Source organism: Roseovarius sp. MMSF_3359 (assembly GCF_030733385.1).
In the GTDB taxonomy this organism is placed as follows: domain Bacteria; phylum Pseudomonadota; class Alphaproteobacteria; order Rhodobacterales; family Rhodobacteraceae; genus Roseovarius.
Genome location: NZ_JASHJC010000014.1, coordinates 1 through 113,680, shown reverse-complemented (window position 1 = coordinate 113,680; position 113,680 = coordinate 1). Strand labels below are relative to the sequence as shown.

The following is a 113,680-nucleotide window of genomic DNA, read 5'->3' as shown; positions in this document are numbered from 1 at the left end:
ACCGGACCTCTGTCCGCTGCAACGCGACCTGCGCGCTTTCGACCGCGGCATCGGCCACGGCCCGCTGCGCCGGAATGGTCTCTTCCAGATCGGATTTCGCGAGGTCCACCTGCGCCTGCGCGGCGGCCAGGGCGGCCTCCGCAGAGGTGACCGAGGCTTCGAGCTTGCGGACGTTTTCCTGCGCGCCGACATTCTTCTCGAAAAGGGTGACCGCGTTATCCAGATCGACCTGCAATGTTCCGAGTGAGGCTTCGGCCTCGACCACGGTGGATTGCGCCACCAGAAGTGCGTCTTGCGCCTTGGTTTCCGCCGCCTGCAACTCCAGGAGTTTCGCCTCGGCCTGGGCCAATGCGGCCTTCTGGCTGCTGTTTTCGATCCGGAAAAGCAGGTCGCCTGCCGCCACGCGCTGCCCGTTGATGACGCTCACCTCGGTGACCGGGCCGCTGGTTTGTGCGACGACAGACACCGTGCGGAACGGCAGGAGGCCTGAATAGGATTTCGGGTGGAAATAGAAGATCATCAGGAAGAGGAAAAACGCCATGCCAAGCCACAGGAAGACGGCGGATTTCATGTTCCAGACGGTCAGCGCCTCGCCCCGGCGTCGCAACTGAAAATAGCGGATGATGACCGGGAAGGACGTCAGGAGAAGCTCAAACATTCTTCGGCTCCTCGGGTACGGTCTGCTCAACGGTCAATGGCGGCTCTTCTCCGGTGGGCGACGGTCCCGCGCTGGCCTCCCGCTCCAGATGGAAACGCGACCAGTCCGCCATGAGCGCAATCAAAATGGCACTCAGCGGCAGGAGGATATTGAAATGCCCAAGCGGGAAGATTTCGTACAAAAGCGCAATGGTCAGCATCGTCGGGATGGTTTTGGCCAGGGGAGTTCCCTTGGACTGATGCTCGGCCCAGCGATCGAAGGCGGCATAAAGCACCACGACGCCATAAATCGCGAGCAGCAGAAACGCGAGTGACAGCCACGCGAAACTATCGGACTCCCCGGGGCTTACAAACCATGACGGCACCGCATGCCCGTGCCCGCTCTCGCTCGCCATTCCCTGTTCCCCCTTTGGATTAGCTCAGTCTTGCAAGATGTATCTTGGGTTGATTGCCATGTCCAACCTGACCGTCACCACGCCGATGATTTCAGGCCGTCCCGGGGTGAGGCGGTGGCAACAAAAAACCCCGGGATCTGGTCCCGGGGGTTATTGATCGAGGAAAGCGGTCTTGGGACGTCAGGCACAATCAGGGCGATACGCCCGTGCCTGCGCCGTGGGGTGCGGCAGCCCGGGATAAGCGCAGCGTTTGGGCGAGATATGCGGAAAGATTTCCATCAGTTCCTCGCGCGCGGCCACGTCCATCTCGGCAATTGCCTTGGGGGACGGGCGGAAACTTTCGACCGGCAAGCCTTCGGCGCAGAAGACCTCCTGATTGTCGAAAATGAGGTTGTAGTAGGTCACGCTATCGGTCGGCGTTTCGACAAAGGCATCATCGCTGACCATGGCCAGCGCGCCCACCCGCATCAGGCAGGACTGCTCGTCGGCGACGCCGGAAATCCGGTAGCCTGGGATCAGGGCACGATGACCACAGGAAATTCGCAGGTCGCGTGCTGGCATCATCGGTCCAACGGCGCGCGGCTTGAGCCGGACCGGGGCCAGTTCGGGCCGGTCACGCATTTCGGCCACCGTCACGGTCCGGGTCCAAATCATCCGTACCGGTTGCAGACCGTTATCGCGGGTCACCACCATGTCACCGGGATGCAGGATATCCACGTGGCGCGCGCCAAGCGGTGTCCGCACGTTCGCGTCGCCGCATAACCCGGTCAGATAACGCCGATCCGTCTTCAAACTTGCCGATAGCGATGTGGCAAAACCCATGGTCCACTCCTCAACTTCCCGTCCACACCTAACACTTCAAGGTTAATACGCCGGAAATTGGGTCCGAGTGTGGACAGAATGTGACACTTGGTGCGAAACCCGGGGCTTGGGGAAAAAACTAAGGACAATTCAAGCCACTTAGGGTGCGGACACCTCCGATACCCGGCGCGCCGAACCAGCCAAAATGACAAAAGATATGAAAAATTTGGATCAAAATCCGCAATTTGACGGCGGGCTCCGCCACATCTGCTTAACAAGGTGAGGCTTTTCCTTTGGCGTTGTCCGTGGCAGGCTGAAGACAGCATCCCGGTTGCGAACGCGCGTCATGACAACGAACACATCTCTGCCCAGGAATGTCTCGGTCGCCGAACGGCGCGCCGATGGCCGCCTGCATGCTCCTGCCGCCGAACGCAACGCGCAGGCCATCACCGATCTTCTCCGTTCCGTGGCCCCGCAATCCGGGCGCGCACTCGAAATCGCGAGCGGCACCGGGCAGCATGTCGCGGGCTTTGCCGATGCCCTGCCCGGCCTGACCTGGCAGCCGACCGAAATAGATGCCGAACGGCGCAAAAGCATCGACAGTTGGACCGGTGGCCGCCCGAACGTCCGCCCCGCGAAGCATCTGGATGCGACAACGCCCGGTTGGTCGGAGAGCCATCCGGGACAAGACCTGATCCTGGTGGTCAATCTGCTGCACCTGATCACGACAGCGCAAACCCGAACGGTCATCACCGAAGTCTCGGACGCAATCACCCCCGGTGGGCGGTTCCTGATCTACGGCCCCTTCCTGCGCGATGGCCGCGCCACGTCGGAAGGGGATGCGCGTTTCGATGCAAGCCTGCGCGCGGCCGATCCCGCCATCGGCTACAAGGACGTGGATGATGTTCGGCAATGGCTGGCCGATGCCGGGATGACCCTGACCGACAGCGTTGACATGCCCGCCAACAATCTGACCCTTGTCAGCAAAAAACCATAGAGGTCCGCAGATGCCCCGAGCCGTCTATCTCCTCCTTTGCAGTCTGATCGCCTGCAGCCTGACCTTTCCGGCCCTGGCCCAGACGCCCGCCGAAGCCGGAACGCCCGCTGCGGTCCGTTTTGGCGACAACAAACCGGTCAAATGGCAGGGGCGTGCGCCGAACCGTTACCCGGTGCACGGCATCGACGTGGCCCGTTTCCAGGACGAAATCGACTGGCGCAAGGCGCGGCGCGCCGGGGTCAGCTTCGTCTTCATGAAGGCGACGGAGGGCGGCGATCTGCTTGATCCGCGTTTCAAGGATAACTGGCGCGGGGCCAAACGGGCGGGCATCCCGCGCGGCGCCTATCACTTCTACTATTTCTGCACCCCGCCCGAGGTGCAGGCACGCTGGTTCATCCGCAACGTGCCGCGCACCAAGGGGACGCTGCCGCCGGTGCTGGATATGGAATGGAACCCGTTTTCGCCCACCTGCGCCAAGGTCCGCCCGCCGGGCAAGGAAGTCCGGCGCCAGATGAAGGTCTTCATGGATACCGTCGAACGCCGCTATGGGCAGCGCCCGATCATCTATACCACCCCGCAATTCTACAAGGATGCCGGGCTGCACCGGTTAAGGGGCGAAGAATTCTGGCTGCGCAGCACCGCCAAGACACCGGACAAGGCATTTCCCGGGCAAGGCTGGAGCTTCTGGCAATATAGCGGCACCGGCGTGATCGACGGGATCGCGAAAGAAGTCGACCTGAATGTCTTTGGCGGGAATGCCGACGAATGGGTGCGTTGGCTCAAGGCGCGGCGTCGTTAGGGCGGATGGCACAATGGCTGTCCTGACCAAGCGAGGTAACGCCTCTACGGTGATACCCGCGCGCGCCCGATCCGCGCCCAGAGCCTGCCATCGGTGATCGCGAGGCCAATCGCGATGAGCCCAAAGCCAATCCATGCCTCCCGCCCCAGCGTTTCGCCCAGGATGCCTGCACCCAGCGCAATGGCGAAAGGCGGAATGAGCAGCGTGACCAGCATCAGGTTGGCCGCCCCGGCGCGCACGAGGATCTGAAAGTACAAGAGATAGGCCAGCGCCGTCGAAAACACCGCCACCGCCAACAGCGACCCCCAGACCGGGATCGACAGATCAAACCGCGGCATGCCGTCATGCAGAAGCGCCACCGGGATCATCAGGACGGTACTGCCCATCAACATGCCCAAGGCGTTCATCTGCGGCGGGATCCCGGCCAGGGCGACCTTGCCCCAGACACTGGCAAACGCATAGGAGAGCGCCGCGCCCAGAATGGCCAGTTGCGCCAGGCTTCGCGGATCGAGACCCGAAAGCGCATCCACCCCCATGATCGCCGCAACCCCGGCCAAGCCGAAGAGCGCGCCCAGTATTTTTCTTGCGTTCAACGGCTCATCCTTGAGCAGGAGCCCCGCCACCACCGCCCCGAACACGGCCGTGGTGCCGTTCAGGATCGAGGCAAGGCCGCTTTCGATCTGCGTCTGCCCCCAGAAAATGAGCGAAAACGGGATCGCGTTGTTGAGCGCGCCCATCACCAGGTAAGCGCCCCAGATGCGCGGACTGCGGGGCCATTTGATCCCCTGCCACCAGATCACCGCCATCAGTACCGGCACCGCCCAGAAGACGCGGTGCAGCGTGATGGTCAGCGGCGGCACCTCGGCCAAGGCAACCTCGGCAAAGAAGAAAGAGCCGCCCCAGACCGCCGCCAACATGACGAGCAGGAAAGCGGCAACGGGAGTGATCTGGGGCGGTGCAGTTTTGGCCATGCACCATCCTTTGACACGACTTGCCCATCAGTACGATCCGTTTCTTGCTATTTCTCGCACCGGCCACACAGACGGGATACCGACTTCAGTCGTACTTCCGCCAGATCGCCCGCTGATTGTAAGCTGCAACAGACGCGCGAGCTGCGCCGAGCCAGGCCGAGAGGTCTCCCGGCGCCTTCCGCTCCATTGGTATCACGTGATCTTGTTTTGTTAGGCGCATGCCGGGACGTCGGTTTCCGGTCGCATCAGCGCAATAGAGAAAAACATTTGGGAGGAAATCATGAAACACTTGTCTTGCATGGGCGCAGTACTGGGCCTGATCGCGACCCCGGCCCTGTCCCAGTCGAATCTGGAAAAATTGGGGGCATTCAAGGTCACCGGCACCAAGGATCATGTGTTTGTCGAACAGAATGTACCCGAGGCAGACAGCATCCGCACGGTGCTGGACGGGATCAAACTGCCCGAAGGCTTCAAGATCGAGCTTTACGCGCTGGTGCCCGACGCGCGGCATATGACGATGGCGCCACAGGGGACGGTCCTTTTCGTGGGCACCAAGAAATCCAAGGTCTGGGCAGTGATGGATCGCAACCGCGACCGCGTGGCCGATGAGGTCAAGGATTTCGCGCCCAGCCTGGAATTCGACGTGCCCAACGGCGTGGCCTTCACCAAGGACGGGTTTCTTTACATCGCGGAACGCAACCGCGTGCTGATGTTCCCCGCCGCAGAGTTCTTTCACGAAAGCCCAGATGTCGTGGCGGTTCCCGTCGTGCCCGAGGGGCAACTGATCCCGGTCGAGGAAGAAAGCTACAACCACACCGCGCGGGTCATCAAGGTCGGCCCGGACAACAAGCTCTATATCTCTTTGGGTCAGCCCTTCAACGTCGTCCCTGAGGAAAAGATCGAGCTTTACAACGAAACCGGGATAGGTGGGATCATCCGGATGGATCGCGATGGCTCAAACCGCGAGGTCTATACTTACGGGGTGCGCAACTCCGTCGGGCATGACTTTCACCCCGCAACCGGTGAGTTATGGTGGACCGACAACCAGGTCGACGGCATGGGCGATGACATCCCCCCGGGTGAGCTGAACCGTCAGACCGATGCCGGTCAACATTTCGGCCATCCCTGGTTCGGGGGCGGCACGGTGCGCACGAATGAGTACGAAGGTCAGGAAGTGCCCGTTGAGGTGGTGCATCCCGTGGTCGAAACCATTGCCCACGCGGCGGATCTGGGCATGACATTCTACACCGGCAAGATGTTCCCGGAGAAATACAAGAACGCGATCTTCTCGGCGCAACATGGGTCCTGGAACCGGACCGAACCGGTGGGCGCGCGGGTCATGGTGACCTTCATCGACGACGAAGGCAATGCCACGATGGAGCCGTTCGCCGAAGGCTGGATCGACGAAAATGGCGAGTATGATGGACGTCCGGTCGACGTGGCGCAGATGAAGGATGGCTCTCTCCTGGTCTCGGACGATTTCGCCAATGCGATCTATCGGATCAGCTATTCCGAGTAAGTGGCACGGGCTGGCCGGGCGCGCGTCCGGCCAGCCCCCGAAAGGAGATCGCAAATGATGACACGCTGCCTCGTCCTAACGGCGATGACCCTGGCCCTGCCCGGCTCTTCCCTTGCCGCGGATGCCGACAATGGGCGTGTCCTGGCGCGGCAGTGTTCGGTCTGTCACGGCAAGACCGGCATGTCGACGGATCCCGAAGTGCCGAACCTCGCCGGTCAATCTGCGCTTTACCTGGAAAAGAGCATGAAGGACTACCGCGACGGGCGGCGCGAGGACAGGCGGATGAGCCTGATTGCCGAACCGCTCGGCGATGAAGAGATCTGCGATCTCGCGGCCTGGTACGCCTCTATCGAGGTGACCGTCATTATGCCCGAGTAGGGCTCAGAACGGGATATCCTCGGTGCCGGTCACAAACCGGGCGACGACATGCTTGGTCCCCGCCTTCTCAAACGCGATTTCGAGCTTGTCCCCCTCGATCCCGATGATCGTGCCATAGCCGAATTTCTGATGGAAAACGCGCTCGCCCATGGTGTGGCTGCTGATCGCCTCGGCGTCGATCACCTGGTGACGGCTCTCGGCAGGTTGTGAGACCGGGCGTTGCCCCGCCCGCGATTGCAGGCGCTTCCAGCCGGGCGAGTTATAGACATTCGCCTCCGCCGCGCGGGTCTCGATGCTGCTTTCCATACCCGTCGCACCATAGCCACCGCCGTAGAGGCCGGGCGGGGTGAGGATATCGACATGCTCTTCGGGTAACTCGTCGATGAAACGAGAGGGCATCGAGGATTGCCATTGTCCGAAAACCCGCCGGTTGCCCGCAAAACTGATGGTGCAGATCTCCTCGGCCCGGGTGATGCCCACATAGGCGAGCCGCCGCTCCTCCTCGACCCCTTTGAGGCCGCTTTCGTCCATCGAGCGTTGCGACGGGAAAAGCCCATCCTCCCACCCCGGCAGGAACACGGTCGGGAATTCCAGCCCCTTGGCAGCGTGCAGCGTCATGATAGAGACCTTGTCTCCGTCGCTATCCTGCTCATTGTCCATGATAAGGCTCACATGTTCAAGGAAGCCTTGCAGGTTCTCGAATTGCTCCAAGGCCTTGATGAGTTCCTTGAGATTCTCCAGCCGCCCCGGCGCCTCGGGCGTCTTGTCGTTCTGCCACATTTCGGTGTAGCCGCTCTCATCGAGGATGATCTCGGCCAGTTCCATATGGGTGATCTGCTTATCACCGGTCATCCGGCCCCAACGCGCCACCCCATCAAGCAGCTTGCCAAGCTCCGTGGCTCCCTTCCCGGTCAGCCCCTTCTCCTCCAACAGGATGCGCGCGCCGTCGATGAGCGGGACGCCATTGGCCCGCGCCGCCATCTGGATCTTCTGCTGCGCCTTGTCGCCAAGGCCGCGTTTCGGGGTGTTCACGATCCGCTCGAAGGCCAAATCGTCCGAGGGCGAGGTGACCAGCCGGAAATAGGCCATCGCATCGCGGATCTCCATCCGCTCGTAAAACCGCGGCCCGCCGATCACGCGATACGGCAACCCGATGGTCAGGAACCGATCCTCGAAAGCGCGCATCTGGTGGCTGGCGCGAACGAGAACTGCTATTTCATTGTAGCTAAATCGATAGAAGGCTGGTTCCAAAGGCTTATCGGCATCCGAATAGCCCTTTAGCCGCCATACCAAGTTCAGTGTTTTGAAGTCATGATAGGGAAAGTTCTGTTTTTTCAGTTGGCTTCCCAACTGATCCAGCGTTGTTACTCCGTTAAGGCTACCTCGTTTTGCGAGACGTTCGAACTCTTGAACAATATCGCGAGACCTTGGATTGGATCTGCGCTTAGCTAAGGACGAAGAACCGTCATACAGAGTCTCGATCTCCTCACCGATCCACCGCGCTTCTTCATCGCCATCCCAGTGCCCTATTAAGCGGACTTTTTCACCCTCCACTTCCTCGGTCCAAAGTTCCTTGCCCAAACGCCCCTTGTTGCCCGCGATCACACCGCTGGCAGCCGCCAGGATATGCGGCGTCGAGCGGTAATTCTGCTCCAGCCGTACCACATGCGCGCCGGGAAAATCCTTTTCAAACCGCAGGATATTGCCCACCTCGGCCCCGCGCCAGCCATAGATCGACTGATCGTCATCACCCACGCAGCAGATATTCTTATGCGCCCCGGCCAGAAGCCGCAGCCAGAGATACTGCGCGACGTTCGTATCCTGGTACTCGTCCACGAGGATGTAACGGAACCAGCGTTGGTATTGCTGCAAGACGTCGTCATGGGTCTGGAAGATCGTGACCATGTGCAACAGCAGATCGCCGAAATCGACCGCGTTCAGTTCCCGCAGGCGGGTCTGGTAGAGCTTGTAGAGCGCGGGCGCCTTGCCGTCATAGGCCCCGGCCTCGGATGCGGGTACATTATCCGGCGTCCAGGCGCGGTTTTTCCAGTTGTCGATCACACTTGCCAACGCCCGCGCGGGCCAGCGTTTATCGTCGATATTTGCCGCCGCCACGAGTTGCTTCAGAAGGCGCAGTTGATCGTCGGTGTCGAGAATGGTGAAATTCGATTTGAGGTCCACCAGTTCCGCGTGACGCCTCAGAAGCTTGACGCAGATCGAGTGGAAAGTCCCCAGCCAGGGCATCCCCTCAACCGCCTCGCCCAGCATCCGGCCCACGCGCTCTTTCATTTCGCGCGCGGCCTTGTTGGTAAAGGTCACAGCGAGGATTTCATTGGGTCGCGCGGTGCCCGTGTTTAGCAGATGCACGATGCGGCTGGTCAGGGCCTTGGTCTTGCCCGTCCCGGCCCCGGCCAGCATCAGGACCGGGCCTTCCAATGTCTCAACCGCCTTGCGCTGCTCGGGGTTCAGCCCCTCGAGGTAGGGCATCGGGCGTGCTGCCATGGCACGGGCGGCCAGGGATGCACTCTCAAATGCGTCGGAATCGTCAAAACTGCTCATGGCTCGCAGATTAACGCGACCTTACCAAAAGGGAAAGAGACGTTCGCAGAATGTTCCGCCGCTCGCAAGGCGCTGAAATTCCATTCAATTCGATCCATCTTTCGGTGTTCCGCCATGATTTCTTAAGATTTCGCATACCCAAACGCGGCAATCTTCGGCGCAGGCACAAGGGGTAAGTTGAAGATGACTAATTTAGGAGAAACACGTCGATCGCCGCTCAGGGCTGCAGCGATGATTGCAATGCTGGTTGCATCCCTCGCCATCCCGTTTCTTGCGGTGCGTCACCTGCCAGAGCCGATCGTGGACTGGCTGCTGGAGATTGACAGCCGGTCGCAGGCGGAACTCTGGGCCGAGCGCACTGTCAATCTTCTTGAAGGCGGTGCCATCGGTTTCGGCAATCGCCCCCTGTCACCGGAAGAGATCGCCAACCTGGCGCATATCCCGGATGTGAGCGATTACTACCGGGTCAAACTGCTGAACAGCCAGGGGGAGGTTTTCTGGTCAACGCGACCGGGGGATATCGGCACCATCGACATGCCTGCACATGTGGGGACCCTGCTGTCGCGCGGTGACGTGCACCTGACGGATATGCAATTGCGCCCGGATGATCTCGCCGAACTGGCTCAGCATGCGCATCACGACAGCAGCGCCCATGACGATGCGTTCTACGAGATTTTTGTGCCGGTCATGCGCAACGGCGTCTTCCTCGGGACTGTCAAATTCTACGCGGATGTCATGATCCTGCGGGAGATGTTCGAAGAGAGCATCGGCGAGTGGATTTTTGTCGCGGCCTGTGTCGTCCTGGCGGTGATGATCACGATAACGGGCCTCATGGCCTATCTGTCCCGCAAACAGATGTCGGCCTTTGAACGACGCGCGCGCGAAGAGCGCGAGATGATGGACCGGCAGGTCAAGCTGGCGCGGGAGGTGCGGCTGCTGGGGGAGTTGAACGAATGGCTGCAATCCAGCCGCTCGCTGAACGAGCTTTTCGACATGGTGGCGCGGTTCATGAAACATATCCTGCCCGAAAGCGAAGGGTCTCTTTACGTCTACTCGAACTCGCGCGACGTGCTGGATGGGGCGGTGTCGTGGAATGGCGGCAATCACCGGGACCACATCCACCCCGAGGCGTGCTGGGGGTTGCGCCGCGGGCGGGTGTATCATTTTGGGCAGAGCGAGGTCGATTTCGCCTGCGAGCATTCCGAGCCCAATGATGGGCGCCCCTATTTCTGCCTGCCGGTCCTGGCCCTCGGCGAGACGATCGGGCTGCTGCATCTGAGGAAACATGCCGATGTGAGCTTGCAGGAATTCGAGGAAAGCCGCCGTCTGGCGCAGATGTGTGGCGAGCAGATTTCGATGGCACTGGCCAATGTCCGCATGCGCGACGAGTTGGAGGATCGCTCCATTCGTGACCCGCTGACCGGTCTTTTCAACCGCCGCCACATGCTCGACAGCATGCGCAGGCTGATCGTCCGCGCCGATACGACCGGTGCGCGCCTGCATGCGGTCTACGTGGACATCGACCACTTCAAGAAGTTCAATGACAATCACGGGCACGATGCCGGTGACATGGTGCTTCGCGCTGTCGGGGACCTTCTCGTGAAATCCTGCGATGGTGATGAGATTGCCTGCCGTATGGGCGGCGAGGAATTCATGCTGCTGCTGCCCGATCTGGCAACTGATGCCCTGAAGGCCCGGATCGAAACCCTGCGCCAGGAAGTCGCCGGCATAACCGTTCGCTATGGCGAAAAGGCCCTGCCGAAAATCACGATTTCCGCCGGCATCGCCAGCTATCCCGATCATGGCGCCATTACCGCAGGACCTGCTGCTCGCCGCCGACAAGGCGCTCTACAAGGCCAAGGATGACGGGCGCAACCGGGTTGTCATGGCCTCTCTCGACGCCCCGGCGGATCGCCCGAATGCGAATTCCACCGCGTCCGGCGGCAAGCCGCCTCACAACATCGCGGCACAATAGGCGACAGCCCCGGATTATCTGTCTGGACAAGCGCAACCTATCCTTTGAAAAGAGGATATGGACCTGATGGCACAATATCCCGGCCTTGCAGACCTGCGGCGCCGGGCAAAAAAGCGGCTCCCGCTATTTGTCTGGGAATTCCTGGACAGTGGCACCGGCGCCGAGAAGACGCGCAATCGCAATCGCACCGCTCTTGATGCCCGCCTGCTGATGCCGTCGATCCTGCACGGCGAGTTCGCACCCGACTTGTCGGTCGACCTATTCGGGCAAACACTCCCCCTGCCCTTCGGCATCGCCCCTGTGGGCATGTCAGGCCTGATCTGGCCCGATGCAGAGCGTCACCTGGCCCGCGCGGCCGCGAGCGCCGACATCCCCTACACGCTTTCGACCGTGGCCAGTCAGACACCGGAGGATGTGGCGCCAGCAATGGGTCAACATGGCTGGTTCCAGATGTATCCGCCCCGCGATCCCGATATCCGCACGGACATGCTCAATCGTGCCCGCGCCGCCGGGTTCAAGGTGCTGGTCCTGACGGTTGACGTCCCGGTCGCCTCCCGCCGCGAACGGCAGGTGCGCTCGGGCCTTACGACACCGCCCAAACTGACCCCGCGCCTGCTGGCGCAGGTTGCCTGCCGCCCGGCCTGGGCCCTGGGAATGGCGCAACAGGGGATGCCACGGATGCGGATGATCGACAGCTATGCGGGCGATCTCAAGGGGCTGCCTTCGACCAGCCACGCGGGCTACATGCTGCGCACCTCGCCGGACTGGGACTACCTGCGTTGGCTGCGCGATGCCTGGGACGGCCCGATGGTGGTCAAGGGTGTGATGCGCGCCGAAGACGCCAAGACCCTTGAGGATGAAGGGATGGATGCGATCTGGATCTCGAACCATGCCGGCCGGCAATTCGACGCGGCCCCTGCCACGATTGACGTCGTCGAAGACATCCGCGCGGCCACGAAACTTCCCGTGATTGTCGATGGCGGGATCGAAGGCGGCCTTGATATGCTGCGCGCGATCGCCCTTGGCGCGGATTTCGTCATGATGGGGCGGGCCTGGCATTATGCGCTGGCGGCCCTTGGCGCGCAGGGCCCCGGCCACCTGACCGCGATCCTGAAGGCCGACCTGGAATCGAACATGGGACAACTGGGCGCGCGACGGCTTGCAGACGTCCGCAGCCGCCTGTGCCAACCCGGGTAGTCGGCCCCACCCGGTCGACAGTAGGTACACCTATCAACCACCTGAAATACATCACTTTTCAGATATGACTCTTTTCCAGTTTCGCTGCCCAATCGGGTAAAATCTGTCGCGAAAGGGTTACCCGTTGACGCAGAGGCATTGCACAAACCTTACACAAATCTTACAAGGCGGCAGGGATGGCGCTGCAACGCAGCAAAACAAGTCTGACGATGCCCCATCCCGAACCGACAACTTGGGACAACAGGGGATGAGCCAGTGGCCGAATTCAAGAAAATCCTGATTGCCAACCGGGGCGAGATCGCCATTCGCATCATGCGCGCCGCCAACGAGATGGGCAAACGCACCGTCGCCGTTTTCGCCGAAGAGGACAAGCTGGGCCTGCACCGCTTCAAGGCGGACGAAGCCTATCGCATCGGCGAGGGTCTCGGACCGGTCGCAGCATATCTTTCCATCGACGAGATCATTCGCGTGGCCAAGGAAAGCGGCGCCGACGCGATCCACCCGGGCTATGGCCTTCTGTCGGAAAACCCGGATTTCGTGGATGCCTGTGTCGCCAACGGCATCACCTTCATCGGTCCGAAGGCGGAAACCATGCGCGCTTTGGGTGACAAGGCCAGCGCCCGGAAGGTCGCGGTCGAAGCCGGTGTGCCGGTCATCCCGGCGACCGAGGTTCTGGGCGATGACATGGATGAAATCCGCCGCCAGGCGGACGAGATCGGTTACCCCTTCATGCTCAAGGCAAGCTGGGGCGGCGGCGGTCGCGGCATGCGCCCGATCCTGAAGCCCGAAGAGCTGGAAGAAAAGGTGCTGGAAGGCCGTCGCGAAGCCGAAGCAGCCTTTGGCAATGGCGAGGGCTACCTCGAAAAGATGATCCAGCGCGCCCGCCATGTCGAGGTGCAGATCCTGGGCGACAAGCATGGCAACATGTATCACCTCTATGAGCGTGACTGTTCGGTCCAGCGCCGCAACCAGAAGGTCGTTGAACGTGCGCCTGCCCCCTATCTGACCGAAGATCAGCGCGCCGAGATTTGCGATCTGGGCTACAAGATCTGCAAACATGTCAATTATGAATGCGCCGGCACGGTCGAATTCCTGATGGATATGGACAGCGGCCAGTTCTACTTCATCGAGGTGAACCCGCGCGTGCAGGTTGAGCACACCGTGACTGAAGAAGTCACCGATATCGACATCGTGCAGGCGCAGATCCGCATCGCCGAGGGCAAGACGCTGGCCGAGGCGACCGGCAAACCCAGCCAGGACGATATCCGCCTCAACGGTCACGCCCTTCAGACCCGGATCACGACCGAAGATCCGCAGAACAATTTCATCCCCGATTATGGCCGCATCACCGCCTTCCGCGAAGCGACCGGCATGGGCATCCGCCTTGACGGCGGCACCGCCTATTCCGGCGGCGTAATCACCCGCTATTACGACAGCCTGCTGGTCAAGATCACCGCCCATGCGCAGACGCCCGCGGCGGCGATTTCCCGGATGGACCGCGCCCTGCGTGAATTCCGTATCCGGGGCGTCAGCACCAACATCGCCTTCGTCGAAAACCTGCTGAAACACCCGACGTTTCTTAGCAACAAGTACACCACCAAGTTCATCGACGAGACGCCGGAACTCTTTAATTTCGGCAAGCGGCGCGACCGCGGCACCAAGGTTCTGACCTATATTGCCGACATCACCGTGAACGGGCATCCCGAGACGTCGAACAAGCCCAAACCGCCTGCGGATATCAAGCTCCCGCGCCCGCCGCGCACACCGCTTGAACAACCCCCGGCCGGGTCCAAGACGCTGTTGGACGAAAAAGGTGCCAAGGCGGTGGCGGACTGGATGCTGGACCAGAAACGTCTGCTTCTGACCGACACGACCATGCGCGACGGGCATCAGTCGCTCCTGGCGACGCGGATGCGGTCGATTGACATGATCGCCGTGGCGCCTGCTTACGCGCACAAACTGCCGCAGCTTTTCTCGATGGAATGTTGGGGCGGGGCGACCTTTGACGTGGCGTATCGCTTCCTGCAGGAATGTCCGTGGCAGCGGCTGCGTCAGCTGCGGGCCGCGATGCCCAACCTGCTGACCCAAATGCTGCTGCGCGCGTCAAACGGCGTGGGCTACACGAATTACCCCGACAACGTTGTGCAGGAATTCGTGCGCCAGGCGGCCGAGACAGGCGTGGACGTGTTCCGCGTCTTCGACTCGCTCAACTGGGTCGAAAACATGCGCGTGGCGATGGATGCCGTGGTCGAAAGCGGCAAGATCTGCGAAGGCACGATCTGCTACACCGGGGATATCCTCGACCCGGACCGCGCCAAGTATGACCTGAAATACTATGTCTCCATGGCCAAAGAACTGGAAGCCGCCGGCGCGCATGTGCTGGGCCTCAAGGACATGGCCGGGCTCCTGAAACCCGCCTCGGCCAAGGTTCTGGTCAAGGCGCTCAAGGATGAGCTGACCATTCCGGTGCATTACCACACCCACGACACGGCGGGCATCGCCAGCGGCTCGATCCTGGCCGCAGCCGAGGCGGGTGTGGACGCGGCGGACTGCGCGATGGATGCGCTTTCTGGAAACACGTCGCAGGCAACGCTCGGCGCTGTGGTTTCGGCCCTGCAGAACACCGACCGCGACACCGGCATCGACATGGCCGCCGTGCGCGAGATTTCCGACTATTGGGAAGAGGTCCGCGCGCATTACCGTGCGTTCGAGACGGGCATGCAGGCCCCCTCCTCCGAGGTTTACCTGCACGAAATGCCCGGCGGCCAGTTCACCAACCTCAAGGCGCAGGCCTCGAGCCTTGGCCTGGAAGAGCGGTGGCCCGAAGTGGCCCGAACCTATGCGGACGTCAACCAGATGTTCGGCGATATCGTCAAGGTGACGCCGTCGTCGAAGGTTGTCGGTGACATGGCGCTGATGATGGTCGCACAAGGCCTCACGCGCGATGACGTCGAAGATCCCGACACCGATGTGGCCTTCCCCGACAGCGTTGTCGATATGATGCGCGGCAATCTGGGCCAACCGCCAGGTGGGTTCCCCGAGGTGATCCTCTCGAAGGTTCTCAAGGGCGAAGCGCCGAATACGGAACGCCCCGGCAAGCATCTTGAGCCTGTCGATCTTGAGGCAACCCGGCAATCTCTCAGCAAGGAGCTGGAAGGTAAGGCCGTGGATGACGAGGACCTCAACGGCTACCTGATGTATCCCAAGGTTTTCCTGGATTACATGGGCCGCCACCGCACCTATGGCCCCGTTCGCACCTTGCCCACACGTACCTTCTTTTACGGCATGGAACCGGGTGAAGAGATCAGCGTCGAAATCGACCCGGGCAAGATCCTCGAAATCCGCCTTCAGGCCGTGGGCGAGACCCAGGATGACGGCGAAGTACGCGTGTTCTTTGAACTCAACGGTCAGCCCCGGGTGATCCGTGTCCCCAACCGCCTGGTCAAATCGCAAACCGCGCAGCGGCCCAAGGCCGAGCCGGGCAATGCCAATCACGTGGGCGCGCCCATGCCCGGTGTGGTGGCCAGCGTTGCGGTCGCCGCCGGACAGGAGGTCAAGGCCGACGATCTGCTCCTGACCATCGAGGCGATGAAGATGGAAACAGGCATCTATGCCGAACGTGACGCGGTGGTCAAAGCCGTCCATGTTCAGGCCAGCGGACAGATCGACGCCAAGGACCTGCTGATCGAGTTGGAGTGAAACCGGGCGCCCGGCCCTGTCGCGGGGTCGGGCGTTCATGTTTTTACTGGCGCCTGCAAACGAATCTTCTAAGGCTTGCATCTGACCCTTTTGCCCGCAGGAGATCGAGATGCAGAAGCTGTTGGTTTTCACCGATATTCACATCGTACCTGACGGGGCCGACATCATCGGCCTCGATCCCATGGCACGGTTTCACCAAGGGTTGGACCATGCCCTGGCAACCCATCCGGATGCCACCCGGATCATCATCACCGGTGACCTGGCCCACCACGGCGCGAACGAGGAATACATCCGCCTAAAATCCGCACTGGCCGAATGCCCCTTGCCGGTATCTCTCCTGATCGGCAACCACGACAACCGCGCGCGGTTTCGCGAGACCTTTGCCGACGTGCCTATTGATGATGGCGGTTTCATTCAGTCTTTTCAGGATGTTGACGACTATCGCCTTGTCTTTCTCGACACCGTCGACGAGACCGCCGAGATCGCCCATAGCGGATTTCTCTGCGCCGCAAGGATGGACTGGCTCGACCGTGTGCTGACCGAGGCCGGGGGTCGCAGGGTCATTGTATTCATGCACCACCCGCCCATTACCAGCGGCTTTGACGCGATGGACCGGATCGGGCTGCGCAACCGGGCCGAGGTCGCCGCACGCCTGAAGGCCCACCCCAATGTCTGCCAACTGGTGGCGGGCCACGTACACCGGACGATCTCGGGATCGGCCTGTGGCATCCCGACCGCCGTCTTCAAAAGCCCCTGTCACCAGATGCCGATGGTCCTGGTCCATGAGGACGAACACCTCTCGGTCGATGAGCCGGGCGCCTATGGCTTGCTTTTGCTGACCGATGAGGGCGTCATCGTGCATACCGAGGACTTCAACCTGCCTCCGCATGACGTCATCAGCTATGCAACCCCGAAGGAGACCGCCGCATGAGCCTTGCCATAACCCCGCTTTACGGTGGCCTGATTGGCCTTCTCCTGGTGGTGCTGAGCGTGCGTGTTATCCTTCGCCGTCGCGCCGCCCGTGTTTCCGTCGGCGACGGAGAGGACAAGGATTTGCGCAAGCGCATACGGGTCCAGGCCAATTGCGCCGAATACGCACCGATCGGTCTGCTCCTGCTGGCCATGGCCGAATTGCAGGGCGCGCCGGGATGGGTTGTCCACCTTTTGGGGCTGATGCTGCTCGCCGGGCGTATTTTCCACGTCTACGGCTTCGGATCAACCCCGCAGATCATCCCGATGCGCCAATTGGGCATGGGCCTCACCTTTGGCATGCTGATCCTGGCATCATTGGCGAGTATCGGCCACGCCCTGACATAAAGAACGAGGCATATCATGTTGGAACTCCTGAATGATCCGGCTGTTTGGGCGTCCTTCCTGACCCTGACGATCCTGGAAATCGTGCTTGGTGTGGACAACGTGATATTCATCTCCATCGCGGCCTCGAAACTGCCCGAACATCAGCGCGCAAGGGCCCGGTTACTCGGCCTGATGGGGGCGCTTGTCCTGCGGATCGGGCTCCTGTTCTCCATCGCGTGGATCGTGGGCCTGTCAGCGCCAATCGCGACCATCATGGGATGGCAGCTTTCGTGGCGGGACCTGATCCTGATCGGCGGCGGCCTCTTCCTGATCTACAAGGCCGCCACCGAGATTTTCGAGGAGGTCGAGGGTGACGACCTCCACACCACCGAAGAGCGCGTCGTCGACGCCGTCTTCATGAGCGTGATTTTCCAGATCATGCTGCTTGATCTGGTATTTTCCGTCGATTCCGTGATCACCGCCGTTGGCATTGCCGATCACCTCGAAGTCATGATCGCCGCGGTCTGCGTTGCCATCGTGGTGATGATGGTCGCGGCCAACCCGATTGCCGATTTCGTCGAAAACCACCCCAGCACCAAGATGCTGGCCCTCGCCTTTCTGGTCATGGTCGGTATGGCGCTGGTAGCGGACGGATTTCACTACCACGTGGAACGCGGTTTCATCTATGCGGCGATGGTTTTTGCTGGTGCGGTTGAAGGGCTCAACCTGCTGCGACAGCGGCGCCGCCGGGCGGCACGATCCTAGACGACAGGGTTTTGCAGGTGAAATTTCCGCGCGCCGTGCTATCTTTTGGCTCAGCCACGACATCCGCCCGCGCGGATCGTCGCCGCCAGGAGGAGAATACGACATGTGTCGCATGTTTGCCGGACAAGACCCGGAACGCTACGAACTTGAAACACGCCGGATGCGATTGAACGGCCAGAGCACCAGCATAAGACTGGAAAAGTCATTTTGGCATATTCTGGATGAAATCGCCGGAAACGAAGACCTGACATCCCCTGCATTCGTTTCCAAACTTCACTCGGAAGTGCTTGAATTACATGGGGAACCCAAGAACTTCACGTCCCTTCTGCGCTGTGCCTGCCTGGTCTATCTCGAAAGCGGCTCTCCGGTGCGTGATGCGCCGATCGCGGCGGAATAAGTCAGCAACCTCAACGTAGTATCCGTTTACTACCCGGACTTTGCGCCACCGCGTTAGCCTTCCTGAAACATCAACCGTTCGGGAGGGCAGTATGGCAAAGGCCATTCACAGCATGATTCGTGTCTTGGACGAGGCGCGATCGCTGGCGTTCTACAAAAATGCGTTCGGGCTCGAGGTAGCCGACCGGCTCGATTTCGAGAATTTCACGCTGGTCTATCTCAGCAACGCCGAAAGCAGTTTCGAGCTCGAGCTGACGATCAACAAGGGCGAAACCGAACCTTATGACCTTGGCAACGGCTACGGCCATTTCGCCGTACTGGTCGAGGATCTCGAGGCCGAGCATGCCCGTTTCGAGGCCGAGGGGCTGAACCCGCGAAAGCTGGTGGAGTTTGCCCCCGACGGAAAACTCGTGGGGAAATTTTTCTTCGTGGCCGATCCGGATGGCTACGAAATCGAAGTGCTGCAACGGGGCGGCCGCTTCAAATGATAAAATTCAAGGGAGGAAACAAAATGGAAGAGACCAAGATGCGGGGGCTGACCCGGCGGGAATTGCTGTCGCGCAGCGCCGCCGCCGGGGCAAGTTTCGTGGTGGGCGCGGGCTTTGTGGCCGGATCGGATGCGGCCTGGGCGACCGAGATGAACGCCCTCAAGCCCGAGACATTTGCGACCCTGGTGCAGATGGCGCGCGATATCTATCCGCATGATCATGTGGGCGATGAATACTACGTCGCGGCCGTCAAGGGGTATGACAAACCCGAAGCCGTCGATCAGACCGAGGCAGGTATCCGCATGCTCGACGATGCGGCACGCAGCAAGGGCTTCGGCAGCTACCTCGACGTCGGTTGGGAACGCGACCGCGTGGACATCCTGCGCAGCCTGGAAAACAGCGCGTTTTTCCAACAGGTCCGCGGCGGGCTTGTGACCGGGCTTTATAACCAGAAAGCCGTCTGGCCGCTCTTTGGGTATGAGGGCGAGTCCTATTCCCAGGGCGGTTACATCGACCGCGGCTTTGACGACATCAACTGGCTTTGAGCCATAGCCAACGAAGGAGAACATGACTATGGCTGCACCTTTTGAAATGAGCGACGACAGCGTCATTGTCGTCATCGGAACCGGCGCCGGTGGCGGCGTCCTTGCCAACGAATTGGCGCAACGCGGCGTCAGTGTCGTGGCGCTTGAGGCGGGCGGACGTTACCTGCCCGAAGACTATGTAAACGACGAGTGGGAAAGTTTCGGGCAACTGGCCTGGCTTGACCCGCGCACCACCTCGGGCGACTGGCGTGTTGCCAAGGACTTTTCCGGCCTGCCCGCCTGGATCGTCAAGGCCGTTGGTGGCACGACAACGCACTGGGCCGGTGCGAGCTTGCGCTTCCAGGAGCATGAGTGGAAGGCCAAGACCACCTATGGCAACGTGCAGGGCGCCAGCCTTCTCGACTGGCCTATTGACGCCGCCGAGATGGACCCGTGGTACACGCTTGCCGAAAACAAGCTGGGCGTGACCCGCACGGGCGATCGCGCGGGCCTGCCGGGCAACAACAACTTCAAGGTCTTCGAGGCCGGTGCCAAAAAGCTCGGCTATGAGCAGGTCCATACCGGCCGCATGGCCATCAACAGTGCCGATTATGATGGCCGCCCCGCCTGTCAGCAGACCGGCTTCTGTTTCCAGGGCTGCAAATGGGGCGCCAAGTGGTCCGCCGCCTACACGGATATTCCGAATGGCGAGGCGACGGGCAATCTTGAAGTGCGCGAACGCGCCCATGTGCTCCGGATCGAACATGGCGAGGACGGCAAGGTCAACGGCGTGGTTTATGCCGATGCCGACGGGAACGAACACAAGCAGATGGCGCGCGCAGTCTGCGTCGCGGGCAATTCGTTCGAAAGCCCCCGCCTGCTGCTCAATTCTGCCACGTCCATGTATCCCGATGGGCTTGCCAACAGCTCGGGCCAGGTCGGGCGCAACTACATGCGGCACATGACCGGGTCGGTCTACGCGGTCTTTGAAGAACCCGTGCGGATGTGGCGTGGCACCACGATGGCCGGGATCATCACCGATGAATCGCGTCACGATCCGTCGCGTGGCTTCGTCGGCGGCTACGAGCTTGAGACGCTCGCGCTTGGCATCCCCTTCATGGCGGCCTTCCTCGACCCAGGCGGATGGGGGCGTGAGTTCACCACTGCCTTGGACAGCTACGAGAACATGGCGGGCATGTGGATCGTGGGCGAAGACATGCCGCAGGAAACCAACCGCGTCACATTGAACCATGACGTCAAGGACCAGTACGGCATGCCGGTGCCGAATGTGCATTTCGATGATCACCCCAACGACATCGCCATGCGCAATCACGCCTACAAGCAAGGTGCGGCGGTTTATGAGGCGGTGGGGGCCACGCGAACCTTCCCGACCCCGCCCTACCCGTCCACGCACAACCTCGGGACCAACCGGATGTCGGACAACCCGCGCGACGGGGTGTGCAACGCCAATGGCCGCACCCATGATATCGAGAACCTGTTCATCTCGGACGGCTCTCAGTTCACCACCGGTGCCGCCGAGAACCCCACGCTCACCATCGTGGCGCTGGCCATCCGGCAGGCGGATCACATCGCCGGAGAGCTTTCCGCCGGCAATCTCTGATCCGTCAGCGGATAGAAAACAAGCGGCGCCCGGGTTTTCGGGCGCCGTTTTTCGTGGATAGCTTCAGCCCTACGCGGCGCCGGACGGCAGGTAGGGAATGCCGCCCGTCGCGTCGGTATCGTCGACCACGAAAAGGCTGCTGACGGTGCCGCCCTGCCGGGCCTTGGCAAAGGGCGCGTAATCGGGGTCATCGGCAAAAGCCTGCGCCGCCTCGACCGAGGGAAATTCGATCAACGCGATCACGTCCACATCCGGCATGTCACCTTCCAACGACGTCTTGTTGGCACTGCGGCTCAGGTACTTGCCGCCATGTTTCGCGGCGATGTCATGCACCTTCGCAGCGTAATCCGGGATCCATCCGTCATCGGTCACCTTCACCTGCGCAATCAGATATGCAGCCATTCCTTCTCTCCCTGTTTCTTGTGGGCACCGGATATGGCGCCGCTATGGGACCAAACCTAGCGCCAATACGCGATTGGCAGAAGACAGGAATCCGCGCTCAGCCTGCGACATTGGTATGGAAGGCAGGCCACGATCCCACCGTCGGCCGCGAATTCTTGCCGACCCCGGATGATCGCACCAACCGCTGCACAAAAAAATCCACCGCAGATGCGATTTCCCCTTGCAGGGAGCGGCGATGGATTATATCTGACGCCTCACCCAAGGAAGCGGGTGTAGCTCAGGGGTAGAGCGTTACCTTGCCAAGGTAAATGTCGTGAGTTCGAATCTCATCACCCGCTCCAAAATCATCCATCTGCCCCATCGAAATTCTGCGTGAAGCGCCTTTGGCTTATCTTTGCCTGTCCCTCAATCCGCAAAAGCGGAAATTGTGGAACGTTTCATCCCGATAGAAAAAGATTTCCGGTCATCATCTTGACCGGCTCGGTGCCCCCGCCGTCGAAGCATTCGGGCATCTCTTTGTCGGGCCTATTCTGGCCAAGATTTCGCCCGCGTGAATACCATTGCCTTGGGGGTGGTGGATGACTAGTAATCGGGTGTGACCGAAACGGAAAATCCAACATAAGCGATCTTCAAGATGGACATAAAAAAGAAGGCCACAGGCTTCTGGCTACGCAACTGTGACGACACATCCACCGACACGCCGGAACCAGCGGAGCCCCGCAATAAAGCAGATGCCGCACCCGCCTCCGAATACGCTTTTTCGAAACACCGGTCTTGGATCGCCTGGACAGAACGCGCCCGCATTCGCTTTTCCGACCGGATCGAGCCCTGGCAGAACAGCGATCTGGTGATCCGCAAGGCGCTTGCTTCGGCCACCCGCGAGTTTCCCGACGATCCGCAGCCGGTGCTTGATCTTGGCGCACTTTTGGAAACCAAGGGCGAAACCGAGGAGGCCCTGGGCTTCTACCGCGATTTCACAGCCCGCCATCACTCCGCCGATGTGATGGTGGCACAGCTTGCGGCGCAGGTTCGGATTGGCGACCTTGCTGGCGCCAGGGGCGTCTATGAGGACCTGCCCGAAGACCTGGCTCAGGCGATCATGACGGACGAGAACGCGCGCGTCTTCCTGAACGCATTGGTCTGCAGTGGCGCCCTGGAGGCGCGGGATTTCGACGTGACCGACGTGTTTTTCGCCCGTCCCTTCGTCCAGAACGTCCGCTCGATCGCCGATGTGTCCGCCGCATTCACCGACCAGTTCGGGTTCGATTATCTCAGAACGCTCAAGCGGTATACCGACAGCGCCGGTGCGCACCTGATCTATGTCAGCCTCGACAACCTCTTCGATGTGCAGAACAAGACCGAGACGGAACGGCAGATCCTGGCCGAAGCGATTTGGGAACGTTGGCAGGAGCGGCCGACATGGCTGAAATCCATGCCGCCTCATATCCATGAGGTCTATGGGCAGGAGCCCGGGTTTTCCCAGGAATATATCGACAACATTTTCGTCGGCCCGCAACATATCCTGCATGCAACCAAGGTGGCCCTGCCCAACTACGAAACCCGCTATGTGAATATTCGGGACAATCAGCGCGTCACAACCGATACACCCGACAAGGCGCGTAACCGCGTTCTCTTCCTCGGCGGCTCTGACGTCTACGGGTTCGGATGCGACGATGCCAGCACGGTCCCCAGCCATCTGCAACGCCGCCTTCTTGACGTTGATCCCGAAAGCTACCGCGTCGAAAATCACGGCATGCGGGGTAATCCGCTGGCGCTTTGCCTGAACAATCTGCTTCAATCGCAGGTGAACCCCGGCGACATTGCGATTGTCTTCGGCTACCCGCCGCTCCCCGCCAAGGCCGCCGAAGAGATCGGTATCCTGACCCATCACGTGTCGTTTTCGCGTCCGCATGACCATGGCGAGCTCTTCTTCGACCAATCCCATGTCGGGCCCAAGGGCAATGCGATCATTGCCGATCAGGTGGCCGCTCTTGTCGCCGATCTGCCGCAAGCACCGACAGCGACCGGGGATTTCGAAGATGGCGAGATCCATGCCAGCCTGAAACTGCTCAAGTACCTGATCTACCGCAATGCGTCGGATCAGGCCGAGGCGGGCGAGCTCAAGGATTATGTCGACTACCTCAAGGAAATCCGCGTTGATGCGGAAGGCCGGATCGGCAGTGTCGCGGTCAATTGCAACCCGATGACGCTCGGCCATCTGCACCTTCTGGAACATGCCGCGCGCAGCGTCGATTTCCTCTATGTCTTCGTAATCGAAGAGGATCAAAGCTTCTTTTCGTTCAAGGACCGGCTTGACCTTGTGACCCGGGGCCTTGCGCATCTGCCCAATGTCAAGGTGATCCGCGGCGGGAAATTCATCTGCACGCAGCTGACCTTCCCGGAGTATTTCTCCAAGGAAGACGTAAGCCAGGTCACGGCCGACGCCTCGATGGAGGCGTGGTTCTTCTGCGAATACGTCGCGAAAGCCCTTGATATCTCGATCATTTTCCTGGGCAATGAGCCGACCTGCAACGTCACGCGGCAATACAACGCCAAGATGGCCGAGATCCTGCCGGAATATGGCGTGGTCTGTGAAATCATCCCCCGGATCGAGCGCGACGGCGCGGCGATCAGCGCATCGGCGGTACGCCGATACCTCAAGCAGGGTGATTTCGACGCCATCTCGCAGATCGTCCCGCCAGTGACACTCGACTACCTGCGCACCAACCACGCGCCCGCCAATACGTAGCGAGCGCCGGGTGTTTTCCGCCCGCCTGTCAGAAATGGCAGGTGGGCGGCACAAGAGGACGTTTTGGCAACTGTTTCGCCGCAGCACCTCCCCTGCCCCTTGGCGCGCGCGAAAAGGCTGATTATACAGCCGCTTGACCACCCCAGCGGAGATGCGACATGCGCAGCGCCAAGATCACGCGAAAAACCGCGGAAACCGATATCAGCGTCGAGATCAACCTTGATGGCACCGGTGCCTATGACAATGAAACCGGCATCGGGTTTTTCGATCATATGCTGGACCAACTGGCGCGCCATTCGTTGATCGACATGAAGGTCCGCTGCAAGGGCGACCTGCATATCGACGATCACCACAGCGTCGAGGATGTCGGCATTGCCTTGGGTCAGGCCCTGGCGCAGGCCTTGGGCGACAAGAAGGGCATTCGCCGCTATGGCGCCTGCCTTCTGCCGATGGATGATGCGCTGGTGCGGGCGGCACTTGACCTATCGGCGCGACCTTACCTCGTCTGGAACCTCGAGCTGCCCACACCCAAGATCGGCACGTTCGATTGCGAGCTGGTGCGCGAATTCTTCCAGGCGCTGAGCACCCATGGCGGCATCACGCTGCATGTGGACTGCCTGCACGGCATCAACAGCCACCACATCGCCGAGGCCGCATTCAAATCCGTCGCCCGCGCGTTGCGCGAGGCGGTCGAAACAGACCCGCGCAAGGCCGATGCCATCCCCTCGACCAAAGGGGCGCTTTGAGGACCCATGAAAACGGTCATCATCGACTATGAAAGCGGCAACCTGCATTCCGCCGAAAAGGCGTTTCGCAGGATGGCGGATGAGGTGAATGCGGGCGAGGTGACCGTCACCTCGGACCCCGATATCGTGCGCGGCGCAGACCGGATCGTCTTGCCCGGTGACGGGGCATTTCCCGCCTGCCGCAAGGAGCTTTTCGACCATCGCGGCCTCTTTGAAGCCACGGCCGAGGCGGTGCGCGATGGTGGCAAGCCTTTCCTCGGCATTTGCATCGGGATGCAGATGCTCGCAACCCGCGGCATGGAATATACCGAGACACCCGGGTTTGACTGGATCGCCGGCACGGTCGAGGCGATCACCCCCGATGACCCCACGCTGAAAGTGCCGCATATGGGGTGGAATGACCTGGTGATCGACAACCCGCACCCGATCTTCGACGGGATCGAGACCGGGCAACACGCCTATTTCGTGCATTCCTACCATTTCCGCGTGGACAATCCGGCTGAACGTCTGGCCCATGTGGGTTATGGTGGCGACATCACCGCCGTCGTCGGGCGCGACAATATCGTCGGAACCCAGTTCCACCCCGAAAAAAGCCAGGCGACCGGCCTGAAGATGATCGCGAATTTCCTGCGCTGGACCCCCTGATGACCCGATCAATGCCGCCCTTGCAGACCATCCTGGATGAGATCGCAAAGGCGGCCGCGGCGAGCGACGACAAGGGGCGCGTGGCCGATTACATCCCCGAGCTTTCCGCCATCGACCCCGATCAGTTCGCCATCGCCGTGGCTCGGCCCGGTCAGCCGACCCTGACGGCGGGCGATGCGCAGACGCCGTTTTCGATCCAGTCGGTTTCCAAGGTGCTGACGCTGGCAATCGCGCTTGGCAAGGTGGGTGACCGCCTGTGGCGACGGGTGGGGCGCGAGCCCTCGGGGCAGGCGTTTGATTCCGTGTTCCTGCTGGAGCAGGAAAAGGGCCGTCCGCGCAATCCCTTCATCAACGCGGGCGCCATCGTGACCACCGATGAAATCCTCGACGGCAGCACCCCGCGCGAGACGTTGGGCACGATCGTGCGTTTCGTTCGGGCGGCGGCGAATGACGACGACATCCACATCAACGAAGACGTCGCCCAATCCGAGATTGCCACCGGCCACCGAAATTTCGCGATGGCGCATTACCTGATGTCCCATGGCAACCTCAAGAATGCGCCCGAGCTGACCCTCGGCACCTATTTCCATCAATGCGCCATCGAGATGACCTGCGAACAGCTTGCCAATGCCGGTGCCTTCCTCGTGGGCGGCCCTGAGGCCCCGCGCATCGTGTCCGATGACCGGATCCGGCGGATCAACGCGCTGATGATGACCTGCGGACATTACGACGGATCGGGGGATTATGCGTTCCGCGTTGGCTTGCCCGGGAAAAGCGGCGTCGGGGGCGGCATCCTGACGATTGTGCCGGGTATTGCCTCGGTCGCGGTCTGGTCGCCGGGATTGAACCGCTACGGCAATTCGAAACTCGGGACCGAGGCGATGCAGATGCTCGCCGAAAGGACTGGCTGGTCGGTGTTCTGAGCAGGGCCACCCGCATGCGGGCAGCCCCGTGCCCCGATTACTTGACGCGGGTCCAGTTCTGGCTGCGGCAAATGACGGCCACGCAACCCGACACCTTCAAGGTATTCCCGCTGAGCGACATTTTCGACTTGTAGGTCTTGTTGCGATCCGGCGCCCAGATCTTGCCGCCACTGTAGGAGCCGTCGCCCTTGGCCTGCATGTCCCACAGCATCCGCTTGCCCAGATGCTCGTAGCCTTCCGAGACCACGCCGCCCTGCTTGTAGGCCTTGCGGATCACGCCGCAAATCGCGTCGCCGCATTTCGAGACGGCAACATGCAGATAGCCACCGGTATCACCCGGCTGTGTTTTCCAGATACCTTCGACCGGATCGGCCAGGCTCGTGCCCGCACTGACGACAAGTGCGGCAATGCTCAATGCCAGTTTCTTCATGGTTTCGTCCTCCCTGAAACTCTGCGCGACATTGGCCAAGGGCGGCTTTTCGATCAAGTCTGACGTTGGGTCGCGTTGCAATTCCCGCAGGCCCCGTGCAAAAGGCGGGCAGGTTTTCGCTGAAAGGGCCGCGCCATGATCCTCTACCCCGCCATCGACCTCAAGGACGGCCAGGCTGTGCGCCTTTACAAGGGTGAAATGGATCAGGCCACCGTGTTCAATGACGACCCCGCCGCGCAGGCGATGGAGTTCGTCGAGGCGGGATGCGAATGGTTGCACCTGGTGGATCTGAACGGCGCATTCGCCGGGGAGCCGGTCAACGCCGCCCCGGTCGAGGCGATTTTGGAACGCACGAAGATCCCCGCGCAACTGGGCGGCGGCATCCGCGACATGGCGACGATCGAACGCTGGCTTTCCAAAGGTCTGGCGCGGGTAATCCTCGGCACCGTGGCCGTGGAAAACCCCGGGCTGGTGCGCGATGCCGCGCGGGAATTCCCCGGCAAGGTCGCCGTGGGCATCGACGCGCGAAACGGCCGCGTCGCGACCAAGGGCTGGGCCGAAGAGACCGACGTGATGGTCACCGATCTGGCGCGGAGTTTCGAGGACGCGGGCGTGGCAGCGATCATCTACACCGACATCAACCGTGATGGCGCCATGCAGGGCCCGAATGTCGACGCCACGGCGGCGCTGGCCAACGCAGTCAGCATTCCGGTGATCGCCTCGGGCGGCGTGTCATCACTCGGCGACCTTATCGCCCTGCGCGACTGCGGCGCGCCGCTCGACGGTGCGATTTCGGGCCGCGCGCTCTATGATGGGGCGATTGACCTTCCCACCGCGCTATCGGCCTTGAAAGGCTGATGTTTTTCCCCGCCGTCAAGACCGCCCCGATGCCGCGCGAAAGCCAGCTCTGGCAGTTTTTCCGGGAGGGTGACTTTATTGACGGCTACCGTGTCGTGGCCCCCTACACCCCCCGGCGCGCCGCGGAAATCGCGATGAAATTCCCGGCCTGGGTCTATGGTTTGCTCGCCATCCGACAGATCGTGATGTTGCCCTTCGGCCTCAAGGGCAAATCGAAATCCGCGGATCGGATGGCGATCTTTCCGGTCACCGAATGCTCAACCGATGAAATGATCCTTGGCTTTGATGACAAGCACCTCGATTTTCGCATCGGCATCATGGCGCGGGACGGGCATATCCACTGCGCCACCTGGGTGCATCGCCACAACTGGCTGGGTCGCGCCTATCTGCGCGCCGTGATGCCCTTCCATATCCTGATCACCAAGCAGATGCTGGCCCGTGTCGCGCGGCATGCGGAAACGGGTCAGCCCTGAACCTGGCGATTTAGCTGCCTGCGGCTTTCCCCGTCAGCTTGGCCAGCGCGCCAGTCATTTTCTTGAGGTATTCGGCGTCTGCCGGCACATTCAGATCCTCCAGCATCTCCGCCGGGTCCTCGTAGGCCAGCCAGGTCTGACCATCCGCGTCCTGGTAAACCAGAACCTTGAGCGGCAGGTAGAGCCCCGCAAGCGGATCGTCCTGCATCGCAGGCGTCCCGAGTTTCGGGTTGCCGAAGATCAACAACTGCTCGGGTGCAAGCTCAAGGTCGACCTTGGCCGCCCCGCCCGCGTGATCGACACGGGCAAAGACCGTCGCCCCTGCCCCGGTCACCGCGGCCTCAAGCGCGTCCATGGTGCTGGCCACGTCACCGCTTGCCTTGACCTTGACGATATCCTGGCCCGCCCAGGCCGGCAGCGCCATCACGGACAAAACGGTGGCGGCAATGAATTTTCTCATGACAATCTCCTCAAGAATTCGACAGGGCTCGGCCTATCCTCTGGCATATGGCGCAATTTGCCCATAAACGGTTGCGTGAGTTTTGTGACGGAAAGCAAGAACATGCTCAAGACCCGTATCATCCCCTGCCTCGACGTGGCCGATGGCCGCGTGGTCAAGGGTGTGAATTTCGTCGATCTGGTGGATGCGGGCGACCCGGTGGATGCCGCGCGGGCCTATGATGCGGCGGGCGCCGATGAGCTCTGTTTCCTCGACATCCACGCCACCCATGAAAACCGCGGCACCATGTTCGACGTCGTCCGGCGCACCGCCGAGCAGTGTTACATCCCGCTGACCGTGGGTGGCGGGGTCCGCACCGCCGAAGACGTGCGCGCCCTGCTGCTTGCCGGGGCCGACAAGGTCAGCTTCAATTCCGCCGCCGTCGCCAACCCGGACGTGGTGCGCGAGGCCGCCGATCAGTTCGGCAGCCAGTGCATCGTCGTGGCCATCGACGCCAAGACCGTCAGCCCCGGAAAATGGGAGATATTTACCCATGGCGGCCGCAAACCCACGGGTATCGACGCAGTCGAATTCGCGCAACTGGTCGAGGCCAAGGGCGCGGGCGAAATCCTTCTGACGTCCATGGACCGCGATGGCACCCGTGCGGGCTTCAACCTGCCCCTGACCCGTGCCATCAGCGATGCGGTCGGCATTCCGGTAATCGCCTCAGGTGGCGTCGGCACCCTCGACCACCTCGTCGAGGGCGTGACCAAGGGGGGCGCCAGCGCGGTTCTGGCTGCGTCAATCTTTCACTTCGGCGACTACTCGATTGCCGAGGCCAAAGCGCATATGTCGAAAGCAGGAATAGCGATGAGGCTCGACGCATGACCCTTGACGACCTGGCCGAGGTAATCGCCCAACGCGCGTCTGCGGACAGCGCGGAAAGCTGGACCGCGAAGCTGCTGGCCAAAGGCCCCGAAAAATGTGCCGAGAAATTCGGCGAGGAAGCCGTCGAAGCGGTCATCGAAGCGGTGCGCGGGGACAAAACCGCCCTGACCAACGAGGCGGCGGATGTGCTCTATCACCTGCTGGTCATGCTGCAATCGCGTGATGTCGCATTGTCGGACGTGATGGCAGAACTGGCCCGCCGTCAGGGGACAAGCGGGCTGGCCGAGAAAGCCGCAAGAAAGAAAGACTGACCCATGATCCGCCACATCGTTTTCTTCAGTGCCACGAATCCCGATGATGTCGATGCGATCCGCGAGGGTTTGATGATGCTCAAGGATATTCCCGAGGCCAAACATTTCGAGGTCGGGCGCAACCTGCGCAGCGACACCATTACCGGCCCGCAGATCGACGTCGTGGTCTATGCCGAATTCGCGGACGAAGCAGCCCTGGCGGCCTATAAATCAAACCCGATCTACGCCGCCTGCATCGCCAAGGTGCGCCCCATGCGCGAGATGCGGATCGCGGCAGATTTCGAAGCCTCGTCAGAGACTTGATCGCCGTCCTTAAAGTTTCGATGAAATCACGCCGGTATTGAATCCGCCCATCCTGAGCTCACCAAAGAGACGCTGATACTCGATCTTGGGGCAACGGTTCATCACCACGTCCATGCCCCGCGCCTTCGCCGTCCGGGCGGCCTCTTCGTTGATGACACCGATCTGCATCCAGACGGTCCTGAGCGTCGGGAAAGCCTCCAGCGCCGCATCGACGATCGGCGGTACGTGATCGGACCGGCGAAAGATATCAACCATACCGACGGGTTCATCTATCTCCGCCAGGCTACCGCGCACGGTCTGACCGAAAAGCGTCTTGCCCGCATGGCCCGGGTTGACGGGAATCACCCGGAAGCCCTTAAGCGACAAGTAGCGCGCCACGTAGAAGCTCGGCCGCACCTCGTTGGTCGAGACGCCCACAACGGCGATCGTCTGCGTGCGTTGCAGAATACCGCGCAGGTACGAATCGGCGTATTCCTGTTTCATTTCAAAACCTTGACCTAATCCTCGAAAGCACCCTACCGCGTTGTCAGGCAAGAAAAAAGCGCCCAGGAAAACCTGGGCGCCAGTCGCGGAACGAGGGACAGTGAAGTGAAGCGTTGAAGTTCCAGATCAACGCCTCTGGGATATAGATAGGTCCTCTGTTAAGAATAAAAAGAGAATGTAATATAGGTGTGAACAGACCGTTAATTTCGGTGATTTAGTCGAAGATATCTTCGACCACATCCCAAAGCTCTTCGAAGAGCTTGCGCGTCAACGGCTTCCGCTTGCGTTTCTTCTCTTTCCGATAGGGCTTTCGGCGGTCTTCATAGGCCGGTCGCGACCGGGTCTTGGCCTTGGCGCGCGGCAACGACACTGCCGGAGCCGGCCTTGCCACGGGTTCCGCCTTGGCCTGCGGCATCATCTTCATGTCATGCAAGGGCGCCCCGCAGGCAGAGCAGGACAATTCATGCCGCGCCCGGTCCAGCACAAGCACCGCCCGCGTCCCGCAATAGCAGCACGTCGCGATCTTACGGGTCTGCGGCATGATCTCGAATTCCTTTCTATCCCGGCCTTCAGAGGGATATTGGCGCGATGGACGCCAACTGCAAGGGCGCGATTGCGCGGGATTTCAACCTTAAATCATGGTATGATGCCACCATTTCTACCCAAGGATTATTTCCATGAACGATATACCAAAAGACACACACCTTCTCGACGACCTGCCCTTCATCATCAGCCTGCGCCGCGTCAACAAGGGCGTTGGCTATGTGGCGCTTTTCCTGCCGGTCTGGCTGATCCTTGTCACGATTTTCACCGAAACCTGTTTCAACGCCTCGATCAGCCATTACTATTTCAGCCGGATCGGCGGTGACCTGCTGGTCGGGTCGCTGAGTTTCATCGCCCTCCTGCTGGCGTTTTTCTACAGTTTTCCGACCGACGAGGTGGACGGATACCGCAAACACACGAAACTCGACATCTGGCTGGCCAAGATCGCCGGGGTCAGTGCCTTTTTGATCGCCTTTTCGCCCACCACCGGTTCGGGGTGCCTCTATGACGGAACCGAGGTCGCGCGTGTTTTCATCACCGGCGCCACCGGCTCGGAGGTGTTTAACAATGACATTCGCGACGTCACCGGCACGATCACCTATGATTTCTGGGCCAGCTTCGGACGCTTCGGCAGCCCGGACGCCGTTCCCCTGCTCCTGCGCAGCCTGCATTTTGGCGCCGCGGCGGTCATGTTCCTGATCCTCGCCTATTTCTCCTACTTCGTCTTCACCCGCAGCAATTCCAGCGCGTCGCAGATGCCCGGCAGCCGCAAGGAGCGCCGCAATATCTGGTACCGCTATCTCGGCATTGCCATTCTACTTGCTGTCCTGGCAATCGGGGTGAAATCCGCAGCCCTCGAATGGCTTTTGTCACCTGAACGCGCCGAAGCGGTGGAAACCTGGTGGAACAGTCTGCGGCTGACCTTCGTCTTCGAGACGATCGCATTGTGCAGCTTCGGGCTGAGCTGGATGATAAAAGGCCGGTTCATCAAGGCCTTCGAAGATCAGGCCGCCCTAGCGGCCGCGGCTCAGGCCCGGGCGGCGTAAAGTGCCACGGCAGCGGCGTTCGACACGTTGAGCGACCCGAAACCACCCGCGAAGTCGATCCGCACCAGCTGGTCGCAGGTCTCTCGCGTTTTTTGCCTGAGCCCCGGCCCTTCGGCGCCCAGCACAAGGGCCACGGGCCGGTCGCGACGGCCTTCGACCGCCTGCTCAATCGTCGCCTCCGCCTCGCCATCGAGGCCCAGCACCAGGTATCCCATCCCCTGCAATTCGGTAATCGCATCCGAGAGGTTGCGGATGCGCAGGTAAGGTTGGCGTTCAAGCGCACCGCTGGCGGTCTTGGCCAGCGCCCCGGTCTCGGGGGCGGAATGATGCCGTGGCGCAATCACCGCAGAGGCCCCGAACACCTCCGCCGAGCGCAGGATGGCGCCCACATTATGCGGATCCGTCACCCGGTCGAGCAACACAACGCGCGGTGGTCGCTCGCCATCCCCCAGGCAACGCTCGGCAAGTGGCCCCCAATCGAGCGGCTTGACCTCAAGCGCAGCCCCCTGATGCACCGATTGTGGGTCCAGCGGCGCGGTGAAACGGCGCGGGTCGGCCATCTCGGGCGTCATGCCGGAGGCGGCAATGGCATCGGCGAGCTTGTCGCTGGCATTCTTGGTGACGATCAGGCGCAGCTTTTCACGCACCGGATTTTCAAGCGCGTCCCGCACCGCATGCAGCCCAAAGAGCCAGACCGTTTCCGCCGCGGCGGCCCGCTTCGCCTGCTCTTTCTCGATCGCCCAACGCGGTTTTTTCATGGCCGGTTTCGCCCCTCGTTCTGAGCGGCGGACAATGCGCGCAGTCCACAGGTTGTGCAAGCTATTTTCCTGTTGACGGTGCCGGATCACCCGAGTAATCAGCCCGTCATGTCGGTTGGCGCAGCCTCCGATAGTGGGCGACAGGCCGCAAGGTGTGGCAGGGGACTGTAACTCCCTCGCGGAGACGCACGCTTGGTTCGATTCCAAGGTCGCCCACCACTCACCCCCACCGAAAAACCAAAGACGCTATGCGCGCTCAAACCAGTGTTTCGATTTCGCCGAATGGCTAAGCAATTTGGCTTCGGACAACTCTCATTTGATCTCCGGCCGCGGTCGGTTTCGGTCAATTTCCGCGAATATCTTGGCACAACCAGGAACCATTCGCCGTTGTTCGAACCTCTGGCCACCGCCCGGCGATCATGTCGCCTTGAGTTACCATAGCACATGCTATAAATGTTCAGGAACCGTAAGTCTCGGGCGCTCAGAGGGATCAACAGATGCAAAAGCCAGCTTCGCGCTCCCAATCCAAACGTGGCGCTCTGGATGCCGAGAGCCACGCGGAGGCGTTCCAAAAGACACGCGATGCGCGGCGCAGCGAACTGGTGGAGGATTACGTCGAGCTTGTTGCCGAGTTGATAGACACCGAGGGCGAAGCGCGCCAGGTGGAAATCGCCCGCAGGCTTGGCGTGGCGCAACCTACCGTCGCCAAGATGCTCAAGCGCCTCGCCGAAGAAGGCTTAACTCTTCAAAAGCCCTACCGCGGTGTCTTCCTGACAGAATCGGGACGGCAACTTGCCAGCGAATGTCGCCGGCGACATGAAATCGTCGAGAGCTTCCTGCGTGCGCTTGGCGTAGATGCGGAGATTGCGCGTCACGATGCCGAAGGGATCGAGCATTATGTGAGTGCCGAAACGCTTGAGGTGTTCGAGGAATATGTCGCCCGCCATCGAACGGTTACGGATTAGCGCGACACTTCTCCCAGCCAACGAGGCGCTCCCTGGCGTCCCTGATGTGGCAGAATTCCGGACATCACCTTTCCGATCTTGAAAAGCGCGCGACGCATCATGATCCATCCCCATTTTCCACTTGACAGTTTGTTACGCCAAAGTATAGCAATTGCTATAACTAATAGTAGAGACATGGCAAATTAGGAAAGGCTTTCCAATGAAGAGCTTGCTCATGACTGCCGCGGCGACCAGCCTGCTTTCTGCAAGTCTTGTCCCGGCAACAGCGCAAGAGAACCCGGTCAATGCCGCCGTGACCATCGCCATGATCGGCGACGTCGTGGAAAATGTCGGCGGAGACTGTGTCAGCGTGACCACAATCATGGGTTCCGGCATCGACCCGCATCTCTACAAGGCGAGCGCGTCCGACGTGAAGACTTTCCACGAGGCTGACGCGATTTTCTACTCGGGCTATTCGCTTGAAGGGCAACTTGGCGATGTGCTCGCGCGGTTCGGCGAGCAAAAGCAGACGATCGCCGTCTCGCCCGCATCGGTCGATCCAAGTGACCTGATTGCCGTGCAGGACGTCTATGGCATTGACCCACACCTCTGGATGGACGCGAGCCTCTGGGCCAAAATCGCACCGACTATTGCGGATGCAATCGGCGAACTGCGGCCCGACTGCGCCGAAGAGCTTCAGGCGAATGCCGAGGATTATCAGGCCCAACTCGCGGCCTTGCACGCATGGGCCGTCGCGTCGATCGCATCCATTCCCGAAGATCAGCGCGCTCTCGTGACCGCGCATGACGCCTTCGGCTACTACGGACGGGCTTATGGGATCAGGGTTGAGGCCATCCAGGGCATCAGCACCGAATCGGAGGCAAGCGTCGCGGATATCCGCGCGACCGCCGAGACCGTGGCCAAGGCTGGGGTGCCTGCCCTCTTTATCGAAACCACGATCAACCCGCGTACGATCCAGGCGGTGATCGACGCTGCGCAGAGTTTGGGTCACGAGGTCGAAATTGGCGGTGAGCTCTATTCCGACGCCATGGGCGAAGAAGGAACACCGGCCAGCACGTATATCGGGATGATCTTCGAGAACACGGTCAAGATAACCCAGGCATTGGGCGGCGACGTGGCTCCTGTACCGGACGCGCTTTCTGACTGGGCCGAGGAATGGAATGTCGCGGCAACGCTTTTGGAGTGATCGCGGCTCGAAGCTGGATCCGCACGGCCAGGCCACATTGCGAGGATCGCCCAATGCCATATGTAAGGACACCGCTTTGACCGATCAGTTGCACGAACCGCAGCTTGCCCTGCACGTCGAGGACCTGACCGTAAGCTACGACAGCAAACCTGCGCTCTGGGACATCGACGTGGACGTGCCACCAGGCGTGATGGCCGCCATCGTGGGGCCGAACGGATCCGGCAAGACAACCTTCATCAAATCGGTACTGGGCCTCGTGACGCCCACGGCGGGACATGTCAGGATCTTCGGCCAGCCTTATGGCGCGCAGCGGCGCAAGGTCGGCTACGTGCCGCAGCGATCATCCGTCGATTGGGACTTTCCGACCACGGCGCTCGACGTCGTGACGATGGGTCTCTATGGCCGCTTGGGTTGGCTCAAGCGGCCCGGCCGGGCAGAGCGCGAAAAAGCGATGGCATCGCTTGAGCAGGTCAAGATGCAGGACTTTGCGGACCGCCAGATCAGTCAGCTTTCGGGCGGCCAGCAGCAGCGCGTCTTTCTGGCCCGCGCTCTTGTCCAGCAGGCGGACATCTATTTCCTCGACGAACCGATGGCGGGGGTCGATGCGACGACCGAACGCGCCATTGTCGGCATCCTTCATAAGCTGCGCGAACAAGGAAAGACCGTTATCGTCGTACATCACGACCTGCAGACGGTGAAATCCTATTTCGACTGGATGGTGATCCTGAACGTCCGCGCGATTGCCCAGGGCCCGGTCGATGAGGTTTACACCGCCGACAACCTGCGCCGCGCCTATGGCGGTCAGATCGCGCTTATCGAGCGTGAAACCTTCGGTGACGCAGAGGCCGGGCAGCAGAGCGGCCAGATGTGACATGCTTGAGCTGCTGAACGACTATACAATCCAGACCGTGACGATGGGCGCCGCCCTGCTTGGCATCTCAAGCGGTGTGCTCGGCTGCTTCGCGGTCCTGCGCAAGCAAAGCCTGCTGGGCGACACGCTCTCCCACGCGGCCCTGCCCGGTATCTGCATCGGATTTCTGATCGCCGGGGCGCGCGACCTGGGCAGCATCCTTGCCGGGGCGCTGGTCACCGGTGCGGCCGCGGCCCTTGTCGTTCTGGCGCTGACCCGCATGAGCCGGCTCAAGACCGACGCCGCCCTGGGTATCGCACTCGGGGTGTCCTTTGCCCTGGGCGTTGTGCTGCTCACGTATATTCAAGGGACGGGCAACGCCTCGCAAGGGGGGCTCGACTCCTTCCTTTTCGGCCAGGCAGCGGCGATCTTGCGGAGCGATCTATGGATCATGGGCAGCATCGCGCTGGCCTCCCTGCTGCTCGTCGCAGCACTGTGGAAGGAGTTCAAGCTGGTCTCCTTCGACCCGGGCTATGCCGCCTCGCTCGGGATGCCGGTCGTTGTCATGGAGGTGGCGATGACCACAATGGTCGCTCTTGCCGTCGTGGTCGGATTGCAGATGGTAGGCGTCGTTCTGATGACGGCGATGATCATCGCCCCGCCAGTTGCCGCCCGTCAATGGACCCGGCGGCTTGGCACAATGGTGGTTCTCTCGGCAATCTTCGGCACGGTCGCGGGCGTCACCGGCGCCATCCTCAGCGCCACCGCGCGGGGTCTTTCGACCGGCCCGCTGATCGTGCTTGCGATATCAGCGATTGTGCTTGTCTCTCTGCTCGTCTCGCCGGAACGCGGGATCATTTGGGAGATGGTACGGCGCTGGCGCGACCGCCGCGCGCTCCGTGCCCGGCAGGTACTGACGACGCTCCATGCGATGGCCGAGCAGCACGGCAACCGGCACTATCCCGCCGAACTCGGCTCGCTCGACACCTTCCACGGGACTGACACGCGCCGGGCGCTCGCCCGCCTCGAAGACCGGGGCCTCATCAGGCCCGTCGCCCACGAACCCGAGATCACGCCGCACTGGGAGTTGACGCAATCCGGATACGCCGAAGCGGAACGCCTGGCGGCAGAAATCGTAGGAGATCGGTGATGCTCGAGGCATTCTTCGGCAACATCCCCCTGATGATCATCCTCACCGGCGCACTGGTCGGCTGCGCCTCCACGCTGGTCGGCACTTTCCTCGTGCTGCGCGGCAATTCCATGCTCTCGGACGCGATCAGCCATTCGATCATTTTTGGCATCGTGATCGTCTGGCTGCTCACCCGCGAAACGGCCGGACCGGTGCAGATCCTGGGCGCCGCGTTGACAGGCGTTTTGACGGTCTACCTGACCGAGCTTCTCTTCAGCACCAAGCGCGTCAACTACGACGCCGCGATTGGGCTGGTGTTCCCGGTGCTCTTCTCAATCGGCGTGTTGCTGTTGAATGTCTATGCCCGTGACGTCCACATAGATCAGCACACCGTGCTTCTGGGTGAGATCGGTTTCGTCTGGCTCGATACCATGACCATCGGCGGCTATGACGTGCCCAATGCGCTTGCCTTCATGAGCCTCGTTACCATCGTCAATCTCCTGTTCGTGACGCTGTTCTACAAGGAACTCAAGATAACGACATTCGACCCGGGCCTTGCCGCGGCACTCGGCTTCGTTCCGGGCGTCATGTTCTACGCATTGCTGTTTTTGGTCAGCGCAACCGGGGTGGCCGCGTTCGACGCGGTCGGGGCGGTGCTGTTCATCGCCTTCGTGATCGTCCCCCCATCGGCCGCCTACCTGCTGACCGACCGGCTCTGGCTGATGCTGGTCTACGGGTCGGTGATCTCGATCGCATCGAGCATATCGGGGTATTACATCGCCATCGCATTTGACGTCTCGATTGGCGGCATGATGGCGGTCATGACGGGGATCTTCTTCACAATCGCTTTCCTCTTCGGGCCACGTTACGGGGTCATCGCGCGGGCCTACAGGCGCCAGGGTGAGCGGCAGGAAAACGAACTTCGCACCGTCGCGGTCCATCTCTACTCCCACGAGGATACCGAGGATCAAGCCGAAGAGAACGTGGCACTTGCCCTGCAAACGCACCTGGGATGGAGCCACGAGGCAGCGCACCGCGTCATCGCGAACGGTATCTCTGACGATCTTTTTATCAGGCGGGGCAACCTGCTAACACTCACGCCCAAAGGACGCGCCACGGCGCGGTCGATCCTCGAACCCTGGCGTAACGAGGCACCGGCCACCCCATGAAAATGCCCGGGCCAGGAAGCGGATATCCTGCGGACCGGAACGCCATGGCCCTTGCAGCGACGACTCTGGGTTCTGGGCATTGGCGAAATTCACCGCAAGCCGATGCGCCAAAGCGTACCAAAGGTCCGGGCGGCGTTAGTATTGCGTTTTGATCGCCCCCTCAGCTACTCCCGGGATCAACCAATGGCTCTGCACCGACAAAGCATGGTCCCCGCCAACGAAAATACGCTATGGTCTGACCCAAATCGAAGGACAGAGGCCACTACGTGAGTTTTGTAATTGTATCCCTGGTGTTGACGTCCGCCGTGATGCATCCGCTCTGGAACGTGCTCCTCAAGAAATACCCTGACCCGCAGCTTGGATATCTGTTCCTAACCGCGACGATGGGTTTGTGCGCGCTCTGCCATGGCCTGGTTGTCGGGGCTGATTTCAGCGCGGCGCTGGCGGTATGGCCCCTTATCGGCGCATCTTTGTGCGGCCAAATCCTCTATGGAACCTGCCTGACCGCAACGCTGTCACGCGGAGATCTGTCCGCCTACTATCCGATCATCCGAAGCTCACCGGTGTTTGTCGTTCTGGTGAGCTTCGTACTCTTCGGACAAACGTATCCATGGACCGTATTGCTGGGCATTTTCATGGCCGTGACCGGCGGGTTCATGCTTTTGTACCGGCGCGGGTCGCGTATCCTCGAGGACTGGCGCGCCCTGGCGCTGGCGCTCCTGGCGATGTGTGGCACCGGTATCTATTCGCTGGCCGATGCGGGAGCGATGAAAACGATCGAACCGCAGGTTCTGGTCGCCCTGGTCGAAGGGCCATTGGTGCTGTTTTACGGTGCGCTATGGCTGCGCCAAAGGTCAACGCGCACCGTAACGCCTCAACGCCCAGGCAATTTTTCATGGCTCCACATCATTCTTCCGGGCGCGCTAGCCTATTCGTCTTACTATCTGATCCTGATCGCCTATCAGCTCGGCGGTGATGTGGCCGCAGTGACATCCATGCGCCAAGCCTCCATTCCGATTTCGGTGTTGTTGGGTGGGCTGTTCCTGCGCGAAGGGGCGATGGCACGGCGTTTATTCGCCGCCGGGCTGTTGGCGCTGGGTATCGTCGTGATCGCTTTAAGTGACTGATAGAGGTGTTAAACTGTTGTCTTTTCAAGACAAATTGGCGATGGTGTTAAGATGAAGAAATATGATTTGGCCGTTATTGGCGCAGGTATCATGGGTCTTGCCCACGCCCTTCATGCGGCGCGCGCCGGGTTGAAGGTTGTTGTCTTTGAACGGACGTCCGGTGCCCGCGGCGCCTCGGTCCGAAACTTCGGCATGCTGGCTCTCGTGGCACAGGCGCCCGGGGCGCAATTTACCTCCGCAAGCCGGTCCCTCAAGTGTTGGCAGGACATCTCCCGCAACACCGGGTTGGCATTGCACCAAGCTGGTTGCGTCTTTCTGGCACGCGCGCCCGAAGAACTCCGTGTTCTCGAAGAATGCGCGCGTCTTGAGGGCGAGGAAAGCCGTTCCTTTGACCTTCTGGGGCAAGCCGATCTGCTTCGCAGGTTCGCGCATCTGAGGACCGACAACCTGCTGGGCGGCTTATGGAGCCCGGATGCGTGGAAGGTCGATCAGCGCCAGGCTCTGGCAAAAATCTCCGACTGGTTGGCGCGGGAACATGGCGTGGTATTCCACTTTTCGACAGAGGTGCATGGCGTCGACGGAGGGACCATTGAAAGCTCGGCTGGTGCAATCGGGACCAGGCATACGGTGCTCTGCGGCGGCGACGAGTTCGAAACGCTTTTCCCCGAGGTCTTCCATGGGTCCGGTGTCGGCCATTGCACCTTGCAGATGTTGAGGACGAAGCCGCAACCGGCGGGCTGGCGACTTGACCCCTTCCTGCTGGGCGGCCTGAGCATTCCGCGATACAATATCTTCGCATCCTGCCCCGGCCTGCCCGACCTCAAAGAATACCAGGCGCAGCACTATGCCACTCACCTCGAACACGGCATCCATCTGATCGCCTGTCAGGAAGGCGATGGCAGCATCACCATCGGTGACTCGCACAGGTATGGCCATGATCGGACGGACGAACGGTCGGAAGAGATCGACAACCTTCTGCTCGCCGAACTCTCCGAGATGATCACCCTGCCCGCACCGACAATCGACAAACGCTGGTTGGGCCACTATGCCTATCTCCCAAACGGCGCGCCTCTTGTCGTACCTGCGGCGCCGGATGTAACCGCGGTTACCGTGACAAACGGTCAGGGGATGACCCATGGCTTTGCCCTGGCCGAGGATGTCATCCGCGATCTGTTTGGCTGACCCCTTCGACGCGCCCTTGGCGACCTGGATCAGATCCCCCGGTTAAAGACCGCCCGAAGGGATCCCGCCGCGAAATCAAATGGCGCACGAGTGGCCGCTGTCATGCGGATAGACCCTACCGCGACCTCCATGCCTGCGTGCGTTTCAGCACCCCTCTCGACACTAGCAAGTGAATGACCCGGGCCGCTGCATTGGTGTAGAAGATCATCATTCCCATCGCCGCAGCCGGGGCGATGTCGCCCGCGTCATCCATGTTCAGAACCGCGATCGACGCAAGCGACGTCTTGGGAGAATAAAGGAACACCACCGCCGAGACCGTCGTCATCGCGTTGACGAAAAGATAGATCGAAATGTCCAGGATAGCGGGCAAACAGACGGGTACGGTCACCCGTCCGAAGAGTTTCAGCGTCGGCTGTTTCAACGACGCCGAGACGCTTTCGAATTCCCGGTCCATCTGCTTGAGTGCGGTGACCGCCGTCAGGTGCGACACCGTGTAGAAGTGCGTCACCGTACAGACCACCAGGATCGCCATCGTCCCGTAAATCACGTTGAGCGGATTGGCGGGGTTGTTGAAGAAGAAGATGTAAGCCAGCCCAAGCACCATGCCGGGGATTGCCATCGGCAACATCGCGAACATCTGGAACAGAGCCCTGCCCGTCCGGAACCCGTTGGATTTCTCGACCAGATAGGCCCCGAAGAAGACCACGCAGGTACCTGCCACAGCGGTGAAAAGCCCCAGCTTGATCGAGTTGAAGTAAGAGGCCCAGCCACCGCCATCCATGCGGTCGAAGTCGTAATTGGTCAGGCTGAAGCTCAGGTCATAGGGCCAGAACTTGATGAGCGCCGCGAACTGGCAAACGGCCAGGATACCGACGATGAAAAAGGCCACCAGCAGACAATAGATCAGGAAGATCCGGTCTGTTTTGGCGTTGGGGCTGGGTTGGTACGGGACCGAGCGGGCCGACAGCAAAGCGACCTGTTTCGATTGCACCAGCCGGTCGATGGCAAAGGCAAAGATCGCGGGAATCACCAGCACGACCGACACCACTGCGCCCATCTCGAAATTCTGCTGGCCGATCACCTGCTTATAGATATCGACCGCCAGCACGTTGAACTGCCCGCCGATCACCTTGGGCAAGCCGAAATCGGTAATGACCAGGTTGAAAACCACGAACGCCGCCGAGATCAGGCCATAGCGTGCGCCCGGAATTGTCACGGTCCAGAAAGTCCGCCATGGGGTCGACCGCAGGCTGGCCGCCGCCTCGTAAAGCCGCCCGTCCGATATGGCCAAGGCCGTTGAGATGATGATGAACGCGTGCGGGAAGGTGAAGAATACCGATCCGATCACGATACCGATGGGGCCATAGATACTGGCACCGAACAGCAGCTCCTTGATCATGCCCTGATTGCCGAAGAGGTACACGAGCGCGATCCCCGGCAGCAGGGATGGCACAAGGATCGGCGCCATCGCGACCAACCGGAAGAACCCCTTGAAGCGCATGCAACTGCGGTTGAGCGCATAGGCAAACCAGAAGGCCAGCGTGACGGTGACCACCGTGCTGATGACTGCAATCACCAGCGAGTTCTTAATCGAGTTAAACAGCGCGGGCGTCGAGAAATAGCTCACGAAGTTCCCGAGCCCCGTCGCCTTTTCCGGGCGCAACTGCACCCGGCGAAAGGTGTTGCTGTCCAACTCCAGCCAATCGGTGCCGGTCTTCAACTCGGAACCAACCAGAAAACGTCCCGTCTCGCTGGTGTTCCGGATCTGGTACATGACCGGGCTGCGGAAGCTGAAATCGGGAAAGAACTGCGTCAGCCCCATGCGGCTGTCGGACCCGGCGATCAGGTCAGTCTCGCTCAGGACCTGCATCTTGTCGTTCAGCGCCGCGGGGGTCAGGATCTCACCGCTGTAATCGCCTGCCTCATCGCTCACCTGCAGCTCATAGGCCGACAGGTTGAACGTGTAGGTCGAAAAACTCTTGGACAGCATCGCCCACAGCGGAAAGACCAGCGTGGCGATCAGGTAAAGCGCGATCACCACCATGCCCAACCGCATGATCACGTCATCGCGGCTCAGCTTGCCCTTGATGATCGGCCCCTCGGGCAGTTTGTCGGCGCTGATATCGCTCATGCCGCCTCTCCTGCCGGGGCGAAGGCCATCAACCGCCCTTCGGGCAGTTCGATTGTCATCGACTTGCCTTCCGCCAGATCAAGACGGCGCACCGCGTTGATCGAGAAATCGGCAATCAACTCGCTGTCGCCAAAAATCTCGTGCTGCAGGCGGCACCGCCAGAAAGACCCAAGGAATTCCATCTCGGCCACAGTTACCTCAAAGGCGTTTTCGGGGGTTTCGATCTCGTCCGGCGCCCCGGGCGACCGCGCGCCATCCCCGTGGGGGATCACGTCTTCAGGGCGGATCGCCGCCACGATTGCGGAACCGGCGCCAAACCCGTGCTGCTGACTTTTCAAGGTCGATCCGCCAATCACCACTTCGCCCTCGGCGCCGGCACTGGCAGGTATCTGGTTCATTTCCCCGATGAAATCGGCCACGAACAAGCTGGCAGGCTGTCGATAGACCTCCGTCGGTGTCCCCACCTGTTCGATCACACCGTGGTTCATGACCACGATCCGGTCCGCCATGGCCAGCGCCTCTTCCTGGTCGTGGGTCACCATCACGGTTGTCACACCCAGCTTGCGCTGCAACTCCTTGATCTCGTGGCGGAGATGGACGCGAACCTTGGCATCCAGCGCCGAAAGTGGCTCGTCCAGAAGCAACAGGCCGGGATTGGTGGCAATGGCACGGGCCAGCGCGATCCGTTGTTGCTGCCCCCCGGACAATTGCGCAGGGTACTTCGCTCCCTGGTCCGGCAGACCCACCAGGGCCAGCAACTCCGCCACGCGCACGGCAATTTCGGATTTGCTGCGCCCGGTGTTTTCCAGGCCAAAGGCGATGTTCTTTTCAATCGTCAGGTTCGGAAACAGCGCATAGGACTGGAAAACGATGCCGAAATCACGCTCCGATGGCGGCAGGTTCGATACATCCTTGCCGCCCTGCATGACCGTGCCCTTGGTCTGCAGGTCAAGGCCCGCGATGGCGCGCAGAAGCGTTGTTTTGCCACAGCCGGAGGGTCCGAGGAAACACACGAATTCTCTTTCGTCGATTTCCAGTGAGATATCCTTGAGCGCCAGGAAATCGCCAAAGGCTTTCCAAAGGTTGTCAATGCTCAGATATGTTTGCAGGGGGGCGGCTGCCTCAGTCACGGGGCGCATCCTTGTCATCAGGGTGTCAGTAGAATTCGAGCGCGGGGTGGCTGTCTCCCCGCAGAAAAAAGGAGGGCCCGCGGGCCCTCCCAAGTCCAGAGGAAATTCAGTTTTTCGGTTCCGATTTCCCGTCGTAGCGGCTCTGCCATTCCTTGAGGATCGCCGCGCGGTTGTTGGCCGCGAACTCGAAATCGTTGTCGATCATCGCATCCAGCAGGCCTTCGGGGAAATGCTCGACCGGTTTGGCGACGCCCGGCATGGCGACAACCGCATAGCCCGAGTTGTACATTTCGTTGGCTTCGCGGGTGACCGTGAAATCAACCAGCTTCTGGGCCGCTTCCAGATCATCCGTGCCCGCAACAATCGCGGTCGCTTCCATGTCCCAACCGACACCTTCGCTCGGCACGATGATCTCAAGCGGGGCGCCAGCCGCCTTGGACTTGGCACCGCGGAAGGCGAATGAAATGCCGATCGGAATTTCACCGGCCGCGGCGAGTTTGCAAGGCTTGGAGCCGGAATGGGTATAGCGCGCGATGTTCTCGTGCAGCGCGTCCATGAAGTTCCAGCCGTCTTCTTCCCCGAACATCTGCAGCCAGCTTGACACGTCAAGGAAACCCGTCCCCGACGAGTTGGGATTAGGCATGATCACATGGCCCTGATACTGCGCATCGGTCAGGTCTTTCCAAGATGTCGGCGGCGTCAGGCCGTTCTTCTCGGCCTCGACGGTGTTGTAGCAAACCGCGGCCACCCAGGCGTCCATCCCAACCCAGCTAGGCGGGTCGCCCGCATCGACAAATTTCGGATCGAGTTTATCGACGCCCTCTGGCGCATATGCCTCCAGCATGCCTTCTGATTTGAGCAGCAACAGCGATGTTGCGGCCAATCCCCAGATCACGTCCGCCTGCGGGTTGTCGCGCTCAGCCAGCAGCTTGGCGGTGATGATGCCGGTGGAATCGCGCACCCAGTTGATGGTGATGTCGGGATGCACTTCATTGAAGGCCTCGGCATAGCGCGCCAGATCTTCGGCCTCAACGGCGGTGTAAACCGTAAGCTCAGTCTCCGCCGCTGCGACGGTCGCGAAGACCGAAAATGCAGCAGATGCAATTAATTTGGTTGTGGTTTTCATGTTTCCTCCTCTGTCGGTCGATTTAGCCGAACGATTGTTGATTTTGCCCGCTTACGACCTGCCCGTCAGAGTGGCAGAAAGGCAGGAAGCGGAAAAATCGATAATACTTACATTATGATAAGAAAAAATTATATTGATAGGTTTCAGCAGGGATTGGGTGGTAAACGAGACACTAGAAGCAGGCACTGTAAGTTGGGCGGCGGCGTCAATCACAACTCCTGTGACGGACCTCCGAACCGGATGCCGCCGTATTGACGAAGTCTACGCGTTGTTGGTCTCGTGGTCATCAGGCAATCTACCACGTTGCCTGACGCACCAAAGGTCCAAGTTGCACGAACTGCGACACAGCACCCTGTTCGCGCGCCGAGTTCATTATTCGACCGTCTTTTCAGTTCTGCTTTCCCAATCGACTTCGCGGCGACGCCGCACCGAGTTCGGCTGCCTCAAGGCGACGCTCGATTTCAAGCTTCGCGCGTCTTAATGCGGCTTCTTCGATGGACGCTTTGTGACGGGCGCACATATCGATCAAATCATCCAGGACCAAATCAACGGTGATGCGCGCAGAATGGCGCTTCCTGTCAAAATCGCTCACGCTCGAAATACCTTGATGATGGAATGGAGGCGTGGTGGAGCACGGTGCACTCCACCACTGATTTACGATGCACTTTCGACTGCCTCACCCGCAGCTTCGAAGTGATCCCGCGACGTATCGAGGCCAATCTGAAGCAGGGCCAAGCCAGCAAAGACAAAGTTGACCCCGACGATGACGCCGATGACGATCAGCGAAGAGCCGTTGGCCAATCCTGCAAGAACCATGATCGCGAGCAGGATTGACATTGCGCCTGATGCAATCATCAAACCCCAGCGATTATTGGGCCGCATCCGAACACCCAAAACGATGCGCAAGACGCCCTCCACCAGGAAGATCACGCCCAGCATCACGGTCAAGGCCAGTACGCCGCCCAGCGGGTTTGCCATGAACGCCATACCAGCAATGACATGCAGGCCGCCAATCAACAGCGCCCAGAGAAACCCGTTCCAGGCCTTTTCCATGAACGCATGCACCATCGTCACCAGGCCCAATGTCAGGAACAGGCTACCGACGAAGGTTTCAATCGCGAGCGTCGAGGCGAGAGGAAAGGCGATGGCCACAAATCCGATCAAGAGTGTGGCGATCCCCAGCGCGATCAACCACTTGGGATTGGGCCGACCATGAGCTTTCGACCCCGGCCGGCTTTCATCTTTCATAGTTTCATCAGCTTGTTGCATCTGTGATCCCTCCCCTATTGCGCATAGCGGAAGGGTGGCATCGCCGTCAGAGCATCCTTGCTCGCGCCTGACAGGATGACGTCATCGGTCGGGCCGGGTTTGAACAGATCCGCCGGTACGGCGACCCATTTCGATCCAAGACCCAGAAAGCCACCGACTTCGACGATGGCGAGGCTGACCTCACCTTCGGCCCCGACAATCAGGTCATGAACTGTCCCGATCGACTGAGCCTTGTCATTGTGGACGGTCGCGCCAATCAACTTGTTCGCGCTGTAGCCGGTGCTGGCCACGGTCGCGATGTTGACCTCGACGCCCAACACGGTTTCACCGACAACCGGCGCCGTATCCTTGGCCTTGGGGGGCCGTCGCGCCAAGGGCGATGGCCACCGTGAGTGTAGCGATACGAAACATTGGACTTTCTCCCTTTCGGTTGCAGCTCAGGCGCTGACCGTGTTCTCCAGATGATCGCGATAGGCGGCGACCGCGGCATGCAGGGCATCCCAGTGCCGTTTCGCATGGTCATGAGCCTCACTCACGGCGTCTTCACCCTCTTGTTCAACCCGTTCAGCCAGGGCAGTCACCTTGTCACGCGCCTCGGTCAGGTCGGCTTTCAGCTTGGCGGCCTGATCCTTGGTCCAGGCATCGGCCTTGTCACCGGCATCCTTGGCCTTCTGTTCCAATGCCTTCAGGTCCGCATCGACGCGGTCATAGTCATCTTTTGCCTTTTGCAGGAAATCGGAAAACGTGCTCATTTCTAGATCCTTTCGTGATATGTTTGCGTTTGGGGCCAGTTTTCTGGGCCTTGCCCCGATAGTCGCAGAGACGTTGGGCGGGCATCAGTGAGTCACAGTGAAGAACACTGATAGATCTTTGATTTTGGAGGAAAGTTTGCCGGCAAAACTGACCAGCATCATGGATCGGCAAGTAATCGAGGAGCAGCTGAACCGCGTGCTCGGCAGCCCTCATTTCTCGGAAACCACCCGCATGAAACGGTTTCTGTCCCATGTGGTCAACGAGGCCCTGGCCGGGCGTTCGGATGCGTTGAAAGGGTATGCCCTAGGCGTTGATGTCTTCGACAAACCCGACGATTTCGACCCCACGCTGGATACGATCGTGCGGGTTCAGGCCAACAAGCTCAGGTCGCGCCTCGATCTCTATTACGGTCAGGAAGGGCGTGCCGATCCGGTACGCATCTTGATCCCCAAGGGCAGCTACGCACCGGTCTTTGAGCTTGCTTTCGATCCGGATGCCGCCGATGCCACCACGCCCGCCGACCCGCCGGACCCGCGCACGTCGCTGGCCGTCATGCCCTTCGACAACCTCAGCGGCGATCCGGGACAGGAATATCTTGCCGATGGCCTGACGGAGGAGATCATCGCCGCCCTGTCGCGTTTTCGAGAGATACGGGTGCTGTCCCGCCACGTGACCTACCGCTATCGTGGAGCGGGCCGTGATCCGCGCGAGGTTGGCGCAGACCTTAACGTCACATACCTGGTCGAAGGCAGCATCCGCCATTGGGATGAGAATTTGCGGGTGACGGCACAACTCATAAAGGCGGCGACGGGTGAGCAGATCTTGTCAGACGCCTATGATCGCGACCTGAGCGCGCTGAGCCTTTTTGAGGTGCAGGAGGATATCGCGGCACATGTGGCGGCCGAGATCGCCGAACCTCATGGGTTCATCCATCGGACGGGCCCCCGGCCCCGCGATGCCGAAACCCAGGCATTGGATGCCTATCAATGCCGATTGCTTGCGACGGAATACTGGCGGGAGCCATCTGCGGACCATCACAGGCATGTCCGTGATCTGCTGGAGCGCGCGACGAAGATCGACCCGAACTATGCCGGTGCCTGGGGTATGCTCGCCATCATCTATGGGGACGAGGTTCGGGGCGGCTATAACTACCGCAAGGACCCGCCACCTTTTGAACGCGCTTTGGCCGCTGCGGAACGATCTGTGGCGATCGACCCTCTGAATGCCACCGGCCTGCATGCCTTGTTCCTGACCCGCTTTCATCTCGGCGACTTTACGGGGTTCGAGGCGGCAGCAGACATGGCGATCAGAGCAAACCCAAACTACCCCGACATGCTGGCCGACCTGTCGATCTGTTGTGCAATGCGCGGCGACCTGACGGCGGCCCGTTCTCACATCGAACGTGCGGTTACCCTTTGTCCTGACCCGCCTGGTTGGTACCATGCCAGCACCTGCGTCATCGCGTTCATGGATGGTAATTTTGAAGAAGCCCTCCGCTCGGCCCAACAGATCGGCCAAGCCTATTGGAACGGTGCCGAGCTTTTCGAGTTGATGTGTCTTGGCCAACTGGGTCGCGGGGCAGAAGCGTCGGCTATTGCCGCGGCATTCAGGGACCGCGTGCCGGATATCGACAAGTACCTTTCGACAATATTTGCAATCTGGCAGGTCCCGGCCGGATTGGCAGGGCAGATCCGGGAGGGGCTGCACCGTTGTGGCGTGCGCAGCGAAAGCCGGGACACTGTAGCGATCCGATAACGGTGACTCACTGTTGTTCTTTTCCATAGGCCTGTAGCGATGGCCCAAACGGAAACTGGTGGGGTTCAGCCATGCTATCAACGGCACAGCGCATCGACATTCTCAAAATCGCGGTTGATCTGGCAAAGACGGCCCGAGCGGATCAGCCTGAACAAGAGAGCCAACTGAGTGTGCAGGCGCTTGAAATCTACCGTTCGCTGAAGGCGGAAATCGAAAAAGCAAACTTGCTCGAAGATGCGGACATGTCGGATGTGAAAACCGCGTTAAATCTGGCGTCGAGCATAGACGGTCTTATCGAGTAGTCTGAATTTTCTGCACGGCGGACATGGCCGTGCATCTGATCCCTGACGTGATCCGTCCCGGGGTACCAACCCGTGATTTGCGAGGATGCCGACAGGTTCGGCATGCTTTGCCACTTCTGACTGGCGCTTGGAAAATCCGCAGCGTAGCTTTCGCCACAGCGCCCAAGCGGGCGGCATCATCTTTTGCGGAGAACCACATGTCCTCGACGCCTGACATTTTGATCCTCAACGGCTCGCTTTGCACGTTCAACGGCACCACAACACCCGCGGACGCATTGGCAATCACCGGCAACCGGATTTCGGCCGTTGGACGCGCCACCGATCTGCGCGGGCTGGCCGGTCCCGCCACGCGGATCCTCGATGCGGCGGGCGGGACGGTGCTTCCGGGCTTTATCGACAGTCATGTGCATCTCTTCGGGGGCGCGGCCGAGCTCGACATGCTGGACCTGATGGGCCTGCGCGGGCTTGACCGGTTGACCGATGCCGTCCGGGCCTATGCGGCCGGACGTCCTGACGATTCGCTCATCATGGGTGTCGCGGCCCACTACGATATCCTCGCACCCGGTGAGGCCGCCACACGCCATGACCTCGACAAGGTGCTCCCGGACCGGCCCCTGGCGCTGATGACCTCGGACCACCACACGGTTTTTGCCAACACCGCCGCGCTTGAGCAGGCGGGCATCCTGCATGGTGGCAGCGTCCCCGAGGGCAGTGAGATTGTCATGGGGCCGGATGGTACGGCGACAGGGCAACTCAATGAGACCGGCGCCTTTGGCCCGGTGCTGAAGCTCTCGGTTCTTGGTGGCCGTGACCTGTTGGGCTACGTGACCGGCGCCGACCCCGAGCCACCCGCCAGCGCCGAAGAACGCGCCCATGACAAGGAGGTCATCCTGCGCGGCCTGAAACATTGCGCGACGCACGGCATCACCGGGCTGCACAACATGGATGGCAACTTCTATCAGCTCGAACTCCTGAGCGAGCTGGAGCAGGAAGGCCGTCTGCCGATGCGGGTGCAGGTGCCGATGCACCTGAAGAATTACGACCCTCTCGACCGGCTCAACGAAGCCGATGAGATGCGGCGGCGTTTCAACAGCGACAAGGTCTATTCCGGACGGGTCAAGATGTTCATGGACGGGGTCCTCGACAGCTATACCGCCTTCATGCTGGCCCCCTACCCCGGCAATCCCGATACCATCGGCGATGCGGTTTTTGATCCCGATCATTTCAACGCGGCCTGCATCCGCGCCGATGCGATGGGCCTGCAGATCAGTGTTCATGCCATCGGTGACGCCGCCGTGCGCCGGACGCTCGATGGCTATGAAGCGGCACAAAAGGCCAACGGCGTCCGCGACAGCCGCCACCGCATAGAACATATCGAGGTGATTGATCCCGCCGACCTGCCCCGCGTGGCCGCCCTTGGCGTTGTGGCGTCGTTGCAGCCGATGCATTCCCCCGCAGGCGGGCTTTTTGATCCCTACCCGCCCGGCGATATCCTGACCGCCGATCAGATTTCCCAGGCCTTCGCTTGGCGGGCCCTGCGCGACAGCGGCGCGCGCATCTGCTTTTCGACCGACTGGCCGGTGGTCCCGGTCGACGTGATGCCCTCGGTCGCGGCGGCGGTGCATGGCACCCCTCTGCCATCGCCCTGGCAGGACAATCGCCAGGGGCTGCGTGAAACGCTGGCCTCCTACACCTATGATAATGCCTGGGTCGAGTTCAGCGAGGATCGCAAGGGGATGCTCAAGGAAGGCTACCTGGCCGATATCGCCATCATGGACCGCGATCTGTTCGATACCCCAACCGAAGAACTCGCGCAGGCGCAAGCCGTCACCACGATCTGCGACGGAGAGATCACCTTCGGCGAAGGCTAAGCCGCTTTCCGACCGCTCAGGCCCCGGCGATCACGAAGTCGAACCTCTCTTCCATGGCCGCGATCACGTCCGTGTCGTGGAGGTCCGTCACGATGGTCGGGCGGGTTTTGAGCGGCGGCAGGGTCAACCCGTCACTCGCCGGCTGGGCGGCAAACTTGCTGCTGTCGATGGCAAAGATGGTCCGTGCGGCAATCCCCGCCATCGCGATGGCGATATCCATCTCGCATTGCTCGGCCACCTCGATGCCCCGCGCCGGATCAACCTGCCCCGCGGTCAGGATGGCGGCGTCCACCTGCATCCGCTCGATCACCTCGAAGGCGGTGCGGTCAAATGAGGCGCCGTCATAATCACGCAGTTGCGTGCCCGCCATGAACACCCGGTTGCCCCGGATCAGCGCCAGCGTGCTGGCGATGTAGGCCGAGTTGGTCACCACGGTCAGGTTTTGACGACGCTGCAACGCCTGCGCCACGAAGGCCGCGGTCGATCCGGTATCAATGGCCAGCGACGCCCCGTCCGGGATCATCTGCGCAATACACTCTGCGATCTTCGCCTTGGCGGCGCGGTTCTGCTCCATCCGCTCGGCAAAGGGCGCAGTCAACGGATTGCCCACGGCCCGGATCGCCCCGTGCAGCTTCTCGATCCGGCCCTGATCGACCAGGGGCTTGATGATCCGCCGGATGGTCTGATCCGTCACGTTCAGCATTGCCGCCAGATCATTGATCGACACGGTGCCGTGCAGCGCCACGATATTCGCGATTTCCTGATCGTATTTGCCCGTCATTCCATCAGGTTAGCAGATATTGCGACACAAATCGACAAAAAATGTTGTTTTATGTCCAAATCCAGGCAAAATGAATCGCAGGATCATCGCCGGGGGGATGTATGACCACACAATATGCAAAGCACCTGATCATCGGGGGCGGCATCATCGGATGTTCAACCGCCTATCATCTGGCCAAGAACGGCGAGACCGATGTGGTCCTTGTGGAGAAGGCTTCACTGACCGAAGGGGCCACCTGGCACGCGGCGGGCCTTGTCGGGCAGCTCCGATCCTCGCGCAACACCACGCGGATGCTCAAACGCTCCGTCGCGATGTATGACACGCTTGAGGCCGAGACCGGACAGGCGTTCGACTGGAAGAAAGTCGGCTCGCTCAGGCTGGCCGCGACCAAGGAGCGCCTGCTCGAAGCACAGCGTTTGACCACCATGGCGCGGAGTTTCGATCTGGAAATGTCGATGATAACGGCCGAAGAAGCCAAGGACATCTTCCCCTATATCGACGCGACCGGCCTTGAGGGCGCAGCGTTCATCCCGTCGGACGGTCATGTGGACCCCGCCAGCCTGTGTCAGACCATCGCCACCGCCGCGCGCAACCTTGGCGTCGATATCCGGCAGGGCGTCAAGGTTGAGGATTTCGAGGTGCGCGATGGCGAGATCACCCGCGTTCTCACCGATCATGGCGATTACCACGCCGATACGGTCATCCTGGCCGCGGGGATGTGGAGCCGCGAACTGGGCGCCAAGCTGGGCCTGCACGTACCAGCCTGCGCGGTCGAGCATCAGTATATCGTGACCGAACCCCTGCCCGAGCCTGACGTGGTCAAGGTGCTGCCCACCCTGCGCGACCCCGAAAGGCTGGTCTATTACAAGCCCGATGCGGGCGGGCGGCTTGTTGTGGGTGGCTACGAGGATGACACCTTGCCCTTCGGTGACCGCGGCATTCCAGGCGAATTCGTGCGGCAGCTTCTGCCAGACAACATGGACCGTTTCGCACCGCTTGCCGAACTGGCGGCGCAGGTGACGCCAGTGCTGAACGAGGTCGGCGTGCGGCAGGTCATCAATGGCCCGATCCCCTATTCCGCCGATGGTGATTTCGTCATGGGCTGGGCGCCGGGCTTCGACAACCTGATGATGGCGACCGGGTTCCTTTACGGGATCGCCGCAGGTGGTGGCGCGGGCGAGATGATCGCCGAATGGATCATCGAAGGGCGCCCATCGCTCGACCTCTGGCCGCTGGATGTGCGCCGGTTCGGGCCGCATCACGGCACCCGCGCCTTCATGTACCCCCGCGCGGTCGAGCATTACGCCCATCACTACAAGATGCGCTATCCCGGACAGGAGCATGAAACAGTCCGCGGCCTGCGCCGCTCCCCGCTCTACGAGATCCTAAAAGAACGTGGGGCAGTCTATGGGTCCAAGAACGGATGGGAACGGCCGCTCTGGTTCGCCCCCGAGGGTGTCGAGCCTGTGGATCAGCTCGATTTTCTCAACCCCGGATGGCATGCCTATGCCGCCGAAGAACATCGCGCCGTGCGTGAAGGCGTGGCCCTGATCGACCAATCGAGCTTCGCCAAGTTCGAATTGATCGGCCCCGCCGCGCTGGAGGTATTGCAACATCTCGCTGCCTGCGACATGGACAAGCCCGTGGGGTCCGTCCTCTATGCGCAGATGTGCAACGCCAAAGGCGGGATCGAGGCGGATCTGACCATCACGCGGTTGGCGGAAAACCACTTCTATATCGTCACCGGTGCGGGGTTCGGCACCCATGATGCCGACTGGATCCGCCGCCACCTGCCCGATGACGGCGGCACCCATCTGATCGAGGTGACCTCGGGCTTTGCGGTCATCAACCTCTGCGGGCCCCGCGCACGGAACGTATTGCAGGCTGCCGCCGAGCAGGACGTTTCGAACAACGCATTCCCCTTTGCGACGTCGCGCAACATCACCGTCGGCGCGGCCCCGGTACGCGCCATTCGCATTGGGTTCGTGGGGGAACTCGGCTGGGAATTGCATGTGCCGACGGAATTCGGGGCACATGTTTACGAAACGCTGCGGGCGGCCGGGCAGCCGCACGGCATCCGCGATGTGGGCTACCGCGCGATAGACACGCTGCGCCTGGAGAAGGGCTACCTCTACTGGTCGGGCGATATCTCGCCGGATTATACGCCGATCGAAGCGGGCCTGGGGTTCCGCGTTCACCTGAAGAGCGGCGGCAACTTCATCGGGCGCGAGGCACTGTCGGAGCAAAAGGCAAACGGGCCGGATCGGCGGATCTCTACCTTCGTGACCGACACCAAACTACCGCTTTATGGCGGGGAGACGATCATCCATGACGGGCAGACGGTCTCTCTCGCCACCTCGGCGGGCTTTGGTCACTCGGTGGGCCAGACGATCCTCTACGGGTATCTCGACAAGGCGCTTTGGGCGCGAACCGATTTCGAGGTCGAGGTCTTCGGCACCCGCCACCCGGTCCGGCGCATCGACGGTCCGGTCTATGACCCGGACAACACCCGGCTCAAATCCTGAAAGGAGGCACATCATCATGTCTGAACATACGCAACGGGTCATGGCGCAACTCAGGAACCTCCCCTCCCACGCCTCGCTGGACGAAGCGGCATGCGAGATCACCCGGCTTGGCGGATTAACCAACCTCGTTTTTCGGGTGGACAGCGCCGATGACAGCGTGATCGTGCGCATCCCTGGCGACGGCACCGAGGAGTATATCGACCGCGCGATCGAGCTTGCCAATGCCGAGGCGGCGCACCGCGCGGGGGTCTCTCCCGAAGTGCTCTGGGCCGATGCGGCAACCGGCGTGATGATCACCCGAACCGTGCCGGATATCACGACGATGACACCGGCCAATTTCAAATCCATCGACGGCGCCGCAGGCCGCGCAGGCGCCGCCCTGGCACAGCTCCATGGCTCCGGCGAAACCTTCCAGTTCCGGTTCGAACTCTTTGCGATGATCGACGAATACCTCAAGGTGCTGTCGACCCGCGACGTCTCCCTGCCGGAGGGCTACCATGATGTGGTCAAAGCGGCCGAACCGATCAAATCGGCCCTGATGGCCAACCCCGCGCCGCTCGCGCCTTGTCATTGCGATCCTCTGTCCGAGAACTTCCTTGATGACGGCAGGACGATGTGGATTGTCGATTGGGAGTATTCGGGCATGAACGATCCGCTTTGGGACGTGGGCGACCTGTCGGTCGAGGCGGAAATGGACGCGGGCCAGGAAGCGGAACTGCTTGCCGGGTATTTTGGCCGCGACCCGACCGCCGAGGAAATGGGGCGCGTCGTCATCTACAAGGCGATGTGCGATCTTCTCTGGACGCTCTGGGGGCTGATCCAGCATGCCGATGGCAACACGGCCGAGGATTTCTGGGCCTATGCGACCGGCCGGTTCGACCGGTGCCGCAAATTGATGAACAGAGCCGATTTCGATGCCCATGTTGCCGCGGTCGCTGCGCGGTGAGGATGACGTTTCATCGTCAAAGCAGCACCTTGACGTTTGGTTAGGCGACGCCGTACAAACATCGGTTCAGCCGCCCGCAGATCGTTCAAATTAGATGTATTTTCCACGGTTTTGCGGCCGCGAAAACCGGGAATTAAACAGCTCCTTAAACGGATCGGGAGTAGCTTGCAGCAGGTTTAATCAACGAGCAGGCTGCGCCATGAAAATTCCCGTATTCTCCGCCCTTTCGGCAGTTCTCCTTTCCACCAAAATCCTGTGGGCCGATCCGATCACGCCCGTTGATCTTGCGCCCATCAGCCACACTGATGCCACCCTTGTGGTGGTTGGTGCGGATGGGAGCGAAACCGCCTATTCGCCGTCGCAACTCGAAGAGTTTCCGACCTACAGCCTGACAACGGCAACCCCGTGGCGCGACGCTCCCGCGCGGTTTGAAGGCGTGTTGCTGGCTGATGTGCTGGCCGCCCACGGCATTCGTGAGGCTGACGCGATCTCGGTCAGGGCGGAAAATGACTACAGCACCGTCATCCCGCGGGTCATCTGGGATAGCCTCGATGTTCTGGTGGCGACCCGCGTCAACGGCAAGCCGCATACCCGCCGCGCCCGTGGCCCGATCCAGTTCATTATCGACATGGATGCCTATACCGCGTCGGGTGACACGACGGAATCCAACCTCGTCTGGATGGCAGCACGTATTTCGGCGGAGCAGTAACTCGACCTATGATCGGCACGGGAAAAATAACCGGCCGGCTTGACCGGATCCTGGACAGGTTTGCCTCGCGCCTGGGCATAATCTCGGTCGTCGGCCTGTTGTTTGTCATCTGTGCCGCGGTCGGGTTTTACGTGCAAACCGTCGTGAGCCAGCTGGAGTTCAATCACTCCAAGTTTCGCGATCAGAACGCACGCAACGGATATGTCGCACTGAGCGACATCCACAGGCTCCTGATGGTCACGCAAAAGGCCGTCAATACCGGCGAGATGACGCCAGAGCTGAAGAGCGATTTTGCCAATGCGACCGATGTGCTGTTCGTGCGACTGGATAGCTTGCGGGCGTCCATCGCACAGCACGAGGAAATCAGGTCGGCACCGGCAACGATCAATTCACTGGATCAGATCATCGAGATTGCCGATGCCGCAATCGCCGAGGACAGCCCCGACATTGATCTTCTCATGGACACGCTGCTGGCCGCGGCCGTCGATGCCCGCAGTCATCTGGTTCAGTTCCTCGACGACATGCGGCGGCAGGCGGACAAGGTACTGGACAAACAATCCCGGGCCGTGCGCAAACAGCAGGTTGTTGTGCTCGCCAACCTGACCTGCCTGACCCTGATCGGCTCGGTGGCATTGCTGCTGCTGCGGCGAGAGGTTCTGGGCCGCCGTGCCCGCGAAAGTGCTGAAGCGCGGGTGGAGTTCCTGGCGTTTTTCGATCCACTTACGAGGCTCCCAAACCGGTCGCAGTTTCAGGACAGGCTCGAGAGGATGCTCAAGGACGATCGGCCCTTGGCGCTTCTGTTCATTGACCTGGACGAATTCAAGATGATTAACGATACCTACGGACATGCCGCGGGCGATGCGGTGCTCAAGCATGTCGGGGGCGTACTCTCGAAGCTCGCCAACGAAAACAAGGGGTTCGCAGCTCGTCTGGGCGGGGATGAATACGCCATCGTTGTTCCCAGCGACCATGTGGTCCGGCTGACCAGCCTGTGCCAGCGGATACTGTCCGACGTCGCGGCACCTTTTTCCTTTGAAAGCGAAAGTTTCGAGATCGGGCTGAGCATCGGTCTGGCCACGTCGACACAGGTTTCGCAAAACGAAACGGTGACGCTGGACCTCCTGTCGAGGGTAACCGATTTTGCGCTTTACGCATCCAAATCCGCAGGCCGCGGGTGTTATACATTCTATAATCATGAGCTTGAGGGGCGCTACCAGGAACGCCGCGACATGCTTGAAGAATTGCCTGGCGCCATCCAACACGGTGACCTCGAGGTACATCTGCAACCCAAGGTCACCTTGGTTGACAAAAAGGTCTTCGGATTCGAGGCATTGGTCCGCTGGCGGCGCGGCGGGCAGCTTGTACCGCCCAATCAGTTCATCCTGATCGCCGAGGAAAGCGGCATGGTCGTCGATATCGACCATTTCGTCCTGCGGAATGCCACCAAGATGGTTGCCGATTGGAACACGGATCACGGAACAGATTTTTCGGTCAGCGTTAACCTGTCGGCGCTGCATTTTACATCTGTTCGTATCGTCGAATGGGTGCAGGATGCGCTTTGGTCCTCTTTGTTGAACCCCAGTCGATTGACGCTGGAGATTACGGAGACCATGGAAATGCGCGACTGGAAGCAAGCCCGCTCGGTCATCAGCGGTTTGCGTAAACTTGGCTGCAAAATCGCCATCGACGACTTCGGGACGGGATACTCCTCCTTGGCCTATCTGCGAACCACAAGCGCCGATGAATTGAAGATCGACCGCTCTCTCGTCGAAGAACTCGAAAGCTCCGAAAAAGCCCGCCTGTTGTTGACGTCGGTCATGGATATCGCCCGGAACCTCGAATTCGAGGTCACCGTGGAAGGGATCGAGACCGACCGGCAAGGTTCAATCGTCACGAAAATGGGCGCCCAGAATGGGCAAGGCTACTTTTTTGGCCGTCCGGAAGCGCCAGAAGCGGCATTCAGCGCGGCAATGAACAACAACCGTCCCTCCCGCCAGATGTCCCCGAATTGAGCAGACGATCTCTGAAGCGTTGAGGCACATCCGCGCGCATGCAACCCGAAGAAGGCGTTGCCGCCAGACAATCAACGTTCCGCAACTCGCCAACTATAATCGCGAGACGCTCAGGAGGTCGGTTGGCCCAACCTGCTAGGGGCGCGGTTGTCGAGCCTTCAGGCTCCTATTCCGAGAGTTTCCGAGCAACTGCGCGCAGGAAATCCAGTCCTTGGACCAACTCCCGCTCTTCGATGAACTCATCTGCTCCGTGCGCGCGCTTGATCGTCCCCGGCCCAAACACAACGGTCGAGAGACCCGCATCACTGAAGTACCCGGCATCGGTGCCGAAGGAGACGACATTTCGGCTGTTCTGACCGGTGATCTCGCTGACGAAAGCCGCGGCAGGTCCGGCATTCCGGTCATCCAGCGACGGCACAGCGACTTCGGTGATGATATTGATCGCCGCGTTTTCGTGCACCGCCTTCATTGCTGGCAAAAGCTGCTCCGCCGCATAGGTTTCGATCTCGGCAATGATGACACGGCTGTCTTCCCCCGGCATCCCGCGGAACTCCCAATCGAAATTGCACCACCCCGCCGTCGCGTTTCGTGCTGCTCCGCCTTCAATGGTCCCGATGTTGAAGGTGGCATAAGGTGGCTCGAACGGCGATCCGGGGTATGGCGCCGCGGCCAGCCTGGCGCCGATTTCCTCGATCTTGGCAATGAGCTTGCCGGCCACGGAAATGGCGCTCACGCCTCTGGTGGGGTCGCAGGAATGAACCTCGAACCCGGTAATCTCGGTGCGCATCTCGTCACCGCCCTTGTGACCGGTGACGATATTCATATCCGTGGGTTCGCCCACGATGACGATCGACGGACGATAGGACAGCGTCCCCATCTGCTCCAACAGCACCGGCATGCCGATACCACCGATTTCTTCGTCATAGGTGAAGGCGATATGCACGGGCCGCGTCAAACGGGCCGCCTGAAACACCGGCACGGACGCCATCACACAGGCCAGGAAACCCTTCATGTCGACGGATCCGCGCCCGTAAAACCGATCCCCCTTGCGGGTCAGCTGAAATGGATCCGAAGACCAGTTCTGCCCCTCCACAGGTACGACATCCGTGTGCCCGTTCAGCACGACACCGCCATCGACAGGCGGACCGATGGTCGCAAAGACATTCGCACGCTCACCATCGGCATCGCGGCTGATGGTGACCTCAACGCCCTGCGTTCGCAACCAATCGGAAATGTATCCGACAATCTCGTGGTTTGGCCGGCCCGAAACACTCTCACAGCCCACGAGGCGTTCGAGTATCTCCACCGCAGAAGTCAAAGTATCAGCCACCCGATCGCCCCCCTGTTCCCGCAACTCAACGAAGCCTATCGTGACGTGCTTTGATTCTTCTAGCCATATCTCGCGGGAACGCATCGGCCATCCTTGGAACATCAAGGGCGACGGGCCAAGCCGTTCAATTCAAATGCGAGTTCACGACATTCGGCGCCCGCGACCTGTCCCACACCCAACCCTGCGCTGTATCACGATGCCCATTTTCACGGCATGGGGCATCGCGGCAGGCCAACGCGGCAGCGCGTTATAATTTTTTCTTTTGAAACGATAGAAATTATACGATTGTAGCGACGTCGTTTTCTGCCCTACTGTCAGGTGTCAGAGGTCGGAATCGCAATTCCAGGCTGAAACTTGGGGGAAACCAAAAAACAAAAAAATCCGGGGGGATGGCTGTCATCATAATGTCAACAAAAAGCGCCAGTCCCTCCTTGTCTGACTAAATGTCCAATGGAGGAAACATGAAAAGACTATTGTTATCAGGCGTTGCCGCTGTTGCCTTGCCCGCAGCAGCCTATGCAAACTGCCCGGCGGTTACGGTCGCCGATATGCAGGGCGTGGCCGCGGGCGCATACCCGCAGCAATACGACCTGTCCGAGTTCCAGGCGGCCGCGGGCTGCACCATGGAATTCTCGGCCAACCCGGATATCGCCGCGCTGAACGGCCAGATCAAAGGCAATGGCGAATTGCCAGCTTTGGCCGATCGCCTGCCCGAAGATCCACTTGTTGTCGTGCCTTACGACTCGATCGGCACCTATGGCGGCACGCTCGACGTCCTGTCGAACGCGACCGAAGCCGGCACGTCGGATTTCCTCTCGGTGCGTCACGTCAACCTGGTGCGTTACTCGGATGACTTGCAAACCATCGTGCCAAACATCGCGAAATCGTGGTCGTGGAACGATGATTTCACGCAGCTTACTTTCACACTGCGCAAGGGTCACAAATGGTCCGACGGTGCACCGTTCACGAGCGCCGATGTGAAATTCTGGCACGACAACCTGATGCTGGACACGAACATCTTTGAAAAGCCCAAGGATTACGTGACCGTCGGCGGCGAAACCATGACCGTGGACGCCCCTGATGCCGAAACCGTGGTGTTCAACCTGCCTGCACCCAAGCCGGGCCTGCTGGCACACTTCGCGACGCACTTTGGTCAGGGCTTCCAGCCGATGCACTTCCTGGGTCAGTTCCACCCGGATATTAATGCCGACGCGGATAGCTATGCGCAGAGCCTTGGATTTGAAAACGGCTATGACGCGATCAAAGCCTACTACGGTAACTCGGACTGGACGGACACGCCCACCCCGATGCTGAGCCGTCCGGAGATTGCGGATAACCTGCCCAAGAGCACCTATCCGACGCTCGAAAGCCATATCTACATCACCGACACGACCGAGGGTCGCCACCTTGTGGCCAACCCCTATTTCCATCAGGTTGATCCGACCGGTCAGCAACTGCCCTATATCAGTGAGCAGGACGAGGTCTATATCAACGACAACGAGGTTCGGATCCTCAAACTGGTCAACAACGAAGTCGATTACAAATCGCAATCGTTGCAGCTGGCGTCTGCACCTATCCTTTTGGAAAATCAGGAAAAAGGTGGGTACAACATCTACCTGCGCCCGGAAATCACCATGGGGGCCTTTGGCTTCAACGTGACCCATGAGGACCCGGAAAAGCGCAAGGTTTTCGGCGATCTGCGCTTCCGCGAGGCGATGTCGATTGCGATCAACCGCGACGAGTTGAACGAGGTTGGTTTCTTTGGCCAAGGCACGCCGAAACAGTATGTGGGTTTTTCACCGCTGCCTGAATTTGCGGATGCGTCCTGGGAAAACTACAAGACCGAGTTCGATCCGGATGCCGCTAACGCGCTTCTCGACGAACTGGGCATGGCCGATACCGATGGCGATGGCATTCGCGAGTTGCCCAATGGCGAAAAGCTGGTCCTGAACATGAACTTCTCGACACAAGGGATCGCCGGTCAGACCGTCGAACTGGTCGCGCAGTTCTGGAAGGATGTGGGCATCGACTCGGTGGTCAAGGAAGTGACCCCGGATGAGTATCGCTCGGCGCAATCGTCGAACAAGCTCGACGTGTCCATGTGGCGCAAGGGTCAGCCGCTCGCCATCGTTCTGGGCAACAACGAGCTCTGGGTGCCGCCGTTCGAGAACTACTTTGGCAACCGCACCGGCATGCTCTGGGCGGAATGGGTCGACAGCGATGGATCCGCCGGTGTTGAGCCGCCGGAATACGTCAAAGAGCTGATGGCCGACGTGAACACCCTGCAATCGGCCGATCAGGCCAGCGCAGAGTTCGCCGAAACCGGGGCGCGCATGGTGAAGAACATGGTTGAAAACCTGCTCTTCATCGGCACGGTCAACGCGCCGGCGCCGATCTATCAAAGCCAAAAGTTGCAGAACTTCACCGAGTTCAAGACACACTCCTACGAGTACTACCGGACCTACCCGTACCGGGCCTCGCAGTGGTGGTTGACCGAGTAATCGGCATCGCAACATAACGTGCTGCGGGCGGTTTCGGCTGCCCGCAGACCAAGTACGCAATTGCCGCGCGCCGCCTGATCCGGCGCTCCAAGGCAAAACTACGGAACGGGAACATGCTGCAATTCGGCCGCTTCGTTATAGTCCGGGCGATGATGGCGATGACGACGCTGATTATCGTGTCGCTGGTTGTCTTCACTCTCATGGAATTAGTGCCGGGCGATTGCGCCGAACGGTACCTGGCTTTCAAGAACACCCAAGGGTCGGGGATCTCCGTAGAGGACATCGAAATCGAACGCCAACGGCTCGGCCTTGACCGGCCGTTCCTGGTCCGCTGGTCCAGTTGGATCGTCAACGCCTTTCAGGGCGAATATGGCGATAGCTGCATCCTGAGGGTCAACATCGCGCAGCTTCTGGGCGACAAGTTCATGCTATCCTTGGCCATCTGTCTCGCCGCTCTGGCGCTGGCCTATGCCATCGCGATTCCGGTTGGCATCATTTCGGCCGCGTCGAACAACCCCTTCCTCAACAACGGCCTGCGCCTCTTCAGCTATCTGGGTCTGGCCATGCCAAACTTCCTGCTGGCGCTGATGATCATGCTGGTCTCGACCATATGGTTCGGCGAGACGCTGACCGGATTGTTCAGCAAGGAATACCGCGATGCCCCCTGGGACTGGGACAAGTTCGTCGATCTTTTGAAACACGCCTGGCTGCCGATTTTCATCCTCGGATGGTCGGCCACGGCCTTTGCCCTGCAGACCGTGCGCGCGCTGATGTCCGATGAGATCGGCAAACTCTACGTCACCGCCGCCTCGGCACGGGGTGTTTTTGGCCGCAAGCTCCTGTGGCGCTACCCTGCCCGCCATGCGCTTGGACCCATCGTCAATTCGCTGGGCTTCGACCTGAACCGGATCTTCAACGAATTGCCCATCGTGGCGCTGATCCTGACGCTGACCGAAGCTGGCGCGCTGCTGATCGAGGCGCTGGCGCGCTCGAATGACCAACAACTTGCCGGTGCGATCATCTTCCTGCTGACCGCATCCATCGTCACGCTCAACTTCTTCACCGACATTCTGCTCGCCGTGATTGATCCGCGTGTCCGCAAAAGTATCCTGAGGTAACGGCCATGACTGATGTAACCCCGGACAACCTGCAGGACCAAAAGGCCAAAGAGGCCTATTTCACCGCCTCACAAGGGCAATTGATCTGGGCCCGGTTCAAGAAGCAGCGTGCCGCACTGGTGGCCGCGGTGATCCTTGTGGCAATGATGCTGTCGGGCATCTTCGCGCCCTTCCTGTCGCCCTATGATCCCACGATTGCGGGCCGCGACAAGGATTACACCAACGGCGCGCCACAACTCCCCAAATTCTGCGATAGCAATGGCTGCTCCGCCCGGCCCTTCATCCACGCGGTCAAACGCGAACGCTCGATGGCCACGAATTTCCGCTGGGTGACCACGGTGGACGAGGACACGCGCCTTTACATGAAGTTCTTTGTCGAAGGCGATGATTACCACCTCTTTGACCTGATCCACATGGACACGCATCTTTTCGGCGTCGAGGGCGGCAAGATCCACCTCTTTGGTACCGATGAGGACGGGCAGGATATCTTCTCGCGCACGCTCCATGCGATCTGGACCTCGATGAAGGTGGGCTCCATCGGTGTCTTCATAGCCTTCGTGCTGGCTTTGATAATCGGAGGGGTGTCCGGCTATTACGGCGGCTGGATCGACGGGGTCATACAAATGATAACCGACGCGGTCCGAACGGTGCCCGCCATCCCCCTCTTCATGGCGGTGGCGGCCTTCATGCCGCCGGAAATGACGGCGGAGGCGAGGTTTTTCTACATATCCCTCATATTGGGCTTCATCGGGTGGCCCACCCTGGCACGGCGTGTGCGAACGCATCTTCTGACTGAGCGGAACCAGGAATACGTGCTGGCGGCACAGCTTTGCGGCGCGAAGCCCGGCCACGTGATCCGGCGCCACCTCCTGCCCAGCTTCACCAGCTACATCATCGTCGATCTGGTGATCTCCTTCCCCTACATGGTCCTGTCGGAAACCGCGCTCAGCTTCATCGGTCTGGGCCTCAAGGACCCGGTAAGTTCTCTGGGCGTGATGCTGCAGAAAGCCACCAGCGCCGATGTACTCCTGAACTATCAATGGTATTTCATCCCGGTGATCTTCTTCATCGTGCTGGTCATGGCCTTCGTCTTCGTCGGTGATGGGTTGCGCGATGCGGCGGATCCCTATTCGGAGGGCAAGAAATGAGCCTTCTGAACGTCGAGAACCTGACCCTGCAATTCGACACGGACGAGGGCCGGATCACCGCCGTCGACAATGTCTCCTTCTCGCTGGAACCCGGCGAGGTGATGGGACTAGTGGGCGAAAGTGGCTCGGGCAAATCGGTCACGGCCAAATCGCTGATGAAGCTCAATGCCGGGAACGGACATTACACACCGGAATCGAAGATTACCCTGCACCTGGATGACGGCCCGGTTGACGTCATGTCGCTTAAGACCCCGCGCGAGATGCAGGTCGTGCGTGGCGGCGCCATTTCGATGATCTTCCAGGAGCCGATGGCGAGTTTTGCCCCGGCCTTGACGATCGGCAAGCAGATGGTCGAGCAGCTTCTGATCCATTCGGACATGACCAAGAAGCAGGCCAAGGAATTGTCGATCGAGATGCTGGATCGCGTCGGTATCTCCGACGCCGCGACCCGCTTCGGCCAATATGCGTTCGAGATGTCGGGCGGGATGCGCCAACGGGCGATGATCGCCATGGCGCTCAGCACCAAACCGAAACTGCTGATCGCCGATGAGCCGACAACCGCGCTTGACGTCACCATCCAGGCCCAGGTGATCGACCTGATGAAGGACCTCGTGGACGAGTTCCACATGGGCATCATCTTCATCACCCATGATCTGGGCGTAGTGGCGCAGACCGCGGACAAGGTGGCGGTGATGTATCTCGGCCGGATGATCGAACAGGGGCCCGTGCGCGACGTGATCCGCCGGCCGCAGCACCCCTATACCCAGGGCCTCCTGGACGCGTTGCCCAAGCTCGATGATCTCGAGGCACCGCTGACCCCGGTGGCGGGCGACATTCCCTCGCCGCTTGAACGCCCCTCGGGCTGTGTGTTTCACACCCGCTGCCCGAAGATCATCGGGGACGTGTGCAAACGCGATGTGCCGCAATGGGCAGACACCGGTGAAAACCACCGTACCGCCTGTCACCTCTGCGCCGAGAAGGGAGAAGCGGCATGAGCGATGATCTTCTGATCTCAACCCGCGATCTCTGCGTCGAATTCAAGATCGGCGGCGGGCTCTTTACCAAGCAGATCCTCAAGGCGGTGGATGGTATTTCCATCGACATCCCGCGCGGGTCGTTCTTTGGTGTCGTGGGCGAGAGCGGGTCGGGCAAGACGACCCTGGGCCGCGCGCTTTTGAAGGCAGTGCCGATTGCGCGGGGCGATGCGAATTACGACGATGGCGAGGTTCAGTATGACCTGACCACACTCGCCGGGCCGGAGCTCAAGGATTACCGCAAGCGCGCGCAGCTTATTTTTCAGGATCCCTACGCCGCGCTCTCGCCGCGCATGACCGTGCGCGACATCATCGCCGAGCCGCTCGAGGTCATGGGCCTGACCAAGACCCGCGAGGAAACCGATGCCCGGGTCCGGGAGATCGCTGAAAAATGCCGGTTGAACCTCGAACATTTGCGGCGCTTCCCGCATGCCTTCTCCGGCGGACAGCGGCAGCGGATTTCGATCGCCCGCGCGCTGGTCTCCGGGCCGCAGTTCATCGTGGCCGACGAAAGCGTGGCCGCCCTCGACGTGTCGATCCAGGCCGACGTTCTGAACCTCCTCAAGGAGTTGCAGCGCGACCTGCGGATCACCTTCATGTTCATCAGCCACGACCTCAGCGTCGTTGCCCATACTTGCGATCACGTGGCGGTCATGTATCTGGGCCGGATCGTCGAAAGCGCGCCCACGCGGCAACTCTTTGAAAACCCGCGCCACCCCTATACCAAGGCGCTTTTCTCGGCGATCCCCTCGCTCGATCCCGACGATCGCGGCAAGGCGCAGAAGCTCGAAGGCGAAATCCCCTCGCCCACCAACCAGCCGCCGGGATGCAAATTCCACACCCGCTGCCCCTTTGCCACCGATATCTGCAAACGCGAGGAACCCCCTCTCGACACCTGCGAGGAAGGCCACGCCGTCTCGTGCCATCACTGGCAGGAACTCGGCGAAGCCGTCCCCGCCTGACAGGCACTCCCTTGGGATAAGGAACATGGCAATGGCGCGACGTCGAAACGTGCTGTTCATCCTGATCGACCAGTTGCGGGCCGATCTTTTGCACGGACCGATCGCGGATCATGTCGATCTGCCCAACCTGCGCGCCTTCATGGACGAGGCGGTGGCGTTTCGCCGCCACTACTCGGTCTGCAATCCCTGCGGTCCCTCGCGCGCGTCGATCCTGACCGGGCAATATGCGATGAACCACCGCTCTGTCCGCAACGGCACGCCGCTGCGCCATGATGCGCCAAACCTGGCGCTTGAGGTGCGCAAACTGGGGTACGCGCCGCTGCTCTTCGGTTATTCCGACACCTCGCTGGACCCGCGCGTGCATGACGCCGATGACCCGCGCCTGCGGACCTATGAAGGGGTCATGCCGGGTTTTGACGAAGTGGTCGAAATGGGCTCAGAGGTCTCGCAGCCCTGGCGCGACGATCTGGCGGCAAAGGGCTACGACCTGCCGGACTACGCCCGGTTCTACGAACCCCAACCCGCCCCCGGGGCGCCACGACGCCTGGACGATCCGGTTTTCTACCGCGCCGAGGACAGCGATACCGCCTTTCTGACCAATGCGTTTCTGGAGGATCTGCGGGGCCGTGAAAACACGGGCTGGTTTGCCCATCTGACCTATATCCGCCCGCATCCACCCCTGGTCGCACCTGCGCCCTACAACCGGATGTATGACCCGCAGGCGCTTCCGCCGCCCGCCGCCGTCCCTGACGACGATCATCCCTTCCTCAGGACCTGCGCGCAGGTGCAGCGGGCGATCAAGACCGTCGACGGGTTCGACACCCTGGACGAGACCCCTGATAACATCCAGACGCTGCGCGCGATCTACCTTGGCCTCGCCACGGAGGTTGACCACCATATCGGCCGCGTAATCGCATTTCTCCGCGAGACCGGGCAATATGACGACACGCTGATCGTGATCGGCGCGGATCACGGCGAGATGCTCGGCGATTTCGGTGTCTGGGGCAAAACGAATGTCTATGACGCGGGCTATCATGTACCGCTTCTGATCCGTGATCCGCGGGGCGTGTCGGGGCGCACGGTCGACCTGCCAACCGAATCCGTTGATGTCATGCCGACGATCCTTGAATGGCTGGGCGGTGACGTGCCAAGCGCGGTGAATGGCCGGTCACTGATGCCCTTCCTTCAAGGCAATACCCCGGAGGATTGGCGCAAAAGCAGCTATTCCGAACTGGCCTTCGGGAACCCGGTAACCCCGACCTTCTGGCAATCGGAGCTTGGGCTGTCGGAGGCGGAGGCCAACATGGCCATCCTGCGCAAGGGGGATCTGACCCTGATCCATTTCAACGGCGGCCTCCCTCCCATCCTTTTCGATCACACCGCGGGGGGCGAGCAGGTCAACATCGCCGCAGACACCACCCGCGCGGCGGACCTGCTGTCGATGACGCAGGCGATGCTGGATCACCGGATGCGATTTGCCGACAGCACCTTGTCGAAAACCATGCTGACCAAGGCAGGCCCGGTGACCGGTACGTAACGCCCCCGCACAAACACCGTTTCCGCCCAACTGCCCCCTTCTTTGCCGCGCATAAACCCCTATACTGCGCCCGAGCAGACAGGCAGAAGCGAGCCGGCAATGGCCCGACGGGCAAAATCAAACCAACCCTACAATATCATGGTCGTGGGTCAGGGTGGCCGCCTGCAATACGAGGCAATCATCTTTGCCGCCTCGCTGCGCGCCCATTCGCCGGGGTTCGAAGGCCGCCTGCTGGTAGCCGAGCCGCAGCCGGGAACACAATGGCAAGGCGATCCCCGCATTCGCGGCGATGAGACGCGCGAGGTGCTCGACCGGCTGGGGGCGGAAATCATCCCCTTCGAGGCAACGCATTTCGGCGACGCCTACCCCTATGGCAACAAGATCGAGGCGCTTTTTGCCCTGCCCGAAGGCGAGCCGTTCGTGTTTTTCGACACTGATACGCTTGTCACCGGCGAGGTCGCGAGTGTCCCGTTTGATTTCGACCGCCCCACCGCGTCGCTCAGGCGCGAGGGGACCTGGCCCAAGCTCGAACTCTACGGTCCCGGCTATGGGGCGATCTGGAAATCGCTCTACGACATGTTCGATCTCGATTTCGAAAGCGCGCTCGACCCGGTTTTTCCGGACGAATACTGGCAACGCTACCCCTATTTCAACGCCGGGTTCTTCTTCTACAAATGCCCGCATGCCTTCGGCGAAAAATTCCTCGAATACGCGCTTGCGATCCGCGACACCCCGCCCCCTGAACTGATCGTGCAGGAGCTTGACCCGTGGCTCGATCAGGTCGCCCTGCCCCTGGTCATCCACGCGCTTGGTGGCGGAAAACACACCCTGCCGCCGGGCCTTCTCGATGGCGATGTGACCTGCCATTACCGGGTTTTGCCCCTGCTCTACGCCCGTGAGGCCGACCGCGTGGTCGAGGTGCTTGAAGAGGTCACAGCCCCCAATTGGATCAAGAAAGTGCTCAAGAAATACGACCCGATGAAACGGATGATCTACCAGGGGCGCGGCCACAAGGTGCGTGATCTTTTTGACCGCGACAACCTTCCCCGCCGCGAACAGGCCATTCGCAACACGATCAAGCGCAACGGGTTCTGGATGCGATGACATCCTCTGGGTTGACGACAATCGCGCGCACCTTTCGACAGATCGACGCGGCCCTGACCATTGCCGCGTTGGACGGCGCTGGTTTCCGGGTTTTCGCGCCGCATTTTCACATCCACGGCACAACCCCGCATTTTGCCATCGCCTATGGCGGCATCGCCATTCAGGTTCCAGACAGCGAGGCCCCGGAAGCGGTCGCGTTCCTGCACGCCCTGAACACCCCGGTGCCGGACAACGAAGCGCCATTGCCGGCGCCACCGGCGGGTTATCGTCGCGGATGGTCCTATTCGCTGCGCCAGATCCTGTTCTTTCTCATGGGGGGCTCAAGTCCACCGGCGGGTCTGTTTCTACGCGCCCTTTTGCGGACCGGGGATTATGCCCACAATGAGTTGTGACATGCCGGCGGATCACCTAAACATCTTTCCAAACATATTTGAGGAGACCCCGAATGTCCTATGGCTTTGACACGCTGCAAATCCACGCGGGCGCCCGCCCCGATCCGGCAACAGGCGCGCGGCAGACGCCGATTTACCAGACAACGGCCTATGTGTTTCGCGACGCAGAACACGCCGCGGCGCTCTTCAACCTGCAGGAAGTCGGCTACATCTATTCGCGGCTGACGAACCCGACCGTGGCCGTGCTTCAAGAACGTATCGCCACCCTCGAAGGTGGTGTCGGCGCGGTCTGCTGTTCCTCGGGTCACGCCGCGCAGATCATGGCGCTTTTCCCGCTGATGTCGCCGGGCTGCAACGTCGTTGTCTCCACCCGGCTTTACGGCGGATCGGTCACGCAGTTCAGCCAAACGATCAAGCGTTTCGGTTGGGAGGCCAAATTCGTCGATATCGACGATATGGATGCGATTGCGGCAGCAATTGACGACAACACCCGCGCTGTCTTCTGCGAGTCCATCGCCAATCCCGGCGGACATATCGCGGACATCGCGGCGGTGGCCAAGGTGGCCGACGATGCGGGCCTGCCGCTCATCGTCGACAACACCACCGCCTCGCCCTATCTCTGCCGCCCGATCGAACATGGCGCCACGCTGGTCGTGCATTCGATGACGAAATACCTGACGGGTAACGGCTCGGTCACCGGTGGCGTGGTGGTCGATTCCGGCAAGTTCGACTGGTCCGCCAGCGACAAGTTTCCCTCGCTCAGCCAGCCGGAGCCTGCCTATCACGGTCTCAAGTTCCACGAAACCTTCGGACCGCTGGCCTTTACCTTCCACGGGATTGCCATCGGTCTGCGAGATCTGGGCATGACGCTGAACCCACAGGCGGCGCATTACACGCTGATGGGGATCGAAACGCTGAGCCTCCGGATGCAACGCCATTGCGAAAACGCCCAGGCCGTGGCCGAATGGCTCGAAAAAGACGACCGGATCGAGGCGGTGACCTATGCGGGTCTCAAATCCTCGCCCTACAACAGCCGGGTCAAGAAGGTCTGCCCGAAAGGGGCCGGTGGCCTCTTCACCGTGGCGTTGAAGGCCGGGTATGATGGCTGCGTCAAGCTGGTCGACAACCTCGAACTCTTTAGCCACGTGGCCAACCTGGGCGACACCCGCTCGCTCATCATCCATTCGGCCAGCACCACGCACCGTCAGTTGACGCCTGAACAACAGGAAGCCGCGGGCGCCAGCCCGAATGTCGTGCGCATCTCCATCGGCATCGAGGATCTGGACGATATCATCGCCGATCTGGACCAGGCGCTTTCCAAGGCGTCCGCCTGAAGCGGTATTCAAGTCGATCTCAGCCGCCCGGACTTCCCGGGCGGCATGCGTCTGAAAGGGTAAAGAGCTTCCTGGAGCGTACTTTTGTCAAGAATAGTCGCCAGGAGAATGCGCTTTGAGCCCGGAGCGGACATCTCCAAACTGTGACCAAAGCCGCGTGATTGCCAGACCGCGGGATGGCGAACAACTGTCGTCAAACGCGCTTAATGGTTGCCAAGTCCGAAAAACCGCAATTCGGAGCGTAACCTCACCCAATCGCCAGCCCTTGCGGGCGGTCTGGCGATCGCGCGGCGGCCTGCGGCCTTGATTCCGCGCGGGACATGAAACTCGAAAGGCAGCTTCGTCCAAAATCCTGACGCAAGTTGAACCAACGCTCGACACGCCGAACGCTTCGCCTCGACCGCCCTACAAGGGCAACCACCGCTTGGCATGGCTTTTTCTTCCCCTCGGCGCATAACTGCTGTAAATTCCGCTCCAGTACGAGTTGATCTCCCGCAGGTCGTGCCTAGGTGTTAGAGCGTTGACCATGAAACCGAATTTTGCCTTGACCCTCTCCTTCGAAGGGATCGGCCTGTTACACCGGGCCTTTCCGGGGTGGCATCTTGTGGGCGAGATCGACCTGGACAACAGCGATCTGCTGGCAGATCTGAAAATGCTCCGCGAAAAGGCCGTTGCACTGGACCCTTCGGGCCTGCGCAGCAAGCTGGTGCTTCCCAATGACCAGATCCGGTATATCAGCTTCACAGCCGCCGACGCGGACCCCGATCAACTGCCCTCGCTCGTCAAACAGAACCTGGACGGGGCCACGCCTTATGACCTCGACGATCTTGTCTATGACTGGTCGCAGGACGGTGAAAGTGTGCATGTGGCAGCCGTTGCCCGTGAAACGCTGCGCGAGGCGGAAGCCTTCGCAAAGGAACATCGCTTCAATCCGATCTGCTTTGTCGCCATCCCCGAAAACGGCAGTTTCAAGGGAGAGCCATTCTTTGGCGCAACGGCGCTTGCCGCGGAAATTGCCGAGAACGGGCAAGAGGTCGAGCGTGACACCGCGCCCGTCCGGGTAATTGGCACCGCGCGGTTGCCCGACCCGACGGCAACCCATGCGGAGAAAACGGAAGACGAAGAGACGGAAGCCTCCGCTGCCCCGCCGCCCTCCCAACAGGCCGACGAAGAGGAGCTTGTGGAAACCGGGTTTGCCGAACCCCCGGCACCATTTGACGGGCCGGATGTGGCGGAGGTGACCGATGACCCGGATACCGAAACACCGCCTGAAGCAACACCAGAAACGGCTTTTTCCAGCATCCGTGCACATCGCGGTGATGCGCCGACAACGGCGCCGAAGTTGGAAGGTGTAGCGCGGCATTTCACGCCGGTACCGGTATCGGCGGAGGTCGTGGCCGACCACTTGCCCGGGGATCCGGACGAGGACGCGACGCCAGATCCCTCCACGGATGAGATCACGCCGTCGGAGCCGGAACTCACCCACATTCCACCTGCCCCACCGCAACCCATCCACGCAAGCGACCCGGCGGCGTTCACCACGCGTCGCACGGCGCCAATCGCCGCACCCATTGTGGCCCCGGTCGCCGCCTCACCCCCGCGCGCGCAGGAAGCGTTTTTCGAGGACGAAGAACAGCGCATGACCGTATTCGGCGCGCGCGATGCAGCGATGATCGGCGGCAAGCCCAGATATCTGGGCCTGATCCTGACGGCGGTGTTGCTGCTGTTTCTAGCGGGCGTGGCGGCCTGGGCGTCGATCTTCCTCGATGACGGGTTGGCGCGCTTCTTTCGCGATGACCCCGACGTGACCGTGGCCCAGGTGCCAGCAGCGCCCGAGCCCACCGGCGAAGAGGAAGCCATCGTTGCGGCCCTGACGTCGCCGTCGGACGACGTGAACGACGCGTTGCGCGAGGCGTTGAGCCAACCCAAACCTGCGGAACTGACCGAAGACGAGGCCCGCGCGCGCTATGCGGCGACGGGGATCTGGCTTGTGGCGCCGGAACCCTCGAAAGCCCCTGCTGCCGAGACTTTCGACGATTTCTACCAGACCTCTATCGACCGGGACATCACGATCGAAGATCCCGTCGCCGTGCCGGACGCGGCCACGCTGATGACCGATGAGCGCCCACTATCTCCCAACTCACCGACCAGTGCGGGGACGAAATTCACTCTTGATGAACGGGGTCTTGTCGTGGCGACGGCGCAAGGCGCGCTCACCCCCGATGGCATCCGTGTCTTTGCCGGTCAGCCGCCGATCCGCCCCGCGGCCATGCCGCGGCGTGAACGGGTCGAAGACGTGATCGACCCAGAGGCGATAGCGCAACCTGAACTCGCCGCCTTCCGCCCGAATTCGCGACCTGCCGACCTCGCGGAAAAGATCGAACGTGGCGCGCTCAGCGGCCGCACCCGGACCGAACTGGCGGCGCTACGTCCCAAACTCCGCCCCCAGAGCGCGCAGGAAGCCGCGGAGCTGGCCGCACAACAAGCGGCTCAGCAAGCAACGCAGGAGACTGCGGCCGCAACCGCAACGACACAGCCCTTTATTGATCTCGACGCGGTCAATAGTGCGGTCACGGAGGCCGTGCAGAGCGATACAGGTTTTGCCTCGGCCACGCCGCAGGCGGTCGCCTCTTCGCTCAAGCCCCTGACGCGCCCGCGCAATTTCGACCGGATCGTCCGGCAAAGTACCGAAAGCCAGCAGGCAGTTGCCGTGAGTGCCGCGCAGAAGGTCGCCCCGCGCATCCCGACGGCCACCAGCGTGGCCAAGCAGGCGACACAGCGCAACGTGCTGCGGCTGCGCAAGGTCAACCTAATCGGCGTCTACGGATCACCCAACAGCCGCCGCGCCCTCGTTCGCCTGTCGAACGGGCGCTACAAGAAGGTCAAAGTCGGCGATCGGCTTGACGGCGGCCGGGTCTCGGCCATTGGCGACACCGAGCTGCGCTACCAGAAAAGCGGCCGTAGCGTTGTGCTGAAAATGCCCAAAGGTTAGGGGCCGATCGCGCCCAACGAAAACCGAATAGCTGCTGCACCTTGTAAACCAGCCAGAACCAAATAGACTTTCACCGGACGCGACGGTGATTTTCTTCTGCCATCATATCGCAACGGGCCGACCGACGGCCTGATTGCCAATGAGGGACTATTTGATGGAAGGCTTTTTGTATCAGGCTTCGATTTATCTGGCAGCAGCGGTTATCGCGGTGCCAATCGCGGCCCGGCTGGGCCTCGGGTCGGTGCTGGGATACATCGCCGCGGGCATCCTGATCGGGCCGGTCTTTGGCTTCGTGGGGCACGAAACCGAAGAATTACAGCATTTCGCCGAATTCGGCGTGGTGATGATGCTGTTTCTCATCGGGTTGGAGCTGGAGCCAAAGGCGCTTTGGGACATGCGCCACAGGCTGCTTGGCCTGGGCGGGTTGCAGATTGGCGTGACAACGGTGCTGGTGCTCATGGGCGCGATGGCGCTTGGCCAGGTCTGGAGCGTTTCGCTGGCAATCGGGCTGATCTTTGCGCTCTCCTCGACCGCCATCGTGCTGCAGACCCTGTCGGAAAAGGGATTGATGCAGACCGGCGGTGGGAGATCTGCGTTCTCCGTCCTGCTGACACAGGATATCGCGGTCATCCCCATGCTTGCGCTTCTGCCGCTTCTCGCCCTGCCGAAACCCCCCGAAGAGGTCCTGGGCGGTGTCTTGGATCGGATCTCCGGCGGGGGCAGCAGCGGCACGGACGACCATCACGACGCCACAGGGCATGGCCATGAAGCGGCATTGTCACTGGTCGATGGCCTGCCCGGATGGGGCGTGACCCTTGTGACCATCGGGGCGGTTGCTGCTATCGTGCTGACCGGGGTTTACCTGACCCGTCCGGTCTTCCGGTTCATCCACGCGGCCCGCCTGCGCGAGATGTATACCGCGCTGGCGCTCCTGATCGTCGTTGGCATCGCCTTCCTGATGAACCTCGTGGGCCTGTCCCCGGCCCTGGGTGCTTTCCTCGCCGGCGTGGTCCTGGCCAGCAGCGAATTCCGCCATGAACTCGAAGGCGACATCGCGCCTTTCAAGGGCCTCCTCCTTGGCCTCTTCTTCATCACCGTCGGCGCCGGGATCAATTTCACCGTCCTCTTCAGCGAATTCATCATCGTTGTCGGGCTTGCCCTGGCCATCATCCTGCTCAAGGGCGGCGTGCTCTATGTGCTGGGCCGTATCTTCAAGCTTCATGGCCGCGACCTCTGGCTTTTTACCCTGTCTCTGGCGCAGGCGGGTGAATTCGGCTTTGTCCTGATCTCCTTCTCAAGCCAGACAGAGGTCATCCCCCGCGAGATGACCGAGCTGCTTCTGCTGGTCGTCGCGATCACGATGCTCATCACCCCGCTGCTCTTCATTCTCTACGATTGGCTGTCCCACCGGATGGAAGAGGGCGGCACCCTTCATGAACCTGACGAGATCGACCATGAAGGCCCCGTCATCATCGCCGGTATCGGCCGGTTCGGGCAGATCGTGAACCGGCTGGTCCGCTCCAGCGGATTTGAAACGGTGGTGCTTGACCACGACCTCAGCGCGATCCAGCGCATGCGCCGCTTTGGCGTCAAAGGTTTCTTTGGCGACCCGTCCCGGCCCGAATTGCTTCTGGCGGCGGGGTTGAAAGAGGCCAAGGTCCTGGTCGTGGCCCTTGACGATACCGAGGCCGCCATCCGCCTTGTCTCCTTCGCCCGCCGTGAACGCCCGGATCTGCATATCGTGGCGCGCGCCCGCGACCGGACCCATGTGTTCCGCCTCTATCAGGCCGGCGCCAACGACATCGTGCGCGAGCTTTTCGACAGCTCGCTGCGGGCCGGGCGCTATGTGCTGGAAAATGTCGGCCTTTCAGAGTTCGAGGCCTCGGAACTGGAAACCGCCTTCTACCAGCATGATCGACAATCGGTGCGTGAATTGGCGGCGTTGTGGAACCCGGACATCCCCACGACTGAAAACACCGCCTATATTGCCCGCGCGCTGGAGCTGGAGAAAGACCTGGAAACCATGCTTCTTTCGCAACTCGAAGAAGCCGCCGCCGGGCAAGCGGAAAAAACCGAGGACTGATTACCCGGTCGCCACCCCGGCCTCGGCAAAGGTCGCCATACCGAAGTGACAGGCAACTGCCCCCTTCAGCACCCCGATGGCCAGCGCCGCACCCGATCCTTCGCCCAACCGCATGTCCAGAGACAAAAGCGGCACCTTGCCGATACGGGCCAGCAGCGCCGCATGGGCCGCCTCGGCACTCTGATGTCCCGCAACCGTATGGTCCAGCGCATCGTCGCACACCGCGTGCAGGCAGCATGCCGCGGCGGTGCAGATGAACCCGTCGAGGATGACCGGGATACGCAACAGGCGCGCCCGCGTGACCGCCCCGGCCATCGCCGCAATCTCGCGCCCGCCAAGGCAACGCAACGCTTCAAGGCCATTTTCCCGCGCCGCCTCGTTGCGTGCGACACCTTCGGAAACGACCCGGGATTTGAGCGCAACGCCCTCGGCATCCACGCCGGTTCCCGCGCCAGTCCAATCCTCCGCCTTGCCACCGTAAAGCGCGAGGGCAATGGCCGCCGCGCTGGTCGTGTTGCCGATCCCCATCTCCCCGGTCACCAGCAAATCACTGTCAGGATCGACCGCGTCCCAACCCGCCCGTAGCGCAGCAAGGAACTCCTCTTCGTCCATCGCGGGCCCCTGGGTGAAATCCGCCGTGGGCTGGTCCAGCGAGAGCGCATACACATCCATCCGGGCATCGACGCTCCGCGCCAGTTGGTTGATGGCTGCGCCCCCATGCTCGAAATTCGCGACCATCTGCGCGGTTACCTCGGATGGAAAAGCCGAGACGCCCCGCGCCGTTACCCCGTGGTTTCCGGCGAAAATGACGATCTGTGGGCGGGTCAGTTGCGGGCGCGGATCGCGTCGCCAACCGGCATACCAGGCGGCCAACTCTTCCAACCGGCCCAATGACCCCGGCGGCTTGGTCAATTGCCCGTCGCGGGCGATCGCTTGCGCGCGGGCCTCGGCGTCGATCCCGGGAAGGTCCCCCAGGATATCGGCAAATTCGGCCACGGTCGAGAATGCTTGGGTCATCGGTCTGCTCATTGCATATTGGCTTGGGCCTGTGTATCGCAGCCCGGTCAACAGACACAGCGGAAAAGACGCAGGATATGGTCAAAAACGACACCCCACCCCCGACGCCTTCGGACGTAGTCGAGGCGCTGGCGCTGCTGACCCGCCTGCCTGTTCCCGCGGGCGACAGCGCGCGCGGGGCCGCGGCGGCCTGGGCCTATCCGCTGGTGGGCGTGGTGATTGGCGGCATCGCGGCGGTGGCCGGGGCAATCGCCTATTGGCTGGCGCTTCCCCCGCTGCTCTGTGCGCTCCTGTCCCTGGCCACGATGATCGTCCTTACCGGCGCAATGCACGAGGACGGGCTGGCCGATACCGCTGACGGGCTTTGGGGGGGATGGACGCGCGAGGCGCGGCTTGAGATCATGAAGGACAGCCATATCGGCACCTACGGCGTTCTGGCCCTGATCCTCTCGTTCGCTGCCCGTTGGGGCGCGCTGTGGCTTCTGTTCGAGGCGGGCGTTGGCCTCGCCTGTGCCGCCCTGATCGTGGGTGCTGCGGTGTCACGCGGCGCAATGCCCGCGCTGATGGCCTATCTGCCCCATGCTCGCGACACGGGCCTGTCGCAAAGTGTCGGCTCAGCCTCCCCCGCGACCGCCTGGATCGCGGGCGGGATTGCGGCGCTTGTTGCTCTTCTTTTTGCCGGGGCGTCGATGTTCGGTGTGGTGATATGGGCCGTCGTCCTGACCCTCGCCATTGCCATGGTCGCACGGCGCAAGGTCGGTGGGCAGACCGGTGACATCCTCGGCGCCTGTCAGCAAATCACTGAAATTGCCGTGCTTTGGAGCCTTCTGGCCTGAACCTGCGCGCCAACGCAGGCAAAGAAAAACCGCGCCGGGCAAGGGCGCGGTTCCTCCATTTCTCTTCGGGCAAAGCCTCAGGCGGCGCGCGATACCAGCACGTCATCCACCTGCTTGGTGGCCTCAACCTCATCGCCACCGCTCACGGCGGCCACTTCGCGGGTCAGACGCTCAAGTGCGGCTTCGTAAAGCTGCCGCTCGGAATAGCTCTGTTCGCGCTGATCATCGGTGCGGTGCAGGTCGCGCACCACTTCGGCGATCGCGATCAGATCGCCCGAGTTGATCTTTTGCTCGTATTCCTGCGCCCGGCGCGACCACATGGCGCGCTTGACCTTGGCCTTGCCTTTCAGCGTGGTCATCGCCTTGGAGACGACATCCGGGCTCGACAGGCTGCGCATGCCGATCTCGGTCGCCTTGTTGGTGGGCACGCGCAGGGTCATCTTGTCTTTCTCGAAGGAGATCACGAACAACTCCAGCGTGATACCAGCGATTTCCTGCTCTTCGATCGAAACGATCTGGCCAACCCCATGCGCGGGGTATACGACATAGTCATCGGGCCGAAACTCGAACTTCTTGGACTTGCTCATTCAGGTCTTCCTCGTGCGGGTGATGCCAGTCCGTCGCCTCAGGAAACACCGGGCCACGGGGGCCATTAACGGGTTTCATTTGACGCAAAGAAATCCATCCCCCAACGCAAGTGCGGGCAAATGGATATCTGGCAGGTCTCTACATTTGTGACAGAACCATAACACAAAAACCGGTCTTGCGAAAGACCGCCCCGCAGCGATACATGCTCATGTGTATCAAATTAAGCGTTTAACTGCGTGGATTTAGACGTTTTGACCAAATCGCTTCACCGAAAACAAACGAATCGGTTCAGACGGTTCAGCCGCCCTCGCCCGGCGCTTCGGAGAAGTATTTCTCCAGCTTGCCCTCTTCACCATCGCGCTCTTCCGCCTCGGGCAGCGGGTCTTTCTTGGTGATGATGACCGGCCACATTTCCGAATATTTCCGGTTGAACTCGACCCATTTTTCCATATCCGGCTCAGTATCCGGGCGGATCGCGTCCGCGGGGCATTCCGGCTCGCACACGCCGCAATCGATGCACTCGTCGGGATGGATGACCAGCATGTTTTCCCCCTCGTAGAAACAATCCACGGGGCACACCTCGACGCAGTCGGTGTATTTGCAGGCGATGCAGGCATCGTTGACGATATAGGTCATCTTGGTCTCATCATTTGATCGCGCAGCCCTCACCTAATCCACAGGCGGGGATCAATCAAGCCGAAGGCATCACTTCACGGCTTATTCAGATCGAGTTTGCGGCGATCTCTCTTGGTTGGCCGCCCTTTTCCCTCATAGCGCGGCGCGGATGGGCTGATTTCCTCGGAATCGGCGCTTTCGGCGGACGGTGTCATGTCATCATAAAGCGCCTGTGCCTCCGGGGCAGGCCCGCGGCGAGTGCCGAGGGCGAGGATACGCACAACGCGGATGACCCGCGCCTGGGGAAAGGTCAGCACATCTTCGGGGCCTACCTGATGGGCGGGTTTGCTCACGCGGGTGCCGTTCACGCGGACATGGCCCGCACTGACCTCCCGCGCGGCAAGGCTGCGCGTCTTGAAAAAACGCGCATGCCATAACCATTTGTCCAGGCGAAGTTTTTCGGGCTGATCCGTCACCACGGCACCCGCATTCAGGTCTTGTCCTTCAGCCTCATAAGTGCCGCCGCGAACGGGTTGTCAGGATCAATGCGATCCTTCTTCTGCGGCTTGGCCGAATAGGACTTGGCACCTTGGTCCTGCTTGCCCCGCGACTTGCCACGACCCTGCTTGCCCTGGCCGGGTTTGCCTTTGCCCCCGGGTTTGCGGTCCTGCTGCGGGCGATTGCCGCGGTTGCCGCGCGATTTCGGCGCCCAGGTGAAGGTGTAGAAAACCTCGATCTCCGGCGCGTTATCGGCCTCATCGGCGTCGGGGGCCACGCCCGGGGTAATTTCGCCCTCGGTCTCCGCTGGTATCTCGGCGGGAACTTCCGCCGCGTCAGAAGGCTCGGCCGCGACCGGGGCGGCACCTTGATCGGCAATCTCTTCGACGGGAGCTTCCACCGGCGCGGCGGCCTCGGGTGCGGCAGGTTCGGCCATGGCCGCATCAACCGCTTTCACCTTCTCGCGTTCACCCTTCTCGGCCCGGTATCCAAGACCCTGCATCAGATCGGCGAACTGCTCCAGCGTCATGCCGGTGATCGACAGCATGTCTGCCTTGGCCTCAAAACCATTGCGGCTGTCCTCGGTGCGTAGCATGTCGGCCAACCGCTCAAGCATGTCGATGCGGATCGCCCGTTCGCCAGCGGCGCGGTATCCCGACATGGTGTGATAACCGGTCGGAACAGCCCCGGCCTCACCGGCGGGAACGGTTACCAGACCCGGCGGCGGCGCTTCAGGAAACTCCGACAACTCCTTGGAAAGAGACCACAAAACAAGCCTCAACCGTGTCGGTGCGGGTTTCAGAAGAAGCGGCATGAAGATCGTGAACTGCCCAAAGCGGACACCGTGTTTGCGAAGCGCGCCCCGCGCGTCCTGATCCAGTGCCTTGACCTCATCGGCCACCTCGCCGCGCGAGATGATGCCAAAATTCTCGACCATCTGGAAACCAAAGCCGCGCGCCAACCCGCTCAGGGTTTCGTCACGCTGGATGTTCAGGAGCGGCTCAAAAAGCGTCGTGACTTTGCGGTCGATGAAATGCTGCAACCGGCGCTGCACCTTCTGCGCCACATCCGCACCCGCCTCGTCGTCGACAAAGGCCACCGCCTGCGGTTTCAGGGGATCGGCACCGGCCACCATCTTGCCGACGGCATCCTTGCCCCACATCAACCCACCCTGTTCGGTGAAGTCGATCTCGGTATCCGGCGCGTTATAGAACCGGTCCGCCTTGAGGTGGAAATGCGGGGTCAACGCCTGCAGGCTGGCCTGGGCCACGGTCTTGGCCTCCTGGCCCCCGGCACCCTTGTCCTGAATGAACCGGAATCCCTCCAGCCGACCGACAAATTCGCCTTCGACCGTTACGTCGCCACTATCGTTTACTTCGGCCACCATGGCCTCCTTCTGCTTGAGCCGGCGCAATAGCACGGATGTGCGCCGGTCCACAAATCTCTGCGTCAAACGCTCGTGCAGCGCGTCCGACAGGCGGTCTTCTACCGCGCGCGTTGCGCCCCGCCAATGGTTTTCGTCCTCGACCCACCCTTTTCGTTGCGCCACGTAAGTCCAGGTGCGGATAAAGGCCAACCGTGTCGACAATGTGTCAATGTCACCATCCGTCCGATCAATCCGCCGCACCTGCCGGGCCAGCCAATCCTCTGATATCCGGCCCTTTTCATGTAGATCACTATAGATAACGCTCAACAGGGCCGCATGTTCCGCATGGCTGATCCCGCGAAAATCGGGAATGCGGCAGACATCCCAAAGGAGCCGGACCGCTGGACCGTCGCCCGCGCGCGCGCGGATTTCCGCCTGTCCCGCCAAGGACTTGAGTGCACGGAGGTCATCGGCCTCCCGTCCCCGCGCCAGCAGATCGTTGTCGGGCCTTGCCTCAAGTGAAGCAATGAGCGCATCGACGGAGCCGAAGACCAGATCGGAATTCCGCCATTCCAGTTTACGAATGGGCGTGAACTGGTGATCCATGATCGCGCGGGCGACTTCCTCGGGCAGGTCCGGCGCCTCGCCGGTCACCCCAAACGTGCCGTGGCTCATTCCCCGGCCCGCGCGGCCCGCGATTTGTGCCAGCTCATTGGGGGCCAAATGCCGCATCCGCCGGCCATCGAACTTGGTCAGCGACGAAAACGCCACGTGGTTGATATCAAGGTTCAGCCCCATACCGATCGCATCGGTCGCCACGAGGTAATCCACATCGCCATTCTGATAGAGGTCAACCTGCGCGTTGCGCGTCCGCGGGCTGAGCGCGCCCATGACAACCGCGGCGCCGCCCTTCTGACGGCGCAAAAGCTCGGCGATGGCATAGACGTTATCGACCGAAAAACCGACGATGGCACTCCGCGCTGGCATCTTGCTGATCTTCTTCGGGCCGGAATAGCTCAGTTGTGACATCCGCTCGCGGGTCAGGAATTCGGCCTTTGGAACCAGCGCCGCGATCGTCTTGCGCATGGTCTGCGCGCCCAAAAACTGCGTCTCGCGCAGCCCCCGCATGTTGAGCAGCCGGTCGGTAAAGACATGACCCCGCTCGGGATCGGCACAAAGCTGTACTTCGTCCACCGCCACGAAATCCGCGCCCATGCCCTCGGGCATCGCCTCGACGGTGCAGACCCAGTATTTCGTGCGTTTTGGCACGATCCGCTCTTCACCAGTGACGAGCGCCACGACCGACGGCCCGCGAATGGCGACGATCTTGTCATAGACCTCCCGCGCCAGAAGACGCAGCGGCAGGCCGATCACGCCCGTCGGATAACCCAGCATCCGCTCGATCGCGTAATGGGTCTTGCCCGTATTCGTAGGCCCCAGCACCGCCAGGATCCGTGACTGCTCGGCCATCGGCCTGCTCCGTTCCTGTCAGAGGTCTTCGCCTTCCAGCGACTGCCCGAGGCGGTCCAGCACCTCGGAGGTATCTTCGAAATGCGGATGGATCTCCAAGACACGGCTATAGGCTTCATAGGCCATCTGCGGCCGGTCCAGTTCTTCGAGTATCACGCCAAGCCCATAGATCGCCTCGAAATTACGCGGTCGCAGGGCCAGCGCCCGTTCAAGGTCCGAAATCGCCTGACCAAACAGGTCCGCTTGCCGGTAAGCCACCGCCCGCAGGTGCCAGCCTTCGGCGAATTCCGGCGCATGATCAGTCAAAGCGGTCAGGTGTTCGATCGCCGCCTCGGTCTCTCCGGCCTCCAGCGCATCGCGACCACGCTTCAGAAGCAGATCCATCGCCGACGACCCCGAACGCGATAGTTCAAGCGTTATTTCCTTGCCGATTTTGACCGCTTCGGCCTCTTCGGCTTGCAGCAGTTGCGCATAGAGTCGGTCCAGACGTGCCTGATCCGCCGCAGCGCAAGGTATGGAAAACATGACTATCGCGCCAAATGCCGCAACGGTATTCTTGAGGAAGTGATTCAGTGCGCTCATAACAGCGTAGAGTTTAGCGTGCGCAGCCGGAATTCAAACCCCCGCGCTGTCAAAATCGGAGGAAACGCAAATGAGCGACGTAATCACATCCGCTGTGGCGGCCCTGAACGAAAAGATGGGCAGTGACGGTTTTTCGGGAACGGCGAAGTTCGTCATCGAAGACGAAGGTGCCATCATGGTCGATGGCGATGGTGCGCGCGCCGGCGACGATGAGGCGGACGTGACCCTGTCGGCGGATGCCGAGACATTCCAGTCTATCCTCGAAGGCGACCTTGATCCGACGGCGGCCTTCATGACCGGCAAGCTGAGCGTCGATGGCGACATGGGCATGGCGATGCAGCTCGGAAGCGTACTCAGCTAATGGAAAACGCACCCTTTTTCGCGGAAATCGCGGATGGTCCTGATGGCGGAGAGGCCTGGTGGCTGACGGCCGATGACGGGGTGCGTATCCGGGTGGCAGCCTGGGCAAAAGACGCGTCCAAGGGAACGGTTCTGCTGTTCCCTGGCCGCACTGAATATATCGAGAAATACGGCCGCACGGCGGCCCATCTGGCCAAGCGCGGCTATGCCACGCTGGTCATCGACTGGCGCGGCCAGGGGATCGCCGACCGGTTGGTCACTGACGCGATGGCCGGTCATGTCCTCGAGTTCAGCGATTATCAGCGCGATGTTGCCGCGATGGTTGCTGCCGCCGAAAAGCTGGACCTGCCCAAACCGTGGCATCTGCTGGCCCATTCCATGGGCGGCTGCATTGGCCTCAGGGCGGCGCTGAACGGGTTACCGGTCAATTCCTGTGCCTTTTCCGCCCCGATGTGGGGCATCCAGATGTCGCAGACGCTGCGGCCCGTCGCGTGGTCTCTGTCCTGGGGCGGGCGGCGGTTTGGCTGGGGTCACCTTGTGGCGCCGGGGACATCGCCGGAAAGCTATGTGCTGATCGAACCGTTTGAAAGCAACAAGCTCACCAACGACCCTGAAATGTATCAGTACATGATCGACCAGACACTGGCGCAGCCAACCCTGGCGCTTGGCGGCCCGAGCCTGCGTTGGCTTTACGAGGCGCTCAAGGAATGTCGGTACCTGTCCCGCCTGCCCTCACCGGACATGCCAAGCGTGACCTATCTTGGATCGGACGAGCAGATCGTCGACGTCCCGCGCATCGACGACCGTGTGAACCGCTGGCCCGGCGCCCGGCTTGAGATGGTCGACGGTGGCAAGCACGAATTACTGATGGACAGCCCGGATATCCGCGGGCGCGCCCTCGACACCTATTGCGACATGTTCGACGCGGCCACCGAGGCCCCTAGGGATCATACGTCACGTTCAGCTGTTGGCGGCCAAGGCCGGTAATTTCAAGCGTCATCACGTCACCGTCCTTCAGGTATCGCGGCGGCTTCATGCCCATGCCAACACCCGGCGGCGTTCCCGTGGCAATCACGTCACCCGGATGCAGGGACATCATCCCGCTCAAGTAAGAGATGATATGCGCCACCGAGAAGATCATCGAACTGGTATTGCCCGTCTGCATCCGCTCGCCATTCACATCCAGTGACATATCAAGCGCTTGCACATCCGGGATCTCATCCGGGGTGACGAGCCACGGCCCAATCGGCCCGAACGTGTCGCAGCTTTTGCCCTTGGTCCACTGCCCCTTGCGTTCGATCTGGAACTCGCGTTCCGAGACGTCATTGGCAATCGTGTAGCCTGCCACATGATCGAGCGCGTCGGCCTCGGAGACGTATTTCGCGTGTCTGCCGATCACGATGGCCAGCTCCACTTCCCAATCCGACCGGGTCGAACCGCGCGGCATCAGGACGGTGTCTGTTGGGCCGATAATGGCCGAGGTGGCCTTCATGAAGACAATTGGCTCGGGCGGCGGTTGCAGCCCCGCCTCTGCCGCGTGATCCGAGAAGTTGAGCCCGATACAGACAAACTTGCCGACACCACCCACCGGCGGCCCAAGGCGCGGCTCTCCCGGCACCAGTGGCAAGCTTGCCGGGTCGACCGCGGGCAGATTACCAAGCGCCTCGCCTGCCAGATCGTCGATATGATCCGACAGATCCCGCACCGCGCCATTCGCGTCCAACACCCCGGGCTTTTCCTGCCCCGCCTCGCCATATCGCACAAATCTCATGGTCTCGTCGCTCCCGCTGTCATTTTCCGGCAGCATAGCCGCCGCCGCCCAGCCCGCAAGACTGGCCATTCGCGCGATTCCGCCTAATCTCTCCTCATGGTTCTGCGTTTCAAGCCTGCGGGCATCTATTGCCCCGCCGGAGACTTCTACATCGACCCGTGGCGTCCGGTGGATCGGGCGCTCATCACCCATGGCCACTCAGATCATGCGCGCGCGGGCCACAAACGCTATCTCTCAACTGATATCGCGGCGCCCGTGATCCGCCACCGGTTGGGCGATATCACGCTGGAGACCATCCCCTATGCGCGGGAGATCAAGATCGGCGATGCGCGCGTGTCGTTCCACCCGGCGGGCCATGTCCCCGGCTCGGCGCAGATCCGGGTCGAGGTCGCGGGTGAGGTCTGGGTCGTCTCAGGCGATTACAAGGTCACGCCCGACGCGCTCTCGACCCCGTTCGAGCCGGTCAAATGCGACGCCTTCATCTCGGAATGCACCTTCGGCCTGCCGGTTTTCACCTGGCCCGCCGAGGAGGTGATCCGCGCGGAAATCAACACGTGGTGGGCCAGCAACGCCGCCGAAGGACGGGCGAGCCTGCTGGGCGCCTATTCCTTTGGCAAGGCGCAGCGGGTGTTGAGCCTGTTGGACGCCGGGATCGGCCCGATCCTCACCCATGGCGCGGTCGAGAACACCAATGCGGTCATGCGCGCGCAGGGTATCGCCTTGCCCGACACGATACAGGTGACGCCCGAGACCGACCCCAAGGCGCATCCGGGCGCATTGGTCCTCGCCCCGCCCTCGGCGCTTGGTTCCGCCTGGGCGCGACGCTTCGGGGCGCAATCCACCGGTTTTGCCTCGGGCTGGATGCGGCTGCGCGGGGTGCGGCGGCGGCGCGCGGCGGATCGCGGTTTTGTCCTCTCAGACCACGCGGACTGGGCCGGACTCAATAGTGCGATTGCCGATACTGGCGCGGAAAAGATATTCGTAACGCATGGTTACACGGATATCTTCGCGCGCTGGCTAAAGGACCAGGGGTATGATGCGGAGGTTGTCCCGACCGAGTTCACCGGCGAAACGCTCGACGATGGGGACGCAGAATGAAACGCTTTGTCGCCCTCTATTCAACCATCGACCAGACGACGAAAACGACCCGCAAGGTCGCGGCCCTGGCCGCGTATTTCGCCGCTGCGCCCGACGATGACAAGCTCTGGACGATCGCTCTTTTCTCCGGGCGCCGCCCGCGCCGGGCAATTACCACGACCAAGCTGCGCGAATGGGCGGCGGAGCGTGCAGGCATCCCGCTCTGGCTCTTTGAAGAAAGCTATCCGATCGTGGGCGATCTGGCGGAGACCATCGCGCTGGTCCTGCCACCGCCGAGCGCCACCCATGATGACAGCCTCACAGACTGGATCACCCGGCTGCGCGCGCTGGACCAGGCGGAAGAGGCCGACCGGAAAACCGCCATACTCGACGCCTGGGACCGGATGGAGGCGGCCGAGCGGCTGGTGTTCAACAAGCTGCTCACGGGCGGGTTCCGCGTTGGCGTCAGCCGCAAGCTGATGACCCGGGGGCTGGCGCAGGCCACCGGGCAGGACGAAGCCGAACTTGCGCATCGGTTGATGGGCGACTGGACGCCAGAAACCACCACCTACCGCGCGTTGATCGAAGCGCCTGATCCGTCTGCAGGCCTCTCGCGCCCCTATCCGTTCTGCCTCGCTCACGCGCTTGAAGGCGCGCCCGAGGATTTGGGGCAACCGTCGGAATGGGTGGCCGAATGGAAATGGGACGGCATCCGCGGTCAGATCATCCGCCGGGGCGGCGCGCATTTCGTCTGGTCGCGCGGTGAAGAGCTGATGACCGACCGTTTCCCCGAGTTCGCGCGGCTTTGCGACTATCTTCCCGATGGCGTGGTAGTCGATGGCGAAATCCTCGCTTGGGATCACGCCGGGGATGGCCCCCTGCCCTTCAACGACCTGCAAAAGCGCATTGGCCGCAAGACCGTGCCCAAAAAACTGCTCAAGGACGCGCCGGCGATGCTGGTCGCCTATGATCTGCTGGAAAACGACCATACCGACCTGCGCGCGCAGCCCTTTGCCGAGCGGCGCGCGGCGCTTGAGGCATTGCTCAGCCAGACACCAGATGACGCGCCGATCCGCCTGGCCCCGCTCCTGCCGAATGACGACTGGCGCGCCCTGGCTGACCTGCGCGGTGCGGCACGGGACAAACGCGCCGAGGGCTTGATGCTCAAACGCGCAAGCAGCCCCTATCATGTGGGCCGCAAGAAAGGCGATTGGTGGAAATGGAAGCTCGACCCGCTGACCATCGACGCGGTGATGATCTATGCCCAACAAGGCCACGGGCGGCGCGCCAACCTCTTTACCGATTTCACCTTTGCGGTCTGGAACGGCAACGAACTGGTGCCCTTCACCAAGGCCTATTCCGGCCTGACCGATGCGGAGTTCCGCAAGATCACCGCCTGGGTGCGCAAGAACACGCTGGAACGCTTCGGCCCGGTGCGGCGGGTCACGCCGGAACATGTTTTCGAAATCGCCTTTGAAGGCATCGCACCATCGACAAGGCACAAATCCGGCGTCGCCCTGCGCTTCCCCCGCATGGCCCGTTGGCGTCATGACAAATCCGCGGCGCAAGCCAATACCCTCGACGATCTTAACGACATTTTGGCGCAATACGGTTGAGGCCCGCGCCCGTCCCGCCTATGTCAGATCAAACGCAATCAGGAGATCCATATGTTGCACGACGTTCAGCCCACATTTGACGCCACAGACGCGACCGGCGGGAAAGATCTTGGCAACCTGCCGGAATGGGACCTGAGCGATCTCTATGCCGCCGAAGATGCGCCCGAGCTGACCCGTGATCTGGAATGGCTGGAAGAGGCCTGCGCAAGTTTTGCGGCGGATTACGAAGGCAAGCTCGAGACGCTGGATGCGGCGGGGCTTCTGGAATGTATCCACCGGGATGAGAAGATCAGCAATATCGCCGGTCGGATCATGTCCTTCGCCAGCCTGCGCTACTACCAGTTGACCACTGATGGCGACCGCACCAAGTTCCTGTCCGACTGCCAGGAAAAGATCACCAACTTCACCACGCCGCTGGTCTTCTTCACGCTGGAACTCAACCGGCTGGATGAGGACAGCCTCAAGGCGATGTACGCGGAAGACGCTGATCTGGCCCGCTATGCGCCGGTGATCCGCCGCATCCGCGCGATGAAGCCGCATCAACTCAGCGACGAGTTGGAGAAGTTCCTGCACGATCTGGGTGTCGTAGGCGATGCCTGGGAGCGTCTCTTCGACGAGACCATCGCCGGGCTGACCTTTGACGTGGACGGCGAAGAGCTGAACATCGAAGGCACGCTCAACCTGCTGACCGAGCAGGACCGCGCCAAACGCGAGGCGGCGAGCCGCGAGTTGGCCCGCGTCTTTGGCGAGAACATCCGCACCTTTGCCCGCGTCCACAACACGGCGGCCAAGGAAAAGGAAGTGATCGACCGCTGGCGCAAGATGCCCACGGCACAAACCGGACGGCATTTGTCGAACGACGTGGAGGCCGAGGTAGTCGAGGCGCTGCGCGATGCCGTGGTTGCCGCCTACCCCAAGCTCAGCCACCGCTATTACGAGCTCAAGCGCAAATGGCTCGGCCTTGACGTGATGCAGGTCTGGGACCGTAATGCGCCCCTGCCCATCGAAGACACCAGGGTCGTGGACTGGCCCGCCGCGGAAAAGACCGTGATGGACGCCTACTCCGCCTTTGACCCGCGCATGGGGGATCTGGCGCAGCCGTTCTTTGACAGGGGCTGGATCGACGCGGGCGTGAAACCCGGCAAGGCCCCCGGCGCGTTCGCGCACCCGACCGTGACAACGGTGCACCCATATGTGATGCTGAACTACCTCGGCAAACCGCGCGACGTGATGACACTCGCCCATGAGCTGGGCCACGGCGTGCATCAGGTGCTGGCCGCAGATCAGGGCGAACTTCTGGCCTCAACCCCGCTCACGCTCGCCGAAACCGCCAGCGTGTTCGGCGAGATGCTGACCTTCCGCACCATGCTTGACAACGCCAAGGACGATGCCGAGCGCAAGGTGCTGCTGGCGGGCAAGGTCGAGGACATGATCAACACCGTCATCCGCCAGATCGCGTTTTACGATTTCGAATGCAAATTGCACGCCGCCCGGCGCGAGGGCGAATTGACGCCGGACGATATCAACGCGCTCTGGATGAGCGTCCAGGCGGAATCCCTTGGCCCCGCATTCGAGTTCATGGACGGCTACGAAGCTTTCTGGGCCTATATCCCGCATTTCGTGCATTCGCCCTTCTACGTCTACGCCTATGCCTTCGGCGACGGGTTGGTGAACGCGCTTTATGCGGTTTACGAGGAGAACCCCGACGGGTTCCAGGACAAGTATTTCGACATGCTGCGCGCGGGCGGATCAAAACACCACAAAGAGCTTCTGGCGCCCTTCGGCCTTGATGCGTCGGATCCGAAATTCTGGGACAAGGGCCTGTCGATGATTTCGGGCTTCATCGACCAGTTGGAGGCGATGGAGGATTGATCAGGGCTGCTTGTGCAGCACGATGAAATCACTCATCCAGTGACCCTCGCGTTCGGATTGTGAGATCAGGCCTTTTAGCAGGCTCACGGCACTGGGGGATGTGACCGGCACGATATGGTTCATCCCCTTGCCATCGGACACTTCCGAGAAATCGACGACCTTCACATCAAGCCCCTCCACGTTCTCGGGCGAGTTCACCACGCCAAGCCGGGGTTTGCGCCCGCTCAGCAAGGCGGAAATCCCGAGGGCGCGGTCCTGCTCGGAGGTGAAGATAATGAAGGGTTGCGGCAGTTTCCCGATCGCCTCTGCCTGACGGCGGAACAGGTCCGGGTCGATATCGGGCGACATCAGCACGACGCCGTTGATCCGGCTCAAAAGACGCCTGTCGCCCCGCAGTGCCGCCTGGCGCAAGACCTCCATGGTCAGGTGCGAGCCCACGGAATGCGCCATCAAGAAGACCTTTTCCCCCGGCGCGGCGGTCAAGGCCTGCAGCACCGTTTCAAGATCGTCCCTGGCGAAGAGAACGCTGTCGCGGTCATAGACATATCCGCGCGGATCGCCTGCCGAGGGCCAGGAGAACAAGACCGCCGGGTTGCGGTCATTGAAGTCGGTTCGGATCTGCGCCAGACGGTACATCGCCTCGGACAGGGTGTTGTTGTAGCCGTGGATGAAAACCAGCGTTTCCCGCCCCGGCGTCGACCGCTGAACCCGCCGCGCCATGTCGGACGCGCCGTCGAAAACCTGCGTGTCAGTCACGACGAAATCGGTCCGGGCATCCGGCGTCCCCCGCGCCCATTCGATCTGACCCACTTCATGGGTCGGCGGGACCGAAACATCGACCCGGAAGTAATTCAGCCGCGTCGGACGTGCCTCGCCGAAGACCGGCCCGGTCCGATCAAGCGCCCGGGTCGTGGCCACGTAAACCGGCTGAATGCTGCCCGACGGATCCGGGGCGGCGCGCATGGCGGTATCGCGGGAGGTGCAGGCCACCAGAACCAGCAGGCATGACGCGGCGGTCACCCACCTAACGGTTTGTTTGAGCGTTCTTTTTCCGCGTGCAGAACCCATGAAAAACCTCTCCCGGTTGCCCGGAAGAGGTTAAAGTGAATTCGACCTGCCGAAAAGGCCCTAGGCTTGGGTTAGCATGCCCTTTTCCTGCGCCAAGGTCCGCATGCGCTTCTGCAGCTTCTCAAAGGCGCGCACCTCGATCTGGCGGATCCGCTCGCGGCTCACGTCATATTCGGCGCTCAGGTCCTCAAGCGTGATCGTCTGATCGCTCAGGCGGCGTTGGGTCAGGATATCCTTCTCGCGATCGTTGAGCACATCCATCGCCTCGGCCAGCAACTCACGGCGCGCTTCAAGCTCATCGCGGGCCTCGTAATCCCCGGCCTGGTCGGCATCTTCGTCCTCAAGCCAGTCCTGCCATTGCATCGTCCCCTCACCTTCGGAGCCGATCTGCGCATTGAGCGACGCATCGCCACCGGACATCCGGCGGTTCATGCTGATGACCTCCTCCTCGGTCACGCCCAGATCGGTTGCGATCTGCTTGACGTTGTCGGGATGCATGTCACCGTCTTCGAGCGCACCGATCTTGGCCTTGGCCTTGCGGAGGTTGAAAAAAAGCTTCTTCTGCGCGCTGGTGGTACCCAGCTTCACAAGGCTCCAGGAGCGCAGGATGTATTCCTGAATGCTCGCGCGGATCCACCACATGGCATAGGTCGCCAGACGGAAACCGCGTTCCGGATCGAACCGTTTGACCGCCTGCATCAGGCCCACATTGGCCTCGGAGATCACCTCGGCCTGCGGCAAGCCATAGCCGCGATAACCCATGGCGATCTTGGCCGCCAGGCGCAGGTGGCTCGTGACCATCTTGTGCGCGGCCTCGGTGTCTTCTTTCTCGACCCAGGCTTTGGCCAACATGTATTCTTCTTCCGGCTCCAGGAGCGGGAATTTGCGGATTTCCTGCATATACCGGTTCAGACCACCTTCGGGCGTCGGTGCCGGCAGATTTTTGTAGTTACTCATGCCTCTGTCCCTCCCAATGTTTAGGGCGTTAACATTAATGTAGGGTCGCCATATGCGCCAATCAAGGCACGTGAACTGAATAGTTTAACAAAATATGAATGCACAGATCCAAAAATGCGAGAGGGACCTCTGCATTTTCACACAATAGTGCGAAAAGTTTCAGGTTTTCAGCGCGCTAATCAGATCGGCCATATCCCGCGGCATCGGCGCCTCAAACCGGATTTTCTCTTTTGTTACCGGATGTTCAAAGCCAAGCACGGCCGCATGAAGCGCCTGTCGCGGGAAATTTCGGGCGGCCTCGACAGCGCCTTCGCCGATGGATTTCACCGCAAGTTTCCGCCGACCACCATAGGTCGGATCGCCGATCAACCCATGACCCACATGGGCCATATGCACCCGGATTTGATGCGTTCGCCCTGTTTCAAGCCAACATTCGATGAGTGCCGCAACCCCGGGCGTGCCAAATTGTTCGACGATGCGCGCGCGGGTCACCGCATGACGCCCGCACTCGAACAACACCGCCTGCTTCTGCCTGTCAGTCTTGTGGCGGGCCAATTGCGTCGTGATACGCATGATATTGCCGGGCTCGAAACTCACCCCGCGAACACCGCGCAAACGCGGATCACTCGCGTCCGGCACCCCGTAGACAACCGCCCGGTAGTATCGCTCGACGCTATGGGCTTCAAACTGCGCCGCCAGTCCATGATGCGCCTGATCCGATTTAGCAACGACCAGCAAGCCACTGGTTTCCTTATCAATTCGATGCACGACCCCAGGACGTTTTTGCCCCCCGACGCCCGAAAGATCGTCGCGGCAATGGTGCAACAAGGCGTTCACCAGCGTCCCGTCCGGCGTTCCCGGCGCGGGGTGCACCACCATCCCCGCAGGTTTGTTAACCACGATCAGGTCATCATCCTCGAAAACCACGTCAAGCGGAATGTCTTCGGGTCCAATATGGCTCTCGGCAGCGTCCGGCACGATGATCTCGGCCACATCCCCTTCGGCCACCTTGGTCTTGGGGTCACGCACCAGCACGCCATTCAAAACCACCTGCCCGTCGGCGATCAACCGGCCCAACCGCGTCCGAGACAGGTTCGCCGCCTCTGGCACATCGCGCGAAAGCGCCTTATCAAGACGTCCAGGCGGATCGGCAGCGATCCGGAACCTCAGCGGTGTGGAGCCCATGACAAACAGTCCTGAAACGCAACCGGTCGATCCGGCGCTGGTAAAATATCTGCGCATTCTCGTCACGGTCCTGACCGTCACGATGATTCTGGGCTTCATAGTGATCGTGGTTCTCTTTGTCACCAAGTTCTCGGACGCGTTCAGCGCCGATTTGCCCGACACGATCACCCTGCCCGACGGGAGCACCGCCGCAGCCTTTACGCAGGGCAAGGGCTGGTACGCCGTCGTTACGGATGACGACAGGATCCTGATTTACAACCAGAAAACCGGCGCATTGCGCCAAACCATCGCCATTGAAAACCAGTCTGAGTGAGGGATGGTACCACCTCCCCGGCTCGAACGGGGGACCTCCTGATCCACAATCAGGCGCTCTAACCAACTGAGCTAAGGCGGCACTCAACGGCGATGTAACTTTTTGACCGGTGAAATGCAAGCCTGTTACACGGCAAAAAACCCGCGATTGCCGGAAAAAATCGCACCACCGGGCCGCTTGCCAAGCCCTGCCAAAACCAGTACCTGAGCCGTCAGCAAAGGAGGCCGCCATGGGCATCAACTCGGAAAGCGACATCGAAGCCAACCTGCAGATTGGCCCGACGGATCAGGGCATGGTCCGCCTTTACATTGAAGCGCAAGATATTGAAATACCGATGGATTTCTCGCCTGACGAGGCCGAGGAAATTGCCGCCGAAATCATCGCCGCCGCCAAGATCGCCGGTGGAAAGAAATCATAGAACCGGATCGCGTAGCCCCTGCAGCCGCAATCCCGCATGACGGGCAAAGCGGCGGGTCAGTGCCGTGCGCCGCGCCGCGGCCAGTTTGCTTTCGGGACCCATGCGGATGATCTCGGCGTCGTAAGCATCGGCGATGATCAAACCGGTGCCATCGGGCAGCAGATCGGTGGGAAAATCCGCATCGACCGCCCAGAAATACCTGTCGCACCACTCCAGATACCCCTCCCATTTCGCATCGGACGTGAAATCCGCCCGGCTGGATTTGCACTCAATCACCCAGATTTCACCCTTGGGGCCAAGCGCCATCACGTCCACGCGCTTACCGCGTTCGGGCATGAATTCTTCAATAGAAACAAAATCGTACTCCAAAAGAAGCCGACACACGCCACGGGCCAGCATCTGCCCTGGCATCAGGTTTTTCTCGCGCAGGTCGTCCATCCGACAATTATGAACAAAAGATGAACATTTGCAACCCCTTGCCGCCGCCCGGGGGACACATTAGGTAGGCATTGGCGGGTTCTGCGCTTCTTGTGAACGGTTGCATTCCGGTGGCCTTAAGCAATTCCGAGGGAGCTGGCTCTGTCCGGGCCGTGGTCCGGTTACCCGGCGCCCACCTGTATATACAGGTCCTCGGGAATGAGATAACCCCACGGTTCGTGCGGTCCCGCCACTTTCATTCCTCAAGACAACGAATGGCGCGCGCACGCCACCGTTCGGTCCACGACGACCACTCAGCTCCCGATTTTCAGGATTTGTTCAGGAAATCGCCAGACCGCCGCGCATCGACACGTACCGGAACGGGTGCAGGCTCGCGCCGCATCACCCGACCGCGGTGCCCCCCGCGCGGCTCGTCATCGTCGTCGTCCTTCATCCGCATCACCGCGATGGCGAATTGCACACCGGCAAAGACGATCCCGTTTGCGACCCACAGGATCAGAACCGCAAGCCACCCCTTGTCTGAATGCGTGACGAGATGCCAGAGATTGCCGATATTGAACCACAGCAGCATGGCGACGAAAACGGCAGCCAAGGCGAAGCCGATGGCAACATTGATGATGTAGAGACGGATCAACTTGGGCATGGGGCGACTCGCTCAAATTACCTGTGACGGAGTCTAGCACACTTGCAAGCCACCTCAAGCGGTTGTGCAGGAAGCCGCGCACGCTTCGCGGGACTAGCGCATCTCGACGCCCACAGTTCAGGGATCGAAACACTCTTCGAGGACAATAAGCGTTCGGCGTGAGCCGTTGAGTGGGGCAGCCCCCTGCGAAAACAAAACAGAAAACCGGGCTGAATTTGATCCAATTTTCACGTGCAACGTAAGATCGGGTATAAGGGTGTTGCCACCAGAAGCCCCGTATCGCGCCCAAGCCGGCGCGCAGAAGCAGGAGCACCATCCTGATGAGTTCCGTGGAAGAGATCGAAGACCTGATCGGAAAAGTCTCGCTCGGCGACCGTCAGGCTTTTGGCCGTCTCTACGATCTGACCAACGCGAAACTTTTTGGTGTGGCACTGCGTGTCTTGAAAGACCGGGCCAGCGCCGAGGATGTCCTGCAAGAGACATATATGAAGGTCTGGCGCCGTGCCGATCGATACGCAAGAGGCGGAACAAGTCCGATGACCTGGCTCATCACCATCGCGCGGAACACCGCGATCGACAAGCTGCGCGCCCGCCGCGATAGCGATGACATCGACGCGATGGCCGACATGTTGCCGGGGTCCGGCCCGACGCCTGAGCAGGTGGCCGTCGCCGCGGGCGAAGCCGGTCGGATTGCCGATTGCCTCGGCGAGCTGGAATCGCCCCGCGACAGGGCTGTGCGCGGCGCGTATCTTGAAGGGCTGAGCTATGCGGAACTGTCGGAAAAACTCGGCGTCCCGCTCAACACCGTCCGAACCTGGCTGCGGCGCAGTCTCATCAGCCTGAGGGAGTGCATGGAACGATGACCGACGCTTCCCCACCAGATCGCGATGACGACAACCTGCTTGCGGCGGAATATGTGCTGCGTTTGCTGCCGTCTTCGGAGATGCGCGCTTTCGAGGCCCGCCTTGAGGCGGAACCGGATCTGCGAAAGGAGGTTGCGGCCTGGACCGAGCGTCTGGCGGGCATGAATCCCGAGTTTGCCGAAGAGGCCGCGACGGGGGCGGTGAAGGACGCATTGATGACCCGGCTTTTCGGGGCGCCGCCACCGCGCCCGTCGTTCTGGCAGCGGCTTGGCCTCTGGCAGGGGCTTAGCGTCGCCTCACTGCTCCTTGCCGGGTTCTTTGCCTGGCAACTGATGCTGACCGGCTCACCGGATCCCGCGGAACGTGGGCCGCTCTATGTCTCGGAAATCGCGGCCGACGATCAGTCGCTCCGCATCCTGGCGGTCTACGACAGCAACGCGGGGGAATTGCAACTCAATCGGACCGATGGTCAGGCCGCCGCGGGACGCGCCCTCGAGCTTTGGGTCATCGCCGACGGCAACGCGCCCGTCTCGCTTGGCGTGCTGCCCGATGCCGAGGCCGCAAGCCTCCCGCTCCCCGAAGAGTTTCGTGCCGGTGTCGCCGACCTGACCCTTGCGATCTCGGACGAACCACCGGGCGGCTCGCCTACGGGGCAACCGACCGGCGCCGTACTGGCCGTGGGGACGGTGACCGAGCTTTAGTGTAGCTTGAAACCATAACGAAAACGCACGTTAAAACGCTTCGGGTTTGGCCTCACGCGCCATGTGGTCCAACACGGCGTTGACGAATTTCGGCTCCCGCCCCTCGGGAAAGAAACTCTTGGCGATATCGACGAATTCCACGATCACCACCTTGGGCGGTGTCGAGGATTGCGTGAGTTCCGCCCCCGCGGCACGAAAGAGTGCCCGGATGGTCGGGTCAATCCGGTTGATCGGCCATTTCGCCACCAGCGCCCGATCGGTCATTTGGTCGATCAGCGCCTGGTTATTGACCGCATCCTGCATGAGTTGCTCGAAAAGGCTCACATCCCCCTCGGCCATCTCACCCTCATCATAGGAGGCGCCAAAACGGTGATCCTCGAACTCGTGCATCACTGCATCCACGGTCTGCCCGGAATGCTCCATCTGAAACAGCGCCTGCACCGCGTAAAGCCGCGCGGCCGATTTCATCTGCCGTTTCTGATTACCGGAAAGGTTGCTCATGCTTTCGGATTGTCCTCAAGGCCACCGGCCAGCTTGTATTCTTCCGCATCGGGCAGGAACCCCACCCCCTTGCGCGCGGCGCCCCATTTACGGGTGAGCGCCACAAGATGCAAGGCTGCCGCTGCGGCGCCTGCGCCTTTGTTCATCCGCGCGGGATCGGCCCGCACCTCGGCCTGATCGCGGTTCTCGACCGTCAGGATGCCGTTGCCGACGCAAAGCCCCTGCAGGCCCAGAAGGGTAATGCCGCGCGAACTGTCGTTGCAGACGGTTTCGTAATGCGTCGTCTCGCCGCGAATGACGCAGCCCAGGGCGACATAGCCATCGAAATTCGACATCCGTTCGGCGATCCCGATCGCCGTCGGCACTTCGAGCGCGCCGGGTACTTCAACCAGGTCATAGGTGCCGCCGGTCGCCTCGATCTCGGCCTTGGCACCCGCGATCAGGTTATCGGCGATATCGCGGTAAAACGGCGCCACCACGATCAGCAGCTTCACCGGTTTGTCGAATTCTGCACGGGGCATGGTGTATTCGGTCGAGGCCATGGATCTATCCTTCGCTGAGGGCGCGGGTGCCGGTGATCGAAATGCCGTAAGCGTCAAGCCCAAGATACCGGGTATCGGGGCTGTCTGTCAGCAGGATAAGCTCATGCAATCCCATCGTCTGCATGATTTGCGCCCCAAGACCGGTCTGTTTGATCGTGCGCGGTGTGTCGTCGTCTTCCATCTCGCTGGCAAGTTTCGGGCGTGGCTGGCGGAAGAGGAACACGGCCCCCCTGCCCTCGGCGCCGATCATCTCCATCGCCCGGGGCAGTTTGCCGGTCGGACCGCTGGTGGTCTCCGACAGACCGATCCCCAGCACATCCTCGAGCGCATTGAGCGCATGGGTCCGCGCCAGAACCGGCTCGCCATCGCTCACATCGCCCTTGGTCAGCACCACATGTTCCGTGCCGCTGATCTGATCGGCGAAAATGCGCATGTCCCATTCGCCGCCATGGGAGGACATGACCGTTTCGCGCCGAACCTCGCGCACGAGGTTGTCGTGCTTGTGGCGATAGGCGATCAGATCGCTGATCGTGCCAATCTTGATGCCATGTTGTTTGGCGATATCAATCAACTGAGGAAGACGCGCCATCGTGCCGTCTTCGTTCATGATCTCGCATATCACGCCTGAAGGATGCAGACCGGCAAGGCGCGAGATATCAACCGCCGCCTCGGTATGGCCGGCGCGGATCAACACACCGCCATTGCGCGCGCGCAGCGGAAAAACGTGGCCGGGTGTGGCGATGGTGGCGGGGCCGTTCTGATCGTTGATCGCGGTGGCCACGGTAAGCGCCCGGTCGGCAGCAGAAATACCGGTGCTGACGCCTTCACGCGCCTCGATCGACACGGTAAACGCTGTTTCATGCCGCGAGGAGTTGTTCACCGCCATCATCGGCAGTTGCAACGCCTCGATCCGGTCGGCGCTCATCGGCAGGCAGATCAGGCCGCGCCCATGCGTCGCCATGAAGTTGATCGCGGCGGCATCGGCAAACTCGGCCGGGATAACGAAATCGCCCTCGTTCTCGCGATCTTCGTGATCGACGAGGATATACATGCGACCCGCACGCGCCTCGGCAATGATCTCTTCGATGGGCGCGATGGCCTGGCGCAAACCAGCCTCGACAGGACCCGGCTTTTCGAACGGAACAGTTTCAGACATCTGACCCCCGGAAATAGACCCCCGCCAGATACCGCAGGCACCGCGCGTTGACCAGTGCTGATCTTCTGGGATTGGCCTTTACCGCCCCCAATGAAAGACATCGAATCGCGCCGGTCTTCGTCAGCCAACACCCCCGAACCGAAATCAATCACCACGCAAACGACGTATCGTTTCCATTCCCTGAACAACCACGAAGGATTTAAGGCAAAATTCTGGCAAATTAGGCAGTTTTTGTCGCGATCCGGTTGACTGACCCCGCCTCAGCAGGCACTTCGATCACCTGTTTTGTTTTACGAGTGAGGGTACGATGTTTCTACGCACCACATTTATTGCTGCTGCAGCCGCCATCGGCTTTGCCAGCGCCGCGGCACAGGCCGCCACGGTCTATACCGCAACCAGTCATTATGAGAACGGCAAGCCTGAGCATTCGCTTTGGTTCGGCTCCAAGCCTCAGGGCGCGTCCGGCAGCAAGGCGAACCATTTCGTCTTCGAAAACACCGTTCGGGGCGAAGACGCTTTCGGGCTCTTCACGGTCGACGGCAACAAGGCCACGCTGACCGGGACCGTGCGCAATGCGGCCCTGCAGGGGTTCGACCTGGTTCTCGACCTGATCGAAGTTGCCGATCCCGGCAAATATAAGAAGGTCGGTGGATCAAATCCCGACACGTCGCAGTGGAAATTCTATGATTTCACACGTGCGCAACTGATCTCCAAAACCGCGGGCATCGCCGATTTCTATCTTGAGATGCGCGGCGCGGGTCTGAAAGTGCAGGTTGGTGTGGGCGCCAATGACAAGGATGCCAACCTTCTGGGTCTCTCGACATGGTTCACGGCGCGTGAGGCCGGCTGCAAGGGCGACAATTGCCAATCCTACCACGGTGACATCAACATCGTTCTGGAACCCGGTGGCAATCCGGGCGTCGTACCGCTCCCCGCGAGTGTCCTGCTGCTGCCTGCTGCCCTGGGCATGCTGGGCGCCGCAGGTGGCGTGGCCCGCCGTCGCCGCCAATCCTGATCGTTTCGGAAAATCCTTGGATCGCCTGCGTGATCGCGGGCGATCTTGAGGGCCAAGCGACCATCCTGCCCAACGGGACGACAAACGACCTCCTACCGACGAACGCCTGATCAGTCATACGTTGACCAGGCAGGGCGCTGTTTCCGTCTATTGAACAAACAAGCCGATTTGTCTCAAATGTTGTCAAAACAGCGCCATTCGCCGCAAATTTTGCAGCGTTAAAGGATATTTAACCAAATTCTTCATTGACTCCGCGCCCCTGCCCCCGCCAAGGTCGCACAGGGGAAAAATACACTCATAACGTGTGGGGTCCTAACATGTTTATTCGCACTGCTTTGCTCGTGGCCGCGACCGCCCTTGGCATCACGGGTCTGACGGCCGAACCCGCATCCGCTGCGACCTACTCGGCGACCAGCTTCTATGGCAAGACCGGGAACAAGGCCAATTCCGCGATTTTCAACAAGCGGCTCCGGGGTTTCCGGAACCGCCTGAGAGGTGCGAAGGGTCGTTACCACAACAATTTCTACTTCGAGAATTCCGCCGCCGGTGCCGGAACCTTCAAAATGGACGGGAACAAGGCGTCACTGACCGGTATTCTGCGCAACGCGGCGGGTCAGGGCTACGAGGTGACGATCAACTACCAGCGGACCAAGAACCCGGGCGTCCGCCACAACCGTTCACGCGCTTCGACCAGCGATTGGTCGTATTTCAAGATGACGTCCGGCACGATGACTTCGCTAAACGGTGAGCTTGCAAGTTTTGACCTGTCGCTGATGGGTCGCAAATGGGACGGAAGAAAACGACGCAAGGTTGCGACGCAGTTCGGCGTTGGCGCAAACAACTGGAACCGCGACCTGCTGGGTCTCTTTACCCGGTTCCGCGCTGTCGAACAGAATTGCGACAGGTCGGTCAAACGCTGCCGCCGTTACAACGGTTCGTTCAAACTGGTACTGACCGAAAACGATCCGCCGGCGCCGGCCCTCATTGATGATGGGAACACGGCGGTTGTGCCGCTGCCTGCCTCGGCGCTTCTGTTGCCGGCGGCCATTGGCATGCTCGGCCTGTCCGGCGGCATCGCGCGCCTCCGTCGCCAAGCCTGAAACACCCCCGCAACGGGATCAAGGCAGCACCCTTTCGGGTGCTGTTTTTGCATTCGGTGGACAAAGGCGCTTTGATTTCCTGACCATCGGCATCACCAAGATTGTCCCCCCACCCCTTTGCGTCACCGATCTGACGAGTACCGCCAAATTTGGGTTTCGGCGCATGGCTGGTTTGCGCTACTGATCGGAGGGCGCTTGCGCCTTTTCACAACCGTTCAGGACCCCCGAAGATGAAGACACCCGAGATCCTTGACCGCCTGATCGCCTTCGATACGGTCAGCCGCAATCCGAACATGGACCTGATGGACTACATCAAGGGTCTTCTGGCCGAGGTCGGGGTGACCGCCACGCTGATCCCCAATGATGCTAGCACCAAGGCCAACCTGCTCGCGACAATCGGGCCGGGCGATCACGGCGGTGTCATGCTCTCGGGCCATACGGATGTGGTGCCAGTGGAGGGGCAGGATTGGACCAAACCGCCGTTCGAGCTGACCGTGACCGACGGGCGATATTACGGGCGCGGCACCACGGATATGAAGGGCTTTGTCGCCTGTGCGCTGGCCGCGGGCCTCAAGGCCGCGAAACGCGAGTTGAAGTCGCCGCTTCATCTGGCGTTTTCCTATGATGAGGAGATCGGCTGCCAGGGGGTGCGGTCGATGATCGACCTCCTTCGGGAAGCGCCCGTGCGCCCCGCCATGTGCATTGTGGGCGAACCCACCAGCCTTTCCGTTGCGACCGGCCACAAGGGCAAAGTGGCGCTGAAAGCCCGCTGCACCGGACGCGAGGGACACTCCGCGCTGGCCCCACTTGCAATGAATGCGCTGCATCTTGGGTGTGACCTGGTCGGTGTCCTGCGCGATGTTCAGGCCGAGCTGCGCGAACACGGTGCGCAGGACGGTGACTACGACGTCCCCTACACCACCGTCCACGCGGCCAAGATGGCCGGGGGTGTTGCACTCAACATCGTGCCGAACCTCTGTGAAGTGGATTTCGAAATCCGTAACGTGGCGCAGGACGACCCGCAGGCCATCCTGTCCGACATTCGTGCCCGCGCCGATGCCATCGTCGCCGCCGCGCGCGCTCACGCCCCCGAAGCCGCCTTCGCGTTCGAGGTCAATTTCTCCTACCCCGGCCTGGACACCAGCCGCACCGCCGATGTGGTGCAGTTCGTGCAATCGCTCACCGGCGTGAATGCCACCAACAAGGTGGCCTTTGGCACAGAAGGCGGACTTTTTTCACAGGATCTCGACATTCCCACGGTCGTCTGCGGCCCGGGGTCGATGATGCAGGGTCACAAACCCGATGAATATGTCGAGATCAACCAGATCGAACGCTGCGACGCGATGCTGGACGTACTGCTGGACCGGCTGGAAGCGGGATTGTAGCGCCCTCTCTCACATAGCCAATTTCATAATGCGGGACAGAGCCGCCGTCGGATATCTCAGCACAAACCGCGCGAACGCCAGACCGCGGGATGGCGACCAACCGGCAGTGGGAAGCACTTTATCCCAGCCAAGTCTGCAAATGCCCAATACGTCGCGCCAGCGTCAGCCAATCGCCAGCCCAGGGGGCGGTCTGGCGATCGCGCGGCGTCGCTTCGCTCCTTGACTCCGCGCGGATTGGGCGCTCCTTCTTCGTCTGCTTTGCGGACAAAGCTGCCGACCGCTCAGACTGGCGTTGCCGCAAACGAATTCAATTCGGCGGGTGATTTGATGTGGATGATTCTGATGCGATCTGAACGGTTGTAGATCGCTTCAAGGAGTTGTGGTCGCGCTTTCCTGTGCAACCACCATATCATCTTATAAAGAGGTATTGTGGCCCGCCACATCGGACAACCCTCAGGACCATCTGGGCGTCCGACAAACAAGGACTTGAACTGTCTTTTGGCTGCCCACCAAAAGTGAATATGGATCGGATGATCGACGAATATCACTGTATCGCAGGCGTTTAGGCGATCTTGAACCGAGTTCATTGAGCCGTAACCGTCGATCAACCATCGGTCGTTTGCCAGCAACTCGTCGTGCTGCTTTTGGAATTCGGTCTCAGGCGTCTGAACCCAATCGGGCTTCCATTGAATTTTATCGATTGCATAGTACGGAAGATCATACGCGGCGCATATCGCGCTACACATCGTCGATTTTCCGCCCCCGGCGTTTCCTATCACCATCACTCTAGTCATTGCCTTAGATTAGCATGATGCGGGGTCAGAGCGAAGGTAGATAAGGACTTAAAGCCGATATTGGTCAGGGATCGCCCGCCACGCCATAGCTGGGCGCGACCGACGGGTCGATCGCGCGGTTCAGGTAATCATTCATCTGCGGCTCGTAGGCCTCCCAGAGACTGCGCAATTTGCGGATCGGGTTGTCGTCCTCCCAGTCCACCCGCAGATCGACGAGATAAAACGGCATCTTGTCCGCCACGATCAGTGCGGCGGAATGTACCGGGCCTTCCTCGCCCCCGGCAGCCAGACCGCCTTCAAGCCCCCGGAGCAGCCTTTCGGCCAGATGCGCGGTGGGGTCCGCCATGAAACCATCACTTATCCCCTTGGCGACCGCGGTCGAGGACAAGAGGTTCCCGGCGGCGACGCAATCTACATCCTCGCTGATCGCATTGGTGCCGAGGATATGCGCCCCGGTGAAATGCGCGGTGGTGCCGTTTGCATCAACCGCGGTCAGTTGACGATAGTCGATGTTCTCACGGTCCTTCGTGACCTTTGCGATCGCCTCCGCCGCGCTCTGGCCGCCTTCCATCGCGTCCAGCACCAGCGTCGCCAGATGCGGATCGGTGATGTTCTGTGTGGCAACTGCGCCCACGCCCGGACGCGCATGGGGACAACGCGAGCCCACGGAGATCGACGAGGTGGTAATCGCCACGCCGAACTGCCCGGTCCGGGCGCAACGCCCGGCGATGGAAAAGGTCATGATGTGCCTCCTGCCCCGTCGCCCAAGCGGCGCGACAGGTATTTCTGAAAGTCATGGATTTCGCGTTCGAGCCAGCTCAGCGGGCCAGGTGCGGCCTGGGCCGAGCGTGATCCGGCATAGATGCCCTCGACAACCTGCCGGTCCTCGGTGTTCACATGCTCGAAAAACGTGATGAGCTCCTCGATCCACGCGGTGCGCTCATCGGCAAAACCAAGCATGGCGTCAACCTCCGGCGCGATGGCCACGCCGAAACGCACATCGACCTGCCCGACACCGCGCGGGCGCAAGCTGAGATACCAGAGGTGATCGGGTGCCAGCACATACATATGGGTCGGAAACACGGTCGGCAGGACCGATGTATTGCGCCAATCGCCCTCAAGCCGGGTGTTGTCGGGATGGGCCTGCCCATAGGTGGCGTTCCCGGTCTTCATGAAAGTCTGGTAGGTGAAGGCGTCATAGACCTCTTCGGGAAAGATGGTCTTTTCCACCGGAAACCACGCGCCGACCGTGGCTTTGTGCGCCACCGGCAGGTGATAGCCTTCCATGAAATTCTCGGTCAGCAGCTTCCAGTTGGTGGTCCAGACATGCTCTTCCTGCACAACGGGCACGTAGTTTTCCATCGCGTAGCGCGACACAACCTCGTGCAGCGGCGCCAAGGCCTCGGCCACCGGCGTCGCGTCAGGGTTCAGCGTGACATAGATCCAGCCATTCCAGATTTCCGTTCGGATTTCCGGCAGGCAGACGGATTTCTTGTCAAACCCTTCGGTCCGTTCCATATGACCCGCGCCGATCAGACGCCCGTCCAGCGCATAGGTCCAGGCGTGATAGGGGCAGACGATGCGGCTGGTGCAGCCGGTCCCTTCGAGAAGCTGCATCATCCGGTGCCGGCAGACATTCGAGAAACTCTTGATCTCACCGGCTTTGTCGCGAATGCAAAAGATCGGATCGCCTGCAATGGTGAAAGTCAGGTAATCGCCTGGATTGGGAATTTCCGCGGCCAGACCGGGACAGACCCAATCGCGCCGGAAAATCGCATCCTCTTCCAGCGCGGCAATATCCTCATCCCAGTAAAGCCGGGGATCGGCGCTGACCGCACGTTCCAGCGGTCCATCCGCCGTCGTGGCCAGTTGGCGGAGAAGCTCGGGCGCACTCATGGCCGCTTAGTCCGGGATCACGGCGGTGACTTCGATCTCGACCACCCATTCCGGGCGGGCCAGCGCCGGCACGACCAGCCCGGTCGAGCACGGGTGCACGCCCTTCAGCCATTTGCCCATCTCCTGATAGACCGCCTCGCGATAACGGATATCGGTCAGGTAGACGACGATCCGGCAGACGGCCTCCATCGTGGTGCCGGCCTCTTCCAGCAGCATCTGGATGTTTTCCATTGTCTTGGCGGTTTGCTTGGCCGCATCGCCGGTGTGCAGGCTTTCGCGGGTATCAAGATCCTGGCTCACCTGCCCGCGCAGGAACACCATCGTGCCGCGGGCCACGACGCCTTGGGAAAGGTCATTATCGAGGTTCTGCTCCGGGTAGGTTTCCTTGGTGTTGAACGGGCGAATGCGCTTGTGCATCATGGGCGTGGTCCTAGTTAGCCGGGTTGATCCGGTCGTTGAGATAACAGGCAAAATCGTAGTTGGGCCGCTCCAGGTGGCTCAGATGCCCCGGCGCGGCCACGTCCGAGCAAAGACCGCGATAGACCTTTTCGGTGCAGCCGCGATCCTCGACATTCACATCATCCAGGAGCGTCTTGACCGCTTCGAAATGGCTCTGCGCTTCGGGGTCGTTGACGAACTCGGGCGACATGCCGCCGCCGAAACGGATATCGACCTGCCCTACCCCATGCGGGTGCAGACTGAGATACCAAAAATACCCGGGCGTGAGCGTGATGAGCAGGCTGGGATAGATCGCCAGCAGGAAGGTCATGCGCCGCCGGTCACCCTTGAGGCGCGTATTGGTCGGGTGCGCATTGGCGAGCTTGAAATGCTCTTCCTTGTAGATCCAGTGATAGTTGAACGCGGGCTCGCCGGGCGGGCAGACCATTTCTTCGAGCTTGGAAAGCCCCCCGATGGTGCCCGCATGGCAAACCGGCAGGTGGTAGCTTTCCATGAAATTTTCGGCGAGGACTTTCCAGTTCGTGTCCCAGCGATGCGTTTCGAAAAAGGTCTGCGAATAATGCTCCATCCCGAAATCGCCGATCAACGCCTCGACACCGGAAAGCTGCTCTGCGACGGGCGGGGCATCGGGGTTCAGAGTGACCATGACCCAGCCAAGCCATTCTTCGCAACGCACCTGCGGCAGCGCATAGCTATCCTTGCAGAAGCTCTCGTTCAGCGTCATCGCGGGCGCCCCGCGCAAACGGCCATCGAGATTATAGGTCCAGGCATGATACGGGCAGACGATGGCGCGCGTGTTGCCCGACCCTTCAAGCAAGGTAGACATGCGATGCAGGCAGACATTGGACTGGGCGCGCAATTGTCCGCCGCGGTCACGAATGACCATGATTGGCTGCCCGGCCAGATCCAGCGTCGTGTAATCTCCCGGGTTCGCGAGCGCATCGGCACGGGTGACGCAGAACCAATCCTGCTTGAACACCTGCGCCAACTCGGCCTCTAGGAAGGTCTCGCTGGTATAGACCGATTTCGGCATGGCGCGGGCGCGCTCGAACGGTTGGCTTACATTCTCGGCCAGCTCTGCCATCGGTGAGAGTGACGTATCGTGCCGGGTCATGTCTTTCTTTGCTCCCCGTCCCGGGCCTGACCCGGGACCTCCACGTTGACCAAAAGGCCCCGGGTCAAGCCCGGGGCGCGGATGTTTGCTTCAATGCCGGGTTCCCTTGCCCCAGACATTGTCCGACAACCCCGCGGCTTTATGCGCGAATTCCAGCGGTCCCTGCCAGTCGAAATTGCGATAGACGGCGGCAAGTTGCGCGAAGGGCGGCGACTGTGCAAAGAGCTGGAAAGTCAGGCGATGCCCGGCATAGTCCGAATTCAGCAAATCGCGCGCCAGACCCAGCAGTTTACGGCGATCATCGGCCACCCATTCGTCATTGATCGAGTAGAACTTGTCGAGCCACGGCTTCGTTTCGGGTGCCGCAAAGGTCGCCGCATCGGGTGTGACGCAGATCTGCCCGCCGCAAAGCTCGCGGGCCATGTGCATCATCCGCGGCAGGTTGGTCAGCGCATGTACCCGGCCCGACATCAGCATCGACTGGTTCGGCATCAGAAGGCCGTTGGGGCTTTTCTCGGCCATGGCGATGGAAGCGGTCAGGAAGGCGTCGATGCCTTCGCGCCAGACGGCCAGTTCGCTCAGTTTCTCCTGCACGGCCTGCTGCTTGTCGAGCCCGGTTTGTTTCACGTTCCAGAGCGCCGCGCCGATGATGAGGTCCGCATAGCTGAGCGTGCGTTGCACAAAGGGGAAGGCCGAATAGCGGTGTAGCGTCGTACGGATGAAGCTCGCCGCGCGGGTGTGTTGATAGAACAGCACATCCTCCCACGGGATCAGCACATCATCGAGGATCATCAGCGTGTCGATCTCATCCACCCGGTTCGACAGCGGATAATCCGCCTCGGGCGCGCGTCCCGCAAACCCGGTGCGGCAGATATGTTTCACCCCCGGCGCGTTCATCTTGACGATGCAGCCGAGCGCATAATCGCTGAGCTTGTCATTGCCCCAATTGGCAATGGTCGGCTTGAGGAAGGCCTGGTTGGAATAGGCGGCGGCGGTCTCGTATTTGGCACCGCGGATGATGATCCCCTCGTCGGTCTCGCGCACCACATGCACCAGCATATCGGGGTCCTGATCCTGCGGCGCTTTGGACCGGTCGCCTTTCGGGTCCGTATTGGCCGAGACGTGGAACGGGTCGTCCTTGATGCACTGGTGAATGTGGCGTTCGATATTCGTCGCAAAACGCGGGTCGATCTCGTTCAGGATATCCTTGCCGTCCCAGAGCGACCACATCTCGCCAATGGTCTCGTCGCCCACCCGCGTGACCACGCCACCGACATCGTTCATCACCAGATCAACCGCATCGCGCTTGTCCTGCCAATCCTGCTGCTCATAAGGCAGGCGCAGACCGATGGCGAAACGTTCGCCCTGCTCCTCGTAGGTCATCGCCTCCTGCGTCTTGGCGTCGTGCTGCATGTCATAGATGCGCGCACGCACGTCGATCACGGGCTTGAACTGCGGATGGTTGCAGGGGTCATCCACACGTTCGCCGTTGATCCAGATCTGGCGGCCGTCGTTGAGGGATGCGCGGTATTCGTCTCCGGTACGGATCATGTTCGGGTTCCTGTCAGGTTATAGGGGGCGCAGCGCCTGGTAGGCGCGCTTGGAAAAGGCCAAGGGGGCGGCATCGCGGCTGAGCGCCTCGACCACCCGCCCGATGAAAATGCGGTGCGTGCCCGCGTCGTAAGATGTCTCGACCCGGCAGTCGAAATTGGCAATGGCACCAGAGAGAGCGGGCGCACCGGTTGTGGCACTCTCCCAAGTGCAACCGGTAAAATCATATGGCGCCAAGGCACCGGGCCGCCCGGCAAAGCAGTTTGCGATATCCGCCTGATCGTCGCCCAACAGATTGACACAAAACGCATCATTGGCCTCGATCGCCTGGATCGCGGGGCTGCGGCGGTTGATACAGACCAGGACCAGCGGCGGCTCCGCCGAAACGGACGAAAACGCGCTGACCGTCACGCCGAACCGGCCTGCGGGGCCATCGGTGGTGACGACCGACACCTGGGTGGCCGCACCGGCCATCGCCGCGATAAATCGCTCGGGGTTTTCATGGTGGGGTGTGGGCATTCGAAAGGCCGCTGTCATTGTCCTGTCCTCCGTTGATCCCACCATATATCGGCGCGACAATTTATCAAAATTCATTGTTTCAAGGTTATCTATAGATTTATACTAATAATCATGCACCGATTCACCCTTCGCCAACTTGAATACCTCGTGGCTTGCATTGAATGCCGGTCCGTCGCCGGTGCCGCCGAACGCCTGAACGTGTCGCAGCCGACGATCTCGGTCGCGATCACCAAGCTCGAGGAACAGCTTGGCGTGCAACTGCTACTGCGCCACGCGTCGCGCGGGGTGACGGCCACGGGGGCTGCGGAAAAAGTACTGCATTCCGCGCGCAGCCTTCTGGCCCATGCCAGCGATCTTGAACGGCAAGCGATCGAGACCGGCAGCAGCGTGGTCGGGGAACTGCGATTGGGCAGTTTCAGCACGTTGGCACCGACAGTCCTGCCCAACCTGATCCACGAGCTGAGCACCGAACATCCGGGCCTCAAGCTGCATCTGCGCGAGGGGCCGCAGGACCAGATCATCGCCGCGCTGGAGGACGGATTGCTGGACCTGGCATTGCTCTACAACATCGACTTGCCGGACGATCTGCACACCGTCCTGCTGGCGCAGCGCAAACCCTATGTGGCCCTGGCGGCGGATCACCCGCTGGCCCGGCAGGAATCGGTGGCGCTGGCCGACCTCGAAGCCGAGCCGCTGATCCTGCTCGAAGTGGCGCCAAGCCACGATTACTTTCTGGGGCTCTTTCGCGATGTCGGGCTGGAGCCGGTGATTGCCCATTCCTCCCCCTCGATCGAGCTGGTGCGCGGTATGGTGGGATGCGGCCTTGGCTATTCGCTGCTCGTGACACGCCCCGATGGCGACCGGACCTATGATGGCCGGACCCTGGCCATCCGCCCTCTCAGCGACGAGGTCCCATCAAGCGAGGTCGTCCTGGCCCGCCTGGCCACGCTGCGTCCAACACAGTTGATGAAGAGCTTCGAGGCCGTCGCGGCACGGGTCATGCAACGCGGCTGAGCGTGGCGGACCGGCGCGATCCCCGGCGATGGCACCGCCACCCGGAATGCGGAACGACACCGCCGAAGACGAGAACGCCCTAGACTTTCGTTGCCGACGGGTTCGGCGTGACCGCCTTGCGTTTGAGCACCATCTCGCGCCAACTGATGAAGCTCACCGCGCCCACGATCAGCGTCCCACCCAGCACGACAAAGACATCCACCCTTTCGTTGAAGAAAAGCGCCCCCACCAGCACCGCCCAGACCAGTTGCAGAAAGCTGACCGGTTGCGTGACCGCCAACGGCGCAGCGGCAAAGGCCAGCGTCATCGTGTAATGCCCGCCAGTGGCGAGACAGGCCACGCCAAAGAGGATCAGCGTCTCTGTCAGGGTCGGCGTGACCCAGTTCATCGCAGCCAAGGGCGCGAGGCCAATGGTCACGATGATCGACAGCATCGCCACCACGATTGCCGGGCTGACCCGGTTTGTCATCAGCTTGGCCAGAAGGTAGGACGCCCCGAAACAGATCGCCACGAAGAGCATCGCCAGATGCCCGCTGCCGATCTCACGGAACCCCGGGCGCAGGATGATGAGCGTGCCGATCAGCGCGGCCAGGATTGCCAAGACCCGTCGCAGGGCCAACCGCTCGCCCAGGAAGAGCGCCGCGCCGATGGTCACATAGATCGGCGAGAGGTAGTTCATCGCCGTCACATCCGCGATCGGGATCCGCGCCATCGCATAGAACCACAGCGCCACCGCCCCGGTATGCGCCACGCCGCGCGCCGTGAACATCAGCCAGAGCTTGCGGTCATACCGTTGCCGGAGAAGCGTCCCCAGGATCGGAATGAAAAAGACCAGCCCCAGCACATAGCGCAGGAACGCGGCTTCGGGGGCCGGGATGCGGGTGCCGAGCGTCTTGACCAGAACCGTGACGCCCACAAATTGCGCACCGGTCACCACCATCCAGAAGACGCCCCAGCCAGGGCGCGAGGGGCGTATGCCGGTCATGTCAAAGCGGCCAGATCATCGGGATAAGAAAGCTCGCCAACATCCCCACACTGAGGTTCAGGGGGATGCCCACGCGCATGAAATCGGTGAAGCGATAGCCGCCGGGCCCGTAGACAAGCGTATTCGTCTGGTAGCCGATGGGCGTGGCAAAACTGGCGCTGGCCGCGACCATAACGGCAACGACCAGAGGCCGCGCGTCGATCCCCATGGCGTCGGCCAAACCGATGGCAATGGGCGTGACCACCACGGCCACGGCGTTGTTGGAGACGAGTTCCGTCAAGATCGAGGTCAGCAGGTAAATCGCCCAGACGATCAGGAAACCCGGCAACATAGCAAGCCCCGGGGCAATCGCCTCGACGATCAGCTTGACCGCGCCCGACGCCTCAAGCGCCGCGCCCACCGCCAGCATCGAGAAGATCAGCGCCAGGAGGCGGCCATCAATGAAGGAAAACGCCTCATCCGCATCGATGCAGCGGGTCAGGAAAATGACCGCGACGGCCAGCACGGCCAGGAAAAAGATCGGCGCCACGCCAAGGGCTGCCAGAGTGACAAGGCCTACGAGTGCCGCAATGGCAATGGGCGCGTGACCCCGGCGGTAGGCGCGCGCCGAGGGGTGCGAGACATCGACCATGTCCATTTCGCGCGAGAGGCGCTGAATATCCTCGGGCGAGCCTTCGAGCAGGAGCGTATCCCCCACCCGCACGATCAGATCGTCAAGCTGCCGCCCGATATTCTGGTTCCGGCGATGCACCGCCAGCGGGTAGACACCGAACCGCCGCCGCAGTCGCAGCGCGCCGAGCGAGCGACCGACCATCTTGCAGCCCGGCGTGATCAGCACCTCGACCGTGGTGGTCTCGACCGCCGAGACCTGATCCACGCGCTTGAGGCTCTTGTCACGCTGCAGGCTCAGAAGCTCGGTCATCTGCGTGCGGAGAACCACCCGGTCGCCCACCTGCAACTCGACCCCCTTGAGGTTGCGCCGCAGCGACAGATCGCCCCGGATCACGTCGATCAAACGGACGCCGTCGCGTTTGAAAAGCTGCACACCCGTGACCTCGCGCCCGATGAGGTTCGAGTCCGGCGGGATCACCGCTTCGGTGAAGAACTTCATCTTGGAGCGGTCCGAGAGCATATCTGCCATGCTGTCCCGCGCAGGCAACAGGAATGGCCCGATGAAGCGCAGGTAGATCGCCCCCCAGGCCACAAGTGCCAGACCAAGCGGCGTCACTTCGAAAATCGAAAACGCCGCCATCCCCTGCGCGCGCGCCACACCATCGACCAAGAGGTTGGTGGAGGTGCCGATCAATGTGAGCGTCCCGCCCAGGATCGCCGCATAACTGAGCGGGATGAGGAGTTTGGACGCGGGAACACCAAGCGAGCGGGCCAGTTGCACGAAGACCGGGATCATGACCACGACCACCGGCGTGTTCGACACGAATGCCGACGAGATCACCACGAAGATCATCAACATCAGGATCGCGATCTTGGGGTTCACGCGCGCCTGCCGGTCGGCGATCGAGGTAAACGCATCCAGCGCCCCCGTCCGCACGAGCGCCCCCATGACAATGAACATGGCCGCAATGGTCCAGGGCGCCGGGTTCGACAGCACCGCCAGCGCGGCATCATAGGGCAGAAGCCCCATGGCCAGGAGAAGTGCGGCACCGGTGATGGCCACGACCTCGGTCGGATAGGATTCGCGTACGAAAAGGAGGAACATGAGCGCCACGACCGACAGCGCCAGAAGGCCCTGTTGGGTCTGCGATATGTCGAGGTACTGGATCAACCGGGCGGGTCCTTTTGCGAGCTGTCCCCACCTTCCTCCAAGGTCGCGCCGGGGGCAAGCAGGATGCTGCGCCGGGGTTGTACGAGAAACATCCCCATCAGCATCAGCGCCAATGCGGCCCAAACAAAGCCGGAATAGCGCTCGCCAAGAAGCAGGATCGACCAGATCACGCCAAACCCGGTCACGAGATAGCTGGTCTGCGCCGAAAAGACAGACCCGGCCCGTCCGACCATCCAGACATAGCCCGCATAGGTCAGCGCATGCAGGATCGCCGCGCCAACAAGCGCCAGTTCAGGCACCCCGAAAGTCTCCAGCGGATTGATCCACTGCCCGCTGAGGATGGCCAGAGGCAGGGTGAAAACCATGCCGAAGATCGACGCCCCCAGGATGACCTGCACCGAGTCGAGCCCTTGGGTGCCCCACCGGGCCACTAGGTTCCCCTCGGTCGCGTAAAGCAGCGGGGCCAGCAGCGCCACGGGGATAAAGAACGCCATGGCGCGTTCGGGCAGGCTCGCCTCCGGCCCCATCAGCAGGAGGATGCCGGAAAGCCCCACCATAAGCCCTGCCACGCGGCGCCATGCAAAATCTTCGTTTCCCAACGCCAGCGCGATCGGCAAGGAGAACATCGGCACGCTCGAGATGATGATCGACATCACCCCGCCTGGAAGGCGCGCCGCCGAAAGGTAGAAGAAGATATCGGGCAGCACCGCACCGGTCAGCGCCACCATGATCAAGAGCCGCCAATAGGGCCGCCCCATGCGCAGGGGTTTGCCCCGCACCGCGCAGATCGCGCCCAGAACCGCCACGACGACGAAAAGCTGCCAGAAGATCAGCCCAAGCGGCTGATGACCGGTGCTGACCGCGATCTTCGAGAGCGGCACCGACAGGCCCCATCCGGCCCCCATCAGCAGGAGCAACAGGTAGAGGGAGGGGGTGGCCGTCACGGTCCTGCCTGCTCCAACCGGCCGCCCTGCCGGATCATGCGCAGGGCCATTGCCTTGCCGGTCTTGTCATCGGTCTCGATCAGGAGGCCAGACAATGTCGCCTCCTCCAGCGCAGGGGTGAAACGCCCCTTGGGCATGCCGGTCACAAACCGGCGCATCGGTTCAGATTTTTCCATGCCGATCACGCTGTTGTAATCGCCGCACATCCCCGCATCGGACTGAAACGCGGTGCCGCCTGGCAGGATTTGCGCATCACCGGTGGGCACATGGGTGTGGGTGCCAACCACCACGCTGGCGCGCCCGTCGCAGAAATGGCCCATGCCCATCTTCTCGCTTGTGGCCTCGCAATGGATATCGACGAGCGCCGCCTGCACCGCCCCGCCCAATGGGTGCGCGCGCAACACCTGATCCATGGCGGAAAACGGGTCGTCAAAGGCGCGTTTCATGAAGACCTGCCCCAGAGCCTGCGCCACGAGGACCTTGCGCCCCCGCCGGTCCTGGAAAACCCGATGGCCCCGGCCCGGCGCGCCCTTGGCATAGTTCAGCGGCCGCAGGATACGCGGCTCGTTTTCGATGAATTGCAGCATGTCTTTCTGGTCAAAGGCATGATCGCCAAGGGTCAGGCAATCGGCCCCGGCGTCAAGAAGCACCTTGGCATGCGCCCCGCTCAGCCCCATCCCGCCGGTCGCGTTTTCGCCATTGACCACAACGAAATCGAGCCGCCACTCGTCCCGCAGACGCGGCAGCATGTCGACCACGGCCTTGCGACCGCTGCGGCCCATAACATCGCCTAAAAACAATATCTTCATACGTCCCTGTTAGGCGCTGGCGCGATGAAGGGCAAGCGGCGCGGCGTGCCCGCGGTGACGAGCCCGTTGAAACCCGCATTGGGAATATCTGGGGTAACGTGGCGGCATACCTGCCAGCTCTCTGCGATGTCAACAAAATGCACGTGACGAAAAGCACCGGAAATCCTCTGGCTTATCGCGGGCAGAGGCCGAACTTGCTGACTGCCACCTCATGATCGGCGCTGCTGCAACAGCGCCCGGATCTCATCCGTGTCCTGGAGGGGAGCAAGTCAATGCCTTCTGCTACGCCTTGCCCCCCCTGAGGCCTCTCACGCGGCGCAGCTAGCCGCCCCCATCGGAAATGACAGAGCAGCGCCCCCTGGCGGAAGGGGG

General features: G+C 61.2%; 110 protein-coding genes and 3 tRNA genes (1 of these 113 cut by a window edge). 66 read left to right on the top strand and 47 right to left on the bottom strand.

Annotated elements, in window-relative coordinates; all coding sequences use genetic code 11:
• The 3 genes from RBB29_RS18235 to RBB29_RS18225 all read right to left on the bottom strand — a co-directional run.
• On the bottom strand, positions 1-658 hold the 5' portion of the coding sequence (locus RBB29_RS18235) for an HlyD family secretion protein (protein ID WP_306115757.1). Its footprint begins 536 nt before the window's first position; 658 of the gene's 1,194 nt are visible here — the first part of the coding sequence; its start codon is at positions 656-658; its stop codon lies beyond the left edge, outside the window.
• A complete protein-coding gene (locus RBB29_RS18230) occupies positions 651-1,052 on the bottom strand; it encodes a hypothetical protein (protein ID WP_306115756.1) in 402 nt (133 codons plus the stop codon). Before RBB29_RS18230 ends, RBB29_RS18235 begins: the two co-directional genes overlap by 8 nt.
• A 180-nt stretch (positions 1,053-1,232) precedes the next feature.
• Positions 1,233-1,874, bottom strand: a complete 642-nt coding sequence (locus RBB29_RS18225) for a Hint domain-containing protein (RefSeq protein ID WP_306115755.1) — start codon at positions 1,872-1,874, stop codon at positions 1,233-1,235.
• Between the two features lie 325 nt (positions 1,875-2,199).
• On the opposite strand from RBB29_RS18225, the gene RBB29_RS18220 reads away from it, so the two are divergent.
• Complete coding sequence (locus tag RBB29_RS18220) at positions 2,200-2,850, top strand: DUF938 domain-containing protein (protein ID WP_306115754.1); 651 nt, start codon at positions 2,200-2,202, stop codon at positions 2,848-2,850.
• Between the two features lie 10 nt (positions 2,851-2,860).
• Positions 2,861-3,649, top strand: a complete 789-nt coding sequence (locus RBB29_RS18215) for a GH25 family lysozyme (RefSeq protein WP_306115753.1) — start codon at positions 2,861-2,863, stop codon at positions 3,647-3,649.
• 44 nt (positions 3,650-3,693) lie between these two features.
• Here RBB29_RS18215 and RBB29_RS18210 read toward each other — a convergent pair whose 3' ends face one another.
• The gene (locus RBB29_RS18210) at positions 3,694-4,620 is read right to left on the bottom strand and encodes a DMT family transporter (RefSeq protein ID WP_306115752.1); all 927 of its coding nucleotides are present in this window, start codon (positions 4,618-4,620) and stop codon (positions 3,694-3,696) included.
• 280 nt (positions 4,621-4,900) lie between these two features.
• Between RBB29_RS18210 and RBB29_RS18205 the strand changes: the two genes are divergently transcribed.
• Together RBB29_RS18205 and RBB29_RS18200 are read left to right on the top strand one after the other, a co-directional pair.
• Positions 4,901-6,139 carry a sorbosone dehydrogenase family protein gene (locus RBB29_RS18205; RefSeq protein WP_371931522.1) on the top strand — a complete coding sequence of 413 codons (1,239 nt, stop codon included), beginning with the start codon at positions 4,901-4,903 and terminating at the stop codon, positions 6,137-6,139.
• 54 nt (positions 6,140-6,193) lie between these two features.
• On the top strand, positions 6,194-6,517 hold the full coding sequence (locus RBB29_RS18200; protein WP_306115751.1) for a cytochrome c: 324 nt from the start codon (positions 6,194-6,196) through the stop codon (positions 6,515-6,517).
• Positions 6,518-6,520: 3 nt separating this feature from the next.
• Here the strand turns inward: RBB29_RS18200 and RBB29_RS18195 are convergent, their stop codons facing one another.
• Positions 6,521-9,076, bottom strand: a complete 2,556-nt coding sequence (locus RBB29_RS18195) for an ATP-dependent helicase (protein WP_306115750.1) — start codon at positions 9,074-9,076, stop codon at positions 6,521-6,523.
• 240 nt (positions 9,077-9,316) lie between these two features.
• Here RBB29_RS18195 and RBB29_RS18190 point away from each other — a divergent pair, with 240 nt between their 5' ends.
• The 11 genes from RBB29_RS18190 (at position 9,317) to RBB29_RS18140 (ending at position 21,037) form a co-directional block, all read left to right on the top strand.
• A complete protein-coding gene (locus RBB29_RS18190) occupies positions 9,317-10,942 on the top strand; it encodes a diguanylate cyclase (protein WP_306115749.1) in 1,626 nt (541 codons plus the stop codon).
• Complete coding sequence (locus tag RBB29_RS18185) at positions 10,878-11,051, top strand: hypothetical protein (RefSeq protein ID WP_306115748.1); 174 nt, start codon at positions 10,878-10,880, stop codon at positions 11,049-11,051. The genes RBB29_RS18190 and RBB29_RS18185 overlap by 65 nt, the downstream gene beginning before the upstream one ends.
• 57 nt (positions 11,052-11,108) lie before the next feature.
• A complete protein-coding gene (locus RBB29_RS18180; RefSeq protein WP_306115747.1) occupies positions 11,109-12,248 on the top strand; it encodes an alpha-hydroxy acid oxidase in 1,140 nt (379 codons plus the stop codon).
• Positions 12,249-12,503: 255 nt separating this feature from the next.
• Positions 12,504-15,947, top strand: coding sequence for a pyruvate carboxylase (locus RBB29_RS18175; RefSeq protein WP_306115746.1), 3,444 nt, complete (start codon positions 12,504-12,506; stop codon positions 15,945-15,947).
• A 109-nt stretch (positions 15,948-16,056) separates the two neighbouring features.
• Positions 16,057-16,878, top strand: coding sequence for a phosphodiesterase (locus tag RBB29_RS18170; protein WP_306115745.1), 822 nt, complete (start codon positions 16,057-16,059; stop codon positions 16,876-16,878).
• A complete protein-coding gene (locus RBB29_RS18165; RefSeq protein ID WP_306115744.1) occupies positions 16,875-17,264 on the top strand; it encodes an MAPEG family protein in 390 nt (129 codons plus the stop codon). The genes RBB29_RS18170 and RBB29_RS18165 overlap by 4 nt, the downstream gene beginning before the upstream one ends.
• A gap of 15 nt (positions 17,265-17,279) precedes the next feature.
• The gene (locus RBB29_RS18160; protein WP_306115743.1) at positions 17,280-18,008 is read left to right on the top strand and encodes a TerC family protein; all 729 of its coding nucleotides are present in this window, start codon (positions 17,280-17,282) and stop codon (positions 18,006-18,008) included.
• 103 nt (positions 18,009-18,111) lie between these two features.
• On the top strand, positions 18,112-18,405 hold the full coding sequence (locus RBB29_RS18155) for a ribbon-helix-helix domain-containing protein (RefSeq protein ID WP_306115742.1): 294 nt from the start codon (positions 18,112-18,114) through the stop codon (positions 18,403-18,405).
• Between the two features lie 91 nt (positions 18,406-18,496).
• Positions 18,497-18,892 carry a VOC family protein gene (locus RBB29_RS18150; RefSeq protein ID WP_306115741.1) on the top strand — a complete coding sequence of 132 codons (396 nt, stop codon included), beginning with the start codon at positions 18,497-18,499 and terminating at the stop codon, positions 18,890-18,892.
• Between the two features lie 23 nt (positions 18,893-18,915).
• Positions 18,916-19,437: a Twin-arginine translocation pathway signal gene (locus RBB29_RS18145; protein WP_306115740.1), complete on the top strand. Its 522-nt coding sequence runs from the start codon at positions 18,916-18,918 to the stop codon at positions 19,435-19,437.
• A 28-nt stretch (positions 19,438-19,465) separates the two neighbouring features.
• A complete protein-coding gene (locus RBB29_RS18140; protein ID WP_306115739.1) occupies positions 19,466-21,037 on the top strand; it encodes a GMC family oxidoreductase in 1,572 nt (523 codons plus the stop codon).
• Positions 21,038-21,106: 69 nt separating this feature from the next.
• Here the strand turns inward: RBB29_RS18140 and RBB29_RS18135 are convergent, their stop codons facing one another.
• Positions 21,107-21,439 (bottom strand): DUF1330 domain-containing protein, encoded by a 333-nt coding sequence (locus RBB29_RS18135; RefSeq protein ID WP_306115738.1) that lies wholly within the window; start codon positions 21,437-21,439, stop codon positions 21,107-21,109.
• A gap of 266 nt (positions 21,440-21,705) precedes the next feature.
• On the opposite strand from RBB29_RS18135, the gene RBB29_RS18130 reads away from it, so the two are divergent.
• From RBB29_RS18130 to RBB29_RS18110, 5 genes are all read left to right on the top strand, one after another.
• Positions 21,706-21,780, top strand: a tRNA-Gly gene (locus RBB29_RS18130).
• A gap of 293 nt (positions 21,781-22,073) precedes the next feature.
• Positions 22,074-24,188, top strand: coding sequence for a hypothetical protein (locus RBB29_RS18125; RefSeq protein ID WP_306115737.1), 2,115 nt, complete (start codon positions 22,074-22,076; stop codon positions 24,186-24,188).
• Positions 24,189-24,346: 158 nt separating this feature from the next.
• The gene (hisB, locus tag RBB29_RS18120; protein ID WP_306115736.1) at positions 24,347-24,934 is read left to right on the top strand and encodes an imidazoleglycerol-phosphate dehydratase HisB; all 588 of its coding nucleotides are present in this window, start codon (positions 24,347-24,349) and stop codon (positions 24,932-24,934) included.
• Between the two features lie 6 nt (positions 24,935-24,940).
• Positions 24,941-25,579, top strand: coding sequence for an imidazole glycerol phosphate synthase subunit HisH (hisH, locus tag RBB29_RS18115; RefSeq protein WP_306115735.1), 639 nt, complete (start codon positions 24,941-24,943; stop codon positions 25,577-25,579).
• Positions 25,579-26,502: a glutaminase gene (locus tag RBB29_RS18110; RefSeq protein ID WP_306115734.1), complete on the top strand. Its 924-nt coding sequence runs from the start codon at positions 25,579-25,581 to the stop codon at positions 26,500-26,502. Before hisH ends, RBB29_RS18110 begins: the two co-directional genes overlap by 1 nt.
• A gap of 37 nt (positions 26,503-26,539) precedes the next feature.
• Here the strand turns inward: RBB29_RS18110 and RBB29_RS18105 are convergent, their stop codons facing one another.
• On the bottom strand, positions 26,540-26,932 hold the full coding sequence (locus RBB29_RS18105) for a DUF2147 domain-containing protein (protein ID WP_306115733.1): 393 nt from the start codon (positions 26,930-26,932) through the stop codon (positions 26,540-26,542).
• A 135-nt stretch (positions 26,933-27,067) separates the two neighbouring features.
• On the opposite strand from RBB29_RS18105, the gene hisA reads away from it, so the two are divergent.
• Both hisA and RBB29_RS18095 read left to right on the top strand, forming a co-directional pair.
• The gene (hisA, locus tag RBB29_RS18100; RefSeq protein ID WP_306115732.1) at positions 27,068-27,790 is read left to right on the top strand and encodes a 1-(5-phosphoribosyl)-5-[(5-phosphoribosylamino)methylideneamino]imidazole-4-carboxamide isomerase; all 723 of its coding nucleotides are present in this window, start codon (positions 27,068-27,070) and stop codon (positions 27,788-27,790) included.
• Complete coding sequence (locus RBB29_RS18095; RefSeq protein WP_306115731.1) at positions 27,790-28,263, top strand: DUF2867 domain-containing protein; 474 nt, start codon at positions 27,790-27,792, stop codon at positions 28,261-28,263. Before hisA ends, RBB29_RS18095 begins: the two co-directional genes overlap by 1 nt.
• A gap of 10 nt (positions 28,264-28,273) precedes the next feature.
• Here the strand turns inward: RBB29_RS18095 and RBB29_RS18090 are convergent, their stop codons facing one another.
• Positions 28,274-28,723, bottom strand: a complete 450-nt coding sequence (locus RBB29_RS18090; protein ID WP_306115730.1) for a DUF302 domain-containing protein — start codon at positions 28,721-28,723, stop codon at positions 28,274-28,276.
• A 102-nt stretch (positions 28,724-28,825) separates the two neighbouring features.
• On the opposite strand from RBB29_RS18090, the gene hisF reads away from it, so the two are divergent.
• The 3 genes from hisF to RBB29_RS18075 are packed head-to-tail and all read left to right on the top strand — an operon-like array spanning position 28,826 to position 30,204.
• Positions 28,826-29,590, top strand: coding sequence for an imidazole glycerol phosphate synthase subunit HisF (hisF, locus tag RBB29_RS18085; RefSeq protein WP_306115775.1), 765 nt, complete (start codon positions 28,826-28,828; stop codon positions 29,588-29,590).
• A complete protein-coding gene (locus tag RBB29_RS18080) occupies positions 29,587-29,901 on the top strand; it encodes a phosphoribosyl-ATP diphosphatase (RefSeq protein WP_306115729.1) in 315 nt (104 codons plus the stop codon). The genes hisF and RBB29_RS18080 overlap by 4 nt, the downstream gene beginning before the upstream one ends.
• A 3-nt stretch (positions 29,902-29,904) precedes the next feature.
• Positions 29,905-30,204, top strand: a complete 300-nt coding sequence (locus RBB29_RS18075) for a Dabb family protein (protein ID WP_306115728.1) — start codon at positions 29,905-29,907, stop codon at positions 30,202-30,204.
• Positions 30,205-30,213: 9 nt separating this feature from the next.
• Here the strand turns inward: RBB29_RS18075 and RBB29_RS18070 are convergent, their stop codons facing one another.
• Complete coding sequence (locus tag RBB29_RS18070) at positions 30,214-30,687, bottom strand: CoA-binding protein (RefSeq protein ID WP_306115727.1); 474 nt, start codon at positions 30,685-30,687, stop codon at positions 30,214-30,216.
• Between the two features lie 214 nt (positions 30,688-30,901).
• Positions 30,902-31,228 carry a hypothetical protein gene (locus tag RBB29_RS18065; protein ID WP_306115726.1) on the bottom strand — a complete coding sequence of 109 codons (327 nt, stop codon included), beginning with the start codon at positions 31,226-31,228 and terminating at the stop codon, positions 30,902-30,904.
• Between the two features lie 136 nt (positions 31,229-31,364).
• Here RBB29_RS18065 and RBB29_RS18060 point away from each other — a divergent pair, with 136 nt between their 5' ends.
• Entirely contained in the window at positions 31,365-32,276 is a 912-nt protein-coding gene (locus RBB29_RS18060; RefSeq protein ID WP_306115725.1) for a hypothetical protein, read from the top strand.
• On the opposite strand, the gene rlmB is transcribed toward RBB29_RS18060, so the two are convergent.
• Positions 32,258-33,034: a 23S rRNA (guanosine(2251)-2'-O)-methyltransferase RlmB gene (rlmB, locus tag RBB29_RS18055; protein ID WP_306115724.1), complete on the bottom strand. Its 777-nt coding sequence runs from the start codon at positions 33,032-33,034 to the stop codon at positions 32,258-32,260. The two genes, RBB29_RS18060 and rlmB, sit on opposite strands and share 19 nt — an antisense overlap.
• Before the next feature lie 135 nt (positions 33,035-33,169).
• Here rlmB and RBB29_RS18050 point away from each other — a divergent pair.
• The 8 genes from RBB29_RS18050 to RBB29_RS18015 all read left to right on the top strand — a co-directional run bounded on the left by RBB29_RS18050 (position 33,170) and on the right by RBB29_RS18015 (position 40,642).
• A tRNA-Tyr gene (locus tag RBB29_RS18050) sits at positions 33,170-33,253 on the top strand.
• A 278-nt stretch (positions 33,254-33,531) separates the two neighbouring features.
• Positions 33,532-33,999, top strand: coding sequence for a manganese-binding transcriptional regulator MntR (mntR, locus tag RBB29_RS18045; protein ID WP_306115723.1), 468 nt, complete (start codon positions 33,532-33,534; stop codon positions 33,997-33,999).
• Positions 34,000-34,198: 199 nt separating this feature from the next.
• Positions 34,199-35,185: a metal ABC transporter solute-binding protein, Zn/Mn family gene (locus RBB29_RS18040; RefSeq protein WP_306115722.1), complete on the top strand. Its 987-nt coding sequence runs from the start codon at positions 34,199-34,201 to the stop codon at positions 35,183-35,185.
• Between the two features lie 76 nt (positions 35,186-35,261).
• Positions 35,262-36,056: a metal ABC transporter ATP-binding protein gene (locus RBB29_RS18035; RefSeq protein WP_306115721.1), complete on the top strand. Its 795-nt coding sequence runs from the start codon at positions 35,262-35,264 to the stop codon at positions 36,054-36,056.
• A gap of 1 nt (position 36,057) precedes the next feature.
• Positions 36,058-37,185, top strand: a complete 1,128-nt coding sequence (locus RBB29_RS18030) for a metal ABC transporter permease (protein WP_306115720.1) — start codon at positions 36,058-36,060, stop codon at positions 37,183-37,185.
• Positions 37,185-38,333 carry a metal ABC transporter permease gene (locus RBB29_RS18025; RefSeq protein ID WP_306115719.1) on the top strand — a complete coding sequence of 383 codons (1,149 nt, stop codon included), beginning with the start codon at positions 37,185-37,187 and terminating at the stop codon, positions 38,331-38,333. The genes RBB29_RS18030 and RBB29_RS18025 overlap by 1 nt, the downstream gene beginning before the upstream one ends.
• Before the next feature lie 266 nt (positions 38,334-38,599).
• Positions 38,600-39,460, top strand: a complete 861-nt coding sequence (locus RBB29_RS18020; protein WP_306115718.1) for a hypothetical protein — start codon at positions 38,600-38,602, stop codon at positions 39,458-39,460.
• A gap of 51 nt (positions 39,461-39,511) precedes the next feature.
• The gene (locus RBB29_RS18015) at positions 39,512-40,642 is read left to right on the top strand and encodes a TIGR03364 family FAD-dependent oxidoreductase (RefSeq protein WP_306115717.1); all 1,131 of its coding nucleotides are present in this window, start codon (positions 39,512-39,514) and stop codon (positions 40,640-40,642) included.
• A gap of 115 nt (positions 40,643-40,757) precedes the next feature.
• On the opposite strand, the gene RBB29_RS18010 is transcribed toward RBB29_RS18015, so the two are convergent.
• The 7 genes from RBB29_RS18010 to RBB29_RS17980 all read right to left on the bottom strand — a co-directional run bounded on the left by RBB29_RS18010 (position 40,758) and on the right by RBB29_RS17980 (position 47,050).
• Positions 40,758-42,773, bottom strand: coding sequence for a putative 2-aminoethylphosphonate ABC transporter permease subunit (locus tag RBB29_RS18010; RefSeq protein ID WP_306115716.1), 2,016 nt, complete (start codon positions 42,771-42,773; stop codon positions 40,758-40,760).
• Positions 42,770-43,903 carry a putative 2-aminoethylphosphonate ABC transporter ATP-binding protein gene (locus RBB29_RS18005; RefSeq protein ID WP_306115715.1) on the bottom strand — a complete coding sequence of 378 codons (1,134 nt, stop codon included), beginning with the start codon at positions 43,901-43,903 and terminating at the stop codon, positions 42,770-42,772. The genes RBB29_RS18010 and RBB29_RS18005 overlap by 4 nt, the downstream gene beginning before the upstream one ends.
• A 106-nt stretch (positions 43,904-44,009) precedes the next feature.
• Entirely contained in the window at positions 44,010-45,029 is a 1,020-nt protein-coding gene (locus RBB29_RS18000; protein ID WP_306115714.1) for a putative 2-aminoethylphosphonate ABC transporter substrate-binding protein, read from the bottom strand.
• Positions 45,030-45,417: 388 nt separating this feature from the next.
• Positions 45,418-45,621 (bottom strand): hypothetical protein, encoded by a 204-nt coding sequence (locus tag RBB29_RS17995; protein WP_306115713.1) that lies wholly within the window; start codon positions 45,619-45,621, stop codon positions 45,418-45,420.
• A 62-nt stretch (positions 45,622-45,683) separates the two neighbouring features.
• On the bottom strand, positions 45,684-46,298 hold the full coding sequence (locus RBB29_RS17990; protein ID WP_306115712.1) for an HdeD family acid-resistance protein: 615 nt from the start codon (positions 46,296-46,298) through the stop codon (positions 45,684-45,686).
• Positions 46,299-46,312: 14 nt separating this feature from the next.
• Entirely contained in the window at positions 46,313-46,672 is a 360-nt protein-coding gene (locus tag RBB29_RS17985) for a PRC-barrel domain-containing protein (protein ID WP_306115711.1), read from the bottom strand.
• A 63-nt stretch (positions 46,673-46,735) separates the two neighbouring features.
• Positions 46,736-47,050 carry a hypothetical protein gene (locus RBB29_RS17980; RefSeq protein WP_306115710.1) on the bottom strand — a complete coding sequence of 105 codons (315 nt, stop codon included), beginning with the start codon at positions 47,048-47,050 and terminating at the stop codon, positions 46,736-46,738.
• 136 nt (positions 47,051-47,186) lie between these two features.
• Between RBB29_RS17980 and RBB29_RS17975 the strand changes: the two genes are divergently transcribed.
• From RBB29_RS17975 to RBB29_RS17965, 3 genes are all read left to right on the top strand, one after another.
• Complete coding sequence (locus tag RBB29_RS17975; RefSeq protein ID WP_306121196.1) at positions 47,187-48,806, top strand: hypothetical protein; 1,620 nt, start codon at positions 47,187-47,189, stop codon at positions 48,804-48,806.
• 71 nt (positions 48,807-48,877) lie between these two features.
• Entirely contained in the window at positions 48,878-49,108 is a 231-nt protein-coding gene (locus RBB29_RS17970; protein WP_306115708.1) for a hypothetical protein, read from the top strand.
• 197 nt (positions 49,109-49,305) lie between these two features.
• Complete coding sequence (locus RBB29_RS17965) at positions 49,306-50,979, top strand: amidohydrolase (protein ID WP_306115707.1); 1,674 nt, start codon at positions 49,306-49,308, stop codon at positions 50,977-50,979.
• Positions 50,980-50,995: 16 nt separating this feature from the next.
• On the opposite strand, the gene RBB29_RS17960 is transcribed toward RBB29_RS17965, so the two are convergent.
• The gene (locus tag RBB29_RS17960) at positions 50,996-51,760 is read right to left on the bottom strand and encodes a DeoR/GlpR family DNA-binding transcription regulator (protein WP_306115706.1); all 765 of its coding nucleotides are present in this window, start codon (positions 51,758-51,760) and stop codon (positions 50,996-50,998) included.
• Between the two features lie 101 nt (positions 51,761-51,861).
• Between RBB29_RS17960 and RBB29_RS17955 the strand changes: the two genes are divergently transcribed.
• The 4 genes from RBB29_RS17955 to RBB29_RS17940 all read left to right on the top strand — a co-directional run bounded on the left by RBB29_RS17955 (position 51,862) and on the right by RBB29_RS17940 (position 57,952).
• Positions 51,862-54,285, top strand: a complete 2,424-nt coding sequence (locus tag RBB29_RS17955) for an FAD-dependent oxidoreductase (protein ID WP_306115705.1) — start codon at positions 51,862-51,864, stop codon at positions 54,283-54,285.
• A gap of 16 nt (positions 54,286-54,301) precedes the next feature.
• The gene (locus RBB29_RS17950) at positions 54,302-55,231 is read left to right on the top strand and encodes a phosphotransferase (RefSeq protein WP_306115704.1); all 930 of its coding nucleotides are present in this window, start codon (positions 54,302-54,304) and stop codon (positions 55,229-55,231) included.
• 199 nt (positions 55,232-55,430) lie between these two features.
• Positions 55,431-55,940, top strand: coding sequence for a molybdopterin-dependent oxidoreductase (locus RBB29_RS17945; RefSeq protein ID WP_306115703.1), 510 nt, complete (start codon positions 55,431-55,433; stop codon positions 55,938-55,940).
• 8 nt (positions 55,941-55,948) lie between these two features.
• A complete protein-coding gene (locus tag RBB29_RS17940; RefSeq protein ID WP_306115702.1) occupies positions 55,949-57,952 on the top strand; it encodes a bifunctional diguanylate cyclase/phosphodiesterase in 2,004 nt (667 codons plus the stop codon).
• 166 nt (positions 57,953-58,118) lie between these two features.
• Here RBB29_RS17940 and argE (RBB29_RS17935) read toward each other — a convergent pair whose 3' ends face one another.
• Positions 58,119-59,282: an acetylornithine deacetylase gene (gene argE, locus RBB29_RS17935; protein ID WP_306115701.1), complete on the bottom strand. Its 1,164-nt coding sequence runs from the start codon at positions 59,280-59,282 to the stop codon at positions 58,119-58,121.
• 461 nt (positions 59,283-59,743) lie between these two features.
• Between argE (RBB29_RS17935) and RBB29_RS17930 the strand changes: the two genes are divergently transcribed.
• The 11 genes from RBB29_RS17930 to RBB29_RS17880 all read left to right on the top strand — a co-directional run bounded on the left by RBB29_RS17930 (position 59,744) and on the right by RBB29_RS17880 (position 75,487).
• Positions 59,744-61,783 carry an ABC transporter substrate-binding protein gene (locus tag RBB29_RS17930; protein ID WP_306115700.1) on the top strand — a complete coding sequence of 680 codons (2,040 nt, stop codon included), beginning with the start codon at positions 59,744-59,746 and terminating at the stop codon, positions 61,781-61,783.
• A 113-nt stretch (positions 61,784-61,896) separates the two neighbouring features.
• Positions 61,897-62,901, top strand: a complete 1,005-nt coding sequence (locus tag RBB29_RS17925; protein ID WP_306115699.1) for an ABC transporter permease — start codon at positions 61,897-61,899, stop codon at positions 62,899-62,901.
• Positions 62,902-62,906: 5 nt separating this feature from the next.
• Positions 62,907-64,049 (top strand): ABC transporter permease, encoded by a 1,143-nt coding sequence (locus RBB29_RS17920; protein WP_306115698.1) that lies wholly within the window; start codon positions 62,907-62,909, stop codon positions 64,047-64,049.
• The gene (locus tag RBB29_RS17915; RefSeq protein ID WP_306115697.1) at positions 64,046-65,044 is read left to right on the top strand and encodes an ABC transporter ATP-binding protein; all 999 of its coding nucleotides are present in this window, start codon (positions 64,046-64,048) and stop codon (positions 65,042-65,044) included. The genes RBB29_RS17920 and RBB29_RS17915 overlap by 4 nt, the downstream gene beginning before the upstream one ends.
• Positions 65,041-66,045 carry an ABC transporter ATP-binding protein gene (locus tag RBB29_RS17910; RefSeq protein ID WP_306115696.1) on the top strand — a complete coding sequence of 335 codons (1,005 nt, stop codon included), beginning with the start codon at positions 65,041-65,043 and terminating at the stop codon, positions 66,043-66,045. Before RBB29_RS17915 ends, RBB29_RS17910 begins: the two co-directional genes overlap by 4 nt.
• A 31-nt stretch (positions 66,046-66,076) precedes the next feature.
• The gene (locus RBB29_RS17905) at positions 66,077-67,582 is read left to right on the top strand and encodes a sulfatase-like hydrolase/transferase (protein WP_306115695.1); all 1,506 of its coding nucleotides are present in this window, start codon (positions 66,077-66,079) and stop codon (positions 67,580-67,582) included.
• Between the two features lie 99 nt (positions 67,583-67,681).
• On the top strand, positions 67,682-68,686 hold the full coding sequence (locus RBB29_RS17900; protein WP_306115694.1) for a hypothetical protein: 1,005 nt from the start codon (positions 67,682-67,684) through the stop codon (positions 68,684-68,686).
• Positions 68,687-68,697: 11 nt separating this feature from the next.
• Positions 68,698-69,078, top strand: a complete 381-nt coding sequence (locus tag RBB29_RS17895) for a hypothetical protein (RefSeq protein WP_306121195.1) — start codon at positions 68,698-68,700, stop codon at positions 69,076-69,078.
• A gap of 53 nt (positions 69,079-69,131) precedes the next feature.
• The gene (locus tag RBB29_RS17890; RefSeq protein ID WP_306115692.1) at positions 69,132-70,412 is read left to right on the top strand and encodes an O-acetylhomoserine aminocarboxypropyltransferase/cysteine synthase family protein; all 1,281 of its coding nucleotides are present in this window, start codon (positions 69,132-69,134) and stop codon (positions 70,410-70,412) included.
• Positions 70,413-70,938: 526 nt separating this feature from the next.
• A complete protein-coding gene (locus tag RBB29_RS17885) occupies positions 70,939-73,404 on the top strand; it encodes a hypothetical protein (protein WP_306115691.1) in 2,466 nt (821 codons plus the stop codon).
• Between the two features lie 154 nt (positions 73,405-73,558).
• Positions 73,559-75,487, top strand: a complete 1,929-nt coding sequence (locus RBB29_RS17880) for a cation:proton antiporter (RefSeq protein WP_306115690.1) — start codon at positions 73,559-73,561, stop codon at positions 75,485-75,487.
• On the opposite strand, the gene cobT is transcribed toward RBB29_RS17880, so the two are convergent.
• Positions 75,488-76,504, bottom strand: coding sequence for a nicotinate-nucleotide--dimethylbenzimidazole phosphoribosyltransferase (gene cobT / locus RBB29_RS17875; protein ID WP_306115689.1), 1,017 nt, complete (start codon positions 76,502-76,504; stop codon positions 75,488-75,490).
• A gap of 77 nt (positions 76,505-76,581) precedes the next feature.
• Between cobT and cobS the strand changes: the two genes are divergently transcribed.
• Positions 76,582-77,340, top strand: a complete 759-nt coding sequence (gene cobS / locus RBB29_RS17870) for an adenosylcobinamide-GDP ribazoletransferase (protein ID WP_306115688.1) — start codon at positions 76,582-76,584, stop codon at positions 77,338-77,340.
• Between the two features lie 77 nt (positions 77,341-77,417).
• On the opposite strand, the gene RBB29_RS17865 is transcribed toward cobS, so the two are convergent.
• The 5 genes from RBB29_RS17865 to RBB29_RS17845 form a co-directional block, all read right to left on the bottom strand.
• The gene (locus RBB29_RS17865; RefSeq protein ID WP_306115687.1) at positions 77,418-77,927 is read right to left on the bottom strand and encodes a CarD family transcriptional regulator; all 510 of its coding nucleotides are present in this window, start codon (positions 77,925-77,927) and stop codon (positions 77,418-77,420) included.
• A 298-nt stretch (positions 77,928-78,225) separates the two neighbouring features.
• A complete protein-coding gene (gene fdxA / locus RBB29_RS17860; protein WP_085798266.1) occupies positions 78,226-78,564 on the bottom strand; it encodes a ferredoxin FdxA in 339 nt (112 codons plus the stop codon).
• 74 nt (positions 78,565-78,638) lie between these two features.
• Positions 78,639-79,019, bottom strand: a complete 381-nt coding sequence (locus RBB29_RS17855; protein WP_306115686.1) for an RNA-binding S4 domain-containing protein — start codon at positions 79,017-79,019, stop codon at positions 78,639-78,641.
• A 14-nt stretch (positions 79,020-79,033) separates the two neighbouring features.
• A complete protein-coding gene (locus RBB29_RS17850; protein ID WP_306115685.1) occupies positions 79,034-81,877 on the bottom strand; it encodes a helicase-related protein in 2,844 nt (947 codons plus the stop codon).
• Positions 81,878-81,895: 18 nt separating this feature from the next.
• A complete protein-coding gene (locus RBB29_RS17845) occupies positions 81,896-82,402 on the bottom strand; it encodes a tetratricopeptide repeat protein (protein ID WP_306121194.1) in 507 nt (168 codons plus the stop codon).
• A gap of 127 nt (positions 82,403-82,529) precedes the next feature.
• Here RBB29_RS17845 and RBB29_RS17840 point away from each other — a divergent pair, with 127 nt between their 5' ends.
• Complete coding sequence (locus tag RBB29_RS17840; RefSeq protein WP_306115683.1) at positions 82,530-82,820, top strand: SCP2 sterol-binding domain-containing protein; 291 nt, start codon at positions 82,530-82,532, stop codon at positions 82,818-82,820.
• A complete protein-coding gene (locus tag RBB29_RS17835) occupies positions 82,820-83,806 on the top strand; it encodes an alpha/beta hydrolase (RefSeq protein WP_306115682.1) in 987 nt (328 codons plus the stop codon). Before RBB29_RS17840 ends, RBB29_RS17835 begins: the two co-directional genes overlap by 1 nt.
• On the opposite strand, the gene RBB29_RS17830 is transcribed toward RBB29_RS17835, so the two are convergent.
• Positions 83,760-84,590 (bottom strand): fumarylacetoacetate hydrolase family protein, encoded by an 831-nt coding sequence (locus tag RBB29_RS17830; protein ID WP_306115774.1) that lies wholly within the window; start codon positions 84,588-84,590, stop codon positions 83,760-83,762. The genes RBB29_RS17835 and RBB29_RS17830 overlap by 47 nt on opposite strands.
• Positions 84,591-84,686: 96 nt before the next feature.
• Here RBB29_RS17830 and RBB29_RS17825 point away from each other — a divergent pair, with 96 nt between their 5' ends.
• From RBB29_RS17825 to RBB29_RS17815, 3 genes are read left to right on the top strand one after another with little or no spacing between them, the layout of a single operon-like run.
• Positions 84,687-85,688, top strand: a complete 1,002-nt coding sequence (locus RBB29_RS17825; RefSeq protein WP_306115681.1) for a ligase-associated DNA damage response exonuclease — start codon at positions 84,687-84,689, stop codon at positions 85,686-85,688.
• Positions 85,685-87,283, top strand: coding sequence for an ATP-dependent DNA ligase (locus RBB29_RS17820; RefSeq protein WP_306115680.1), 1,599 nt, complete (start codon positions 85,685-85,687; stop codon positions 87,281-87,283). Before RBB29_RS17825 ends, RBB29_RS17820 begins: the two co-directional genes overlap by 4 nt.
• 51 nt (positions 87,284-87,334) lie before the next feature.
• Positions 87,335-89,155: a M3 family oligoendopeptidase gene (locus tag RBB29_RS17815; protein ID WP_306115679.1), complete on the top strand. Its 1,821-nt coding sequence runs from the start codon at positions 87,335-87,337 to the stop codon at positions 89,153-89,155.
• On the opposite strand, the gene RBB29_RS17810 is transcribed toward RBB29_RS17815, so the two are convergent.
• From RBB29_RS17810 to RBB29_RS17800, 3 genes are all read right to left on the bottom strand, one after another.
• Complete coding sequence (locus tag RBB29_RS17810; RefSeq protein ID WP_306115678.1) at positions 89,156-90,223, bottom strand: alpha/beta hydrolase; 1,068 nt, start codon at positions 90,221-90,223, stop codon at positions 89,156-89,158. It abuts the gene before it with no gap.
• Positions 90,224-90,283: 60 nt separating this feature from the next.
• Positions 90,284-91,180: an RNA polymerase sigma factor RpoH gene (gene rpoH / locus RBB29_RS17805; protein WP_306115677.1), complete on the bottom strand. Its 897-nt coding sequence runs from the start codon at positions 91,178-91,180 to the stop codon at positions 90,284-90,286.
• A gap of 159 nt (positions 91,181-91,339) precedes the next feature.
• Complete coding sequence (locus RBB29_RS17800) at positions 91,340-92,365, bottom strand: RluA family pseudouridine synthase (protein WP_306115676.1); 1,026 nt, start codon at positions 92,363-92,365, stop codon at positions 91,340-91,342.
• Between RBB29_RS17800 and RBB29_RS17795 the strand changes: the two genes are divergently transcribed.
• The gene (locus RBB29_RS17795; protein WP_306115675.1) at positions 92,364-92,678 is read left to right on the top strand and encodes a DUF6476 family protein; all 315 of its coding nucleotides are present in this window, start codon (positions 92,364-92,366) and stop codon (positions 92,676-92,678) included. The genes RBB29_RS17800 and RBB29_RS17795 overlap by 2 nt on opposite strands.
• Before the next feature lie 4 nt (positions 92,679-92,682).
• Here RBB29_RS17795 and RBB29_RS17790 read toward each other — a convergent pair.
• Positions 92,683-92,759: transfer RNA gene (locus RBB29_RS17790), tRNA-His, on the bottom strand.
• Positions 92,760-92,907: 148 nt separating this feature from the next.
• On the opposite strand from RBB29_RS17790, the gene RBB29_RS17785 reads away from it, so the two are divergent.
• On the top strand, positions 92,908-93,096 hold the full coding sequence (locus RBB29_RS17785) for a DUF6324 family protein (protein WP_306115674.1): 189 nt from the start codon (positions 92,908-92,910) through the stop codon (positions 93,094-93,096).
• Here the strand turns inward: RBB29_RS17785 and RBB29_RS17780 are convergent.
• A complete protein-coding gene (locus RBB29_RS17780; protein WP_306115673.1) occupies positions 93,091-93,534 on the bottom strand; it encodes an MmcB family DNA repair protein in 444 nt (147 codons plus the stop codon). The genes RBB29_RS17785 and RBB29_RS17780 overlap by 6 nt on opposite strands.
• Before the next feature lie 307 nt (positions 93,535-93,841).
• Positions 93,842-94,177 (bottom strand): hypothetical protein, encoded by a 336-nt coding sequence (locus RBB29_RS17775; RefSeq protein ID WP_306115672.1) that lies wholly within the window; start codon positions 94,175-94,177, stop codon positions 93,842-93,844.
• Positions 94,178-94,497: 320 nt separating this feature from the next.
• On the opposite strand from RBB29_RS17775, the gene RBB29_RS17770 reads away from it, so the two are divergent.
• Together RBB29_RS17770 and RBB29_RS17765 are read left to right on the top strand one after the other, a co-directional pair.
• Entirely contained in the window at positions 94,498-95,040 is a 543-nt protein-coding gene (locus RBB29_RS17770; RefSeq protein WP_306115671.1) for a sigma-70 family RNA polymerase sigma factor, read from the top strand.
• On the top strand, positions 95,037-95,741 hold the full coding sequence (locus tag RBB29_RS17765) for an anti-sigma factor domain-containing protein (RefSeq protein ID WP_306115670.1): 705 nt from the start codon (positions 95,037-95,039) through the stop codon (positions 95,739-95,741). The genes RBB29_RS17770 and RBB29_RS17765 overlap by 4 nt, the downstream gene beginning before the upstream one ends.
• A 30-nt stretch (positions 95,742-95,771) precedes the next feature.
• On the opposite strand, the gene nusB is transcribed toward RBB29_RS17765, so the two are convergent.
• From nusB to ribB, 3 genes are read right to left on the bottom strand one after another with little or no spacing between them, the layout of a single operon-like run.
• Positions 95,772-96,242, bottom strand: coding sequence for a transcription antitermination factor NusB (gene nusB, locus RBB29_RS17760; RefSeq protein ID WP_306115669.1), 471 nt, complete (start codon positions 96,240-96,242; stop codon positions 95,772-95,774).
• On the bottom strand, positions 96,239-96,784 hold the full coding sequence (locus RBB29_RS17755) for a 6,7-dimethyl-8-ribityllumazine synthase (RefSeq protein ID WP_306115668.1): 546 nt from the start codon (positions 96,782-96,784) through the stop codon (positions 96,239-96,241). The genes nusB and RBB29_RS17755 overlap by 4 nt, the downstream gene beginning before the upstream one ends.
• Before the next feature lie 4 nt (positions 96,785-96,788).
• Complete coding sequence (ribB, locus tag RBB29_RS17750; RefSeq protein WP_306115667.1) at positions 96,789-97,940, bottom strand: 3,4-dihydroxy-2-butanone-4-phosphate synthase; 1,152 nt, start codon at positions 97,938-97,940, stop codon at positions 96,789-96,791.
• 307 nt (positions 97,941-98,247) lie between these two features.
• On the opposite strand from ribB, the gene RBB29_RS17745 reads away from it, so the two are divergent.
• The 3 genes from RBB29_RS17745 to argE (RBB29_RS17735) all read left to right on the top strand — a co-directional run bounded on the left by RBB29_RS17745 (position 98,248) and on the right by argE (RBB29_RS17735) (position 101,440).
• Positions 98,248-98,955, top strand: coding sequence for a VPLPA-CTERM sorting domain-containing protein (locus RBB29_RS17745; protein ID WP_306115666.1), 708 nt, complete (start codon positions 98,248-98,250; stop codon positions 98,953-98,955).
• A gap of 317 nt (positions 98,956-99,272) precedes the next feature.
• Positions 99,273-100,055 carry a hypothetical protein gene (locus RBB29_RS17740; RefSeq protein WP_306115665.1) on the top strand — a complete coding sequence of 261 codons (783 nt, stop codon included), beginning with the start codon at positions 99,273-99,275 and terminating at the stop codon, positions 100,053-100,055.
• A gap of 230 nt (positions 100,056-100,285) precedes the next feature.
• Positions 100,286-101,440 carry an acetylornithine deacetylase gene (gene argE / locus RBB29_RS17735; RefSeq protein ID WP_306115664.1) on the top strand — a complete coding sequence of 385 codons (1,155 nt, stop codon included), beginning with the start codon at positions 100,286-100,288 and terminating at the stop codon, positions 101,438-101,440.
• A gap of 281 nt (positions 101,441-101,721) precedes the next feature.
• On the opposite strand, the gene RBB29_RS17730 is transcribed toward argE (RBB29_RS17735), so the two are convergent.
• From RBB29_RS17730 to RBB29_RS17700, 7 genes are all read right to left on the bottom strand, one after another.
• Positions 101,722-102,222 carry a hypothetical protein gene (locus RBB29_RS17730; RefSeq protein WP_306115663.1) on the bottom strand — a complete coding sequence of 167 codons (501 nt, stop codon included), beginning with the start codon at positions 102,220-102,222 and terminating at the stop codon, positions 101,722-101,724.
• 76 nt (positions 102,223-102,298) lie between these two features.
• A complete protein-coding gene (locus RBB29_RS17725) occupies positions 102,299-102,976 on the bottom strand; it encodes a DUF1028 domain-containing protein (RefSeq protein ID WP_306115662.1) in 678 nt (225 codons plus the stop codon).
• The gene (locus RBB29_RS17720) at positions 102,973-104,130 is read right to left on the bottom strand and encodes an aromatic ring-hydroxylating dioxygenase subunit alpha (protein ID WP_306115661.1); all 1,158 of its coding nucleotides are present in this window, start codon (positions 104,128-104,130) and stop codon (positions 102,973-102,975) included. Before RBB29_RS17720 ends, RBB29_RS17725 begins: the two co-directional genes overlap by 4 nt.
• Before the next feature lie 6 nt (positions 104,131-104,136).
• Complete coding sequence (locus RBB29_RS17715) at positions 104,137-104,550, bottom strand: RidA family protein (protein ID WP_306115660.1); 414 nt, start codon at positions 104,548-104,550, stop codon at positions 104,137-104,139.
• Between the two features lie 10 nt (positions 104,551-104,560).
• On the bottom strand, positions 104,561-105,703 hold the full coding sequence (locus tag RBB29_RS17710) for an aromatic ring-hydroxylating dioxygenase subunit alpha (RefSeq protein WP_306115659.1): 1,143 nt from the start codon (positions 105,701-105,703) through the stop codon (positions 104,561-104,563).
• A gap of 90 nt (positions 105,704-105,793) precedes the next feature.
• Positions 105,794-107,254 (bottom strand): 4-hydroxyphenylacetate 3-hydroxylase family protein, encoded by a 1,461-nt coding sequence (locus tag RBB29_RS17705; RefSeq protein ID WP_306115658.1) that lies wholly within the window; start codon positions 107,252-107,254, stop codon positions 105,794-105,796.
• Between the two features lie 18 nt (positions 107,255-107,272).
• On the bottom strand, positions 107,273-107,791 hold the full coding sequence (locus RBB29_RS17700) for a flavin reductase family protein (RefSeq protein ID WP_306115657.1): 519 nt from the start codon (positions 107,789-107,791) through the stop codon (positions 107,273-107,275).
• 93 nt (positions 107,792-107,884) lie between these two features.
• Between RBB29_RS17700 and RBB29_RS17695 the strand changes: the two genes are divergently transcribed.
• A complete protein-coding gene (locus RBB29_RS17695; protein WP_306115656.1) occupies positions 107,885-108,787 on the top strand; it encodes a LysR family transcriptional regulator in 903 nt (300 codons plus the stop codon).
• A 79-nt stretch (positions 108,788-108,866) separates the two neighbouring features.
• Here RBB29_RS17695 and RBB29_RS17690 read toward each other — a convergent pair whose 3' ends face one another.
• From RBB29_RS17690 to RBB29_RS17675, 4 genes are read right to left on the bottom strand one after another with little or no spacing between them, the layout of a single operon-like run.
• Positions 108,867-109,772 carry a DMT family transporter gene (locus tag RBB29_RS17690; protein WP_306115655.1) on the bottom strand — a complete coding sequence of 302 codons (906 nt, stop codon included), beginning with the start codon at positions 109,770-109,772 and terminating at the stop codon, positions 108,867-108,869.
• 1 nt (position 109,773) lies between these two features.
• The gene (locus RBB29_RS17685; protein ID WP_306115773.1) at positions 109,774-111,552 is read right to left on the bottom strand and encodes an SLC13 family permease; all 1,779 of its coding nucleotides are present in this window, start codon (positions 111,550-111,552) and stop codon (positions 109,774-109,776) included.
• Positions 111,552-112,499: a DMT family transporter gene (locus tag RBB29_RS17680; RefSeq protein WP_306115654.1), complete on the bottom strand. Its 948-nt coding sequence runs from the start codon at positions 112,497-112,499 to the stop codon at positions 111,552-111,554. The genes RBB29_RS17685 and RBB29_RS17680 overlap by 1 nt, the downstream gene beginning before the upstream one ends.
• Complete coding sequence (locus RBB29_RS17675) at positions 112,496-113,308, bottom strand: TIGR00282 family metallophosphoesterase (RefSeq protein ID WP_306115653.1); 813 nt, start codon at positions 113,306-113,308, stop codon at positions 112,496-112,498. Before RBB29_RS17675 ends, RBB29_RS17680 begins: the two co-directional genes overlap by 4 nt.
• Positions 113,309-113,680: the final 372 nt, after the last annotated feature.

Bases quoted from the DNA above. Each gene is read 5' to 3' on its own strand.
- RBB29_RS18230 (WP_306115756.1), bottom strand. From the start codon at position 1,052: ATGGCGAGCGAGAGCGGGCACGGGCATGCGGTGCCGTCATGGTTTGTA.
- RBB29_RS18225 (WP_306115755.1), bottom strand. From the start codon at position 1,874: ATGGGTTTTGCCACATCGCTATCGGCAAGTTTGAAGACGGATCGGCGT.
- RBB29_RS18220 (WP_306115754.1), top strand. From the start codon at position 2,200: ATGACAACGAACACATCTCTGCCCAGGAATGTCTCGGTCGCCGAACGG.
- RBB29_RS18215 (WP_306115753.1), top strand. From the start codon at position 2,861: ATGCCCCGAGCCGTCTATCTCCTCCTTTGCAGTCTGATCGCCTGCAGC.
- RBB29_RS18210 (WP_306115752.1), bottom strand. From the start codon at position 4,620: ATGGCCAAAACTGCACCGCCCCAGATCACTCCCGTTGCCGCTTTCCTG.
- RBB29_RS18205 (WP_371931522.1), top strand. From the start codon at position 4,901: ATGAAACACTTGTCTTGCATGGGCGCAGTACTGGGCCTGATCGCGACC.
- RBB29_RS18200 (WP_306115751.1), top strand. From the start codon at position 6,194: ATGATGACACGCTGCCTCGTCCTAACGGCGATGACCCTGGCCCTGCCC.
- RBB29_RS18195 (WP_306115750.1), bottom strand. From the start codon at position 9,076: ATGAGCAGTTTTGACGATTCCGACGCATTTGAGAGTGCATCCCTGGCC.
- RBB29_RS18190 (WP_306115749.1), top strand. From the start codon at position 9,317: ATGCTGGTTGCATCCCTCGCCATCCCGTTTCTTGCGGTGCGTCACCTG.
- RBB29_RS18185 (WP_306115748.1), top strand. From the start codon at position 10,878: ATGGCGCCATTACCGCAGGACCTGCTGCTCGCCGCCGACAAGGCGCTC.
- RBB29_RS18180 (WP_306115747.1), top strand. From the start codon at position 11,109: ATGGACCTGATGGCACAATATCCCGGCCTTGCAGACCTGCGGCGCCGG.
- RBB29_RS18170 (WP_306115745.1), top strand. From the start codon at position 16,057: ATGCAGAAGCTGTTGGTTTTCACCGATATTCACATCGTACCTGACGGG.
- RBB29_RS18165 (WP_306115744.1), top strand. From the start codon at position 16,875: ATGAGCCTTGCCATAACCCCGCTTTACGGTGGCCTGATTGGCCTTCTC.
- RBB29_RS18160 (WP_306115743.1), top strand. From the start codon at position 17,280: ATGTTGGAACTCCTGAATGATCCGGCTGTTTGGGCGTCCTTCCTGACC.
- RBB29_RS18155 (WP_306115742.1), top strand. From the start codon at position 18,112: ATGTGTCGCATGTTTGCCGGACAAGACCCGGAACGCTACGAACTTGAA.
- RBB29_RS18150 (WP_306115741.1), top strand. From the start codon at position 18,497: ATGGCAAAGGCCATTCACAGCATGATTCGTGTCTTGGACGAGGCGCGA.
- RBB29_RS18145 (WP_306115740.1), top strand. From the start codon at position 18,916: ATGGAAGAGACCAAGATGCGGGGGCTGACCCGGCGGGAATTGCTGTCG.
- RBB29_RS18140 (WP_306115739.1), top strand. From the start codon at position 19,466: ATGGCTGCACCTTTTGAAATGAGCGACGACAGCGTCATTGTCGTCATC.
- RBB29_RS18135 (WP_306115738.1), bottom strand. From the start codon at position 21,439: ATGGCTGCATATCTGATTGCGCAGGTGAAGGTGACCGATGACGGATGG.
- RBB29_RS18125 (WP_306115737.1), top strand. From the start codon at position 22,074: ATGGACATAAAAAAGAAGGCCACAGGCTTCTGGCTACGCAACTGTGAC.
- hisB (WP_306115736.1), top strand. From the start codon at position 24,347: ATGCGCAGCGCCAAGATCACGCGAAAAACCGCGGAAACCGATATCAGC.
- hisH (WP_306115735.1), top strand. From the start codon at position 24,941: ATGAAAACGGTCATCATCGACTATGAAAGCGGCAACCTGCATTCCGCC.
- RBB29_RS18110 (WP_306115734.1), top strand. From the start codon at position 25,579: ATGACCCGATCAATGCCGCCCTTGCAGACCATCCTGGATGAGATCGCA.
- RBB29_RS18105 (WP_306115733.1), bottom strand. From the start codon at position 26,932: ATGAAGAAACTGGCATTGAGCATTGCCGCACTTGTCGTCAGTGCGGGC.
- hisA (WP_306115732.1), top strand. From the start codon at position 27,068: ATGATCCTCTACCCCGCCATCGACCTCAAGGACGGCCAGGCTGTGCGC.
- RBB29_RS18095 (WP_306115731.1), top strand. From the start codon at position 27,790: ATGTTTTTCCCCGCCGTCAAGACCGCCCCGATGCCGCGCGAAAGCCAG.
- RBB29_RS18090 (WP_306115730.1), bottom strand. From the start codon at position 28,723: ATGAGAAAATTCATTGCCGCCACCGTTTTGTCCGTGATGGCGCTGCCG.
- hisF (WP_306115775.1), top strand. From the start codon at position 28,826: ATGCTCAAGACCCGTATCATCCCCTGCCTCGACGTGGCCGATGGCCGC.
- RBB29_RS18080 (WP_306115729.1), top strand. From the start codon at position 29,587: ATGACCCTTGACGACCTGGCCGAGGTAATCGCCCAACGCGCGTCTGCG.
- RBB29_RS18075 (WP_306115728.1), top strand. From the start codon at position 29,905: ATGATCCGCCACATCGTTTTCTTCAGTGCCACGAATCCCGATGATGTC.
- RBB29_RS18070 (WP_306115727.1), bottom strand. From the start codon at position 30,687: ATGAAACAGGAATACGCCGATTCGTACCTGCGCGGTATTCTGCAACGC.
- RBB29_RS18065 (WP_306115726.1), bottom strand. From the start codon at position 31,228: ATGCCGCAGACCCGTAAGATCGCGACGTGCTGCTATTGCGGGACGCGG.
- RBB29_RS18060 (WP_306115725.1), top strand. From the start codon at position 31,365: ATGAACGATATACCAAAAGACACACACCTTCTCGACGACCTGCCCTTC.
- rlmB (WP_306115724.1), bottom strand. From the start codon at position 33,034: ATGAAAAAACCGCGTTGGGCGATCGAGAAAGAGCAGGCGAAGCGGGCC.
- mntR (WP_306115723.1), top strand. From the start codon at position 33,532: ATGCAAAAGCCAGCTTCGCGCTCCCAATCCAAACGTGGCGCTCTGGAT.
- RBB29_RS18040 (WP_306115722.1), top strand. From the start codon at position 34,199: ATGAAGAGCTTGCTCATGACTGCCGCGGCGACCAGCCTGCTTTCTGCA.
- RBB29_RS18030 (WP_306115720.1), top strand. From the start codon at position 36,058: ATGCTTGAGCTGCTGAACGACTATACAATCCAGACCGTGACGATGGGC.
- RBB29_RS18025 (WP_306115719.1), top strand. From the start codon at position 37,185: ATGCTCGAGGCATTCTTCGGCAACATCCCCCTGATGATCATCCTCACC.
- RBB29_RS18015 (WP_306115717.1), top strand. From the start codon at position 39,512: ATGAAGAAATATGATTTGGCCGTTATTGGCGCAGGTATCATGGGTCTT.
- RBB29_RS18010 (WP_306115716.1), bottom strand. From the start codon at position 42,773: ATGAGCGATATCAGCGCCGACAAACTGCCCGAGGGGCCGATCATCAAG.
- RBB29_RS18000 (WP_306115714.1), bottom strand. From the start codon at position 45,029: ATGAAAACCACAACCAAATTAATTGCATCTGCTGCATTTTCGGTCTTC.
- RBB29_RS17990 (WP_306115712.1), bottom strand. From the start codon at position 46,298: ATGCAACAAGCTGATGAAACTATGAAAGATGAAAGCCGGCCGGGGTCG.
- RBB29_RS17980 (WP_306115710.1), bottom strand. From the start codon at position 47,050: ATGAGCACGTTTTCCGATTTCCTGCAAAAGGCAAAAGATGACTATGAC.
- RBB29_RS17970 (WP_306115708.1), top strand. From the start codon at position 48,878: ATGCTATCAACGGCACAGCGCATCGACATTCTCAAAATCGCGGTTGAT.
- RBB29_RS17965 (WP_306115707.1), top strand. From the start codon at position 49,306: ATGTCCTCGACGCCTGACATTTTGATCCTCAACGGCTCGCTTTGCACG.
- RBB29_RS17960 (WP_306115706.1), bottom strand. From the start codon at position 51,760: ATGACGGGCAAATACGATCAGGAAATCGCGAATATCGTGGCGCTGCAC.
- RBB29_RS17955 (WP_306115705.1), top strand. From the start codon at position 51,862: ATGACCACACAATATGCAAAGCACCTGATCATCGGGGGCGGCATCATC.
- RBB29_RS17950 (WP_306115704.1), top strand. From the start codon at position 54,302: ATGTCTGAACATACGCAACGGGTCATGGCGCAACTCAGGAACCTCCCC.
- RBB29_RS17945 (WP_306115703.1), top strand. From the start codon at position 55,431: ATGAAAATTCCCGTATTCTCCGCCCTTTCGGCAGTTCTCCTTTCCACC.
- RBB29_RS17940 (WP_306115702.1), top strand. From the start codon at position 55,949: ATGATCGGCACGGGAAAAATAACCGGCCGGCTTGACCGGATCCTGGAC.
- RBB29_RS17930 (WP_306115700.1), top strand. From the start codon at position 59,744: ATGAAAAGACTATTGTTATCAGGCGTTGCCGCTGTTGCCTTGCCCGCA.
- RBB29_RS17925 (WP_306115699.1), top strand. From the start codon at position 61,897: ATGCTGCAATTCGGCCGCTTCGTTATAGTCCGGGCGATGATGGCGATG.
- RBB29_RS17920 (WP_306115698.1), top strand. From the start codon at position 62,907: ATGACTGATGTAACCCCGGACAACCTGCAGGACCAAAAGGCCAAAGAG.
- RBB29_RS17915 (WP_306115697.1), top strand. From the start codon at position 64,046: ATGAGCCTTCTGAACGTCGAGAACCTGACCCTGCAATTCGACACGGAC.
- RBB29_RS17910 (WP_306115696.1), top strand. From the start codon at position 65,041: ATGAGCGATGATCTTCTGATCTCAACCCGCGATCTCTGCGTCGAATTC.
- RBB29_RS17905 (WP_306115695.1), top strand. From the start codon at position 66,077: ATGGCGCGACGTCGAAACGTGCTGTTCATCCTGATCGACCAGTTGCGG.
- RBB29_RS17900 (WP_306115694.1), top strand. From the start codon at position 67,682: ATGGCCCGACGGGCAAAATCAAACCAACCCTACAATATCATGGTCGTG.
- RBB29_RS17890 (WP_306115692.1), top strand. From the start codon at position 69,132: ATGTCCTATGGCTTTGACACGCTGCAAATCCACGCGGGCGCCCGCCCC.
- RBB29_RS17885 (WP_306115691.1), top strand. From the start codon at position 70,939: ATGAAACCGAATTTTGCCTTGACCCTCTCCTTCGAAGGGATCGGCCTG.
- RBB29_RS17880 (WP_306115690.1), top strand. From the start codon at position 73,559: ATGGAAGGCTTTTTGTATCAGGCTTCGATTTATCTGGCAGCAGCGGTT.
- cobT (WP_306115689.1), bottom strand. From the start codon at position 76,504: ATGACCCAAGCATTCTCGACCGTGGCCGAATTTGCCGATATCCTGGGG.
- cobS (WP_306115688.1), top strand. From the start codon at position 76,582: ATGGTCAAAAACGACACCCCACCCCCGACGCCTTCGGACGTAGTCGAG.
- RBB29_RS17865 (WP_306115687.1), bottom strand. From the start codon at position 77,927: ATGAGCAAGTCCAAGAAGTTCGAGTTTCGGCCCGATGACTATGTCGTA.
- fdxA (WP_085798266.1), bottom strand. From the start codon at position 78,564: ATGACCTATATCGTCAACGATGCCTGCATCGCCTGCAAATACACCGAC.
- RBB29_RS17850 (WP_306115685.1), bottom strand. From the start codon at position 81,877: ATGGCCGAGCAGTCACGGATCCTGGCGGTGCTGGGGCCTACGAATACG.
- RBB29_RS17845 (WP_306121194.1), bottom strand. From the start codon at position 82,402: ATGTTTTCCATACCTTGCGCTGCGGCGGATCAGGCACGTCTGGACCGA.
- RBB29_RS17840 (WP_306115683.1), top strand. From the start codon at position 82,530: ATGAGCGACGTAATCACATCCGCTGTGGCGGCCCTGAACGAAAAGATG.
- RBB29_RS17835 (WP_306115682.1), top strand. From the start codon at position 82,820: ATGGAAAACGCACCCTTTTTCGCGGAAATCGCGGATGGTCCTGATGGC.
- RBB29_RS17830 (WP_306115774.1), bottom strand. From the start codon at position 84,590: ATGAGATTTGTGCGATATGGCGAGGCGGGGCAGGAAAAGCCCGGGGTG.
- RBB29_RS17825 (WP_306115681.1), top strand. From the start codon at position 84,687: ATGGTTCTGCGTTTCAAGCCTGCGGGCATCTATTGCCCCGCCGGAGAC.
- RBB29_RS17820 (WP_306115680.1), top strand. From the start codon at position 85,685: ATGAAACGCTTTGTCGCCCTCTATTCAACCATCGACCAGACGACGAAA.
- RBB29_RS17815 (WP_306115679.1), top strand. From the start codon at position 87,335: ATGTTGCACGACGTTCAGCCCACATTTGACGCCACAGACGCGACCGGC.
- RBB29_RS17810 (WP_306115678.1), bottom strand. From the start codon at position 90,223: ATGGGTTCTGCACGCGGAAAAAGAACGCTCAAACAAACCGTTAGGTGG.
- rpoH (WP_306115677.1), bottom strand. From the start codon at position 91,180: ATGAGTAACTACAAAAATCTGCCGGCACCGACGCCCGAAGGTGGTCTG.
- RBB29_RS17795 (WP_306115675.1), top strand. From the start codon at position 92,364: ATGACAAACAGTCCTGAAACGCAACCGGTCGATCCGGCGCTGGTAAAA.
- RBB29_RS17800 (WP_306115676.1), bottom strand. From the start codon at position 92,365: ATGGGCTCCACACCGCTGAGGTTCCGGATCGCTGCCGATCCGCCTGGA.
- RBB29_RS17785 (WP_306115674.1), top strand. From the start codon at position 92,908: ATGGGCATCAACTCGGAAAGCGACATCGAAGCCAACCTGCAGATTGGC.
- RBB29_RS17780 (WP_306115673.1), bottom strand. From the start codon at position 93,534: ATGGACGACCTGCGCGAGAAAAACCTGATGCCAGGGCAGATGCTGGCC.
- RBB29_RS17775 (WP_306115672.1), bottom strand. From the start codon at position 94,177: ATGCCCAAGTTGATCCGTCTCTACATCATCAATGTTGCCATCGGCTTC.
- RBB29_RS17770 (WP_306115671.1), top strand. From the start codon at position 94,498: ATGAGTTCCGTGGAAGAGATCGAAGACCTGATCGGAAAAGTCTCGCTC.
- RBB29_RS17765 (WP_306115670.1), top strand. From the start codon at position 95,037: ATGACCGACGCTTCCCCACCAGATCGCGATGACGACAACCTGCTTGCG.
- nusB (WP_306115669.1), bottom strand. From the start codon at position 96,242: ATGAGCAACCTTTCCGGTAATCAGAAACGGCAGATGAAATCGGCCGCG.
- RBB29_RS17755 (WP_306115668.1), bottom strand. From the start codon at position 96,784: ATGGCCTCGACCGAATACACCATGCCCCGTGCAGAATTCGACAAACCG.
- ribB (WP_306115667.1), bottom strand. From the start codon at position 97,940: ATGTCTGAAACTGTTCCGTTCGAAAAGCCGGGTCCTGTCGAGGCTGGT.
- RBB29_RS17745 (WP_306115666.1), top strand. From the start codon at position 98,248: ATGTTTCTACGCACCACATTTATTGCTGCTGCAGCCGCCATCGGCTTT.
- RBB29_RS17740 (WP_306115665.1), top strand. From the start codon at position 99,273: ATGTTTATTCGCACTGCTTTGCTCGTGGCCGCGACCGCCCTTGGCATC.
- argE (WP_306115664.1), top strand. From the start codon at position 100,286: ATGAAGACACCCGAGATCCTTGACCGCCTGATCGCCTTCGATACGGTC.
- RBB29_RS17730 (WP_306115663.1), bottom strand. From the start codon at position 102,222: ATGGTGATAGGAAACGCCGGGGGCGGAAAATCGACGATGTGTAGCGCG.
- RBB29_RS17725 (WP_306115662.1), bottom strand. From the start codon at position 102,976: ATGACCTTTTCCATCGCCGGGCGTTGCGCCCGGACCGGGCAGTTCGGC.
- RBB29_RS17720 (WP_306115661.1), bottom strand. From the start codon at position 104,130: ATGAGTGCGCCCGAGCTTCTCCGCCAACTGGCCACGACGGCGGATGGA.
- RBB29_RS17715 (WP_306115660.1), bottom strand. From the start codon at position 104,550: ATGATGCACAAGCGCATTCGCCCGTTCAACACCAAGGAAACCTACCCG.
- RBB29_RS17710 (WP_306115659.1), bottom strand. From the start codon at position 105,703: ATGACCCGGCACGATACGTCACTCTCACCGATGGCAGAGCTGGCCGAG.
- RBB29_RS17705 (WP_306115658.1), bottom strand. From the start codon at position 107,254: ATGATCCGTACCGGAGACGAATACCGCGCATCCCTCAACGACGGCCGC.
- RBB29_RS17700 (WP_306115657.1), bottom strand. From the start codon at position 107,791: ATGACAGCGGCCTTTCGAATGCCCACACCCCACCATGAAAACCCCGAG.
- RBB29_RS17695 (WP_306115656.1), top strand. From the start codon at position 107,885: ATGCACCGATTCACCCTTCGCCAACTTGAATACCTCGTGGCTTGCATT.
- RBB29_RS17690 (WP_306115655.1), bottom strand. From the start codon at position 109,772: ATGACCGGCATACGCCCCTCGCGCCCTGGCTGGGGCGTCTTCTGGATG.
- RBB29_RS17675 (WP_306115653.1), bottom strand. From the start codon at position 113,308: ATGAAGATATTGTTTTTAGGCGATGTTATGGGCCGCAGCGGTCGCAAG.